A 113,473-nucleotide genomic window follows, 5' to 3' on the forward strand; every position below is an offset into this window, starting at 1 on the left:
ATGAACGAGTAGTTGAGGTTCCCGAGGTCATGGTAGACCGCACCGCCACCCGTCGTGCGGCGGGCGACCCTTATGCCGTGCTCGCGGACGAAGCGTTGGTCGATCTCCGCCTCCGCGTTCTGGTTCTGCCCGAGGACGATGGTGTTGTCGTTCTGCCAGAGCATCAGGTAGGTGGCATCGCGGCGGCTCAGGAGGACGTGCTCCTCAAACGCCAGGTTGAAGTCTGGGTCCACGGATCCCGTCTCGAGGTAGTGGATGATGCCGGTCATGGCAGCTCCCCTCTCCTGGTCGTTGCAGCTCCCTTCGGGCCCACAGGCGTGAGCCGCCGAGGTATGGCCGGGCGCTTCGCGAGACGCCCGCACGTGGGTGGGCACCCGTTCCCCGCAGGCCCGCGCCGTGGTGGGAAGGGGCCTTGGCATGGCTAGTCCACCTTCTGCAGGCGCGCCACGCTCAGGCGCTCCACAAGTCTGAGGTTCATCGAGATGCGCACCGTGTTGCCGTCGGTCTTGCCCTTGATGATGTTCGAGAGGCGCTGCACCGCCGTCGCCCCCATGCATTCCTTCGGAACCCCCATCGTCGTGAGGGGCGGATTGAAGAAGCTGCTGGTATAGATGTTATCAAACCCCATGACCGATACGTCTTCGGGCACGTGGATGCCATGGTCCTGGAGGGCGCGGATGCAGCCCGATGCGATGAGGTCGTTATCGGCGAACATGGCCCCCAAGCTCGCGCATAACCCCCTCACTCCCTCCGCTCCCGGAAGCCGTCGTCGAGCAGCCCCAGCAGGCCGTCGCCCGGCCCGGCCTCGCGCAGCAGCTCCTCGACGCGCTCGCGCTGCCTGACCCTCGCCCCCGTGCGCGCCCTCGGGCTCGCGACGCGGGGCTGCGGGCCGAACGAGGCCTCGAGCTCGGCGCGGGGGACGTGCGGGGCGGCCGCGACGTCGGCGGCGAGCGCGGACGCCGGCGCGGGGCCCCTGTGGCAGTACCTCCAGCTGAACTCGTCGCACACGCCCTGCAGCCTCGCCCGCGACAGCCCGTGGAAGGTGCCGAGGGCGTACGCCTTGAAGTCCGATATCACGTGGTGCACGAGCGCGAGCGAGGAGGCCGGGTCCGACGCGTCGAACGGGCGCTGGTCGAGCCCCGGCCAGCCGCGCAGGCCGGCGGTGACGCCCTGCCACATGTCGGCGCGGACGTGCGAGAGCACCCCCACGTGCTCCTCGGCGAAGCGCGAGTACGCCCCGCCCGCCGCGTCGGGGACGACCCTGAGGGCGCACGTCCCGGGGCCGCCCCGGCCGCCGCGCGACACCGCGCAGATCATCGGCTGCCTGGTGGTCCCCCTGCCCACGGTCCCTGCGGCCGCGGCCCCCACGAAGAAGTCGTCCACCTCGGCCTCACCCGAGACCCGGCCGAAGGCGCCCCAATCCGGCGGACATCGCGCCGCGCAGCCTCAGGACCACGTATCGCGCGGTGGTCTCGCTCGTGCCCAGGGCGCGGGCCAGCTCGGCGGCCGAGACGCCCCTCTTCGAGCCGGCGACGAGCCGGAACGCCAGGAACCACTTCGGCAGCGGCAGCCTCGAGCCCTGCATCGGGGTCCCGGAGGTCACCGAGAACTGGAAGCCTGCAGCGGGTGCACTGCCGCTTCCTCGGCCTGCCCGCTACGGGGCTGCACCTGCGGTTGCCGCACCTCGGGCAGACCCAGCCGCCCGGGAAGCGCAGCCGCATCAGCCCCTCCTCGCACGACGCCTCGTCCCCGTGCCTCGCGACCCAGGACAGGAGGTCCCCGCCGCCGTCCGCCGCCGCCACCATCCGCGCGCTCATGCTCGTCATGCCGCCCAGCCCCTCTCGACGCCCTCGCCCTGCGGCACCGATTGTGCGACGGGGGCGCGACACAAATTAGCTGCCCTTATGCGCGAGCTTGGGAGCCATGTCGGCGAAGAACGCCGTGGGCAGCTTGGGGCTGGCGTCAAGGTAGGCAAGCATATCCATGCAGGCGGCATCCATCGTCGAGCCCACGCGCACGATGGTGTTCTGGGTGGGATCCGAGGAGCGCCCTATGTCTCCCATGGCGGAGAGGAAGCCCTGCTGGCGCTCGAGGAAGTTACGGATGTCCACCTTCGAATGGAGGTAGCCGATGTCGGTGTGTCCCATGCCGTGAAGGTACCGCACGGCCTCCCAGGTACCACGGCTGTTGTCGATGACGACGGAGTCGAGGTTCTTGGTGGGAAACCAGCTGTCCAAAAGGACGATGGGCACGCCAAGGCGTTCGAACTGCGATACCTCGCGTGCGCGCATCTCGGTCGCGAGCAGCAGTATGCCTGCGCACTTGATGGATCGCAGCGCCTTGAGCTGCTCCGAGGCATGCTCATGCTCATAGAAGTATGAGATGGAGAGGCGGTGGTAGCCGTTGCGGTACGTGGCATCCGAGGCGCCCTTGATGAGGGCCTCGAAGAAGGGCGTCTCCCGCACCACCTTTCCGTGTCGCTTGTAGATGATGAACAGGAGGGTGCTCGTCTTGCGATGAGCTCCTCCCGACACGCGCTCGAGCCCCATCTCCTTCGCGACCCGGAGGACGCGCTCGCGTGTCTGTGCCCCGACGCCTGGCTTGTTTCTCAGCACGAGCGAGACGGTCGCAGGGGAGACGCCTGCCTCGCGTGCCACATCCCGCGATGTCACCCTTGCCGTGCTGGACATGCGCTCCCCCTCGTCGAGATACGGCGGCCGACCTCCCGGCGGCACCCATAGTTTAGTACTAAATATTTAGTAAATGTTTTTCATTCATTTATCAATCGTTCAAAGAGCATACCGTGAGTGTGGGCACACGACATCGTGCCGATTCAATCGAAGGGGTCAGGGAGAGGCATGGACACCATTCGCATCGGATATGCACCTACCCGCAGGAGCATCTTCTCCGCTCCGGACGCCAGACGGTATCGCACGATCATCGCGGACAGGCTGACCGAGCTGAACGTTGAGTTCGTGGACATCGACGACATCAACGACGAGGGGCTCCTCTTCGACGAGGACGACCGCATCAGGGTGCTGGAGAAGTTCCGCGCCGCCGGGGTTGACGGCCTGTTCCTCCCGCACTGCAACTTCGGTACCGAGTTCATCTGCGCGCGCCTTGCCAAGGACCTCGGAAGGCCCGTCCTCCTGTGGGGCCCGCTTGACGAGCGGCCCGAGCCCAACGGCGTGCGCCTGCGCGACACCCAGTGCGGCCTCTTCGCCACGGGCAAGGTGCTCCGCCGCTTCCAGGTGCCCTTCACCTACCTGACCAACTGCCGGGTGGACGACCCGGTGTTCGAACGTGGCCTGCGCGACTTCATGGCCGTCTGCAACGTGGTGAGGGCCTTCCGGGCCGCCCGCATCCTGCAGATGGGTCCCAGGCCCTACGAGTTCTACTCCACCATGTGCAACGAGGGCGAGCTGCTGGAACGGTTCAACATCGAGTGCGTGCCCGTGCCCCTCGGCGAGCTCGCGCGTGGCGTGCGGCAGGCCACAGGCGAGGTCACGGGTGACGGCAGCTCCGACGTCGAGGCCCAGCTCGCGTGGATGGAAGAGCACTTCGACTGCGACTGCAGCAGCGAGCAGGCCCAAACCGTGGCCGGCATGGCCGTCGCCATCCGTCGCCTCCTCAGGAGCTACCACTGCACGGCCGGTTGCATCCAGTGCTGGAACGAGCTCCAGCACGAGCTGGGCGTCATGCCCTGTGCGGCAAACTCCATCCTCAACGAGGAGGGCACGCCCATCACCTGCGAGACCGATGTGCACGGTGCCATCACCAGCCTGATGGTCGAGGCTGCCGACATGGGCCGCAAGCGCTCCTTCTTCGCCGACTGGACCATCCGTCACCCCGACGAGCCCAATGGCGAGCTCCTGCAGCACTGTGGGCCGTGGCCCTGCAGCGTCGCTAAGGAGAGGCCAAAGATCACCGTTCCCCTGGCGTTCGATCACAACGGCGCCCTCACGGCCGAGGCCAGGCACGGCAACCTCACGCTGGCGCGCTTCGATGGCGACAACGGCGCATACTCCCTGCTGCTGGGGCATGCCGAGGGCATCGACGGCCCCAAGGGCATGGGCACTTACCTGTGGGTGAGGGTGGACGACATCAAGCGCCTCGAGGCCAAGATCGTCGAGGGACCCTACATCCACCACTGCGTGGGTATCCATGACGATGTCGTGCCGGTGCTGTACGAGGCCTGCAAGTACCTGGGCATCACGCCCGACCTGTACGACCCGATCGAGGAAGACGTCAAGGCATACCTGAGGGGTGAGTAGGGTGGCGGACATTGCCGAGCTGGAGCGCCTGCGCTGGGAGCTGCGCCAGGACTGCGTGGACATCATCATGGCGGGTGGCGGCGGCCACATCGGCGGTGACATGTCCATCATGGACGCGCTGCTGGTGCTCTACGCCAATCACCTCAACGTCACGCCCGAGACTGCGGGCGACCCCAACCGCGATCGCTTCATCCTCTCCAAGGGCCATGCGATGGAGGCCTACTATGCGGTCCTCTGCAACCGTGGCTTCCTCGACCTCGAGGACGTCAAGGCCCGCTTCTCCACGTTCGGCTCGCCGTATATCGGTCACCCCAACAACAAGCTGCCGGGCATCGAGATGAACTCCGGATCGCTGGGCCATGGACTGCCGGTTGCCGTGGGCATGGCGCTTGCCGCCCGGATGGACGGCCGCCCCTATCGCACGTACGTGTTCCTTGGTGACGGCGAGCTGGCCGAGGGCTCCGTGTGGGAGGGGGCCATGAGCGGCGGCAGCTATGCCCTCGACAACCTGTGTGCCCTGGTCGATCGCAACCGTCTGCAGATCTCTGGCCCCACGGAGGACGTCATGCGGCAGGACCCCCAACAGGAGCGTTGGGCCGCCTTCGGGTGGAATGTGATCTCCATCCCCGGCAACGACCTCGCCGCCCTCGACGCCGCCTTCACCCTGGCCCAGAAGGCCAAGGGCAAGCCGACCGTCATCATCGCGAACACCACCAAGGGCTACGGGAGCCCCGTGATGGAGGACAAGGCCGACTGGCACCACAAGCTGCCCAGCGCCGAGGAGTATGCCCACATATCCGCCGACTTCAAGGCCCGAAGGGAGGCTGAGCGTCATGCCTAACACCGTGCCCAACCGCAAGGCAATCTGTGACGTGCTCATGAGGCACGCAGCCACCGATAGGGACGTTGTGGTGCTCTGCTCCGATTCCCGCGGGTCGGCCTCGCTCACGCCCTTCTTCGAGCGGTATCCGGAGCAGGCCATCGAGGTTGGCATTGCCGAGCAGGACCTCGTGGGCATCGCCGCGGGCCTCGCCGCGTGCGGCAAGAAGCCCTATGCCGCCAGCCCCGCCTCCTTCGTGAGCACGCGCTCCTACGAGCAGGTCAAGGTCGACTGCGCCTACTCCGACACCAACGTCAAGCTCATCGGCATCTCGGGGGGCGTGAGCTATGGCGCCCTGGGCATGAGCCACCACTCCGCCCAGGACATAGCTGCCATGAGCGCCATCCCCAACATGCGCGTGTACCTCCCGAGCGACCGCTTCCAGACGACCCGGCTCTTCGAGGCGCTGCTCGAGGACGAGAGGCCCGCCTACATCCGCGTGGGCCGCAATCCCGTCGAGGACGTCTACACCGAGTCCTGCCCCTTCCAGATGGATCGGGCCACGGTGGTTCGCGAGGGCACCGATGCGCTGCTGGTGGCCTGCGGCGAGATGGTCCGGCCTGCGATCGTGGCGGCCGACCTCTTGGCCGCCGATGGCGTGAGCGCCACCGTGCTCGACATGTACTGCGTCAAGCCGCTCGACCGCGAGGCCATTGTCACGTATACGCGGGATGCCAAGGTGGTCGTGGGCGTGGAGGAGCATGCGCCCTTCAGTGGCCTGGGCTCGATGGTGGCCCAGGTGGTGGGCGAGGAGTGCCCGAGGCCCTGCGTCACGATGGCGCTTCCCGACGCACCGGTCATCACGGGCAGCTCACGGGAGGTCTTCGCGCAGTACGACCTGGATGCGCATGGAATCGCCACGCGCGTGCGGGAGCTTCTCGCCAAGGGGGGCTAGTGCCTGGCACCCAGGCCCGTGGTGGGATGTGGGGCAGGGATGGCCTGCCTGTACAACGAGTTCAGGAGAGGGGCAATCATGAAAGACGTTTCGAGGCGCGACTTCTGTAGGGTATCCGGTGTCATGGGCGCAGGCCTCGGCCTTGCCGCGCTGCTTACCGCGTGTGGGGGTGGCTCGTCGGACGCCTCCAAGCCCGCAAGCTCCGGCTCCGGTGGCGAGCGGGAGGTGCTGAAGGGAGGCGGCTCCGACATCATCTATGTCATCACGCCCTCCGTCTCCAACCCCGCCTTCAAGGCCGAGGCCGACGGTGCCACCGACGAGGCGCAGAAGCTGGGCTATGAGGTCAAGGTAAACTCCCACGACGACGACCTCAACAAGCAGTCCGAGCTCTTCGACTCCGCCATCGCCGACAAGGCGGCCGCCATCATCTGTGACAACGCCGGTGCCGATGCGACGGTCGCAGCCGTCCAGAAGGCGGCGGAGGCGGGCATCCCCACCTTCCTGATCGACCGCGAGATCTCCTCGACGGGCGACGCCATCGCCCAGATCATCGCCGACAACAACCAGGGCGCCTCGGACGTGGCCCAGGCCTTCGTGGACGCCATGGGCGAGAAGGGCAACTACATCGAGCTCAAGGGCAAGGACTCCGACACCAACGCCCACGTGCGCTCCGACGCGTTCCACGCCGTCATCGACCAGTATCCGGACATGAAGATGCTCGATGCCCAGACGGCCAACTGGGAGAAGGACGAAGCCTACAACAAGATGGAGGCCCTCATCCAGACCTATGGCAGCGACATCAACGGCGTCATATCCGGCAACGACACCATGGTCCAGGGCGTCTGCGCGGCCCTCGACTCCGCGGGCATGAGCATCCCCGTCGTCGGCGTCGATGGGTCCGACGAGGTGCGTGACCTCATCAAGCAGGGCAAGGCCACGGCCACCGCGCTCCAGCAGTTCGATGTCATCGCCCGCACCGCCGTCCAGGAGGCTGACACCTACCTCAAGGAGGGCGCGACGGGCAAGGATGAGAAGCAGCTCATCCCCTGCATCGTCATCACCAAGGACAATGCCGGCAAGCTCGATGGCTTCGTCTACACGGAGTAGCACGGCGCTCGCAGCATCCCTCAGGCAGGTGAACGGTGGGGCATGGGTTCTGTCCGTGGTCCCACCGCTGCGGAACCGCGTACGGCGGCCTACCCTTGCGGCGCGGCTTGTCAGCGGCAGGAGGAGGAGAGAAGATGAGAAGGAGCATGCTCCCGGTCGTGGTGAGCGCATCGCTGGTGGGGTCGCTCGTCCTGTTTGGATGTACGGTGGTGCCCATTGGCCAGGAGGGCACGTACACGGGCGAGTCCACCTTTGATGCCGCGAGAGACATCGACACCCTGTGGAGCGAGAACGTGCAGTCCGAGATTGGCGGCAACGCACGGGACCTCAACGGGCTGCTGGGCGCGAGCAGCCTGGTCGCCGATGACACGGCAAGCCAGTTCGCAGGCAAGAGCCTCTCCACCTCCTCGAGCGCAGCCGGCAATGTCGTGGTCTATGCGGTCAAGGGGGCCGGCACCGTCACCAATGTCGTCGCGAAGGCAGCCGATTCGGGGGCATCCTCCAAGGGCTACATCACCATCGCGCTCGAAGGTTACGATGGGCCCACCGAGGTCGACATCAACGTCGGCCCCGTCATATCGGACACGTCGTTGCGTGACTACCTCAGCAGCATCAACCTCAACGATTACAGGGACACGACCGAGTGGTCACAGGTCTCCAAGGGCCTCAACGGCAAGGCTCAGTCCGAGGTCATCGACCCTGCCGACATAGCCACCATCAAGGGCAGGAGGGTCGCCTTCGTGGGCGCCTTCACGGCAAACTCGGCGACGATGAGCAAGGTCACCATCACCCCCATCGAGATGGTCGTCGAGTAGGGGCTTGCGGACGCTTGGGAAGGAAGTGCGTACGTATGTCAGGCTATGGCTGTCCGGACGATGTGCTCCTGCATGCCGATCGGATCTCAAAGGTGTACCCCGGTACCAAGGCGCTCGACGACGTCTCGTTCGACCTGCTCAAAGGTAAGGTCAATGTCCTGATTGGCGAGAACGGGGCGGGTAAGTCCACCCTCATGAAGATGATAGCCGGCATCGAGCAGCCGTCATCGGGCACCCTGTACATTGGCGATGCCGAGGTGAGCTTCAAGGACACGACCGAGGCCCGCAGGCACGGCATCGGCATCATCCACCAGGAGCTCAGCCTCTTCCCCAATCTCAACGTGTACCAGAACATCTTCATGAACAGGGAGCACAGGCGGGGTCTCAGCCTTGATGACGCCTACCACATGAACGCGTCCAAGAAGGTCCTTGACCTCCTGGAGCATCCCATGGACCCCACCACCAGGGTCGGCAGCCTCCGCGTCGGCCAGCAGCAGATGATAGAGATCGCCCGGGAGCTCGTTGATGACGACCTCCAGGTTCTCATCATGGACGAGCCCACCTCGTCACTGTCGCAACAGGAGGTACAGGTCCTCTTCAGGATCATGCGTGAGCTTACGGCCAGCGGCCTCTCCATCGTCTACATCTCCCATCGTCTCGAGGAGGTCATGGAGATCGGCGATCACGTCACCATCCTGCGCGACGGCAGGTACGTGGACGACGCTGACGTAAAGGACATCAGCATCAGCTGGATCGTCCAGAAGATGACCGGTGGCGAGAAGCAGTACCCCAAGCGTGATCGCGTCGTCGATTGGGGCGCGCAGTCCAAGATCCTCGAGGTCAGCGACCTCTGCCTGCCCAAGCCTGGCGGAGGGTACCTCGTCGACCACGTGAGCTTCGACCTCAGGAAGGGCGAGGTGCTGGGCATCTACGGCCTTCTGGGTGCCGGACGCACCGAGGTGTTCGAGTGCATCATGGGCCTGCGTCCCGAACACACGGGAACGGTCAGGCTCAACGGCAGGCCCATCACCATCGGCAGCGTCTCGCAGATGATTGATGCGGGCATCTCGCTCATCCCGGAGGATCGCCAGGGCGGTGGCCTGGTCCAGACCTTGGACATCGAGAAGAACGTGTCCCTTGCGGCACTCAAGCGCTACCGGAAGGGGCCGCTCATCGACTCCGTCACGGAGGACAGGAGGGTCGACGAGGAGATTCGGGACATCCACATCAAGGTCGCCGACAAGCACCTGCCGATCCTGTCGCTCTCTGGCGGCAACCAGCAGAAGGTCGTCATCGCCAAGGGGCTGCTCACCGAGCCACAGATACTGCTCATGGACGAGCCGTCCCGCGGCATCGACATCGGGGCCAAGACCGAGGTCTACGAGATCATTGACAAGTACGCCAGGCGGGGGCTCTCGATCATCGTCATCTCCTCCGAGCTCGAGGAGATCATAGCCATCTCCGACCGCATCCTCGTCCTCTCGAACGGCAGGCTCACGGGTGAGTTCGCGGGGGGCCATATCGACAAGGATGCGTTGGCGCTCGCTTCCTACAAGGGACATCACGCTGTGAAGGCAGAGAAGGAGAACTAGACATGGCAGCTGAAACCAAGAAGGCCTCGGGGGGCACCAACAACCTGGTGATGGTGCTGCTGAACGGCCGAACCCTCATCGTGCTGGTCATCCTCATGATCTTCTTCAGCCTTGCCACCCCAAACTTCTTCACGGCAGGGTCGCTTCTCTCCGTGGCCAAACACGTGGCGCTCTATGGCATCCTCGCCATTGGCATGACGTTCGTCATCATCACGGGGGGCATCGACCTCTCGGTGGGCGCGGTGGTCGGCCTCGCCGGCATGGTCTCGGCGGGCTTCGTACAGGAGGGCCTGACCCTCACCTTTGCGGGTGTGACGATCTACTTCAGCGTGCCCGTCGTAGTGCTCCTCACCCTGCTCATGGGTGTCGTGCTGGGGATGCTGAACGGCCTCGTCATCACGAAGCTGGGCGTCGCCCCCTTCATCGCCACGTTGGGCACCATGTACGTCTGGCGTGGCTTCGCCAACATCCGCTCCAATGGGGCGACGTTCTCCAGCATCTCGGGACATCCCGGGCTCGGCAACACGGGATACGGCTTCTTCGCATCGAGCGTCCTGGGCATCCCCATGGGCGTCATCATCTTTGCAATCTTTGCCGTCATTGCGGGCATCGTGCTCAGGAAGACGGCCTTTGGCTGGCACGTGCTGGCAATCGGTGGCAACCAGAACGCGACGCGCCTTTCGGGCATCAAGGTCGACCGCAACCTCATCATCGTCTATGCCATCTCGGGCTTCTGCGCCGCCATGGTCGGCATCATCACCACCTCGCAGCTCATGGGCGCCAACCCCTCTACCGGCACCTCTTGGGAGATGAATGCCATCGCGGCGTCCGTCCTGGGTGGCACCTCCATGGCGGGTGGCGTGGGTACCATCCTTGGCACCGTCGAGGGAGCCTTCGTCATCGGCGTCATCAACGATGGCATGGCCATGTGTGGCGTCACGGAGTTCTGGCAGCAGGTCATACGTGGTATCGTCATCATCATTGCCGTGGTGATTGACCAGGTGCAGCGCAACCTTCAGGCGCGCATGGCCCTGCAGGTGCGCGACGAGGGCAGGGGTGATGTGGGTGGTGACGGGGCCGCCGGGGCTGCGGCGGAATAGCAGCCCGGAACCATGCCGGCGTGCCCAGGGGCATGCGAATGCCGAGCGATGCATGGTTCGCATGTGACCTCGTGGCACGTCCCGAGTTGGAGGAGGAACAGCATGAAGAAGAGGGGCATACTCAACGTCCAGCTTGCCGGGCTGTTGGCCGGCCTGGGGCACAAGGACAGCTACATGATTGCCGATGCCGGCATGCCCATACCCAGGGGCGTGGAGGTCGTCGATCTGGCCGTGACAGGTGGCGTCCCCACCTTTCGCCAGGTCATGGATGCCGTCCTGGACGAGTGCGCCGTCGAGCGCTACACCTTGGCCGAGGAGATACGGCAGGCCAACCCGGAGCTCCACCGCTACATCGAGGGTGCGCTGGCGGGCGTCGAGCACGACTACCTTCCCCACGACGAGCTCAAGCGGGTGGAGGCGTCCTGCAAGTTCGTGATACGCACGGGGGAGTTCTCGCCGTACCCCAACATCCTGCTCACTGCGGCCTGCGCGTTCTAGCCTCCGGGCCATCGCGTGCCGGACAAGACGGGAGGCATCATGAGGATTCTCGACTTTGGATCCCTCAACATAGACTACGTCTATGGCGTCGACCACATCGTCGCACCGGGGGAGACGCTTGCCTCGACGCAGCGCAGCGTCTTCCCCGGCGGCAAGGGGCTCAACCAGGCCGTGGCGCTTGCCCGCGCGGGCGCGCGGGTATGGCAGGCGGGGATGATGGGGCCCGAGGGGGGCCTGCTGCTGGACGTCTGCAGGGACGCAGGCGTCGACACGCACCTCGTCGCCCGCAGCGATGTTGCCACGGGGCACACGGTCATACAGGTGGATGCGAAGGGGCAGAACTGCATCCTGCTCTATGGGGGCGCCAATCGGCAGGTGGACGAGGGCTACGTGGATCAGGTGCTCGCGCAGTTCTCGGCGGGGGACTACCTCGTCCTCCAGAACGAGATCTCGTGCCTCGCCTACCTTGTGGATCGCGCGGGCGCCTTGGGCATGAAGGTCATCCTGAACCCCTCGCCGTACGATGACGCGCTGCGCACTGTCGACCTGGGCAAGGTGTCACTGTTCATCCTCAACGAGATCGAGGGGGCACAGATCTCGGGTGGCTCGACGGATCCGGCCGATGTGCTTGGGCGACTGGGGGAGCAGTACCCCCAGGCCGAGGTGGTCCTCACCCTCGGCGCCAGGGGATCGGTGTATCAGTGTGGCGGGCATCGCTATGAACAGGGCATCTTCGAGGTTGAGGTCATCGACACCACCGCTGCGGGGGATACGTTCACGGGTTACTTCGTGTGGGCGCGAAGCGTTGGCAAGCCCGTGCAGGAGGCCCTGGCGCTGGCTGCCAAGGCGTCTGCGATGGCGGTGTCGCAGCAGGGGGCGGCGCCGTCCATTCCCACGATGGAGCAGGTCCGGGCAAGCCCGCTGGGCTAGCGCCTGTGCCTGTGGGGCAGCCTCGACGGCCTGGGGTTGTTGATGCGCTCCGCCTTGGCGTTGGCGATCCGTTGTCGGGAGGTGCGAAACCCCTCTGCGGCCTCGGGATGCTCGGCGGCAGCCCTGAAGCAGAGCACCAGGTAGACAAGGGCAAGCGCGAAGTTGAGGACGGAGAGGTACAGGGCGCCTCCCTCAAGGGAGAAGACGGCCGTGCTACCCGGGACCGTCATGAGCACGATGTCGAGGAAGGTGAAGAGAAGGGGAACGAACGCCCAGCCATGGGACACGCGGGGGAGCCGGTCCGCGTCGACGCCCGCACGGATGCCCTCGACGGCGGTTGCCAGAAACGCCACCAGGCGCACGAGGGACATGAGGGTGTCCGACTGACGGTAGCCAAAGAGGCTCCAGGCTCCAGTGCCTGCAGCAAGGTACGCGAACGACCATGCGACCAACAGGGTCGAGGCGACGATCAGCACGTTTTGGAAGCGGGAGCGCGCCGTGTGAAGGAGCACAACGAGCCTGTGGAACGACGAGTGGATGCTGGCTGACGAGCGCAGGCCGTGGTCAGTGGCCAGGGGCGAGGAGGGAGGCTCAACGCCATTGCCCGTTGCCATGATCCGCTCCCGCTCGAGCGCCCTCGTGGCGCGCAGTCTCCGTCGATGCGTGCGTCTGCTCTGTCGTGACATGGGGCTCCCTTGGGCGTGGGTCGTGACGTCCTGCGTGTCGGGCGCCGGAGCGGTTGGTTCGATTCTAGGCAATTGTGGCACCACCGGGATGACGAACACGCCCGGACAGGCATGCGCCATGCCCTGTGACAGGGAAGGGACAAGGGAGGAAAGCCCCATGGCCTCGTACGTTCTTGGCATCGACCAGAGCACGCAGGGAACCAAGTCGCTGCTCTTTGATGGGAAGGGGTCGCTCGTGGCCCGCGCCGACCGGCCTCACCGACAGATCGTGAGCGACCGAGCTTGGATCGAGCACGATGCGGAGGAGATCTACGCCAACGTGCTCGCCACTGTGGCCGACGTCGTAGCACGGGCCGCCATCGACAAGGGCGACATCCGTGGCGTGGGCATCTCCAACCAGCGCGAGACGTCGCTCGTGTGGGATGTCGGTGGCGCGCCGCTTGCACGCGCCATCGTCTGGCAGGACGCCCGTGCCGAGGACGTGTGCGAACGGCTGCGTCGCCAGGGCATGGCCGAGCTCGTGCGCGTGCAGACGGGCATAGAGCTCTCGCCCTACTTCCCGGCCGCCAAACTCGCGTGGCTCCTGGAGAACGTGCCCGCCGCCTCCCATGCGTTGGCCAGGGGGGAGCTGCGCCTGGGCACCGTGGACACCTACCTCCTGTATCGCCTGACGGGAGGGGCCGCCTACAGGACGGACTACTCCAACGCCTCGCGCACCGAGCTCTTCGACATCTCCCGGCTGGCGTGGAGCGAGGAGCTGTGCGATGCCTTCGGTGTGCCCGCCTCCGTGCTGGCGGAGGTCTGTGACTCCGATGCCGACTTCGGCATGACCGACTTCGAGGGCTACCTCGATGCGCCCATTCCCATCCATGGCATCCTGGGCGACTCGCACGGCGCCCTGTTCGCCCAGGGGTGCGTGAGGGCGGGCATGGTTAAGGCCACCTATGGCACGGGCTCGTCCGTCATGATGAACGTGGGCGAGAGCCCCGTGCGCTCGGGGAGTGGGCTCGTCTCGTCCCTGGCCTGGAAGCTGAACGGTACGGTCAGCTACGTGCTCGAGGGCAACGTCAACTACGCCGGTGCCGTCATCACCTGGCTCAAGGACGACCTGGGGCTCATTCGATCCGCCGATGAGACGGAGGCGCTGGCCCGGGCGGCCGCCGAGGGCGACCGTTCCTATCTGGTGCCGGCCTTTACGGGCCTGGGTGCCCCCTACTGGGACAGCGATGCCACGGGCGCGCTCGTGGGTATGACGCGCACCACGCACAGGGCGGAGGTGGTTCGTGCCGCCCTCGATTGCATCGCCTACCAGATCACGGACGTCCTCAAGGCCATGGAGGCGGACGCCGGCCTGCGGATAGGCGAGCTTCGCGTGGATGGAGGTCCCACCCACAACGGGTACCTCATGCAGTTCCAGAGCGACATGGCGCGCCGCCCCGTTGCCGTCTCTCCTACCGAGGAGCTCTCGGGCATGGGGGCGGCGTATGCGGCTGGCTGTGGTATGGGGGTCTACGATGCGGCCACGCTCTTTCGGGGCATCGAGTGCAGACGCTACGTGCCTCTGCGGGACGAGAGATGGGTGAAGGAGCGGTATGAGGGCTGGAAGCACGCCGTCTCCACGGTGCTCTCGGACTGACGGATTGTGCTCCCAGGGTCGGTGTTGTCGGTCAGCCCAACCTCGCAACCTTCCAACCAACCGAACATGCGAGCACTCAAATTGCTCGCTTTCCGCGCGAATCCTGGGCAGACGTGGGACAGGCGGACAAGGGGACCCACAGGTCGTGCGGTTCGGACGGAGTCCGGCCTCTGTCGTCAGAGCCTCACAGGGCCTGACGCACATGTCCTTCGGCCTTGTCGAAGGCGCGGGGGGCCTCTCCGGCGCCACAATCGAGGAGCAGCATCATGATGGCCGGCTTCATGCCACCCTTGGCTTCGCCGAGCTTCCTGCTCGCAACGTCCTCCGTGCAGGAACACGCCTCGCATACGATCCGCTTGACGCGCGTCGATCCGGTGAGGACCTCGGGCCCTGTGATTGCCTCGATGGCCAGATCCACCTTGCGGGAGATGCGGGGACCCGGGTTGCAGGAGACGGCGACCGTCCTGCTCCCGCAGCTGCGGACGTAACGCAGCGCGCCCACGACGTAGGGCCGCACCCGCTCGCCGCCAACCCGATGACGATGTCCCGCTCGCTCACGTCATGCGCCTTGGGGTCGCTCGCGCCATCGGCCTCGGAGTCCTCGGCTCCCTCCTGAGTCCTCACGAAGGCATGCTCCCCGCTGGCGATGAGATCCACCACCAGGCCAGGCGAGACGCCAAAGGTGGGTGGGCATTCCACCGCATCGAGCAGGCCGAGCCTCCCGCTCATGCCGTCTCCTTCCGGTCCTCTGCGCGGAGCCGATAGAGCTCCATCAGCTCCTGGATGAGCTCGAGGGCCAGGATCGAGGTCATGAGGTGGTCCTGCGAGTGCACGAGGAGGATGTCGAGGGTCATGCTTTCTCCGCGCGCGGCGCGTGTGATGAGGCTCGTCTGGATGTTGTGGGCCTTGTCCAGAGCGGACTGCGCCTCACCGAGCAGAGAGGAGGCTACCTCGAAGTCCCCCTCCTTGGCGCTACCGAGGGCCTCGTACGCCTTGCTCCGGGCCTCTCCCGACATCGCGATGATCTCGAACGATGTCTGGACGCTCTCCTCGTCCATGCAAACCCCCTTCGGTTGCGGCTCCCTGTGCTGAGACGAGGATACGCATCGCCCCCACGGCGGACAAACGCCACCTAACAGGTGGACAGGGGTGGCGCGCACTTCGCTCCCAGGTGCCTGTCCTCGCGAGTGAGAGAGAAAGGCCACAGATGGATGCAGGTGCTCAGTGGGCACATGGAGCCTTCTTTCCCGAGTGCCCGCCTAGTGGGTGCCGTGCGGTCTGACACGTTTTGCGGCCTCCCGGTCCCGCTCGCCGACAAGGGCGTGCCGTCCGAATGTCTTCCGTTCCAAAATTGAAATTAAATACCTGAAATTAAGAATTGTCGTGACGCAATAATTCCATATAGGTACAACAGTAGGGACAAGCCATGGATGGACGTGACGTCATGGTCCTTTTAAAAGAGAATAGAGATAGAGCAACGACCTCGGAGCGCAATGCCATCGACTACATCCTCGCACATGCGGAGGATGTGATGGGGATGAGCATCCATCAGCTTGCGGACGCCTCGTTCGTCTCCCCATCCACCATCTCGCGCCTCTGCCGGCACCTGGGTCTTGGCGGCTATCGGCAGTTCCAGAGCTCGCTCGTCTTCGAGCTGGCGAGGCGGCGAGACAGTGAGCGTACGTCCATTGGGGACATCAGTCCCAAGGATTCGGTACGGCAGAGCATCTTCAAGGTGACCAGAAAGAACATCGAGTCCCTGACCATCACGGAGAAGCTCAATGACCCCGACACCATCGAGTCGTGCGTGGCCCTCATGGGGCAGGCGTGCAGCATCAGCCTGTTTGGCCTGGGCTCCTCCCTGCTGAGCGCCCGGGACCTGTACTACAAGCTCATTCGTGCCAACGTGCGCTGCAACGTCTGTGACGACTGGCACGCCCAGCTCGTGTGCGCCACGAACATGGGGTCTGAGGACCTTGCGATTGCATTCAGCTACTCGGGGCTCACGCACGAGGTCATCGAGTGCTCGCGGAGGGCCAAGGGACGCGGCGCGTCCCTCATCGCCATCACGCGGGCCGCTCACGACTCGGAGCTTGTCCGCCTGGCCGACCAGACGCTCTACGTCGCCTCGACGGAGCCCATCTTTCGAAGCTCGGCGAGCGCGTCGCGCATCTCGCAGCTGGACATCGTGGACATCCTCTTCGCGGTGTACGTGAGCAGGAACTTCCAGCGTTGCTCTGAGTGGTTTGATCGCAACTACATCGAGAAGTGAGTTGATAGGGCATCCCATGAGGTGGGGGCCAGAGAGGGGCGTGTCATGGAGTACAGGATTCTGCTCGTGTGCTCCGGCGGTATGTCGACGTCGGTGCTCATGGACAAGATGCAGAGGTACGCGACGGAGCATGACGTCGTGATCAAGGTGGATGCCTGCGGAACGAGCAACTATGCCGACGAGGCAGCGGATTACGACATCATCCTCCTGGGCCCCCAGGTCGCCTATCGCAAGGCGCAGATCGCGGGGACCGTGGACGTCCCGGTCGTGCCGATCGCACCGCGGGACTATGCGTTCGGCAACGTCGAGAACATCCTCACGCAGGTGGACAAGGTCCTTGAGGGGTAGCCACTGCGGGGACGGCCATCGCATTCGCACGCTCACCCACAACAAGGAGGGGATATGGACGCGTTTCAAAAGTTCCTAGAGGACAAGCTGGGGCCAGCCATGAGCAAGTTCGGGTCGAACAGGTACCTGCTTGCCGTCCGCGATGGCGTCATCGCCGCCCTGCCGCTCATCATCGTCGGGTCGTTCTTTCTCATCATCGCCAACCCGCCGCTGCCCCAGAGCTGGGGGCTCTACCAGTTCCTCACGGCTAACGCCGCCACGATACTGCTTCCCTACCGCGTGACCATGTACATCATGTCGCTCTATGCGGTCTTTGGCATGGGCAACAGCCTTGCCAGGTCCTACGACCTTGATGGCCTCTCGGGTGGTGTGATGTCCGTCATGGCCTTCCTGCTCACCATCAAGCCCGTCAACGTGAGCGCGGACGCCAACGCGGGGATCGCCGGCTTCGTGCTCCCCATGTCGTCTCTGGGCAGTGCCGGCCTCTTCGTGGGCATCATCGTCACCTTCATCGCCATCAACATCTTCCGCCTTACCCAGAGCTCCCGGTTCCACATCACCATGCCCGAGCAGGTGCCTCCCTCGGTCTCCCGCTCCTTCGAGGCGCTCACGCCCACGCTGCTGGTGATGCTGCTCATCGGTTCCATCACGTACTTCCTGGGCTTCAACTGGAGCGGGGCCATCACGGCCATCGTCACGCCCCTCGTCACCGCCACCGACACGCTGCCCGGTGTGCTGCTCGTGTGCTTTCTGACCTGCTTCTTCTGGTTCTTCGGCATCCATGGCGCCTCGATCGTGGGTTCCATCGCGCGTCCCCTCTGGCTCACCCTGCTCGAGCAGAACGCCAATGCCGCAGCCTCCGGCGTGGCCGGGACCGCCCTTCCCGCGATTGGCCCCGAGCCGTTCTACCAATGGTTCATCTGGATCGGTGGCGCGGGCTGCACCATCGGTCTGGCCATCCTCCTGGTGAGCGTGTGCAAGTCGAAGTACCTCAAGGATCTTGGGCGCATCTGTGTCGCGCCGGCCCTCTTCAACATCAACGAGCCCCTCATGTTCGGCGCGCCCGTGGTGCTCAACCTCACGTTGGCCATCCCCTTCGTCCTCACGCCGATGATCTGTGCCATCATCGCATGGGTTGCCACGAGCCTCGGCCTGGTGAGCCGTGTGATCATCACCGCTCCGTGGACCCTGCCCGGACCCATCGGGGCCTATCTGGCGACGGGTGGAGACTGGCGTGCCGCCGTACTGTGCTGCATCCTCATCGCGGTTTCGGCGGTGTGCTACCTTCCGTTCGTGAAGATCTACGACAAGCAGTTCCTTGCCCAGGAGCAGGTGGAGGAGCCGCAGGAGTAGAGGGGGTGGACTCGCGCCGCCGGACCACCAAACGTCCCATCAGGGCCCCAGGTATGTCCTGGGCCCTTTGCATCTGCAGGTGACCAGGTCAGGAGGGACATGAAGCGCCTTGGCATCTCCATCTATCCTGAGAAGAGCGACCGCGACGAGCTGCTCGACTATATGGAGCGGTCCGCGAGGGCGGGATTCTCCCGCATCTTCAGCTGTCTGCTCTCGGTCGAGGACAGCCGCGAGAACGTGATGCGGGACTTCTCGGACATCAACCGTCGTGCCCATGAGCTGGGCTTCGAGGTCTTCCTCGACTGCGACCCCAAGACCTTCAGCAGGCTGGGCGTGTCCTACCAGGATCTCGCCTTCTTCAAGGATATCGGCGCGGACGGCATCCGCCTTGACATGGGCTTCACGGGTAGCGAGGAGTCGCTCATGACCTTCAACCCCGAGGGCCTCATGGTCGAGGTGAACATGAGCAACGACGTCCACTACATCGACACCATCATGGACTACCAGCCCGACCCCTCGCACCTGGTGGGCTGTCACAACTTCTACCCGCATGCCTACTCCGGCCTGGGGCTCGACCACTTCAATGCCTGCACGCGTCGCTTCAGATCGCATGGCCTGAGAACGGCGGCGTTCGTCACGTCGCAGGCATCGGGCACCTTTGGGCCTTGGCCGGTGACGGACGGTCTTCCCACGCTTGAGATGCACCGGCACCTGCCGCTCCATCTTCAGGTGGAGCACTACGTCTCCCTGGGCACCATCGACGACGTCATCATCTCCAACTGCTACCCCACGCAGGAGGAGCTGGACCGCATAGGCACCCTGCCCAGGAACCTGGTGTCCTTTGGGGTCGCCCTCGCCCCGGGCCTTCCCGAGGTCGAGCGGTCCATCGTCCTGGATGAGCTGCACTTCAACCGAGGGGACGTGTCTGCGAACTTCCTCCGGTCCACGCAGAGCAGGGTGAAGTATCGGGGCCACCACTTTGCCGTGCTGGACGCACCCGAGGTCATCCGCCGCGGCGACGTGGTCATCGAGAGCAGCGAGTACGGCCACTATGCCGGCGAGCTGCAGGTTGCCCGCAGCGACATGCGCAACAGTGGCAGGAGCAGCGTCGTGGGGCATATCCCCGAGGAGGAGCACTTCCTCATCGACACGATCCGCCCCTGGCAGAAGTTCCGTTTCCACGAAGCGCAGGACGCATGAGATGGCTCGGCATCGACGGCGGGGGAACCAAGACCTCCTTCGTCACCTTCGATGAGGACATGGGCGTCATTGCGAACCTGCGCCTTCCCAGCTGCCACATCGCCCAAGCGGGCGAGAGGGGCATGGCGAGCGTGCTGGGCGAGGGCATCTCCTGGGCCATGCGCGAGGGTGGCCTGGGCGAAGAATGGGGCATTGGATTTGGCCTCGCTGGTTATGGCGAAGAGCCGCTCTCCCGCGCGAAGGTCGAGGGGGTGTGCGAGAGGGTCGCCCTGGGCCATCCATATGCGCTGCTGAGCGACCTCGAGGCGGGCTGCTCGGCAGCGCTAGCTCTCGCCGACGGTGTCGTCATGGTGGCCGGCACAGGATCCGCCGCCCTGGGTATGCGGGGCGAGCTGAGCCTGCGTTGCGGTGGCTGGGGGTGCCAGATAGGGGACGAGGGGAGTGGCTGGTGGATGGGCCGCCGGCTCCTGCAGGCCTTCAGCAGACAGGCGGACGGGAGGTCCCCTCGTGGCACCCTGTACCAGCTGGTCCGGGAGCACTTAGGCCTTGTGTCCGACTACGACCTCATCGCGCTTAGGTGGGGGTCGCTTGTGGGCCGCAGCGAGGTGGCCTCACTGGCGCCGCTTGTGTTCGAGGCGGCAGACGGGGGAGACCCCGAAGCGAGCCACATTCTCGATGAGGCCGCTGCGGCTGATGCCGAGATGGCCTCGACCGTCGTGCGGGGCCTCTTCCCCGATGCGAGTGAGGTGAGGACCTCGTACGTTGGGGGAACGTTCCTGGGTGGAGGAGGCACCATCCTCAGGATGCTCCCGGAGCTCCTGCCTCCGGTCTGCCGGTTGGCAGAGCCCGTCTTCGAGCCGGCGGCCGGAGCCTGCCTGGTGCTTCGCAGGTCTCTGGAGGGAGGGGACGCATGTATGCGGGGTGCCGTATGACGAGGGCGGTGCCATTGCGGCGCGAGGGGCTGCCGACCATGCGTTGCTCCGGGAGCTGATGGCGCAGCCGTACTTCTCTCTCAAGCCGCCAAAGTCGCGGGGAGGGAGCTCTTTGGCACGCAGGCCGTGGCCCGCATCCTTGCCACCCATCCCGACGTGCCTGGCGAGGATCTGGTGCGCACACTCACGGAGTTCACGGCACAAAGCGTGGCTGAAGCCTGCCTGCGCCTTGTGGAGTCCCGCGTCGGCGGTCCCATCGACCGCCTTGTCGTGGGAGGTGGAGGGGCACACAACCCCGTGATGGTGGGGGAGATTGCGCGGCGGCTTCCTCACGTTGAGGTGCTCACTCAGGAGGACCTGGGCGTTTCCAGCGACGCGAAGGAGGCAATGGTCTTTGCCATACTGGGCAACGAGACCCTGCTTGGTCGGCCCTTGAACGTCCCCTCGGCAACGGGAGCAAGGTCGCCAGCGGTGCTGGGAACCATCACCCCGCCTCCCCAAGGCGGTCCGCTGCCATGGCACCTAGGGTAGAGAAGTGAGGGGTTCGCAGAAATGAGTCTACACGACAGGCCGGCCAACAGGAAGTTCCACGGCGTGATCTCCGAGGACAGGGTCCAGGAGCAGACCGAGCGCACGGGTGTGTATCCGTTCACGTTCACGAGTTCGGCCATCATCGCCACTGCGGCGCTGCTGGGGTATCTCGTCCTTCCGGTGCTCCTATCGATGGCGGGCGTGGACGTCAAGGTGACGATGCTGGCGCTGGGGCCACTCTGCGTCTCCTTGGCGTTGGCGGCCACACGCTACCTGATTGACTCCACGCGCGGAGTCACACGGGGCTTCTGGGTGACGTTTGCCGTGGCGCTCTCCGTTCTTTTGACCATTACGTATCTGCTCGTGTTCCGGGGCGTCGCGCTGTAGGCCGAGCGTGTCATCGGGCGGGCCTGCTGCCGGGACTTTCTCGTTGACTTCCGCCACCGGTGGCTTCCCGGTGACCCTCCCGGCCCAACCACCTCGGCCAACCGCACATGTGAGCGCTCGAACTGTGCGCTTGTCTCGCGAATCCTGGGCAAGCGTGGGGCAAGCGGACAAGTGGGCCCACGACCTGTGCGGTCGGGGAGGGACCCACCCCGCGCGGGACACGCGGCTTGTGCGCTTAGGGTGCCCCTGGTTGGCATCGTAACCCCGCGCCCCGGCCATCGCCCCTATCCCGCAAGCGCCTCGACTTTGGGCATCCGTGAGGCATCGATCATCTTGAGGTCATAGTCGGTCTGCAGGTTGAGCCAGAACCGGGGCGTCGTCCCAAGGGCCGACCCCAGTAGCCACGCCATCTCTGCCGTAATGGACCGCCGCCCGTTGACGATGTCGGACACAGCGGACTGCGACTTGCCGATGGCCTTGGCCAGGCGGTACTGGCTGATACCCAGGGGCTGCAGAAACTCCTCGCGCAAAATCTCTCCGGGGGTGGAGATGTAGTCGTTAATGGTAGTCACAGAACTCAACCTCCGTCGCCTCGCCGTTGTGCCATATGAAGCACAGTCGCCACTGGTTGTTTACACGAATGCTGTGCTGTCCCGCACGATTTCCCTTGAGTATCTCGAGCCTGTTACCGGGAGGAACCCTAAGGTCTCCTAGCTCACGGGCGGCCGAGAGAATCTGCAGCTTGCGGTATAAGGGCTTTCTCGCATTTGGAGGAACCCTGCGCGGTGGATTGGCGACTGGGTCCAGCCAGAAGAGCTCGATGTCCTTGTCTGCAAACTGCATGGCACCCCGCAGCTTCTCTCATACATGATGATAGTACTGTAATACAGAAGTATTATCAAGCGATATAGAGAGGGTCGAAATCGTGGCCGCCTCCAGCCAACCGCACATATGCGCACTCAAATTGCTCGCTCGAAGGGAGAATTCTGGGCGAACGCAGAGCAAGCGAGCAAGCACATGTGATTCTTGTCCGCTTGCCTCGGATGCTGCCTTGGAGCAGCCATCCCCTCTCGCTAGTGTGTGCCTGCGTCTGGCCCTAGCCTTCCACGGTGGCGTTTCCCATGACCTTGAGGATTAGGTAGGCCCCACCTCCAGATGGCGTCTCAGTTCGTAGGTCGCACCTAGCAGGTTGGCATCATTTCCATGGAGGGCGCGCACTACATGGGGCTTGGGTAGTTGCTTGAGCGGCCACGGTTCGTATTGCTCGTCCACCTGTTGGCGTATTGCCTCAATAAGGGCATCCTGTGCCGAGATGCCTCCGCCGATGGCAAAGACGTCCGGGTCGACGATGGCCTGCAACGAGAAGAGTAGCATGGCAAAGCGCCTGGCATAGGCGGTAAGCCCCCTGCGCGCGGCTGCGTCGCCGTCGTTGATCCACTGAAAGACCATGTGGCCATCTGTGGCTTGGCGCTCGCTGGGGGAGAGCCCCTTCTCCTTGCATACGATGTCGCGTAGGGAGGACCAGCCAAGCCCTCTGGCAGCCATGGATTCAACGTCGAGGCCGGGCGCATAGTCGGTGGGGACGAAGCTAAACTCGCCAGCAAAGCCGTGAGCTCCCGAGAGCACGTGGCCGTCCGCGACGATGCCGCCACCCAAGCCGGTTCCTATGGCGATAACCACACCCACGCTCGAACCCATGAGGGCGCCCATGGCATACTCGCCCAGGGCGCAGCTCTTGCCGTCGTTGGTGACTGCGACGGGCAGGCCACACGCCTGGGATACGCGTCTACCCAGGGCACAGCCGTCCATGTAGTCGAGTGCCCCACCTCCTATCACCGTGCCCGTGGGATCGTTGGTGCGTACGGTTCCCGGTACGCTGAGAGCCACACCACGCGACTGTTTGAGCCATGGCTGGGCAAGTGCGACCACGGCGTCTATCAGCTCGTCTTGGCTTGAGAAGTCCGTACCGATGCGCCCCCTCTCGTGAAGCGCATAGGTATCATCGACATTTGCCCACTTCACTTGGGTCCCGCCTATGTCGACCGCGAAGTAGCTTGCCATCGCTATGCCTCCTGCAGGTTGCCCGAGAGCTCATGATGTCCCGAGGCTATGGTCTCATGGATGCCGCAGCTCTCGATGCGCGCCGTCGTCCCCGCAGGCACGTCAACGGAGATTCTGACCCTCTTCCCATCCTCCATCCGCCAGCTGACGGCGGCGCGGCCGAAGGGGGTGAGGTGCCACACGGACGCATGGTCGATGCCCCCACCGATGATGGGTGCCACGCGCAGACTTCTCCAGCCCGGCTCCGCAGGCGCGAGCCCACCGACGCACTGGAATACCCACTGTGCGACCGACCCCAGCGCATAGTGGTTGAAGGAGGTCATGTCGCCGGGGTTCACCGTGCCGTCGGGCAGCATAGAGTCCCAGCGCTCCCAGGTTGTGGTTGCACCCATGGACACCTGGTAGAGCCAGCTGGGGCACTTCTCGCCGAGAAAGAGCCTGTAGGCCTCCTCGACATGGCCGGTCTCGGTGAGGGCCGGCAGGACGAAGGGGGTCCCGGCAAAGCCCGTCCCCACCTTGTAGCCCGCTTCATGTACCAGCTGTGCAAGGCGGTTGCCGGCCTTCTGGCGTCGCCCTCCCTTGACGAGTCCAAAGGCGATGGCTAGGGCATAGGCACACTGGGTGTCCGATGTCATGGTGCCATCCGCGTGCACGAAGCGCTCCGAGAAGCCCCTCTTGACGCGGTTGGCAAGGTCTGTGAGCCACTCTGCGTCCTGAGCCCTATCGAGTACCTGTGCCATGCGGGAGGTCATCCAGCAGCTCTCATAGAAAAACGCCGTGGCGACAAGCTCCTTCTCAGTCATGGCGCGGATGGGGTCGTCCGGCGGAGCCGTCGGGTCGAGCCAGTCACCCAACTGACCTATCATCAGCTCGGGTTTGCGGTCCCATATTGCATCGGGAGAGAGGTAGCCCTCGACCTGGCTGACCCAGGAACGGGCAAGGTCGTAGTGGCGTTCGAGTAGCCCAGTGTCCCCCGAGGCCATGTAGAGAGCCCAGGGAACCCGTGCGGCGGCGTCTCCCCATAGGGCGATTGCCGAAGGGTCCGACCACACTCCCAAGGGGACGTAGGGTACATAGTAGGGCACAGTCCCCACGCGCCGCTGCTCGCTGCGGACGTCGTCAAGCCAGCTGGAAAGAAACTGTGTCGTGTCATAGAGATAGCAGGAAGTGGGAGCAAAGAGCGCTATGTCACCCGTCCAGCCCAGGCGCTCGTCGCGTTGGGGGCAATCGGTGGGGATGGACACGAAGTTGGACCTCAGGGACCAGGAGACGTTCTCGCAGAGCCTATTTACCCGCTCGTCCGAGCATTCGAAGCCACCGGTCTCCTCCAGGGCTGTGTGATACGCTCTCACGACGAGATCGTCGTCGGCGAGATCGTCGTCGGCGAGATCGTCGTCGGCGAGATCGTCGATTCCCGAGATCTCTGCATAGCGGAAGCCATGCATGGCAAAGCGCGGCTCCCACCACGTATCCACTCCTGCGGAGATATAGACATCGTGCTGTCTGCCGCGGCGCAGCGGCCGGGTCGAGAGGGTCCCATCGTCCTCCAATACTTCGGCATGCCGTAGCTCCACACGCTCGCCTGCGGCAAGTCCCCGGACGTGCAGGCATATGCGCTGCGTGCAGTTCTGTCCCATGTCAACCAGGAAGCGCCTGTCACCTAGCTTGGCGATGGATCGTGGGTGCATCCGCTCACAGGGTCTCACGGGTGGCAGGGGCGTGTCCTGGATCTTGTGGGGATCATAGTAGATCTCCGCCACGGGCTGCCAGGCGGAGTCATCAAAGCCCGGGCGCGACCAGCCCTTCTGCTCGAGGCGGGCGTCGTAGCGTTCTCCCTCGCAGAGGTCGCTGCACACGATGGGTCCCGGGGCGCTCTTCCAGCTGCCGTCCCAGGAGTTGGAGCGCATAGACGCCGTGCTCCCATCGGCAGGGACCGCATCGATCTGGGCATATACCGCCAGGCGATTGCCGTAGACGTTGGCCCTGCCGCCGTCGAAGCCGATGCGCCCACGCCACCAGCCGTCGCCCAGCCACAGGCCGATTGCGTTGGGACCCCTGTGCAGGAGATCGGTGACGTCGAAGGTCCAGCAGGCCAAGCGACTGTCATAGCAGGTCCAGCCGGGAGTGAGCACGTCCTTGCCTACCCGCAGGCCATTGATTTCGGCTTCTACCAGGCCTAGGGACGTGAGATAGAGTCGCGCTGCCACTGGACGTTCGGCCAGCTCGAATTCGTTGCGCACCAGGGGGAGGCGACGGTGGTCACTGGCCCCGTCCAAGGAGGAGGGGCCCACGAAGTCGGCCATGCGCAGAAAGGGCACGAGCAAGCCCGTCTCCACCTCAAGCCTATCTGACCAAGGTCCCGTGGCCTGCACGTCGGTGAGTCGTGCCCTCAGCGTTGCGTGCTCGCGGGGGGCCAAGGGATCGAAGGGCCAGTGGAACAGTACGTTGTCATCTACGCCTGCATAGGCGTGCTGGACATGCGCCTCACCTCCCAGCACAAAGCGCGTGACCTCTATCTCCACCTTTGGTCCATGACCAGGATGGTGTCTGTATTGCCAGCTGATTCGTGGGGAGGCATCGCCTAGCCCCAGCACGTCGCCGATGAAGTGCTCAACCTGGAGGTGCGTGATGCCCATGGCGGCCGCCTATCTTGTACGCAGGCGAAGGAGCATGTACTGACGGGAGGGGAGGTCAACGCGGACATGCCCCTCGAAGCTGCCAGGCAGTGTTTCGCACGTCATGCTCCAGGTGTCGATGACGTCGATGCTGTAGCTCTTACCTTCGGGCAGGTCGAACTCACGATAGGAGGGACGGAAGAATCCGAAGTAGATGACCACGTCGTCATCACCACCTCCGCGCTCGTTTGCCATGCAGGTGATGTCCCAGGTGAAGGTTCCCAGCAGGATGCCCCGCTCGTCAGGCACCGTGTCCATGTCCTCACCGAGCGATTCCATGAATGAGCGGCAGAAGCCGATGCGGGCGGGGGAGTCCCCGTACAGTCTTCCGCCGTGCGCCCACCAGATCTTGGGGCCCCGGTCCACGAAGGTCTCGCCATGGCTGAGATAGCCGCCACGCAGGCAGCCCTCCCAGAAGCGCCTGGTCATCTCCTGGCCGGTGAGGTTACCCCAGCCCCAGTTGATGTTGCCCTCATAGGCGCACTCATCGACCACAACGGGCTTGCCGTATTGGGCGCGCAGCTCGCTCACGCATTCCGCCGTGCGCTGGAGGTCACAGCGTTGCCAGCTCACATGGGTGATCCAAGGGTGGGAGTGGTCAAAGATAGTGCGACAGTTGTGAATGGAGCGCAGGTGCCCATAGGGGTCATTGTCCATGATGATACGGGCGTACTGGTCCCAGTCCTCTACGGACTTCCATGGTAGGAGGTCGAACTCGTTGGCGAGGCTCCACCAGACGTTCTTGTAGGCCGCATAGCGCCGCGTCACGTAGGTGAGGTAGAAGGCATCCTCCTCCCTGCTCATGCGCGAGAAGCCCCATTCGGGTTTGTCATAGGGGTGCAGCAGGATGATGTCCGCCTGGATACCTAGTTCGTCGAGCTGCGCCAGCCGGTGGTCGAGGTTCTCCCAGAACGGCTCATAGAAGCGCGTGCGATCGAAGCCCCTGCCCGCGGCCCCAGGGAAGGCGTACATGGCGGGGTCGTCGTGGTTGTAGTCGTAGTACTTGGGGAAGATGCACATGCGCACCTTGTTGAAAGGGCTGGCAGCGAGGGTCTCGACGGTCTGCTCCTGTACCTCGGGCTCTTGGTTCGTCCAGGCGTAGCAGGTGGTTCCGAAGGGCAGGAAGCTGGTACCATCCTCGTAGCAGAACTTGAAGTCGTTGCTGGTGTCAAAGACGGTCTGTGTTGTGCGCACGTCCTTCGCCCTGAGCACGCGACCATGGTTGCCTGGCCTTGCGGCGCTCACCTCGAGGGTGCCCCTAAGGCCATCGAGGGTCCTATCGGAACTGCTGGTGATATAGGACCAGCTGCCTGCACTGCGCGGCATGAAGCGTATGCCGTAGCGCCCGTCTCCGCGGTAGAAGCCGCGCACGGACACGCTGTCGCCGTTGTCCTTGCGTCTAAACGTCGCATCAAGGCGCACGTCCTGGTATGGGTTGCCCATGCTCGTCCCGGCGAGCGCAAGATCGAATACTTTGTACTGCTCGATGGTTTTCGTTGTGTTCATGGGGTCTCCTCTGTGGTGTGGCGTGTGGTCGTGTTCTGTCTGGCCCCTCGGGTCATGCCCAGGTTAGAGGCATGACCCGAGGGGCGGCGTTTCCATTGTGGCGCACGGTCCCCTGGGCGCTGTGCGCCGTTACCTACTTGACCCTGCGGATGAAACCGATGAAGACGGCCCCCACAACTACCAAGAGGATGGCGCAGGGGAACACGAGGTTGTAGCCACCGGTTGCGAGGTAGATGTTGGACGCCACGATGGGGGCCAGCACCTGGCCCAGGGTGTTTGCCATGTTGAGAATGCCCAGGTCCTTGCCCGCATCATCGGGGTTGGGAAGGACGTCGACGTTGAGCGCCTGGTCAACGGAACTGTATACGCCATAACCCAGGCCTGATATGGCGGCAAAGGCGAGCATGCTTGCAGCGCTGGGGACAAGGAAGGGAACCAGGATTCCCAGGGCGATGAGGGCGGAGCTGAGTATGACCAGCGGCTTGCGACGTCCTATCCTATCCGAGATGGCACCAGACGAGAGGGAGGCCACTATGGAGACCACCATGATTATGACTGACATGGTGGACATGACGCCTGCGGCCTCTGCGGCAGAGAGGCCGATATAGCGCTCGATGATGTAGAGCTGGAACGTCACAATCATCTGGTAGCCAAAGATGAGCATGAGACGGCCCATGAGAGCTAGGTAGAAATCACGGCAGTTCTTGGTGGGGGGCACGAAGGAGACACGTGTCTTTGGGACGTCGCTCTGCCCCTGTGTCTCCAGTGTCGCAGACTTCTCGCGGGGCCAGATGATGACAGCGAGGATGCCCGTGAAGATCCAGCTGACGGTGCCGACGACGAAGCCGGGCAGGGGATTTTGGATGAATGTCGATCCGATGATGGTGCCTAGGGACTGGCCCACGATGGCGCCGCCGCCGTAGAAGGCGCTGAGCGTTCCACGCGCGTTGAAGGGGACGCGGTCGGCCAACACCGCCACCGCAGGAGCCAGCATGCAGTTGAGGCCAATTTGCAGAAGCGACCACCAGGCAACGATGGCGAACTGAGTTGTCGCCGTCGAGGTGAGCCAGAAGGCGAGTCCGCAGACGAAGCCACCGATGACGACGAAGGGAGTGCGCTTCCCGAAACGTGAGTGACATCTGTCTGAAAGCGCGCCAAAGACGATGTTCGCCACCAGAGCGAAGATGATGCCGACCGAGTTCATGGAAGTGAGGATGACCTCGGGCGTGCCTATCCCCAGGTGATTGAAGCGCTCGGGGAGGAGCACGGCCGAACCGATGGTGCCGCTTGCCATCCACATGATGCCAAAGATGATGAAGCCCACCATGAAACGGGCCTTATCCACTCCGGAGAGGGGTTTTCCGGTGTCTGGCGCCAACTGATTGGCGTCCACCCCGCTTGCTGCCTGCTTTGCATCGCTCATATGCGACTCCTTCCTCTCGTATCTCGTGCATGCGACCGCATGCAGCACCGACTGTCCATGGAGGTGGGGAGTATTGGGCATCTTTGCTTGGTACCTATTACTTACTATCTAGTAAGAAAAATAATCCTTTGGCGGGGGCGCACGACGTGCGCCCCCGCCAGCGGCCGGAATGGCCTGCCAAGCGGTGTGTCGGCGCAGGAAGGCAACCCCTACTGATAGAGGGGTGCGCCCGGCACGCTTGGGGTACCATGGCTGGTGCTTGTTTCGAGAGCGACACTTGGAGGTTCGTGCTATATGCAGCTGGACGAGGACAACGGCAAGGTGACGGACTCCTCTTTATCGCCGAGGGCGCACAGGCGCCTTTACCAGATACTTGATGCAGCCTATCTGCTGGTGGGCGAACGTGGCTTTGGTGGCATGTCCCTGCAGAGCGTGGCGAACAAGGTCGGCATCACACAGACGGGCGTTCTCCATTACGTGCACAGCAAGGACGGCCTGTTGAGGCTTCTGATAGAGCACTACTATGACAAGGGGACGGCAGGCGACGAATACCTTGCTGCCCACGAGCCAGGCGGCGCGCTCGAAGGGCAACCCCTCCTGATTCCGGAATTCTGCCGTGCCATGGTGAGGCAGAACGCCCGGCGTCCAGACATGGTGATGGCCTTCCATGTGCTCGATACCGAGGCCTGCTCGCCCAAAAACAGTGCGCATGACTTCGTGGTGCGCAGGTCCAAGGGAGCTATCTCCCAGGGGAGTAACTTTGCGTGGAGTGTGCCCGAGGGTGTGGATGCGGCACAGACCTTCTCCGTCGCGCTGGCGGCCGAATACGGCCTCGAGGGCAGGTGGCTGGCGCGCCAGGATGAGATTGATCTGGTGGACGAGTGGGGACGCTACGAGGACGTGCTCTTTCCCCTGCCGCTTTGGGAGGGCTACCGACAGCTGCCGTCGAGCGCCACGCAGGCTGCCTCTCGATAGAATAGCGGTGGGTGCATGGCCGTCCTTGGGTGCTCGCGGTAAGGGGGAACTTCATGCGCGTTATCAAGAGCATCAATCATAACGCCGCGCTGTGTCTCGACAGCGCGGGGCATGAGGTGGTTGCCCTGGGCACGGGTGTGGGCTTCGGTGAGCTGCCCCGCGAGGTGGGTGTCGAGGAGGTCTCGCGCACCTTCTATGACATTGATCCCCGGTACCTGGGGCTTGTCCAGGAGCTTCCCGCAGAGCACCTCGAGTTTGCGGCCCAGTGCGCGGACGTCATTCGTCAGCAGCTCTCCTACGAGCTGTCCCCCAACTTCCCCATCACCCTGGCCGATCACCTCTCGTTCATGCTCAAGCGCGCGCAGGAGCACATCGTCGTATCCATGCCACTGTCCTGGGACGTTGGGCAGAGGTATCCCTTGGAGCTTAGGCTGGGGGAGCTGTGCGTGCGGGGCGCACAGCGAACCTTTGGTGTCATGTTGCCTCCCAGCGAGGCAACGGGTGTCGCCTTGTCTATCATCAATGCCACCCTCTCACCAAGCAGGCCCCAGCGTCGCGATGGTGCCCGCGCCGAACGCATCATGGAGGGTGTGACGGGTCTCGTCGAGGTTGAGATGGGCGTCTCGATAGCGCGTGACTCCTTCGATTACGCCCGCTTCGCAACGCATCTTCGCTACCTCATAGACCGCATGCTGTCGGGCGAGCCTATAGCCACACTGAACACCTCCCTCTACGAGGAGGTGGTGCGCTCATACCCGGCGGTTGCCGCCTGTGCGGACAAGGTCGCGGACTATCTGGCACTCAGGCTCGGCACGTGCCTGAGTGACGAGGAGCGTCTCTACCTCATGCTGCACATCAATCGCGTGGTGTGTCGTGCCCATGACGCGCATGATGGTGCGTGACGGTTTCCGTAGGTTGTATCGCCCTCGTCCCCGCGCTCCCCTGGCCGTCTGCCACGACTGGGCTACCGTCCATACTCCTTTGGATGCTTGCTGCTTGACTCTGGCATGCTCATCTGCGAGATTCGTAGGCAAGTTTTGGACGTTACTTGCGCGTATGCGCGAGGTGTCACCAAGGCGACGAGGGGCAGTGTGCCTTCGCGCAGGGTGGCACCATTTTTTTGCATGGGGTCACCACCGCGTGTGACAGCCCTGTGACGCTCGTCTCCTTGGCCAAGTCGAGAGAGGAGAGCACGCATGCCAGACAACAAGAAGATAGCCTCCGAGGTCGTTGCTGCGGTGGGTGGTGCCGGTAACATCAATTCGGCACTCCATTGCATGACGCGCCTCAGACTTGCGATCAAGGATCGCGGCCTCGTGGACGAGAGGGCGGTCAATGCTATCAAGGGCGTCCTTGGCTCGCAGTGGTCGGGTGGACAATACCAGGTGATCATCGGACAGAGTGTGCCTAAGGTGCATGCCGAGATCGTTGCCCAGGGCGTCTCGTCCGGTGGCATGGTGGACGAGAACCTTGATCAGGGCCTGTCCCAGGAGAGGCTGACGCCCAAGGTCGTGGGCAACAGGATCCTCGATTACCTCTCTGGCTCCATGGTCCCGCTTATCCCCCTCATCATGGGTGGCGGCCTGTTCCGCACCATTGCGGCCATTATCGGCCCGACGATGCTTGGCCTCGTGGCGGCCGACAACCCCCTGTACATCTTCCTCTATACCACCCTCTATGAGGCATCCTTCTACTTTCTTCCCATATACCTGGGCTATACGGCAGCCAAGAAGCTAGGTGCGTCACCCGTTTTGGGCCTTCTGGCCGGAGGCGTGCTCATCGCACCGACGGTGGTGGCTGCAGCCGCTGGCCAGACACCCATCAGCGTCTATGGCCTAGAGATCGTTCCCGAAAACTATGCGCAGTCCGTGCTCCCCATCGTCCTCACCATCCCTGTGCTCCACGTGGTGGAGCAGTTCATGAGGAAGCATGTGCCCGATGTGTTCTCGACGATGTTTACGCCGTGGTTCACGATGATCGTCGTCGTCCCCATCGAGCTGATTGTCCTTGCGCCCCTCGGCAACCTTATCGGCAACGGGGTCGCCAATGCGCTCTTTGGCCTGGCGGATCTGGGTGGCGTGGGCATCCTCGTGGTCATGGCCATTCTCGGTGCGTTCTGGCAGCTCTTCGTCATCGCCGGCATGCACATGCCGGTCATCCTGCTGGCTCAGGTGCAGATCATCCAGGCCGGCTACGACCCGTTCGTCTTCGTCTCCACCAACTGTGCCATGGCGGCCGTATGGGGCTGCGCCATCGGTGCCTTCCTGCGTATTCGCAACAAGGAGGAGAGAGGTATGACTGCTGGTTACATCGTGTCCGCTCTTCTCGGTGGCGTGACCGAGCCCACGCTCTTTGGCGTGCTGCTGCGTTGGCGCAGAACCATGCTGGGCATGTTCATTGGTGGCGCCATCGGAGCTGTGGTCTCGGGCCTTCTGGGCGTCACCTACTATCTGGCGGGCGGCGCATCCAACCTGCTCGTCATCACCAACTACTTCCAGGGAGGGACGGGTAACATCGTGAGCGCCGCCATCGGCATGAGCATCTCACTGGTCGTTGCTGCCATCGTCGTCTACCTCATGGGCTTCACCAAGGAGGAGCTTGCCGAGCTTGACGCCGAACAGCCCGGCGAGCTTGTTGTCGAGTAGCGTGTGACCTCAATGATGAGCGATCGGGAGGGGCGCGACTATGCATAGAAGCCGTGCACGGGCCATCTTCACCAATGACGCAGAGTGCGATGACATGAACTCGTTCATCCATCTCCTGCTCTACGCCAACGATATCGACATCGATGGACTGGTGCTCTCGAGCTCGAGGTTCCACTATGCCGGTGACCCCAGCGCGGGCATCGAACCCTTCCGCTGGGCTGGAGGGGAGTGGATGTGGGACTACCTTGATGCCTATGAGCAGGTCTATCCCAACCTGGTGGTGCACGACCCCAGCTATCCAACCGCGGATCAGCTGCGGTCCGTCACGTGCGTCGGCAATGTGAAGACCACCGGCTGCATGGACGAGGACAGCGAGGGGTCCGAACTCATTCGCCGGGCCATACTCAGGGATGACCCATGTCCCATCTGGCTGTTGGCTGGCGGCGGAACCAACACCATCGCTCGTGCCCTCAAGGGCATAGAGGAGAGGTGGCGGGACAGTCCCGCGTGGGGGCACGTCTATCGGAAGGTGTGCGACCGCACGCGCATCTACATGATCGTGACGCAGGACGACACCTACCGCGACTACATCTGCCATGCCTGGCCCGACCTCCCCCTGTTGCACAGCACCAACATGGGTGGCATTGCCTTCCTCATCAACGAGGGGAACTGCCCGCCCGATGCGCTTGCGCTCATGAAGGGGGCCTGGCTCAAGCCACACCTCCTGGACAAGGGGCCGCTGTTGGCACATTATCACAGCTGGGGCGACGGCCATGTGTACCCGGGCGAGCAGGACCGCTCGCAGTTTGGGTCAAACCCGAGGCTCATGGGTGGTGCCTGGTGGGGTAGGGAGCCTCACGGGCGCCACGACATGATTTCGGAGGGGGACTCCCCGAGCTTCCTGCACCTGGTGGACACGGGCCTGCGCTCCCTTGAGGATCCGGGCTTCGGTGGCTGGGGAGGACGCTTCGAACGCAAGGTGGACAACGAGTTCAATCCTGCCGCCGCCTACTGGTGCAGTGCGCCGGACGAGGATCGAGGCCCCACGCGGGGCGACGCTTACCAGTTCTCTCGGTGGACGGCGGATTGGATGAGGGAGTTTGCCTGCCGGGCGCAGTGGTGTGTGACCGGACGTTACGAGGATGCCAACCATGCACCCCATCTCGATGTCGTGGAGGGCGACAACGTCACGGCTCGGCCCGGTGAGCGGGTGGCGCTCCATGCACGGGCAAGCGACCCCGATGGAGATGCCCTCGACTATGACTGGTTCCGCTATCAGGAGGCCGACACGGCCCCTGGCGGCGGCGAGGTGCTCACGAGCCGGGACGATGAGGCCACGGTGTCCGTGCCCCTTGATGCGAGGCCAGCGGAGACCATCCATGTCATCTGCCGCGTGAGGGATTGCCCTGCGGTGGGGGACGACTGCCTGTGCGCCTATCGTCGAGTGGTGGTGAGCGTGGTCTGACGGCGGCATGCGCCACGTGGCCGCACGGGTTCTCAGACAAGGAAGAAGGGGCGATGTCATGGCTCGATACAAGACCTTTACGACAGTGGGGGACTTTGGCCCTTGGGTCAAGCGGCTCATCCTCGAGCTTCCCAGCCCCCTGTGGGCCAACGAGGTGGACGCAGACGCCTTCAACGTCTATGTGGAGCGCAAGGATCCGGTCACAGGCCAGGTTGTAAGCGCCAAGGAGCATGGCGCGGACGTCCGTGCCCTACCATCGCGTGGCTTCGTGGACGTGCGCCGGGCCTACGTCTCCGATGCCCAGGGCGCTCCCCTGCATGAGGGCAGGTACGTGACCCTCGTTCTGCCCGAGGAGCGCCTCACCAAGCGCATCGACGGTGGCATCACCCAGGGACACCTGCGCCAGAGCCACTTCCGTGTGACCCAGCTCAGGACGTTTGTTCCCCCGGTGGCACAAGAGCCTCCGGTCGTCGGTTTGGTATGGGACGAGGACGCGGGTGATATCTGCCCACAGCTTGAGGGCTGGGACCTCGAGGGCGAGGGGACCTACGCCGGCGTCACGATGCGCTACGCCTCCTTTTCACCTGTCGAAGGCGACACGGGCAAGCTGCCGTTGCTGCTGTGGCTCCATGGTGCTGGAGAGGGCGATGAGCCCTACCGCACCGTCACCGGCAACAAGGTCGTGGCGCTCGCCGAGGCGGACATCCAGGGCAAGCTGGGAGGCGCTGCCTACGTGCTGGCGCCGAGCTGCCCCACGTTCTGGATGGACTCGGGTTCTGGTGACATCGAGGATGACAACCAGAGCATCTACTCGAATGCCCTCAGGGCCCTGGTGGACGAGTTCGTGGCCGCCCACGCGGATCGTATCGACGTACGCCGCATCTACGTGGGTGGCCTCTCCAACGGTGGTTTCATGACCTGTCGCCTCATCGCGGACAACCCCGGCTTCTTTGCTGCGGGCGTGCCCGTGTGCGCCCCCTGGAATGACCGACTCGCGACGGAGGGGGAGCGTGCTGTCCTGGCTGCGACGCCCCTATGGTTCGTGCATGCCGACGATGACCCGTTGGTGAGGCCCCAGGAGACAGCGCTCCCCACCTACTGGCATCTCGGGGACTTGGGTGCCCGCGACCTTCACCTGACCTATTATGACCACCTCGAGGACGAGACGGGCGTCTACCGCGACGAGGACGGCAGACCCATGCGCTACCTCGGCCACTTCGCGTGGGTTGGCGTCTACCACGACGGCCCCACGACCGACATCGATGGCACCCATGTGCTTGTGGATGGTCGGCCCGTCACGCTGTGGCAGTGGGTGGGAGCACACTCCCTGCGCGACGGAACGTGATGTGTGGAGAACTCAGTAGTGCCTGCCGTAGCGACCGCCACCGAAGCCGCGACCGCGGCTGCGCGACCCACTGAACAGCGAGCGCGTGGGCCTCTCGGTGGAGCGGGTGGGGTTGGGGACGATGCGCGCTCCGTCGTACTCGAACCCGTCCAGATCCCAGAGGGGCACGAGCTTCCTGGTGAAGTACTCGATCTCGCGCAGGGGCGTGATCTCGTCCGGCGCCACGAAGGTGTAGGCCTGACCCGTCGCCCCCGCGCGTCCCGTGCGGCCGATGCGGTGGACGTAGTCCTCGGGGTCCATGGGCACGTCGAAGTTCACGACGGCGTCGATGCCGCTCACGTCGATGCCGCGGCTCATGACGTCGGTGGCCACGAGGACCTGCACCGTGCCCTTACGGAACCTCTCGAGCGCCCGCTCGCGGGCCTTCTGGGGACGGTCGGCATGCATGACGTCCACGGACACGCCCACATGCTTGAGCAGCGCCTCGAGCTCGTCCGCACGGTGCTTGGTACGACAGAAGACCAGCACGCGCTCGGGCCGTGTGCTGGCGGCGCCACCCGTCTTGAGGAGCTCCTGCAGGAGCTGGGCCTTCTGGCCCTGCGTCACGGGGCACAGGTGCTCCGCGACGGTGTCGGCCGTCTGGCCCACGCGTGCGATCTCGATGGTGACGGGGTCGCTCAGCATGGCGTCCACGGTGCCCCTGATGGAGGGTGGGATGGTGGCGGAGAAGAGCAGGGTCTGGCGCTTTTTGGGGCAGGCGGCCACGATGCGGCGGACGCTGGGCCAGAACCCCATGTCGAGCATGCGGTCCGCCTCGTCGAGCACCAGGCACTGCACCTGGCCGAGGTCCACGTGACCATGATCCATGAGGTCGATGAGGCGCCCGGGTGTGGCCACGAGCAGGTCGCAGCCCGCCTCGAGCTCGCGGATCTGCCGCTCGAACTTGGTGCCGCCCCTGACCACCACGGCACGCTGCCCGGTGTGCTCGCACACCACCGAGACGACGTCCTCGATCTGGGACGCCAGCTCACGCGTGGGGGTCACCACCAGGGCAAAGGGGCCAAAGGGATGGGCATGGGGGTCCCGCGTGCGTATGGGGGCGCCCTTGTCGGCGTGCTTGCGCCCACGCCTGCGCTTGCGTGCCGGGTGGGGCTCCTCGGCATCGGATGCCGTGGGGGCGCTCGCCTGCTGCGTCTGCGGGGACGCGGCGTCCCCCGACGAACGCTTGTGATGGCGCCTGCGCCGACGCCTTGGCTTCGAGGGCGTTCCGTCTGCGTCCACGCCGTGGGAGATGGATGCGTCGTCCCCCACGGCGTCGGCTAGGACATCGGGGCCGGTGGCGTCATGACGCCCGTCCTTGCGCTCCCGTGCGTCTGCGGCCATCGCCCGCGCCTGCTCCTCGCGCGCCGTGCGCGAGGCCGCCTCGATGACCTGCAGTATGGGGAGGGCAAAGGCGGCCGTCTTGCCCGTGCCCGTCTGCGCGGAGGCAATGACGTCGCGTCCGGCAAGCACCTGGGGGATGGCCTGTGCCTGGACGGGGGTTGGCGTGGTGAAGCCGAGGGCACGGACGCCTTCAAGGATGTGCTCGTTGAGCCCGAGCTGGGCAAAGTCATGTTCCATGATATCCAGTATCGCCCAACTGGCCCCTTTCTGCACGGGACAGGCGCAGCGTCTGCCCCGCCGTTTGCCGACGGGGGCGATGTCCTCACATTCTCCCTGGTAGAGTGTGGCTAGACCTTTGATTGGGGGCATGGCATGTCCATGAAGCTGCAACTCACGCTCGACTCTCCCAGCGTGGAGGATTGTCTTGACCTCGTGCTGGCCACGCGCGACTACGTCGACATCGTCGAGGTTGGCTATCCGCTTCTGGTGGAGGAGGGGCTGTCGCTCGTGCATCACGTCAAGCATGCCTTTCCGAAGAAGACAGTCCTGGCAGATGTCAAGATCTTCCACAGCGGCGGATATGTCGCACGGAAGTGCTTCGAGCGCGGGGCCGATGTCGTGACGGTGCTGGGCCTTGCATCCGACGAGACGTTTCGTGCCGTGCTGGATGTGGCCCATGAGCACGGTGGATCCGTGGTCGGCGACCTGGCGGGTACGGAGAGCCCCGTTGCCCGGGCGCTCGAGCTCGAGGTCCTGGGCGTTGGGGAGGTCGTGGTTCCCTCGGGGCTTGGCGTCGACGGCAACGAGCTGAGCGAGGTGGCCGACCTGGGCGAGCAGCCCACGGATGACATGCCCCTCTGCAGGCTGCTTGACCTCAACGAGCAGCTGTCAACCACACGCACGGCCGTCGTGGGTCACATCGGCCTGGACAACATCGATGACGTGGTAGCCGCCCGACCCTCCACCATCCTCGTGGGTCGTGCCATCGTGGCGGCACAGGATCCGCGCGCCGCCGCTGCCGCACTCAAGGCGCACATGCGGTAGGGCGCCCGGCGCGCTATCCCTCGAACTTGTCGACCATGCCGTCGGAGTCCGCGCGCAGGGAGGCGATCTCCTTGGGGATGCGTTCGCGCTCATAGGGCGTCATCTGATACACCCAGTTGAGCCAGTTGCGATACAGCAGGTTGGCATGTGCCCGCCAGGTGAAGGGCGGCTGCCTCTCGGGATCATCGCCAGGGAAGTAGTTCTCAGGTACGCGAATGGGCAGACCCTTGCGAAAGTCGCGCCAGAACTCCTTGGCCAACGTGTCGCGCCCATACTCGAGGTGGCCGGTCACATAGACCTCGTGGAAGTCGCGCGTGGCCAGGATGGACGGACCGGTCTTGAAGCTCTCGGAGAGCACATGGAGCTCGGGGTGCTGGGCGAGCATGGACGTGTCGATGGCGGCATGGCGTGAGTGGGGCACGTTATGCACCTCGTCAAACCCGTTGGTGAGGAAGTTGTACTCATCGCAGAGGCGCTGCTGGAACACGCCAAAGAGCTTGGAGGGAAGCTGGCGCACGGGGATGCCATACAAGTGCCAGAGGCCGGCGAACGCCCCCCAGCACAGGTACATGGTGGAGAGTACGTGCCCCTGCGACCAGTCGATGATCTCGCAGAGCTCGTCCCAGTAGTCCACGTCATCGAAGGGCAGCTGTTCCAGGGGCGCGCCCGTGATGATCATGCCGTCGTAGTTCTTGTCCTGGTACCTCTCAAAGGTGTCGTAGAACTTTACCAGGTGGTCATGCGAGACGTGCGTTGCCTCGTGGGTGGAGACGCGCATGAAGTCGCAGTCCACCTGCAGGGGTGACTTGGAGATGAGGCGCAGGATCTGCGTCTCGGTCTCCACCTTGGTGGGCATGAGGTTGAGGATGACCACGTCGAGCGGCCTGATCTCCTGCCGGTCGGCAGCCTCCTCCTCAAGCGCGAAGATGCGCTCCTGATGCAGGGTCTGCTTGGCGGGCAGGCCATCCGGAATGTTGATGGGCATGAATGGCTCCGGTCTCTTGCGTGTGACACCCATCAAGGATACCCGACCGCAGGTGCCTCGCCGTCGATGCGTTTCCATCGACGGGCCCGCGGGTGGCACGGCACAAGGCCCCGTCCGCCTTCTGGAGTCGCTCTGGTGGGGCCGAGCGTCGCGCGCTGCGTCCTATTCCACGGTCACGCTCTTCGCAAGGTTGCGTGGCTTGTCAACGTCGAGCCCCTTGGCCTTGGCCACGAAGCGCGCAAGCATCTGCAGGTGGACGACCGCAACGATGGGCACGAGGTACTCGTTCATGGGCGGTACCCACAGCACGTGCTCGCACATCTTGGCAACCTGCTCGTCGCCATCGGTGGCGAGCGCCACGACGGTTGCCCCACGGGCGATGGACTCCTGGATGTTGGAGACGGTCTTGTCATGGACGTGGTCGGCCGGCACGATGGCAAGGACGGGGAAGCCGGTCTCGAGCAGGGCGATGGGACCATGCTTCATCTCCCCGGCGGGGTAGGCCTCGGCATGGACGTAGGCGATCTCCTTCATCTTGAGGGCACCCTCGTAGGCGGTCGTGGAGTTGGTGCCACGGCCCAGGTAGAGCGCCGACTGGGCGCCCCTGAAGATGCGCACGGCCTGCTTGTCCTGCCAGCTGCGGCCGAAGACCTCGCGGATGAGGTCGGGCACGCGCTCGAGCTCGTGGTACACGTCCTCGACCTCGGGCAGCTCCAGCGAACCGTTGGCAAGGCCGAGCCTGAGGGCAAAGAGGGCACAGGCGACCATCTGAGCCGTGTAGGCCTTGGTCGAGGCGACGGCGACCTCGGGGCCAGCCTGCACGTAGATGGTGCCGTCGGACTCGCGTGCGGCGCTGGAGCCCAGCACGTTCGTGACGGCGAAGGTGCGGCAGCCCATGGCCTTGAGGCGTCGGGCGGCCGCCAGGGTGTCCGCCGTCTCGCCGGACTGCGTGATGATGAGGCAGAGCGTGTGGTCGGTGATCAGGACGTCGGAGTAGTTGAACTCGGACGCGTACTCAACGGAGACGAAGACCCGGGCCCAGTGCTCGATCATGCTCTTTGCGATGAGTCCCACGTTGTAGGACGTGCCACAGGCAATGACGTAGATGCGGTCGATGGCCGACATCTCCCGGTTGCCCATGGCGAGCTCGTCCATCTCGATGCCATGCTCGCTGAGGCGTCCCTGCAGGAGACGGGCGATGGCCTCGGGCTGCTCGGAGATCTCCTTTTCCATGAAGTCGGAGTACCCGCCGAGCGTGGCTGCCGACGCGTCCCAGTCGATGCCGAGGGTGTCTACCTCGCGCACGGGCTCGCCTTGGGCGTTGGTGATCTGGACGGTGCCGTCCTCAGAGAGCAGGGCGATGTCATCGTCGTCGAGCTGGATGACCTCGTTCGTCACGCTGGCCAGGGGCATGACGTCGGAGGCGGCGTAGGCGCCGTCGTCGGTGGTGGCCACGACGAGTGGCGACCCCTTGCGGGTGACGACGATCGTGCCGGGCATGTCGGCGCAGGTGACGGCGAGCGCCCAGGCGCCCTCGAGACGAGCGGTCGTGTTGCGCAGCGCGAGCACCATGTCGCCCTTGGCCGGACCGTTCCAGGCGTCCTCGAAGAGGTGCGCCACGACCTCGGTGTCCGTGTCGCTCTTGAACTCATGGCCCTCGGCTATGAGCTGGGCGCGGAGCTCCTCGAAGTTCTCGATGATGCCGTTGTGCACCACGGCGATCTTGCCGTCGCAGCTGGTGTGCGGGTGGGCGTTGCGATCTGAGGGGGCGCCATGGGTGGCCCAGCGGGTGTGGCCGATGCCACAGGTCCCCACGAGGTTGGCGGACTCGCACCGGTCGCGCAGCGTGGCCACGCGTCCGGCGCACTTGACGACATGGAGGTTCCCGGCAGGGGAGAGGATGGCCACGCCCGCCGAGTCATAGCCCCGGTACTCGAGCGTCTGGAGGCCGTCAAGCAGCCATGTGACCGCCTGGTTCTTTCCCGTGTACCCAACGACACCACACATGTTCGTCCTCCTATAGGTTACGCATCCACGGCTCATGGCACCGAGGGGCCATGGCAGCGGCCTGCCATGCCAGCCCCACGCGCATCAGTGTGCCTTCATGATAAGGCCTCCTCCGCAGCCGACGACGACAATCAAGGGGAATCGACGAGACGACGGCCTTGACGGGAGGCCCGGCGCCCGAGCGGGCACCGGGCCAACCCTCCCTCTGCCTGTGGGACCTGCAGGGGCGTGCCTATCCGAGCACCCTGAGGAACTCGTCTGTGCTTGCGATCTGGCGGAGCTTGTCGGCCTGCGCCTCGTCGGAGAGGGCGTCGGCTATCTTTGCGAGCACCTGCAGGTGCTCGTCCCCCTTGCCGGCGATGCCAAAGAGGACGTAGGCCCTCTCGCCATCGAAGTCGATGCCGTCGGGATACTGCAGGGCGACCACGCCCGTCCTTTGCACGTGCCTCTTCGCCTCGTTGGTGCCGTGGGGGATGGCGATGCCGTTGCCAATGTAGACGCTGACCTCATGGTCGCGCTCGACCATGGCGTCGACGTAGTCCTCGCTGACGTAGCCACGGTCCACGAGGAGCTTCCCGCAGGCGCGGATGGCGCTCTCGCGATCGGTGGAGGCGTTGCCGAGGACGATGTCGTCTGCGGTGATCGTCCAGGCGTCGGTCTCCGAGGAGCGTTCGATGGCAGCGGAGGCGGCGTTCGTGGCGGCCACGGCGGCATGCTGCATCTGGTAGTTGGTGGTGAGCTGTGTCTGCAGGGCGTCGAGCGCGGGGTCGTTGAGGAAGTTGCCGATGACCACGAACTGGGCGGTCACAGGGGCGCTCGTGCGGGCGCGCTCGGCGAGCATCTTCTGGCACACGATGACGTCCGCGTCCGTGGGAATATCGTCCACGGAGGCATGCTCGACCTTGATGTCGGGACGGATGGCGTTGATGCGCCTGAGGAAGCGCGTCGCACCCATCGCGGAGGACCCCATGCCCGCATCGCAGGCGAAGACGATCTTGGAGATGGAGCTCATGGCGCGTGCGGTGGGATCGACGACGACCTCGGTGGCCCCAGCGTCCCGCGCGGTGTCGCTGCCGTCATCGCTGATGCTCGCAGTGGACGAGCGGACGAAGGGGGCGGACACGAAGAACGACACGACCGCGGCCAGGGCGACGTCGAGGATGATGAGCAGCACCTGGCTCTTGGGTGCCATGGAGGCGAAGGCGATGATGGAGCCAGGCGATGCCGGCCCCACGAGGCCCAGGCCAAAGATGGTGGAGAACAGGATGGCAACGAGGTTGCCGGCGATGGGGCCGATGATGACCTTGGGGTTCATGAGCACGTAGGGGAAGTAGATCTCATGGATGCCGCCCAGGAACTGGATGATGATGGCGCCGGGGGCGGACTGCTTGGTGGTCGTGTCACGGCAGAGGATGGCATAGGCGAGGAGCATGCCCACGCCGGGACCGGGGTTTGACTCGAGCATGAACATGATGGACTGGCCGGCCGTCTTGACCTGCTCGGTGCCGATGGGGACGAAGATGCCGTTGCCGATGGCGTTGTTGAGGAAGAGCACCTTGGCGGGCTCGATGAAGATCGCCAGGAGCGGCATGAGGCCATAGGTCACGAGCACCTGGACGCCCGCCTGCAGCATGACGAGGATGACGCCCATGAAGGGCCCGATGGCGTAGAAGCCGGCGACGGCGAGTGCCAGTCCGATGAGGCCAAGCGAGAAGTTGTCCACGAGCATCTCGAGGCCCGCGGGCTTCCAGGTGGCTGCCCAGGCGTCCCACCTCCTGATGATCCAGCCGGCAAGCGGCCCCATGAGCATGGCGCCCATGAGCATGGTGTAGTCGGTGCCCATGATGGCGCCAAAGACGGCGATGGCCCCGATGACCCTACCGCGCCTGCCGGCGATGGCGTAGCCACCCTGCCCGGCGATGAGCACCGGGATGAGGTACTTGAGCATGGGCGAGACGATGGTTGCCAGCTGGGCGTTGGGAATCCATCCCGTCTCGATGAAGAGGGCCGTCAGAAAGCCCCATGCAATGAAGGCGCCGATGTTTGGCATGACCATCCCCGATAGGAACTTGCCAAACTTCGACACCCCTTCCCGTGCGTTTGCCATTCCTCTCTCCTTTCCTCTCCTGCTGTCGTTGACCCCTGTCCCACCAGGGGCTTGGGGCACCCTCGTGCCTTGGGCGGCACCCGAATCCCTGTGTGTGCGGGTGGTCCCATCCCTCGCCATTGAATTGCTATACAAAAGCCAATACTGTTGAAAGAGAATCTATTGTTTTAGAAACAAAAGTACAAGTACAGGAGCACCGGAGCGCCACGAACGGTAGATTAGTGGGCGTAAACGGTAAAATTCCAGCAAAGTTATACTTTTTGAAATAGGTGTTGACAGAGGCTCGCATCCTGGTATCGTAAATCATGACTTTTGAAACAAAAGTACCCTGCGTCAGGGAGGGGCGCAGGGTGCGTCTCCGGTTTCAGGGTCTGTTCAAGCTGCGCGGAAGCATCAGGGCGCGGCATACGGTCTGTCTGGGCAAGAGCCAAGGAGGAAACGGAAATGAGGGCAAAGGCGGCACGGCTTCACGGGGCCAACGACATCCGGATAGATGAGTTCGAGCTCCCCGAGATCAGGGACGATGAGATGCTCGTCAAGGTGGTCTCCGACTCCATCTGCATGTCCACCTACAAGATGGCCATCCTCGGCACCGAGCACAAGCGTGTCCATGCGGATGTGGCGGATCACCCCGCCATCACCGGTCACGAGTTTGCCGGTGACATCGTCAAGGTGGGGGCCAAGTATGCGGACAGGTACCGGCCCGGCCAGAAGTTCACGATCCAGCCCGCCATCAACTACAAGGGTTCCATGGACTCGCCCGGCTACTCCTACGAGTTCTGCGGCGGCGATGCCACCTACTGCATCATCCCCCAGGAGGTCTTTGCCACGGACTGCTTCCTCGTCTACGAGGGGGAGGCCTACTACCAGGCGTCGCTGGCCGAGCCCATGAGCTGCTCGATCGGCGCCTTCCATGCGGCCTACCACACCAAGATGGGTGTCTACACCCATGGCATGGGCATCGTCGAGGGGGGCAGCCTTGCCATCATGGCCGGGGCCGGCCCCATGGGCCTCGGGGCGCTCACCTATGCCCTTCACTGCGACCGCAGGCCCGGCCTCGTCACCGTGACCGACATCGACCAGGAGCGTCTCGACCGTGCGGCGGCGCTCTTCCCGCCTGCCGACGTCAAGGAGCGGGAGGGCATCGACCTGCACTTTGTGAACACGGGTGTCGTCGGGGATCCCGTCAGGACCCTGCGTGACCTCACGGGTGGCAAGGGGTACGATGACGTGCTCTGCTACGCCCCCGTCAGGCAGGTCGTCAACCAGTCGAGCCTCATCCTGGGCCGCGACGGCTGCCTCAACTTCTTTGCCGGGCCCACCGACAGGCGGTTCTCTGCCGAGATAAACTTCTACGAGGTTCACTATGGCTCCCAGCATGTCATGGGAACCACGGGTGGCAACACCGCGGACGAGATCGAGTCCCTTGAGCTCACGGCGGCGGGGCGCCTCGATCCCGCCGTCATGGTCACCCACATCGGCGGCCTGGACGCGGCGCCTCAGACCACGCTCGACCTTCCCAAGATCCCCGGTGGCAAGAAGCTCATCTACACCCATATGGACATGCCCCTCGTTGCCCTGGACGACCTGCGCGGCAAGGCTGGCGAGGATGGGCGCTACGGAAGGCTCGCCGACCTCGTCGAGGCGCACAATGGTCTGTGGAATCCCGAGGCGGAGCGCTTCCTGCTGGAAAACTGGGCGCAGGACTAGTCGATGGACTGCCGGGGGGTCGCGACCTCGGCGGTCGGCCCTGATCCCATCGGTGTGACCATGCCGCTGCGCTACCATGGAAGCTCATGGGCGCAGCGGCTTTTGTCGCGCACGGGGCGTGTCTGGGGGTTCTTGGGACATGGATATGAACGAGCGTCGCGAACGTATCGTCGAGCTGGTCAACCAGGAGGGGAGCGTTGCCTTCTCGCAGTTGAAGAGGGCTTTCCCCGACGTGAGCGACATGACCCTGCGAACCGACCTCAAGGCGCTCGACCAGCAGCGCAGCATCATTCGCGTGCACGGCGGGGTCCGTTCGGTGGGCTATGCCATCGGAACGGACGACCTGTTGGCAAACCGCAGCTCTCGCAGCGTGGCGCAGAAGGGCGAGATCGCACGCCAGGCGATCGAGCTCATACGTCCCAACACGACGATATTCGTCGATTCGGGCAGCACCACCACGGCCATGGCGGCGGCCCTGTCCGACATGCGCCTGCTCGTCTTCACCAACTCGCTGACGGTCGCGATCGAACTCGCCCGTCTCAATCAGGTCGTGACCTACCTGATCGGCGGGCAGCTCAATCGTGCCTCGATGAGCATCTCGGGGGCGCGAGCAACCAATAGCCTGCGCATGCTTGCGTTTGACCAGCTCTTTCTGGGCGTCACGGCCTATGAGCGCAGGGGTGGCTTCTCCTGTGGGCTCGATGACGAGGCGGTCTTCAAGGCCACCTGCATGAAGTGTGCCAGCGAGACCATCGTCCTCATGGATTCGAGCAAGGAGGGCAAGCGCACCACCTTCCCCATCTGTGGGCTGGCGGAAGTTGACAGGATCGTCTCCGATGGCGGGCTCTCCCAAGAGCTGCTTGACGACTGCGCGAGCGCGGGCGTGGAGGTCGTCCAGGCCTCGGCGCGCCCCTGACGCCGGAGGCCCATGGCCAGCTAGGCACTGTCAAGGGCACGGAAGAGGAATGTGCCCTCCTCGTACACGCCATAGCTGTGCGTGCCATCCTTGGGGATGCCCACGGAGCCGGGGTTGAAGCACCAGATGCCTGGGTGCGCCTCGCTTTTCGCATGCACCTTCTTGTGCGTATGGCCGTATACGATGGTGCTGCCCGCAGGCAGGGGTGGCATGCGGTCGACGGAGTTGTGGATGCCCGGCCCCCATACGTGCCCATGGGTCAGGAAGAGCGTGCAGTCTGCGTCCGGATCATAGAGGGCCGTGCTCTCGGACATGAGGGAGAAGCCCAGCACCATCTGGTCCACCTCGGCATCACAGTTGCCCCGCACGGCGATCACCTGGTCGGCAATGGGGCTCAGCATCTCGATCACGCGCTTGGGCGCATAGTCCGCCGGCAGCTCGTTGCGCGGACCGTGGTAGAGGAGGTCGCCGAGCAGCACCACGCGATCCGGGCTCTCACGCTCGATGGCGCTCATGAGCCTGGCACACCAGTCTGCCGCGCCATGGATGTCCGATGCGATGAGCAGTCTCATGGATGCCTCCAGCTCCGCCCGCCCGTGCCTGTAGGGTTCTCGCCTACAGAGCACTCTAGGACTGTGCGCACGCCGCTGTCCCTGGTTCGCGCAAAGCTCACAAAACGCTTTCACGGTGCCATGCCCACCATCCGACCAGGTTGGTGGGTGCGAGACGGACGTCCGTCTTACGCATCGGCTTTATAGTGCGAATGACACTAAATCTCATGTAAAGAGACTTAGATAATGTATAGAATCTAAGCGCATGGGAACAAGTAACAACGTATGCCAGTGTGAACAAGGCTTTCGGGTGCGCCAGGCTCCCGTGAGCGCGGGGAAAGGAACATCACCATGAGCAAGATTCTGGGCATCGACCTTGGCACCACCAACTCTGCGATGGCCGTTCTCGAGGGAGGCGAGCCCACCATCATCGTGAACGCCGAGGGCGACCGCACCACCCCCTCCGTCGTGGGCTTCCGTCAGGATGGCGACCGCGTGGTGGGCAAGGCCGCCAAGAACCAGGCCGTCACCAACGCGAAGAACACCGTGTTCTCCATCAAGCGCTTCATGGGCCGCCGCTACGACGAGGTCGGCTCCGAGCTCAAGACCGTGCCCTACAAGGTCAAGCCCGGTACGGGCGGCCGCGCCGTGGTGGAGATCGAGGGTGAGGACTACACGCCCGAGCAGGTCAGTGCCATGATCCTCTCCAAGATGAAGGCGGACGCCGAGAAGTACCTGGGCGAGGCCGTCACGGATGCCGTCATCACCGTGCCCGCCTACTTCAACGACGCCCAGCGCCAGGCCACGAAGGATGCCGGCAAGATCGCCGGCCTCAATGTGCAGCGCATCGTCAACGAGCCCACGGCCGCGGCCTTGGCCTATGGCCTGGACAAGCAGAACCAGGAGCAGAAGGTCCTGGTCTTCGACCTGGGCGGCGGCACGTTCGACGTCTCCATCCTGGATCTCGCGGACGGCGTGATCGAGGTGCTCGCCACCAACGGCGACAACCACCTGGGTGGCGACGACTGGGACCAGAAGGTCATAGACTGGATGGCCGAGAAGTTCCAGCAGGAGAATGGCATCGACCTGCGTAAGGATCCCATGGCGCTCCAGCGCCTCAAGGAGGCCGCCGAGAACGCCAAGAAGGAGCTCTCGAGCGCCCAGCAGGCGGACGTCAACCTGCCGTTCATCGCCATGGACGCCAATGGCCCCAAGAACCTCATGTACACGCTGACGCGTGCCGAGTTCGAGCGCATCACGCGCGACTTGCTCGAGCGCTGCAAGGCGCCCGTCACCAGCGCGCTTCGCGACGCCAACCTGCAGCTCTCCGACATCAACGAGGTCATTCTCGTGGGCGGCTCCAGTCGTATGCCCGCCGTGCAGGACCTCGTGAAGCAGATGACCGGCAAGCAGCCCAACATGTCCGTGAACCCCGACGAGGTCGTGGCCGATGGCGCCGCCGTTCAGGCGGGCGTCCTCACGGGCGACGTGTCCGGCATCCTGCTGCTCGACGTCACGCCGCTCTCCTTGGGCGTGGAGACCATGGGCGGCGTCATGACCAAGATGATCGACCGCAACACCACCATCCCCACGAGCAAGACCGAGATCTACTCCACGGCCGCCGACAACCAGACGTCCGTCGAGATCAACGTCCTGCAGGGCGAGCGCGAGATGGCTGCCGACAACAAGAGCCTGGGCAAGTTCAACCTCACCGGCATTCCCGCCGCGCGGCGTGGCGTGCCCCAGATAGAGGTCACGTTCGACATCGACGCCAACGGCATCGTGAAGGTGACGGCCAAAGACAAGGGCACCGGCAAGCAGCAGCAGATCACCATCTCCGGCTCCACAGCCCTCTCGGACGACGAGGTCGACCGCATGGTGAAGGATGCCGAGTCCCATGCCGAGGAGGACAAGAAGCACAAGGACGAGATCGAGGTCCGCAACCAGACCGACAGCCTGTGCTACTCCACCGAGCAGACGCTCAAGGACTTGGGTGACAAGGCTCCCGCCGATGTGAGGAAGCAGGTCGAGGATGCCGTGGCCGAGGCAAAGAAGGCGCTTGACGGCACCGACGTCGATGCCATCAAGGCCGCGGGCGAGAAGCTCCAGGAGGTTGGCCACAAGCTGGCGGAGATCGTCTACTCCGACGCCAACGCCCAGGCATCAGGCGCCAGCGGCGACGCCTCGGGCGCACAGGCCACGGGCAATACCGACGATGTGGTTGACGCAGACTACGAGGTCGTCGATGACGACAAGGATAACAAGTAGTGCCCTTGGTCAGACGCGGCTCGTAGATGAGACCGGAGGGCGGCCCTCATGGGGCCGCCCCCTTGGGCGCAGAGGAGGGTGACGTGAACGTGCCAATCGAGGATGACGGGCGCAAGCCCGAGGAGGCAGGGGCTGACACCACTGGTGCAGAGACGACGGACGATGTCCGTGCGACGGATGCCACGACTGACGAGGATGCCGAGGAGCGAGCCCGCGTGGAGGCGGCCATCAAGGCCGGCGAGGAGGCTGCCGAGGAGGATTTCAAGGCGGAGGCAGAGCGTCTGGTCGTTGAGCGCGACGCACTCCAGAGGCAGCTTGATGGCGTGGCGGATGAGATCGCCGCTGCCAAGAGGCAGGCGGACGACTCCACGGAGCGCCTCGCGCGCCTGCAGGCCGACTGGGAGAACTATCGCCGCCGCACCGCGCAGGAGCGCCTCGCCGAGCGCGAGCGCGCTGCGGAGAGGCTGGTGGTGAGCCTGCTCCCCGTGTTGGATGACATGGAGCGCGCGTGTGGACATGCACAGGAGAACAATGCGGGCGACGCCGGCGTGATGCAGTTCGTCGAGGGCGTGGAGGCCATTCACGACAAGATGTATGGCGTGCTCAACAAGGAGGGCGTGGAGGTCATAGACCCCACGGGCGAGGCCTTCGACCCGAGGATCCACCAGGCCGTGGGCCGTGAGGAGGACACCGAGGCCTACGACGAGACGGTGAAGCAGGTGTATCAGAAGGGCTACCGGATGGGGGGCAAGGTCATCCGCAGCGCGATGGTCATCGTCACCTACGGCGGCCCCAAGCGACCCACCCCCGAGCCCGAGGTGGCAGCGCCGGAGGAAGGCGCGGAGGGCGCGTGCCCCCAGGGTTCTGCCGACGATGGAGGGGCAGAGTAAGGCAACGGCTTGCCAGGTGCCCGGATCGAGGTGGTTCGGGCGCACCCTTTGAGTTGTCCTGGGCCTAGGCGCCGGACGACGTACAAGCAAGAAGGGAGGCGTTCGCCTCATGGCAGGAAAGAGGAACTACTACGACGTCCTTGGCGTGAAGCGTGACGCCACAGACGACCAGATAAAAAAGGCGTTTCGCAAGCTCGCGGCCAGGTATCATCCGGATGCGGGCGGCGACGAGCAGAAGTTCAAGGAGGTCAGCGAGGCGTACACTACGCTCAGTGACCCCCAGAAGCGTAAGGAATACGATCAGCTGCTGATGTTCGGCGGCATTCCCGGATCCGACTTCGGCGGTTCGGGCGGCCGCAATCGCGGCGGCTATACCTACACCACCAACGTCGGCGGCGACTGGGGCGACATCTTCGACAGTATCCGCAACGGCGATGGTGCCTTCTCGGGCTTCGACTTCTCCACGATCTTTGGCGGCCAGGCTGCGGGAGCACGCACCAGCCGTCCCGTGAAGGGTTCCGACCTGACGATGACCATCGAGGTCAGCGCCGACGAGGCCTTCAAGGGCACCCAGCGCAGGGTGACCTTCACCATCCCCTCCACGGGGGAGCGACAGTCGCTCAACGTCAAGGTTCCGGCGGGAGCCGTCGATGGCGGCAAGCTGCGCTACCGTGGTCGTGGCGAGTATGGCGCCAACGGTGGGGCCCGTGGCGATCTCGTGGTCACCACGCACGTGCTTGAGCACCCCCTCTTCAAGCGTGATGGCGCGGATGTGCGCATGGAGCTGCCCATAAGCATGTACGAGGCGGCGCTGGGCGCGGGCATACAGATTCCCACGCCCGCAGGAAGGGAGCTGCTGCTCAAGGTTCCCGCCGGTACCCAGGACGGCAAGACGTTCCGCTTCCGTGGCATGGGCGCGCCCGACGTCAAGCACTCGGGAGGCACCGGAGCGCTCTACGTGACGGTGCGCGTCAAGGTTCCCACGCGGCTTTCCGCAAGGGAGCGTGACGAGCTGCAGGCACTCCGCGATGAGGACGAGCGTGACTATAGAAGGGGCGTGAATCGCTATGGCGCGTAGCGATGAGGACGGGGCCGGCATCCCCGACCGTGCCTCAAAGGACAAGCCGCTGTACATGATCAGCGTAGCGGCTGAGCTCACGGGCATGCATCCTCAGACGCTGCGTGTCTATGAGCAGAAGGGGCTCGTGAACCCCGGCCGTTCGCGGGGCAACACGCGCCTGTACTCGCGGGGCGACATCGAGCGGCTCAATCTCATCAGCAAGCTCACGGACGAGGGCATCAACCTGGCGGGGGTCGTGCGCATCCTCGACATGCGCGAGCGTGCGGAGGCGCGCGACCAGGAGATAGACCGGCTGCGCTCCCGCGTGCGCAAGCTTGAGGACGAGATGCACGAGCTGCGCATACGGGAGCGGATCACGGCGCTGGCCCGCTACGATGGCGCAAGCCCCGAGCAGGTCATGCGAGGGCTGCTCAACAGCGCCGACGAGTAGCCCTCCCTGGGGGAGTGGAGGGGGAGTCGTTCGCACTTTCGCGGCGGCCCCCTTCGAGTCGTATGCAGTCGCGCGGAGGCTCCCCGCGGGTCGTATGCGATTTCTGGGGCCAAAACGGTCCTCGGGGGCGTCCCTCCCGACGGGGGCAGGCCTTCTGCCTGCGGCTCGCGGAACGCCGGGTCGTCCGCGATTGCGAACGACCCGGGAGGCCGGTCCGAGGGATTGCATACGACTCGGGAGGGCACGCCACGGGATCGCGAACGACTCGGGGAGGCGGGGCCGGAGGGGCGGGGCTACGTGGGCGCGTAGGTTCCGTCCCGGTAGTCGATAGCGTAGCCCTTGGCGGCGTTGTAGACCTCGAGGCGCTCGTCGAGGCGGCCGTCCGACGAGAGCACGTCCACGAGCACCGAGCGCGGGATGGGCTCGGCGCCCTCGTAGGCCGGCGTGGCGACGTACTGCACGGTCACGTCGGGGTAGGCCGCGAGCCAGCCCCTGATGGCGGCCTCGAAGACGTCCATGCCGCCCTGGCCGTCGCTCGCCCCCACGTTGAGCATGCGCGTCCCCGTCACCAGGTTCTCCCTGCGCTCCTCGCCGCCAAGCGACTTGGCCAGCAGGTGGCAGCGGTTCCAGAACCAGTCGCGGGAGACCCTGCCGTCGGGCAGCACGATGGTCGCCCTCGAGTTCCTGGGCCAGCCCGCCGGACGCCACGTGCCCGACGGGCCTGCGCCGGACCCTCGGGGTCAGCCTCGCGTTAGGATACTGGTACATGGGGGCTCCTCTCGCCGCAAGTCCAGTCAACTCACAGTTTGGTGGAGCCCTCCTCCTTTGTCACACGCGGGGTGTCAACAACCTGTTGGCGCGCAATAGCTAGGTGCTGCGCGCATCCGCGTATGCTCACTGATCGCCGCCCTGCGCGACCGCGCTGTGGCGGGCCATGTGGCGCACCCTCGCTCCACGGTGTATGAGTTTGCCCCCTTCACGAGTGAGATGCGACGTGAGGGTTACACGATTCTCTGTGGGCAGATGGCCCCTATTCACTTCGAGCTATTCGAGCGGGCCATACAAGATGGCGGCTACAACTTCGAGGTGTTGCCTGCGGTGAGCGAACGCACCGTTGAACTGGGGCTCAGATACGCCAACAACGACATGTGCTATCCCGCAATTCACATTGTGGGGCAGGTCATGGAGGCGGTGCTCTCGGGCAGGTATGACCCGCACCACCTGGCCATCATGATGACCAATCCCGGAGACGGTTGTCGTGCGAGCAACTACCTCTCAGCCATCAGTCGGGCCCTGCGTGACGCGGGTTTTGCGAAGGCGCCCATCATCTCGTCATCGCTGCTTTCGTTTGATGGTCGTCACCCTGGCTTCCGATCGTCTATGAAGACGTTCGTCGACATGGCTCGCGCCTGCATCATTGGTGACGCCCTCATGCTATGTCTGCACCGCACGCGTCCCTACGAGCAGGTTCCGGGATCCGCCGATGCGCTCTTCCGGCTGTGGATGGATCGGTGCAAGGAGGCGTTGGCAGGCTACACTTTCGCAAGCTTCGCCCATGATGTCGCGGCCATTGTGGCAGACTTCGACACACTTACCCTAGTAGACGACGGGAGTCGCCCGCGTGTGGGCGTGGTGGGCGAGATACATACGAAGTACGATCCCGACGGCAACAATGACATCGTAGCCATCATTGAGACACAGGGCTGTGAGGCGGTGGTGGGAAGCCTGATGAACTATCTGCTCTTTGAGATGAGTGGCGACCGTGCAGGTACGCAAGGGTCAGACGCAACCGAAGCCGACGGCACCTCAGCACGCGTGGCAGCTGCGATCAAGACCCTCGAGAGCATGCGTGCCGTACTCACCCGTGCGCTTGAGCGTTCGTCTCGTTTTGATGCGCCGTTCGACCTCTGCGCCTTGCGCGAGCGGGGGACACGAGTGATTTCGGGACACAATACCTGCGGCATGGGCTGGTTGCTTGCAGGCGAGGTTACCGAACTGGTCGAACATGGCTGCATCAACGTCCTGTGCTTGCAACCGTTCTCGTGTCTGCCCAACCACATCGCGGGCAAGGCGATCATCAAGGAGATGCGTCGTAGATACCCCGGGCTCAACATGATGACGATTGACTATGACCCAGGTGCCAGCGAGATCAACCAGCTCAACCGAATTATGCTGCTTACCTCGGTGGCGCACGCCGAGTACAACGCTGGCAGTGACATGCCCCGCCAGACACGACAGACCACTCGCGAAAAAGGATGCATACAAACAGGTAGCAACAGCTAGTATTATCTTTGATAGGAGTTAGATCATCCAAACTTCAGGCAGTGACCCGGCACCCATTGGCGTCCGTACGGGAAGAAGGGAAGGCAGCATGGCAGAAGATGAGGCATACCTCGTCGTCAAGGGTGTCGAGAAGCACTATGGCGAGGGAGAGGCGCGCGTCGAGGTGCTGAGAGGCATCGACTGCACCATCACCAAGGGCGAGATTTGTGTCCTCCTCGGCCCTTCAGGCTCGGGCAAGTCGACGTTCTTGGACGTCGTGGGCGGCCTTGAGCCCGCAGATGCCGGTAGCATCATCGTGGGCGATACCGACATCACCAAGATTGCCGGCAAGGAGCTTGTGGAGTACCGCAGACGCGAGCTTGGCTTCATATTCCAGTTCTACAACCTCGTGCCCGACCTCACGGTACGCGAGAACATCGAGGTTTGCGAGTATCTCTCCAAAGAATCACTGTCTGTGGACGACCTGCTGCACTCACTTGGCCTCTGGGAGCATCGTAACAAGTTTCCCAACCAGGTTTCGGGTGGCCAGCAGCAGCGCTGTGCCATCGGTCGCGCCCTCGTGAAGGCGCCCGGCCTGTTGCTGTGCGACGAGCCTACGGGTGCGCTCGACTACAAGACGTCCAAGGAGATCCTGGAGCTCATGGAGCGCGTTAACCAGGAGTTTGGCACCACGATGGTCATCGTTACGCACAACGATGCCATCTGCAGGATGAGCCATCACATCCTGCGCCTGCGCGATGGCCTCCTCGTCGAGGACGAGGCCAACCCCACCCCCATGCCCGCGTCCGAGCTGACTTGGTAAGGGGGCATGCAGATGTCTCCTCTTGGGAAGCGTTACCCGCGCTCGATCAGACATAACCTCGGGCGCTATATTGGGCTGTTGATTCTGCTGATGATGGCCGTAGGGCTCGGCAACGGCTACATGCAGGCGGCGCAAAACAACATCGACATGATGAGCGGCATGCGTGAGAAGTACAGCGTCGAGGACGGTCGCTTCATGACCGACTTCGAGGCTAAGGCAGATGCCATCAAGGACGTCGAGGCGCTGGGCTGCACGGTGCACGAGAACTTCAGCTATGATGCCAGCCTTACCATCCCCGGGCGCACCATCGACGACACGACGGTTCGCCTCTATGGTGACCGCGAGGGCTTCGATGAGGTGAGCTATACCGATGGCCGTGCGCCCGAGGCAGACGGCGAAGTGGCGCTCGACCGTGTGTTCATGCAGAACAACAAGCTGTCCTTGGGCGACACCGTGGAGTTCGACGGTAAGACGTTCACAATCTGCGGCATCGTGTCTCTCCCCGACTACGTCACGCTTTTCGAGAACAATAGCGATACTGTGTATGACGCCCTCACGTTTGGTGTGGGCCAAGTCACGTCGGGGGCGCGTGACGCGCTGGCCAAGGGTGACCAGACCTTCACGTACTCGTTCTCCTTTGGTGACCGCGACCTGTCCCTAGCCGATCGCGTCAGCCTTGAGAAGCGCATGGTCGACGTGCTCATCGACCATGGCGTCTCGGTGAGCGACATGATCGACCATGAGTACAACCAGGGCATCAGCTATGCCACGGGCGACAACGAGGGTGACCTCAACACGGCCCTGACCCTCACGATCATCCTCACGATCGTCCTCTCCTTCATCTTTGTGCTGCTCACCAATGCCACCATCGAGCAGGAGAGCAGTGCTATCGGCACGCTGCTCTCGATGGGCTACACAAAGGGCGAGCTGGTCAGGCACTACCTCACGCTGCCGATGATCGTGGGCGCGGTGGGCTGCCTGCTGGGCCTCGGGTACGCCATCCTGGTGGAGGACACTATCCGACAGTCGTATTACAACACGTACAGCCTGCCTCCCTACGTGCGCGGCTTCCATCCTGACATCTACCTCAAGACGGTTCTTGTGCCGCTTGTGCTACTGTTCGTAATCCTTCTCGCTGGCCTTTTACTCAAGCTGCGCCTTACGCCGCTGCAATTTTTGCGCGGCGAGGTACGGGGCAGCAGGGGGGCGAAGAAGGAGTCGTCGCTGCCCGAGGGTATGAGCTACGTGCAGCGCTTTCGCCTGCGCGTCTTCCTGCGTAACACCTCGAGCTTCGTCATACTGTTCATTGGCATCCTCGTTGCCAACACGCTGCTGCTCTTCTCGCTCTCCGTCATGCCGTCGGTTCGCAGCTATGCGGTCGAGCTGAAGCGCGGCATCCCGGCGGAGCACGTCTATACGCTCAAGGACGAGCTGCGGATTGATGGCACTGCCGACGAGCGAGCCGCATGGGCCGCCATTGAGGAGATCACCACCAATGAGAAGTACGCCGGCATCGACCTTGACCTCATCGAGGATGTGGCCAATGACCTGCGGGCTGCAGGCTCGAGCTTCCGCGACTTTGATAAGGACGCCATTGGCGCACTTGCCCTCATGAGCAACCTCACGAAGGCCGACGTGGACGATTCCGACGAGCTTAGGATGCTCATGCGAGCCTATGGCGTGGATGACTTCACCGACCTTGCCGACACCAACTTCCACAAGCTGTTTGTCGCGGTCATGGCCAGACAAGGCGTGCACCTCTCCGATGCCACTGACGGTCAGCTCACAACCTTGCTCGAGCACGCGCGTGAGTTGAGCAAACAGATCGCCCCCCTCACCGACGACGAACGCAAGGACTTTGGCAACCTCATCGTTGACGTCTCGAAGGTGGACAACTTCGACATCGCCGTGAACCCCGCCCAGATGAGCCAGGCCACGATCGACCAGGCAGAGCCCTTCGCCGTTACTCGGCTCGAGTGCGGCCGTGCGCTCGATGACAGCAACGAGACGGTCACCATATACGGCATCCAGGAGGGCTCCGCATATTACCCAGACATCGACGTGAGCGGTGGACGCATCGTGGCAGATCCCGGGCTGCTTGAGAAGTGCGGCATCACGCTCGGCGAGCCCGCCACGTTTACCGACCGCACGACGGGTGACGCCTACGACATCACGATTGACGGGGCGACTGCGCTTGCGGCCTCGACCAATGTGTACATGAGCATCGATACGTTCAACCAGATGTTCGGCAATGACGAGGGCTACTTCAACGGATACTTCTCCAACGAGGCGCTCGACCTCAACCGGCGCTACCTTGTGTCCGACTACACCCCGGCAGACGCCGACAAGATTGCCGACCAGCTTGAAGACAGCTATGGCGACATCATGAACGTCATCACATGGCTCTCGATTCCCATCTTCATCATCGTCATCTACCTGCTCACCAAGACGCTCATCGACAGAAGCGCACGCTCCATCGCCTACATGAAGGTCTTTGGCTACAAGAATAGTGAGATAGACATGCTCTACCTGCGCTCCATCACGGTGGGCGTAGTCATTTCGCTGTTCGTGAGCGTGCCCATCCTCAGGGAGCTCATCGGCGTGGTGTATAGGTTCATGCTGGCTGCGCAAAACGGCAACTACGTCTATACGTTGACCCTGCAAATTGTTGTCATCGACCTTGTCATAGCGCTCATCACCTACCTCGTGGTGGCGCTACTGCACATGCGTCACATCAAGAAGGTGCCGCTGTCGCTGGCGCTCAAGGTCGTCGAGTAGCGAGACGGTTGGGGCGGCATGGCTCGCACCCACGTATCAAGATAGCGTCTCAACTATGACACACGCTATGCCAAGGCCAAGGACGCAAACGACCCAGTGGCCTGGCACGGTGCGAGGCGGCGCCATCCGCGGCTCCTACGTCGGTGCGTAGGTGCCGCTCGCATAGTCGATCGCGTAGCCCTTGGCGGCGTTGTAGACCTCGAGGCGCTCGTCGAGGCGGCCGTCCGACGAGAGCACGTCCACGAGCACCGAGCGCGGGATGGGCTCGGCGCCCTCGTAGGCCGGCGTGGCGACGTACTGCACGGTCACGTCGGGGTAGGCCGCGAGCCAGCCCCTGATGGCGGCCTCGAAGACGTCCATGCCGCCCTGGCCGTCGCTCGCCCCCACGTTGAGCATGCGCGTCCCCGTCACCAGGTTCTCCCTGCGCTCCTCGCCGCCAAGCGACTTGGCCAGCAGGTGGCAGCGGTTCCAGAACCAGTCGCGGGAGACCCTGCCGTCGGGCAGCACGATGGTCGCCCTCGAGTTCCTGGGCCAGCCCGCGGGGTCGGGTGCCGCCTCCCGCTCGCGGCCCTCGCCCGCGCGCATGAGGCCGCTGGTGATGCATGCCCTCACGGTGCCCGCACGACCCTGCGCATCGAGCGGCGCGTACGTCACCTGGCCCGGGGAGAGCGGGGCATCTATGTGCGCCTTCCCCACGAGCCGCACGTAGTTGGGGGCGTCCTGCTCCGACCATGCGGTCCAGGCGGGGGAGCCATCCCGGTAGGAGGCCGAGGGCTGTCCCGGTATGGGCGGCACGCATCCCGGCAGCATCCCCGCCATCAGGGCCAGCGACAGCGTGATGACGAGGGTCCCGCGCAGGCCGTGCCGAAGACGGCCTGCGACCAGGACCGCCGCCAGCACTATAAGCGAGACCACCACGCCCATGCCCACGCCCCCTCGTGAGACACGATTATAGCGACATGAAATGACCGTTGCCGTAGCACGGGACTTGGGGTACGATACTGGCCTACGCGGGCGTGGCGGAATTGGCAGACGCGTGCGGTTCAGGTCCGTATGAGAGCAATCTCATGAAGGTTCAAGTCCTTTCGCCCGCACCAGTTCACAGAGAGGGAGCTCCCGCGGGAGCTCCCTTTTTCGGCTCTTCAAAACTTCTGGTGGGTAGCACACGGGCTCCCACCGCGCCTCCCTCCCGGCAGGCGGTATGATTCCTGCGACTGGTGGACGCGGCGATCGGAGCCGTGCATGGACGCGCAGGCCGGCATGCTGGCGCAGCTCTTCGAGAGATCGATGGGGCTGGGGCCGGAGTGGAGGGCCTCGGAGGTCTGGTTCGAGGAGCGCGGCGGGGCCCCGGACGAGCTGCACGTCCGCGTCGAGCACGTCCGCGGCCAGGCCGTGGGGCGCCCCGAGTGCGGGCGGAGGTGCGGCACCTACGACACCCGGGAGCGCACCTGGCGCCACCTCGACATCTGGCAGTACGAGACGGTCGTGCACTGCGCCGTGCCCAGGGCGGACTGCCCGGAGCACGGCGTCCGCACCGTGCGCATGCCCTGGGAGGTCCGGCCGAACTCGCACTTCACGGCCCTCTTCGAGGTGCAGGTGCTGGTCATGGCCCTGTCCGGGATGACCGTGGCGGCCATCGCGTCGCGGGTGCGGGAGGGCGACGCCCGCGTCTGGGCGCTCCTGCGCCGTGCCGTCGCCGAGGCGAGGGGGTCGGCCGACTACTCCGCCGTCGAGCGCGTCGGCATCGACGACACCGCGAGGGGGCGCGGCCAGAGCTACATAAGCACCATGGTGGACCTCGACGCCCGGCGGGTCGTCGCCGTCACCGAGGGCAGGGACAGGGGGTCGGTCGGCAGGCTCTGCGACCAGCTGGAGGAGCGCGGCGGCGACCGCTCCCGCGTGCTCGAGGTCACCAGGGACATGGCCGAGGCGTACTCGCTCGGCGTCGCGTCCGAGATGCCCCAGGCGGCCCAGACCGTCGACCGCTCCCGCGTGATGCAGCTCTTCTCGAGGGCCACGGACCGGGTGAGGTGCCGCGAGAGGCGCGAGTCCGAGGAGAAGAGGGCCATGCTCGCCGGCACGAAGTACGTCTGGCTCAAGCGCGAGTCCAACCTCACGGGGAGGCAGCTCGCGAAGAGGGCCGGGCTCGACCCGGCGCGCCCGCGCCCGAGGACCGCGAGGGCATGCCAGATGGCCGAGGCGATGCGCGACGTCTACGGGCTCCCCGGCCGCGAGTCCGCGGCGCGGGCGCTCGACCGGCTCTGCTCCTGGATGATGCACTCGAACGTCCCGGAGATGAAGGTGGTCGCGGGGACGCTCCGCAAGGAGCGGGAGGGCATCCCCGACTGGTGGCGGAGGGGCTCGACGAACGCGATCCTGGAGGGGCTCAACTCAATCGTCCAGTCCATCAAGAGGGCCGCGAGGGGCTTCAGGAACACCGGGTACTTCGAGACGATGATATTCCTCAGGCTCGGTCGCCTGGACTTCTCGGCCCAGCTGGCCGTCTCGACCGCTACCCACTAGAAACCGTAAAGAACCCCTTTTTCGTGGACGCCTCTGGGGACGGACGACGTTGCTACACGTTGTCGTCATCGAAGGCCGACCAACCGCTTTCGGAGTCATCCTCGTCATCAAAGAGATCCCAATCGTCCTCGGACCTCTCGTGGTTCTTGTACAGGCGATGCGTGCGACGTTCCAGCACCAGCGAGATGATGAAGAACAGCACGATGCCGCCGCCCACGAGGGTCAGCACGCCGGGTCGCGTGCCAAAGAGCCAATCAAAGAACCGTGACACCTGCTCCATCGCGCGCTCCTTCCATGAGGGAAGCCATGCATCGGCCGTATGGCCTCATCACAAGTATATACTTGGGCATCAGGTGTGCGCCGGGCGCAGCCATGCCGCGCCGCCCATCGAGACGTAGCGACAACCGAGAGGACCGTCATGCTCGACATCAAGTTCGTTCGAGAGAATCCCGACATCGTGGACACGTCCTGCGCGTCTCGCCAGAATGCCCACTGGGATCGCGAACGCTTCTTCGAGCTCGACGAGGAGCGTCGTTCCACCATCACGGAGGTCGAGCGGCTGCAGGCCGATCGCAATGCCGCGTCCAAGCTCATCGGCCAGCTCATGCGCGAGGGCAGACGGGACGAGGCCGAGGCCGCAAAGGCCGAGGTCGCGGCTAACAAGAGACGCATCGCAAAGCTCAACGACAGGCGCGACCAGACCGAGGGGGAGCTCTTTGACCTGCTTGCCGCCATCCCCAACATCCCCCACGAGTCCGTGCCCTACGGCAGGGACGACTCCGATAACCCCGAGGTGCGCCGCTGGGGCGAGCCGACACGGTTCGCCTTCGAGCCCAAGGCCCACTGGGACCTCGGTCCCTCCTGTGGCATGATCGACTTCGATCGCGGCGTCAAGCTCGCCGGCACCCGCTTCTACCTGCTGGGAGGCACGGGCGCCCTCATGGAGCGCGCCCTCATCAACTTCTTCGTCGACCAGCACGTGCAGGCCGGCTTCAAGGAGTGGTGGCCACCCGTCATCACCAACCACGACTCACTCTTTGGCACGGGTCAGCTGCCCAAGTTCGACGAGGATCTCTTCCACGTGAACGGTGGCATGTACCTCATCCCCACGGCCGAGGTCATGCTCACCAACATCCATCGGGACGAGGTGCTCGACGGCGCCTCGCTGCCCCTGTGGTACACGGCCTTCACGCCGTGCTTCCGCGAGGAGGCGGGCTCCGCCGGCCGCGACACCCGTGGCATCATTCGCGTGCATGAGTTCGACAAGGTCGAGATGGTCAAGTTCGCCAGGCCCGAGGACTCCATGGACCAGCTCGAGTCCATGGTGGTCGAGGCCGAGAGCTGCCTGCAGCTTCTGGGCCTGCCCTACCGCGTGGTCACGCTCTGCACGGGCGACCTTGGCTTCTCCGCCACCAAGTGCTACGACCTCGAGGTCTGGCTGCCCAGCTATGATGCCTACAAGGAGATCTCCTCCTGCTCCAACTGCTGGGACTTCCAGGCCCGTCGCGCCAACATCCGCTACCGGGATCCCAAGGAGTTCAAGGGCACACGCCTGGTGCACACGCTCAATGGCTCCGGCCTGGCCGTGGGCCGCACGATGGCCGCCATCATGGAGAACTATCAGAACGCCGACGGCTCCATCACGGTGCCCAAGGCCCTGCGTCCCTACATGCGCGGCCTTGAGGTCATACGGCCGGAGCACTGACCGCGGGTCCCCGCCCTGCGGGGCGCCAGGGGGAAGGGGTTCCCTCCCCTCCCGAAAGGTAGTTGACAAATAGGAACAGTTGTTCTACTTTCAAGAAAAGCCGATGAGAGGAGCCCATGGCCATGGAAGAGTCAGAGGTCATATGGGAAGAGTCTGATGCCGACGAGCATCGTGTGGTACGCGTGGGAACCCATGGGGACGGCGTACGCATCGAGCAGGTGAGCTCTGGTCCCACCACGCGTCTGGTCTATGGGGAGACGCTCTATACCCAGCGCCTGGATATACGTGGCTGGGATGTGGCGGGTGCGCGAGATGCCCTGTCAGGCTTTCTCGAGCATGGAGGTGCGCTCATAGATGTGGAGGACGCCCTCGATGCGCTGGGCATCCCCTATACCTACAGCGGGCTGGGAAGCAAGGACGTCGTCTTCAGGCCACCAGTGGCCGACGGTACGCCCCCTCTCAAGCGGACGGCAGATCTTTCGTCATCGCCTAGCGGGTATGGGCGACCTTGTGGCACGGTACCGTCGCGTGCCCTGCACCGTCCTATAGCCTGATCCGCAGCTCGATGGGGCAGTGGTCGCTGCCATACACGTCCGAGAGGATGGACGCGCCCTCGATGCGGTTGGCCGCGTCGTCGCTCACCAGAAAGTAGTCGATGCGCCACCCCACGTTTCGCTCACGGGCGCGCATGCGATAGCTCCACCAGCTGTAGGCATCCGTACGGTCGGGGTAGAGCCTGCGGAAGCTGTCGGTGAAGCCCGCATCCAGCAGCCTGCCGAAGCTCGAGCGCTCCTCGTCCGAGAAGCCTGCGTTCTGATGGTTGGTGGCGGGGTTCTTGAGGTCGATCTCCTCATGGGCCACATTGAAGTCCCCACAGGTGATGACGGGCTTGTCCTCGGCAAGGCCAGACAGGAAGGCGCGGTAGCGCTCGTCCCACGTCATGCGCTCGTCCAGGCGGGCGAGCCCGTCCTTGGAGTTGGGCGTATAGACGTCCACGAACCAGTAGGTGGGAAACTCCAGCGCGCACACGCGCCCCTCGTCATCCGCAACGGGCGAGCCGATTCGTCGTATGACGGAGAGAGGCTCCTCCCGGCTGAAGACCGCGGTGCCCGAATAGCCCTTGCGCTTGGCATAGTTCCACGTCTGTGTGTAATCCGGGATGTCCAGCTCGATCTGGCCCTCCTGGAGCTTCGTCTCCTGGATGGCAAAGACATCGGCGTCGCACGAGGAGAACACCTCGGCAAAGCCGGGATCCTTCCTTATGACGGCGCGCAGGCCGTTCACGTTCCACGAGACGAGCGTGAGCTCGCGTCCTGTGGCGTCGCTGGTGGTGGTGGGCAAGGCGTCTCCTTGTTGGTTGGCGGGTGGCAGGGGCGGTGGGCCTATGGCTCCAGAACAATATAGTCGTCATTGCCGTCCGCCCGGCGGATGCGCTCGCGTATGTCCGCAGGATCGGGGTGCGGGCCGGCGTCGGGTGCGCCAAACAGGAACTCACGCCACTGGGGCAGGTCGCGCATCCCCTGGGCGTGGCCCATGTCATAGGCCGCCTCAAGGCGTGTGGTGTCGAGCGTGCTGTTCTGGACGGGCATCTCGTCGGGGTACACGACGAGACAGCGTCCCTCACGAGCCAGACGCTCCATGCGCCCCAGTTCGTCGTTGTAGCGCTCCCAGCGGGTGAGCAGGGCATGGCGCAGATAGGGATGATCCCGCGCGATCACGCCATACAGCATGCGGTCGCGTTTGGAGGGCGGCATCTTGCGATAGCCCTTGGGGCGCGTCGCCACGAAGAAGAACTTGTGGTAGCCCGCCTCCTCGGCCATGTGCAGGGGGATGCCGGCGCCGTGGCCCAGTCCGCCATCCAGCAGCACGCGGCCATCCATGGGCAGGGGCTTCATCATGCCGGGGAGCGTCGAGCTGGCACGCACCAGGTTGATGGTGGTGATGACGTCGGGCATGTCCTCCTTGCCAAACGTCAGTGTGCGGCCGCTGTCGCGCTCGAAGGCCTGGATGCGAATGCGCGTCGGGTTGGCCTGGAACGTGTCCCAGTCGAAGGGCAGGTACCCATCCTCCACGCAGCCCGCATAGAGATAGTCGGCATTGAAGTAGCCCATGCCCCGTACCAGGGAGGGTATGCCACCAATCTGCACGCCTGTGGGCTTGTGCCCCATGAAGGCCCACCGCGTGCGATGCAGGTCGCGCGAGACATAGTCGACCGTATGGCTTGCGCCGGCGGAGAGGCCACACACAAAGTCAAAGTACATCTGCTGTTCCAAAAGCACGCGCGCAATGCCTGCCGTGTAGGCCGCGCGGTAGCCGCCGCCCTCAAAGACCAGCGCACAATCGAGGATGTTGTTGGTGAGAGTGTCCATAGCCTATCCTTGGTCGTTTTTCCCAGTCTTCCCCTTTTGGGCGCCATCGTGCACCACCTGACAAAGGACAACGAAACCTAAAAGGGCGAGGCGCTACCATGGGCCCATGGCGTCAGGGGGAGGGCGATATGGCTCAGACGATCACAGACCCACATGAGGCGGCCCGCGCGCTCAGGGAGCATGTGGACAAGGCGCACGACATGGTGTTCTTTGGCGGGGCAGGCGTCTCCACGGCAAGCGGCATTCCCGACTTTCGCAGTCCGGGAGGCCTCTACCACCAGCACTTCTCCAGCGCGTACTCGCCCGAGGAGCTGCTGAGCCACCACCTGTACGTCGAGCACCCGGAGGAGTTCTTCGACTTCTACCGCACCATGATGTGCGCCCCCGACGCCAGGCCCAACCAGGTGCACAGGAAGCTTGCCGACCTCGAGCGGGAGGGCAGGCTCAGGGCCATCATCACGCAGAACATCGACGGCCTGCACCAGGCGGCGGGCTCCAGGAACGTCATCGAGCTTCATGGCTCCACGCACCGTAACGTCTGCCAGCGCTGTGGGCGCATGTATTCGCAGGAGTGGGTGCTTGCCACCACGGGGGTGCCGCGCTGCGAGGCGTGCGGGGGCCCAATCAAGCCCGACGTGGTGCTCTACGAGGAGGCGCTGGACGAGCGCAACCTCGTGGCTGCCGTGACGGCCTTGAGCGAGGCGGACCTGCTCGTCATAGGCGGCACCTCGCTGGTGGTCTATCCGGCCGCCGGGCTTGTGAGCTACTTCTCGGGGAACGACCTCGTCATCTGCAACCAGGAGCCCACGCCCGAGGACGCCCGGGCCGACCTCGTGTGCGCCTGCGACATCGCCAGGGCGTTTGATTGGTAGCGGGGCCTCGCGTGGCGGTACAATCTCGCAGCGGGATGCGAACGGTCGTCCATGCCATCGCGGCGGGAGAGGGTCAGCATGACGGAACGGGCTCACATGGATCGTGCGAGGATCGAGCGGGGCGTGCGCCTCATGCTGGAGGGCATGGGCGAGGATCCCGAGCGCGAGGGCCTGCTCGAGACGCCCGCCCGGGTGGCGCGCGCCCTCGAGGAGAGCTGTGCGGGCCTCCATCAGGATCCCGCCCCCCTCTTCGAGAAGTCCTTTGACGCCCATTGCCACGAGATGGTCATCGTGCGCGACATCCCGTTCTATTCCCTGTGCGAGCATCACCTGCTGCCCTTCTTTGGCATGGCGCACGTGGCCTATCTGCCGGGCAGGGACGGCCGCGTCTGTGGCATCTCCAAGCTTGCCCGCGTGGTCGATGTGTACGCCAAGCGCCCCCAGATCCAAGAGCAGCTCACGCGCCAGGTGGCGGACGCCATCATGGAGGGGGTCGATGCGCTGGGCGTGCTCGTGGTGATGGAGGCCGAGCACCTCTGCATGACCATGCGCGGTGTGCGCAAGCCTGGCTCCAAGACCACCACCTCTGCCGTGCGCGGCGCCTTCGAGCACCATGGTGCCACGCGTGACGAGGCCATGAGCCTCATCATGCGGGGGAGCCGCTGACGCGGTAGGGGGGTGGTGGCTCGGCACGGGCGCTTCGTATCCTCGCAGCATAGCGGCTGCGCTACTTTGGCAGCTCCCTTGCCCCCGTGGCGAGCGGGGGACTACAATCAGAGGGCATATGGCCAAGGACGGCCCGCTTCTGGGAGGTACGAGCGCATGCTACGAGAGGACTACTCAACTTGGCGCTGTGGCAGGCACGAGCTGTCGCTCACGCGTCCGCGCGTCATGGGCATCCTTAACGTCACGCCCGACTCCTTCTCCGATGGGGGAGACAACTTCGACACGACGCAGGCCATCGCCCGGGCACTCCAGATGCTGGACGAGGGAGCCGACATCATCGATGTGGGTGGCGAGTCCACGAGGCCGGGGCACACGCCCCTCGCCGCGGAGGAGGAGGGCGAGCGCGTCGTTCCCGTCATCCGCGGCATCCTCGCGGCGGCGCCGTCGGCGATCGTCTCGATTGATACGCGCCACCCCGCCGTTGCCAAGATGGCCGTTCGCCTGGGTGTCTCCATCATCAATGACGTCTCCGGCTTTACGGACCCTGCCATGATCCAGGTGGCCGCCGAATCCTCATGCGGCTGCATCATCATGCACTGGAACAAGCTGAGCGGCGTCAGCAGCCGCCGTTCCGTCACGCTCGACTCCGCGCGCCCCGGCAGGCCCCCGCAGCAGCGCCAGATCCCCACCAGCACCAGGCGCTTCACGCTGCCCGAGGAGGCGCCGCTCATGCGCGAGATCATGGGCTTCTTGGGTGACCAGGCGCGCCTGGTCATGCGTGCGGGCGTCAGCCACGGCCGCATCTGCATCGACCCGGGCCCGGGCTTCGACAAGAACGCCGACGAGGACATCGTCATCCAGCGCGCCACGCACAAGCTTGCCTCCATGGGCTATCCCGTGGTGACGGCGGTGTCGCGCAAGCGCTTCGTGGGCTCGGTCTCCGGCGTGATCGATCCCGATGGGCGTGACGCCGCCAGTGTCGGCATGGCGCTCTCCGCCATCGAGCACGGCGCGCGCATCGTGCGCGTGCACGACGTGGCTGGTACCGCCCAGGCGCTCAACGGCTACTGGGCCGTCTCGAAGTCCGACTCGCGTCAGGGGTTCGTCTCGCTCGGCTCGAACCTCGGCGACCGCATGGCCAACCTCACGCGGGCGGTCAAGCTCATCAACCAGATTCCGCTCACGTGCGTCGTGCAGGTGAGTCGTGCCTATGAGACCGAGCCCGCCTACGGCATCGCGACGCCCGTGGCCAATGCCGTGGCCGAGATACGCAGCGAGCTGCACCCCGTCGTGCTCATTGACGCGCTGCTCAACGTCGAGGATCAGCTCAAGCGCATACGCGATCCCAAGCAGCCGGGGCATGGCCCGCGCACCATCGATTGCGACCTCGTCTTCGTGGAGGGCGAGGAGCATGCCGGCGGCAAGCTCACGCTGCCCCACCCGCACCTGGGCGAGCGCGACTATGTGCTCGTCCCCATGGAGGACCTCCTGCACGACCCCGTCCGCTTCCTCATGCATGCGGGCGTGCCCGTGTATGCGCCCGAGGAGCGCGTGGGCCATGTGACCGCCGAGCTTGGCGTGCTCGACTGGCAGTAGGCGTAGGCGACGTGCCCATGCCCGAGCAGCCGCACACCCTCGTCGTACGCCCCCAGATCCCCATGGCCCTGCTGGTGGGCGTCCCGTGGTGCGCCGCCCTGGGCGTGGTGGATGCCCTGAGGGCGACGGGTGCCACGGACGTGGGCATCGCCTGGCCGCATGACGTCGTGGTGGGTGGTGCGCCCGCGCTCTCGCTCGCGGCGCGGGGCGGCTATGACGATAGGGGCATGTTCGTGCGCCTCGCGCTTGCGGCCGCAGGCGATGTTCCGCGGCCCAGCCGATCCCTGCTCGGACGGGTCGACCGGGCGATTGCCGCGCGGCTGGGCGTGTGGGAGCGGGGCGTGGCCGCCCATGGCCCGCAGGCGGGACCCCTTGCCCCGTTCCTGTCCGAGTACTTCGACCTCGTGCACCTCATGGGACGCCCCGTGGAGGTCGTCCATCCCAACGGCCGCGTCTTCGACCGTGGCACGCTGGCGGGCATCGACGCATGGGGGCGTGCCGCCATCAGGCGCCCCGATGGCTCCGAGCTGGAGGTGGCGCCCGAGCAGGCGCGTCTGCGGGCTGTCCGCTAGCGGCCTCGCTCGCTGCTTCCCGCCCCTCCTCCGTTCGTGCGAGGTCCTATGTCGGTCATGGTAGGTCCCACGCTGACCGTGCTAGGTTTCATGTTGATCGTGCGAGGTTTTTCGGCCGATTCTGTCTCGCGTGCTGACTCTAGTCCGCACGCGAGACGTTTTGGGCAAGAAAACCTCGCACGAACGGAGGAGGGGCGTGAGCGGAGGGAGAGAGGGGAGGGCAGCTAGCCCCGCCTCCCCTGGCGCTTCGTGGCACGGTGCTGCCATATGTGTCGGATGCCGCGGATCGTGAGGTCGGGGTCGATGGCGTCAAAGAGGTCCGTCGCCTTGGCGATCTCCTCGGCAAGCCCGCCCGTGCCCACCACACGGCACGCCCCCAGGGTGGGATCCTCGTCGCGCAGCTCGTGCCGGATGCGCGCCACCAGGCCTTCCGCCTGGGCGGCGGCGCCGATGACGATTCCCGACTGCACCGCCTCCTCGGTCGTGGTGCCAAGCGCGTGCTCGGGAGCCACGAGGCTCACGCTCGACAGCCTTGCCGCGCGCGAGAAGAGCGCCCCCGCCGAGAGCATGAGTCCCGGCATGATGGCGCCACCACGAAAGCGGCCCCTCCCATCGACCACGTCGATGTTGGTAGCCGTGCCAAAGTCCACCACGATGACGGGGGAGCCATACGTCGCGCGTGCCGCCACGGCATTGGCGATGCGATCCGCCCCCACCTGGCGCGGGTCGGGCATGGCGATCGCGATGCCGCAATCGCGCGTCGCATCCACCACCAGCACGTCCCCCTTGTTGAGGATGCGCGTCATCATGTCCGTCCACTCGCGCGTGAGCAGGGGCACCACGCTGGCGATGGCCACGTCGGTGACGTCGCCCAGGTCGAGCCCCAGCATCAGAAAGTAGCCAAAGAGGCGCTCGTGCAGCTCGTCGGCCGTGTCCGTCTTCCTCGAGGCCATGCGCCACTGGCGACGGCACGCGCCATCCGCAGCGAACAGTCCCAGCGTCGTCTGCGTGTTGCCAACGTCCACGGAAAGAAGCACGGCGTCCTCCCCTCTCTGGTAGGCACTGCCTGCCATCAGATGCATCCATTCTCCATATTATGGGTCCAGAGGACCAGGCGCGTGGCTGGCATTCTGCTACACTACTGCAGTTCGTCGTCTCGGGAGGCCGAGACATTCCTCGCCTGGTCGGAAACCAGGCCCAACGAAGGAGCCCTGAACCATGAAGCAAGGAATACATCCCGAGTACGTTGAGTGCACCGTACGGTGCACCTGCGGAAACACCTGGAAGACCCGCTCCACCAAGAGCGAGATGACCGTCGACCTGTGCGACAAGTGCCACCCCTTCTATACCGGCCAGCAGAAGCTCGTTGACACCGGCGGCCGCGTCCAGCGCTTCTCCGACAAGTTTGGTGGTGCCGCTGCTGCCCAGCTCAAGAGGGCCGAGGAGGCCAAGGCCGCCAAGGCCGCCAGGGCGGCCGAGGAGGCCGCCGCCAAGAAGGCCGCCAAGGAGGCAAAGGCCGCCGAGAAGGCCCGGCGTGCCGCCGAGTACGCCAAGAGGTCCGAGGCCAAGGCGGTCAAGCAGGCCGAGCAGGCTGCCGCCGAGGCCCAAGCTGCCGCCGAGACCGTCGAGACCGCTGCCGACACGGAGGCTCCCGCGGCCGAGTAGCGCGCACGAGAGATACGGCATGCCAGGCTGTATGTGGAGGCCGGCCCCTGGTGGGTCGGCCTCCTTCGTTCCTTATGTCGTCGGTGTGGCGATGGGGCGGCGTCCTCGTTGACGCCTTCTCATGTCGAGGGGACGGCCCAGGCTCCTCCCGATCCGTATCGGGTCCGTCCCCCCTTACCCCAGCTCCACCCTGTGCCGGGCATATGCCGGGAAGCCCGGCAGGCAGAAGCGCACGATACCGCGGGCGGGGCTCTCCACCACCCCCGCCTCCTGGAGCCTGCTGCGATAGGTGGAGGCATAGCGGCTCGTGACGCCCATGCGCTGGGCGATGTCGGAAAGGCGGCTCTCCACCTTGTCCTGCAGCATGGCATTGACGAAGCTCACGTCCATGGGCGAGAGCTCACGGTAGCTTGGCGCCAGGACGTGCTCCTCGAAGTCCCTCCGCGCGTTGTCGACCCCTGCCCGGGCGTCGTCGGGGCCGACGCGCTCCTTGTCCTGCGCCGCCTGCCAGCTCCTGAACCCCACGAGTTGCAGCATGTAGGGGAAGCCCTCCGTCGCCGTGGTGCAGGCGTCCAACGCCTCGGCGTCCAGCGACTTGCTGGTGAGCGCCATGGTCCGCCTGAAGGCGTCGGCCACGTCCGCATCCGATACCCTACCAAGCGTGTGACGCTGGGCCCTCCTCAGGAACGAGACGCTCCTGTTCGAGAGGAGGGCGCCCACGTGGGACGGGAGTCCCGCCATGACCAGCGCGACCTTCCTGTCCTCCCGGACGAGGTGCTGGTACATCGAGGCGAGGGTGATCAGCTCGTCGAGGCTCGCATCGACCTCGTCGACGGTGAGGAGCAGCCCGGTGCCATGCTCTGCCAGCTGGTCGAGCAGGGCGCCCATGCGCGTGCGCCAGTTGCCCCGCCGCTCGGCACCATACTCCCAGCCTGCGCTCAGGGGCCCCACGCCGACGTTGGTGATCCGGACGCCACCGTGGGGGTCTACGAGGTGGGAGGCCTTGCGGAGCGTCTGCTCGAAGAGGTCCTCGAGCAGCCCGGGGATGGCGGAGCTGCTTACGGCGATCCAGCCGCACGCCTCCGCATCCTCCGCTATGCGCGAGAGGCAGACGGTCTTGCCGGTGCCACGCGGGCCGACGAGGATGCTGGAGAGGTTGGGGTCGCCCGTGCCCTGCACGAGGGCCTCGCGCATCTCGTGGAGCAGCTCGTCTCGGCCGGCCAGGATGGCGGGGGTCGTTCCAAAGGCGGGTGTGAAGGGGTTTCTCTCGGTCATCGTTTGCCTTCTTTGCCTATTTTTGCCTTCTTTGCCTATTTTTGCCCCTTTTGCCCTGTGGGGCAAGAGGTCTGGTGATACGGGAATGTCCATGGGCGGAGCTGGGGCCTGTGGGTGCCCCTTGATGGATGCGGCCTCTGTGACCTGGGCATTCTTAAGGCCGATTCTACCAAATGTCAACCATGGGCCATGAGGCGCCGGTCACGGCATCGGGCTGTGCGGAGATGCTTGGGTGCAGCCCGGGGTGCGGCTCCTGCCACGCCCCATACGAAACCATCCATCCACCGAAGGAATGCAAGTGGATGTTCGTGGTAGGAACCAGGCCCCCACCCCCATGGTGCGGCGCGAGGCATGATGGCGCCTCGCGCCCAGGGGTTCGCCCGTCTTCCACACGTCAGCCGGTATCTCCGTGCGTTTCATCCCCGCGCGCTTGGGGTAGTCTTCCAACGTGAGCATGCCGCCCGCCCTCCGCCTCGAAAGGACTTCTGATGCCTGACACACCCCTGAGGGCTGCCCCCGAGGCAGCCCCCGAGCTCCCCGGGACCCTCAGGACGGACATCCTCATCATAGGAGCCGGACCAGCAGGCATCTTCTGCGCACTTGGCCTCATCGAGCGCGGCGACGCGCGGCACATCACCATGGTCGAGAAGGGGCTTCCCATAGAGCGGCGCAGCTGTCCCAAGGAGCGGACGAGCCAGTGCGTGCACTGCGAGCCCTGCCGCATCACGACGGGCTTCTCGGGTGCGGGTGCCTTCTCCGATGGCAAGCTCTCGCTCTCGCACGAGGTGGGTGGCGACCTGCCCGAGCTCATCGGCGCCGACCGTGTGCAGGGGACCATCAGTCGCGTCGACCAGATGTACCTCTCGTATGGTGCGGACCCACGCGTGGAGGGCGTGGGCAACACGCAGGAGGTGGCCGAGATCCGCCGCCGTGCCATCAAGGCGGGCCTCAAGCTCGTCGACTGCCCCATCCGCCATCTGGGGACGGAGAGGGCCCAGGAGATCTACGCACGCATCGAGCATCGTCTCGAGGAGGCGGGCGTCACCCTGCTCTTTGGGAACGAGTGCTCCGAGGTGCTCGTCGGGGACGGCTGCTGCACGGGCGCCATCATCCATCCCATCAATGCCGCGCCGGGCGAGCGCACCTGTCGCGTCACCGCCGCCGAGACCATCGTGGCCACGGGCCGCCGTGGTGCGGACTGGTTCGATCGGATGTGCCTGGAGCATGGCATCGGGCACCATGCGGGGCCATGCGACATCGGTGTGCGCGTCGAGGTGCGCAACGAGGTCATGGAGGACGTCAACAACGTGCTCTACGAGTCGAAGCTCGTGGGCTATCCCGATCCCTTCCGCAACAAGGTGCGCACGTTCTGCCAGAACCCCGGTGGCTTCGTGAGCCAGGAGAACTACGACGGCGGCCTCGCCGTGGTCAACGGGCACAGCTACAAGGAGCGTAAGAGCGACAACACCAACCTTGCGGTGCTGGTCTCGTTCAACTTCCGCGAACCGTTCCACGAACCGATAGCCTATGCCCAGCATGTGGGCCGCCTGTGCAACATGCTTGGCGCCGGGCACATCCTCGTGCAGCGCTTCGGCGACATCCTGGATGGGAAGCGCACCTGGCCCGCGGAGCTGTGTCGCTCCAACGTGGTGCCCACGCTGCCCGATTCCGAGGCGGGCGACATCACCTCCGCCATGCCGCACCGTGCGATGATCGAGATCGTCGAGTTCATACGGGCCGTGGACCAGGTGGTGCCGGGCTTTGCCGCCGACGAGACCCTGCTCTATGCGCCGGAGCTCAAGTTCTACAGCAACCGGGTGGGCATGGACGGGCACTTTGACACCAACGTGGCCCACCTGCACTGCCTGGGCGACTCGAGCGGCTGGACGCGCGGGCTCATGATGAGTTCCGTGATGGGGCTGCTCATGGGCGAGGAGCTGGCCGCACGCTGACGTCCCCACGCGCCCTGCAGAATGAATGGAAGCGGCTGTGGGGTGGTATCCTCACTACGCCGAACAAACCGCCACGTCACCATGAGACGCCCCTCCGACAGCCCTGCCGGAGGGGCCGTGCCGGGGCATGAGGGAAAGATGCGCCATGGGCGACAAGCTAGAGAAGATCATCGCTGCCTACGAGGAGCTCGAACGGAAGATGATGGACCCGGCCGTGATGTCGGATCCCAAGGAATACACACGCATCGCCAAGGAGCACTCCAGCCAGGCGGAGCTGGTGGCAAAGGCGCGCGCGTACCTGCAAGCCAAGGAGGACATCGAGGCGGCAAAGGAGATGCTGCACGAGACCTCCGACGCCGGGGACAAGGAGATGCTGCAGGCCGACATCGCCGAGAACGAGGAGCGGCTGCCCGGCCTCGAGGACGAGATCAAGGTCATGCTCATTCCCGGCGACCCCAACGACGAGAAGAACACCATCGTGGAGATCCGTGCGGGCGTGGGTGGTGACGAGGCGGGCATCTTTGCGGGCGACCTCTTCAAGATGTACGAGGGCCTTGCCCAGTCACGTGGCTGGAAGATCGAGGTGCTCTCGTCCAGCCCCAGCGAGGCGGGCGGCTTCAAGACCATCGAGTTCAAGGTCACGGGCGACAAGGTCTATTCCGTCATGAAGTACGAGAGCGGCGTCCACCGCGTGCAGCGCGTGCCCAAGACCGAGAGCCAGGGGCGCATACAGACCTCGACGGCCACCGTGGCCGTGCTGCCCGAGGCCGAGGACATCGACATCGAGATCAAGGAGGAGGACCTGCGCGTGGACACGTACTGCGCCTCCGGACCGGGCGGGCAGGGCGTCAACACCACGTACTCCGCCGTGCGCATCACACACCTGCCCACGGGCACCGTCGTGCAGTCGCAGGACCAGCGCTCGCAGATCCAGAACCGGGCCGTGTGCATGGAGATGCTGCGCGCCCGCCTGTACGAGATGGAGCTCGAGCGGCAGCAGGAGGAGCAGGGCGCCGCGCGCCTCTCGCAGATAGGCCATGGCAACCGCTCCGAGAAGATCCGCACGTACAACCAGCCGCAGGATCGCGTGACCGATCACCGCATCGGCTTCAACAGCACCTATGACGGCGTGCTGCTGGGCGACAGGCTGCCCGAGGTCATCGAGGCCCTCGCCGCCGCCGAGCGTGCCGAGAAGCTCGCACGGATGGCATAGGCGGGGCGGCCTATCGGCTCGTTCCGAGCATCCAGTCGATGATGCTCTCCTGCCGTATGCCGTCGTAGTCTCCCGTGCCCACGCGGTCAAGGGCGAGGACGGTCTTGGGATAGTTGTCCGCAAGCGACCGGAGTGGTCTGAACTCGCGCTCTCGCGTCGCATCGGGAAGCACGGTCTGTGCGACCTGGAAGTACTCGGGCCCGGAGTCGCCCATGGCCACGAAGTCGACCTCGGTGGTTCCCAGCTTGCCGATCGAGACCGTACGGTAGCGTCGCAGGAGCTCGAGGTAGACGGCGTTCTCGATGCGATGCCCCACGTCCCCTTGCGCCTTCCCGAGCAGCCAGAACCTGAAACCAAGGTCACCGAGGTAGTATTTCTCGAGGGTGGCCAGATGCTCATGTCCCCGCAGGTCATAGCGCGCTGCCTTGAAGAGGAGGTAGTTCTCGACAAGGATGTCCAGGTAGCTACCGACGGTGGTGGCTGTCGCCTTTGCGCCGGCCGATGCGAGTCCCGCGGCAATGCGCTTGCGCGAGGTGATGCTGCCGATGTTGTCGGCCAGAAATGCCGCGGTGTCCCTGAAGGAGCGCATATCCATGCGGGGGTACCTTCGTGCCACGTCTTCGAGGACAATGGTGCTGAATACGCCTCCCAGGTAGTCGAGGATGCTGCGCTCGTCATCCAGCCGTGCGGAGAAGGGCATGCCGCCGTAGGTGAGAAACCGATTGAACTCCACTTCGGGGTTGGAGTCACGGGGCCGTGCGCTCAGGAACTCCGCAAAGGAGAAGGGAAGCAGGTGCAACTCCACATAGCGACCCGTAAGAAGCGTCGCAAGCTCGCCGGAGAGCAGGTATGCGTTCGAGCCTGTGATGTAAAGGTCGATGTCATCGCGAAGCGCGAGTCCGTCGACGGCGCGTTCGAAGTCCCTGACGTGCTGGACCTCGTCCAGGAAGACATAGTTTGTGCCGGGACCAAGGCGCTGCATGAGGTAGCGGTACAGCCCTCGCGCCTCGGCGGGATACTCTTCGTCAAGGCTCTCGAAGTTGATGTCATGGATGTTCGAGTCTGGGACCCCCTGTGAGCGCAGCACGTCCCGGAACAGCTCGAAGACACAGGACTTCCCGCTGCGTCGCAGTCCGGTGACGACCTTGATGACCCTCTTGCCCTGCCAGCGCTGCAGCCATTCCATATAATGTGGCCGAGCGATGAGCTTCGTTCCCATAGGGACTCCAAACCTACCTTCTAAAATGGTCGATCCATAGTGTATGCTAAAAACAGAGCATTTTAGGATGACAAAATCTTTGGCAGGTGGCGTCCCACATCACAAAGTAAGGTGAGAGGTACTGGACTCGTGCGCGAATGGAGGAGGGCAGGGTGTCCCAGGTTCGACAGGAGACATGGACCGTGAGGCGCATGCTCGAGTGGTGCGTGGGATACCTGGAGGGGCATGGTGACGAGCACCCGCGGCTCTCCGCCGAGTGGCTCGTCTCCGATGCCACGGGCCTCTCCCGCGTGGAGATCTACACCAACTTCGACCGGCCCCTTTCCCAGCAGGAGCTGTCTGCCATGCACGACGCCGTGCTGCGGCGCGGCGCGGGCGAGCCGCTGCAATACGTGACGGGCGAGATGCCCTTCCGCCACATCGTGCTGCGCTGCGAGCGCGGCGTGCTCATCCCGCGTCCCGAGACGGAGGTGCTCGTGGACGCGGCGCTCGAGGGCGTGGATGGCGCGGTGGCTGCCGGCCATGCGGCCCAGGTGCTCGAGGTGGGCGTGGGAACCGGCTGCATCAGCTGCTCTGTGGCATCGGAGCGTCCGGGCACGCACGTGACGGCCACGGACCTCTCGCCTGCAGCCGTGGGCCTGGCGGAGCGCAACCGCGACGCCCTGGGCCTTACGCGCGTCATCGACCTCGTCGAATGCGACCTGGCGTCGGGCGTCAGCCCAGAGCTCATGGGCACCTTTGACGTGCTCGTCTCCAACCCGCCCTACATCCCCAGCGCCGTGGTGGCCACGCTGCCCCATGAGGTCGTGGGCCATGAGCCCGGACTGGCGCTTGATGGCGGAGACGACGGGCTCGATGTGCTCCGTCGCCTGCTCGAGCTCGCCCCACGGACGCTGCGGCCGGGTGGCATGCTCTGCTGCGAGCTCTTCGAGACCACCGTGGAGACGGCGGCCGAGCTCTGTCGGGCCCAGGGTGGCTGGGCGACGGTCGAGGTGCGCGAGGACCTCACGCGACGGCCGCGCGTGCTCGTGGCCGTGCGCGAGGGAAGCCTCGCCGAGGGGGGAGCGCTCGTGAGGCCCGACAGGATCATGGCCGTCGACCAGGGCGCGCCCAACCCCGGCCTCGTGCGTGACGTCGCGCGGCTGCTGGTGGGTGGCGGCGTGGTGGTCATGCCCACGGACTCCGTGTACGGCATAGGCTGCGCGGCCATGCCCCACAACCCCGGCCTGGGACGCGTCTTCGCCATCAAGCGGCGCGACCTCGGCCAGACGCTGCCCTGGCTGGTGGCCGACCCCAGCGACCTCATGCTCTACGGCGCGGACGTGCCCGCAGGGGCCCAGCTGCTGGCACGGGAGCTCTGGCCGGGGGCGCTTACGCTCGTGGTCAGGGCGGGTCCGCTCGTGCCGGCGGAGTACGCGCGTGGGGGGACCATCGCCCTGCGCTGCCCCGACTCGAGCCTCGTGCGCGCCCTTGCGCGCGAGGTGGGGGTTCCCCTGGCCGTCACCAGCGCGAACACACATGGCGAGGCCTCGGCGACGAGTGGCGCCACCGTGGAGGGACGCCTGGTGGAGGAGGCCGACCTCACGCTCGACGGGGGCCCTGCCCCCCTTGCCGTGGCATCGACCATCGTGGACTGCACGGGCGCGGAGCCGCGCATCCTGCGCGAGGGGGCCATCTCCCCGGCACGGATCCGCTCCGCCCTCGCCCAGGCGTAGCGCGCGTCGCCTTCAGATTGAGTCGTATGCAAAATCCTAGGCCTTCCAGGTAGGCAATGGAGATGCCCTATCTCATCTACCTGCGATGATGCCGGCGGCCCTCCTCTGTCTCCCGCCAAGAGTTGCGTACGACTCGAACTGGTGCGGGCCGAATCGGGCCCTGACCGTTCGGGGCCGCCGTGGGGCCCCGCCCTGGCGCTGGCCGTGCCCTGCCCTATACTTGTCACAGGCACCAGAGGTTGACCAGCACCAGGGCAGGGGGAGCGGCATGAGAATCGCCATTGCGTCCGATCACGGTGGCTTCGAGCAGAAGGGGCCCCTCGCCGAGCATATCGAGTCCCTCGGCCACGAGGTCATGGACATGGGGCCCACCACGGACGCCCGCTGCGACTATCCCGACTACGCCGACAAGGTCGCGCGCCATGTGGCCGCTGGCAAGGCCGACCGCGGCGTCCTCATCTGCGGCACGGGCATCGGCATGGCGCTTGCCGCCGACAAGGTGCCCGGCATACGTGCCGCCAACATCCAGACGCCCCAGTTCGCCGAGCTCTTCCGCGAGCACAACGACGGCAACGTGCTGTGCCTGTCGGGCCGCTTCACGTCGCTTGCGACGAACGAGGAGATCGTGGACGTCTTCCTCACCCAGGAATGGGCGGGAGGGCGTCACACCCAGCGCGTCGAGAAGATCGCGCGCGAGGATGATCCCGGCTTCACGGGGGTGGGCGAGGACTTCGGGCTAAGCTGATACCCGAGCACTGTGGCAAGGGTTTCTGGACGGCCGGTCGGTCTTCCCGTATGCGAGGGGCAGAAGGGGCATCAACATGGACTTCGACACAACGCGCTTCACCATCATCGATCACCCGCTCGTGCAGCACAAGCTGCACATCCTGCGCGACAGGGACACGGGTACCAAGCAGTTCCGCGAGCTGGTCACCGAGCTCGCCATCTTCGAGGGCTACGAGGCCATGCGCGACTTCCCGCTCGAGGACGTCCAGGTGGAGACCCCGCTCGAGGTCACCACCTGCAAGCGCATCTCGGGCAAGAAGGTTGCCATCATCCCCATCCTGCGTGCCGGCCTGGGCATGGTTGATGGCCTGCTCTCCCTCGTCCCCTCCGCGCGCGTGGGACACGTGGGCATGTACCGCGATCCCGACACGCACGAGCCACACCAGTACTACTGCAAGTTCCCGCCCGACGTGGAGAGCCGCATCTGCCTCATCGTCGACCCCATGCTGGCGACGGGAGGCTCACTCACCGCGGCCATCAGGTTCCTGCGCGATGCCGGCGTCAAGGACATCCGCGCCCTCACGCTGGTGAGCGCCCCCGAGGGCGTGAAGGCGGTCCTGGACTTCGATTCGGACGTGCACCTGTACACCTGCGCGCTCGACCGTCAGCTCAACGAGAGCGCCTATATCCTGCCCGGCCTCGGTGACGCGGGCGATCGCATCTACGGCACCAAGTAGGGGTGCGCGGCGTGCCGCAACGTGTTGGTTCTGTGTCAATGCGGGATGTCCCTGATGTTCGTCCCGGATGGCCTCTGGCATGAAAAGGAGGGTGTAACTTGGCAGACGTGGTGGCCTTGCTTGCGGGTGCCCTAGTGGGGGGGTTGGGGCTTGCTCCTGTGTGCGTTCTGCTTGCGCAGGCGTGGGAGAAGAGTAAGATGCAGGGCGCGACCGTTGTTGCGGTGGGCGTCATGGCGATAGTGGTATCGTTCGCGGTCATGGTGCTGGCGGTCGTGGTCGTGCATGTGGTTGCAGGCGCCCTTGTGCCTGCGTTCGCATGTGCTATGGTCAGCGTGTTCCTGGCTGGCTTGGGAATACGTTCGGTCAAGGCCTCGCGCGCCATGCACGCTGGTGGCGCGAGCGAAGGGGATGACGGATAGTGGGAAGTGCGCTCATGGCAGCAGGTGCTGCCGACAGCCCCCTGGATCAGCTCGGCGGTGCGATGGACGAGCTGCTCGACAGCTTCAGCACCCATGTGCTCCAGGGCAACACCAACTTCGGCTTCACCAACTACATCTTCTGGATGCTGGTTGCCCTCACGCTCATGCTCGTCACCATCTTCGTGTTTCGTGCCAAGCAGAGGAGGAGCCTGGTTCCGCAGGGATTCTTCGTCAACGGCATGGAATGCCTCTTCGAGTTCATCCGTGATGACATGTGCAGGTCCATCCTGGGAGACACCTGGAAGAGGCACTACTCCTTCCTGGCGGCGCTCTTCCTCTTCATCGTCGCCAACAGCATCGTGGGCGTCATTCCCGGCTGCCATCCCGGGACCGGTTCCATCGGCGTGACGTCCGCGCTGGCCATCTGCTCGTTCGTCTACTTCATCGCCGTGGGCATCAAACGCATGGGTGTCCTGGGGTATCTCAAGAGCCTGGCTCCCGAGGGCATCCATGGCATCGCCGCCGCCCCCCTCTGGATCATCGAGGCCTTCTCGACGTTCCTGCGCCTCATCACCCTCGCCGTCCGACTCTTCTGCAACATGTTCGCCGGACACGTGGTCATGGGCGCCTTCGCCATCCTGGCGTCGCTCTTCTTCCAGCCCCTGCTGCAGCAGGTCTCCGTCATCGCCCTTGGCAATGCCGCGGCCTCCGTCTTCTGGATCCTGCTGCTCATCATCATCTACATGGTGGAGATCCTCGTGGGCGTCATTCAGGCATACGTCTTCACGCTGCTCTCGTCCGTCTACATCCAATTGGTCGAGAATGAGAGCGAGCCCGAGGAAGAGAAGGCTGTAGGCAAGTAGCATCTCATGTTTGGTGAACCGCGGGCATCCACGTCCGCAGTCGATGTGGTCACAAGGTCGCCTCAGCGAGGCGCGTGATGAAGGAGGAATCGTGGGAGTCATCGGATATGGTCTTGGTGTTATTGGTGCCGGCATCGGCATCGGTCTTTCTGCCTATGGCGCAACGACCGCAATGGCCCGTCAGCCCGAGATGCAAGGCCGTCTGTTCACTACCTTCATTCTTGGCTCCGCGTTCGTCGAGGCCCTGGCCCTTATCGGATTCGTCGTTTCGCTGATCGTCCATTAGGGCAGGCACTCGACGGAAACTGTGGGTTGGAGGATTTGATGGACAGGAACATGAAGGGGTTGGGGCGCGTGGGGGCGGCGGCGCTCGCATCCGCCGCGATGACGATGCAGTTCCCCACAGTGGCGCTCGCGGATTCTCCGAGTGGCACCGATCTGCTGCTACCCAAGCCCGCCGAGTTCGTTCCCGCGCTCATCGCCTTTCTCGTCATCTGGGCGGTTCTGGCCAAGTTCGCACTGCCCTCCATCGTCGAGATGATGGAGAAGCGCCAGCAGAAGATCCAGAACGACCTTGATGAGGCCCAGCAGGCCAAGGTCAAGGCGGTCGAGGAGCAGAAGGAGTACGAGGCGCGGATCGCCGAGGCCCATAGGCAGGCGGAGCGGATCATTGCCGACGCCAAGCGCGAGGCCGAGGAGGAGCGCTCCCGTGTGCTGGCAAAGGCGCAACGGGACGCAGCCGGGGTCATCGCCAAGGCACATGGCGCCGTAAGCTCCGAGCGCAAGAAGGCCATGATCGAGCTCTCGGGCCAGGTGGTCAACCTGTCCGTGGAGATTGCCAGCAAGATCATCGGCAACGACCTCAGTGAGGACGAGCAGCGCAGGCTCGCAGAGCGCTATCTCGCGGAAGTGAGCACACGAGATGACAGGTAACCGTAGCGACAATGGCAAGGTGGAGGCATATGCCCGCGCCCTCATCGAAGCGGGGCGCGGGGAGGACAGGGCCAACGCCGACCTCAGGCAGTGGGAGCATGCAAGCAAGTTCTCGCCGGAGGTCCTCGAGACCCTTGCCACCATGCGCGCAAGCGGAGACGACGCCCTCATCAGGGCCGTCTCCCGCCGCTACAAGGAGATACTCGACAGCGAGGACGAGACCGTCTCGGTGAGCGTCACCACGTCGGTCCCCATGGACGATGCCCTGCGCCAGAAGGCTATCGAAAAGACCAGCAGGGAGCTCGGGGCACCCGTCTACCTCATCGAGCATGTCGACCCCTCCATCCTCGGGGGCATTGTCATCGAGGCCCGCGGCAAGCGCCACGACGCATCCATCCGTGCGCAGCTTGCGCATATCCGCAAGCAGCTCGCCTCGACCTTCATCGGAAGTGATGAGCAGTGACAGAAGAGACTATCAGCTCGGCAAGGATCATGAGCACGCTCCAGCGGGAGCTTGCGAGCATTCGCTCCACCGTCGACCGTCAGGAGGCCTCGGTGGTCACCGAGGTGGGCGACGGCATCGCGCACATCAGTGGCCTCAAGAGCGCCATGGCGGGCGAGCTTTTGGAGTTCACCAGCTCCAGCACGGGCAACAGCGTGTATGGCCTCGCCCAGAACCTCGACGTGGACGAGGTCGGTGCCGTACTCTTTGGCGAGGTCGACTCGATCCGCGAGGGTGACGAGTGCCGCACCACCGGTCGCGTCATGGACATTCCGGTCGGCCGTGCCATGCTCGGACGCGTGGTGAACCCCCTCGGCCAGCCCATCGACGGCCTTGGTGCCATCGATGTGGACGGGCGCCGCCCCATCGAGTTCAAGGCGCCGGGCATCATGGAGCGCCAGCCCGTGTGCGAGCCCGTCCAGACGGGGCTTATGTCCATCGATGCCATGGTGCCCATCGGCCGTGGCCAGCGCGAGCTCATCATCGGCGATCGCAAGACGGGCAAGACGGCCATCGCCATCGACGCCATCGTCAACCAGCGCGATACCGACATGCTCTGCATCTACGTCGCCATCGGCCAGAAGGCCTCGACGGTCGCGGCCATCAGGGAGACCCTGGCCCGTCAGGACGTCCTGGACAAGACCATCATCGTTGCCGCGACGGCGGCCGACTCTGCACCGTTGCAGTACATCGCTCCCATGGCCGGCGCGGCCATCGGCGAGTACTTCATGTACAACGACGAGAACGGCCATCCTGCGGACGAGGCGCATCGTGGCGGTCACGTGCTGGTGGTCTACGACGACCTCTCCAAGCAGGCCGTCGCCTATCGTCAGATGTCACTGACGCTGCACCGCCCACCCGGGCGCGAGGCCTATCCCGGCGACATCTTCTACCTGCACTCTCGTCTGCTCGAGCGCGCCTGCAAGATGTCCGACGAGAACGGCGGCGGCTCGCTGACGGCCCTCCCGATCATCGAGACCCAGGAGGGCGATGTCTCGGCGTACATCCCCACCAACGTGATCTCCATCACCGACGGCCAGATCTACCTGCAGTCCAACCTCTTCTTCCAGGGGCAGAGGCCAGCCGTCGACGTGGGCATCTCGGTGTCGCGCGTCGGTGGTGCCGCGCAGCTTCCCGCCATGAAGCAGGTTGCCGGCACGCTGCGCCTCGACCTCGCCTCCTATCGCGAGAAGCAGGCGTTCGCACAGTTCGGCTCCGACCTCGATGCCACCACGCAGTACCAGCTCAACCATGGTGCGCACATGATGGAGATGCTCAAGCAGGGCAGGTACGCCGCGCTTGACGCCGCCGACCAGGCCATCGCCATCTACGCTGCCAAGGGCGACTTCCTCGATGACATCGACCTCGACCACGTCACGCTCTTCCGCGATAACCTGGCCAAGTACATGGCCGATAACCATCCGGGCGTGCGCAACCTGGTCATGGGGGGCAAGATCACGGACGAGCTGGGCGAGCGCATCAATCATCACGTCGCCTCCTTCAAGAAGGCCTTCCTGCAGGAGCATCCCAACCGGTCGACGGTTGCCGAAGTCGCCGCGACACCCGACAGCCTGGCGGCGGGCACAGACGCAAAGGGCCAGGAGTAGCGCCCGATGGCTAACCTTCGCGAAATACAGAGGCGCATGGGCTCCATCACGAGCACGATGCAGATCACCCGCACCATGCAGATGATCTCCACGGCGCGCATCCAGAAGGCGCTGGTCCGTGCGGAGGATGCCGCCCCCTACAAGGATGCCATCACCAACATGCTGGCGAACGTGGCGGCTGCGGGGTTCGACAGCTCGCAGCCTCTCCTGCGCACGTACGCCCAGGAGAGGCACGTGCTCTTCATCCTCGTGGCGTCAGACCGTGGGTTGGCCGGTGGGTTCAACATCCTCCAGCAGCGTGCGGTCGAGCGCGAGATGCGTGCCCTTGCCGCCAGGGGCGTCGCCTCCTCCATCATCACCTGCGGGCGCAAGCCTACGGAGTACTTCACCTACCGCAAGATCAAGCCCGTCCTCTCCTTCGAGGGCAGCTCCTCGGAGCCCACGCGAGACCAGGCGGCACGCATCGCCTCCTACGCGATGGACGGCTATGCCGCGGGCACCATCGACCGCGTGATGCTGCTGTACTGGCATGCCAAGAACCGCGTCGACCAGACGCAGGTCACCGAGCAGATCCTCCCCATCACCAAGGAACGCCTGCTCATGCCCAACCGTCCGCGCACGCCCGAGGCGATGGGCGAGGTGGGCAGGCATGCCTACACCGACTACGCCTTCGAGCCGTCGGCACACGAGGTGCTGGGATACCTCATGCCCGCCTACTTCAGGACGGTCATCTACCATGCGCTGCTCGACTCCGCCGCCGCAGAGCACGGGGCCCGACGCAGGGCCATGCAATCGGCGACGGACAACGCCAAGGAGGTGCTCTCGACCTTGGGTCGCACGTACAACCGCGAGCGCCAGGGCGCCATCACCACGGAGCTCAACGAGATCATCGGCGGCGCTTCCGCATTGGAGGACAACTAATGCCACAGACCATGGAAGAACAGCGCACCGCACTCGAGGAGGCGGCCTACAACCACCTCAACCACAGCGTGGGCAAGGGCAGGATCATCCGCATCGTGGGGCCCGTCGTCGACGTCAAGTTCGACTACGATGTGCCCGCCATCTATACGGCGCTCGTTGTCGACGACGACACGCCCGGCGGAAGGGCTCATGCCGTGCTCGAGGTCGAGTCGCAGCTTCCTGATGGCGTCGTGCGCACGGTCGCCATGTCATCCACGGACGGCCTGCAGCGGGGCCTCAGGGTGCGCGATACCGGCCGCCCCATGATGATGCCCGTCGGCCCCTCCACGCTCGGCCGCGTGTGGAACGTCATGGGCGAGCCCGTGGACGGGGGGAAGGTGCCGGACGACGTGCAGCACTATCCCATCCATCATCCCGCACCGGCATTCGAGGACCTCACCACCACGACCGAGATCTTCGAGACCGGCATCAAGGCCATCGACCTGCTTGAGCCCTACGTTCGCGGGGGCAAGACGGGCCTCTTCGGGGGTGCCGGCGTCGGTAAGACGGTGCTCATCCAGGAGCTCATCAACAACCTCGCCCAAGAGCATGGCGGCACCTCGGTGTTCACCGGCGTCGGCGAGCGTACGCGTGAGGGCACTGACCTCTACCTCGAGATGACCGAGTCCGGGGTCATCAACAAGACCTGTCTGGTCTACGGCCAGATGAACGAGCCGCCCGGGGCACGTCTGCGCGTGGGCCTCGCGGGCCTCACCACGGCCGAGTTCTTCCGCGACCAGGGGCAGGACGTGCTGCTCTTCATCGACAACATCTTCCGCTTCTCCCAGGCGGGCTCCGAGGTCTCCGCCCTCTTGGGCCGCATGCCCTCTGCCGTGGGCTACCAGCCGACGCTGGCCACCGAGATGGGAGACCTCCAGGAGCGCATCACCTCCACCAAGGAGGGGTCGATCACCTCGGTGCAGGCCGTCTACGTCCCCGCCGACGACCTCACCGACCCCGCTCCCGCCACCACCTTCACACACCTCGACGCGCAGACGGTGCTGTCCCGCTCGATTACCGAGCTGGGCATCTATCCCGCGGTCGATCCACTGGCAAGCTCTAGCTCCGCCCTCGACCCCTTGGTCGTCGGCGAGGAGCACTACCGCGTGGCCATGGCCGTGCAGCAGACGCTCCAGGAGTACTCCGACCTTCAGGACATCATCTCCATCCTGGGCATGGACGAGCTCTCCGAGGATCAGCAGCTCGTTGTCGCTCGCGCCCGCAAGATCCAGCAGTTCCTCTCGCAGTCGTTCCACGTGGCCGAGAAGTTCACGGGCAACCCCGGCGTGTACTGCTCCGTCGAGGAGACCGTCCGCTCCTTTGCCGCCATCATCGACGGCAAGTGCGATGACATCCCCGAACAGGCCTTCCGCTATGCCGGCACCATCGAGGACGTGCGCGAGCGCGCCCGCAGGATGGCCTCGGACGACAGCGGCGAGAAGTAGGGCGACGGCATGGCGGAGCTTACCTGTCAGTTCGTGCGCCCGGATCGGCTCCTCTTCGAGGGGCCCGTCCAGAGCCTGGTGCTGGTCACGGCCTCCGGCGAGCTGGGTGTGTGGCCCGGCCATGCGGCCGAGATCTGCGCGCTGGGCGATGGCGTCGTGCGTCTCAACCTGCGCGAGGAGGACGGTGGCGGCACCACCCACATCATCATCTCGGGCGGCTATGCCGAGATAGGCGGCGAGGAGGTCATCATCCTGGCCGACCATGCCCGGCGCTCCGATGACATCGAGCCCGACGTGGTGCGCGACACGCGCGAGGCCGCATTTGACGCGCGCGACGCCCTTCCCGAGCGTGACAGCCGCCGCGCGTATTACGATGAGAAGATCAAGTGGTGTAACCTGCTGCTGAAGCATGCGCAGGACACGGCGGTGACGCCTGACGCCTAGGGCGCCATGGGCTGGAGGACGGATGGAAGTCATTAGGGTCGAAGGTGGCCACCCCCTTGGGGGAGAGGTGATGGTGGAGGGCGCCAAGAACTCGGCGCTCAAGCTCATGGCGGCCACGCTCATGGCCCCGGGCGTCTCCACCCTCACCAACGTGCCTGACATCGCCGATGTCCATGTCATGGGCAAGGTGCTCACCTACATGGGCGCCTCCATCGAGGTGCTGGGCAAGCACGAGCTGCGGATCGACACCTCGGACGTCACGAGATGGGAGGCCCCCTATCACCTCGTGGCGCAGATGCGCGCCTCGACGGCGGTGCTCGGGCCGCTGCTCTCTCGCTTCGGCAAGGCCATCGTCGCCATGCCGGGCGGCTGCAACATCGGTGCCCGCAAGATAGACATGCACATCCTGGGCCTTGAGGCCTTAGGCGTCTCCTTCGGCATCGATCATGGCAACATCTATGCGACCACGCCCCAGGGGCTCACGGGTGCGACCGTCACGCTGGACTTCGCGAGCGTGGGAGCCACGGAGAACCTCATGATGGCCTCCGTGCACGCCAGGGGCGTCACCACCATCGACAACGCCGCCCGCGAGCCCGAGATCGTGGATCTCGCCAACCTCCTCAACGAGATGGGCGCCAAGGTGCGCGGGGCGGGCTCCCCCGTCATCGAGATCGAGGGCGTGGGAGCGCTCCATCCCGTGGAGCATCGAGTGGTGGGCGACCGCATCGAGGCCGGCACCTTCCTCGCCATGGGTGCCCTCGTCGGAGGGCCGATCACGATCCGCGGCTTCAAGCCCATCCACCTGGGGCTCGTCCTCAAGAAGTACGAGCTCATGGGCCTTTCCATCGACCGCCAGGACGATGGCTGCGTCGTGAGCCGCACGAGGCCCATTCACTCCGTCGACATCCAGACGCTGCCCTTCCCGGGCTTTCCCACCGACATGCAGGCGCAGACCATGTGCCTGCTCGCCCAGGGTGACGACTCCTGCGTCATCACCGAGAACGTCTTTGAGAATCGCTTCATGTTTGCCAGCGAGCTCTCGCGCATGGGCGCCAACGTCCGCATCGAGGGCCACCATGCCATCGTGCATGGCGTGCCACGCTTCTCTGGCGCGGAGGTCAAGTCGCCCGACCTGCGTGGTGGAGCGGCCCTGGTGATGGCGGGGCTGGTGGCGGATGGCTACACGACCGTCTCCGACATCTACCACATCGACCGTGGCTACGAGGGCTTTGTGGGCAAGCTCCAGTCGCTGGGCGCGCACGTCGAGCGGCTCACCGTCCCCGACGTCGAGGACGAGGCATAGCCGCTCTCGCAGGGATGAGTCGGCCCCGTCGGTTCGCGCATCCGTCGAATCGGGTATATCTAGGCCAACGAGCGTTCTGCAGTCGACCCCAGCGGAGGAACCATGCCACAGGCAACCGAAGGCGTTCACCATGATCTCACCATGGCCAACGAGGACTATCTCGAGTCAATCTACCGCATCACGCTTGAGACGGAAGACCCCGCCGGCATCCGCTCCGTGGACGTCGCCGACCAGCTCCAGGTCTCCAAGGCCAGCGTCAACAAGGCCATCTCGACGCTCAAGGACGGCGGCTACGTGGAGCAGAACCGCTATGGCCGCGTGATGCTCACGCCCGCGGGCCGCGAGTACGCCGCGCATGTCTGGCGCTGCCACCGCATGCTGCGCACCTTCCTCAACAGGGACCTTGGCGTGGACTATGACACCGCCGACGCCGAGGCGTGCCTCATGGAGCATGCCCTCTCGTATGACACGCAGCGCAGGTGGCTGACGTACCTGGAGGGGCAGGGCATCACCATAGACGACTAGGCCGCGCCGCTCTCCGTACCGTCCCGTTCGGGAGAGTCGGTTGGCGTGACGCATGCCAGACGGGTATGCTGAAGGCCCTGGCGCATGCCCGTGCGTTGGCAACGCGTGACACGAAAGGACAACCCATGAAGGCAGTCATTCCCGCAGCTGGCCTTGGGACGCGATTCCTCCCTGCCACCAAGGTGACCCCCAAGGAGCTTCTTCCCATCCTCAGCAAGCCCGTCATCCAGTATGTGGTGGAAGAGGCCCTCGAGCCCGATGGGGTCGACGGGGTCGTCATCGTCAACTCGCGCGAGAAGCCGCAGATAGAATCATACTTTCGTGTGGATGGTGGCTACGAGGACATGCTGCGCAACCGGGGCAAGGACGCCGAGGCGGACGCCATACACGATGCCGGCTCGCTCCCGGTGAGCTTCGTCTACCAGGATCAGCCCAAGGGCCTGGGGCATGCCGTGCTCTGCGCCGCGGGCGAGACGGGGGCCGACCCCTTCTTCGTGCTTCTGGGGGACTACTTCGTGCCCGATCGCCAGATGTGCGTCAACATGAAGCGCGTCTCCGACGCGCATGGGGGCGCCTCCGTCATCGCGGTCGCCCCCGTTCCCGCCGACCAGGTGAGCCGCTATGGCATCATCGCCGGCACCCGTGTGGAGTCCCTGCCCGATGCGCACCCCGAGGACGACGAGCGGGAGGGTGCCGTCTGGAAGGTCTCGGGCCTGGTCGAGAAGCCCGCACCACGGGACGCGCCCAGCCACCTCTTCATCGTCGGCCGCTACCTGCTCTCGCCCCGCGTCATGGAGCTTCTCGAAACCCAGGGCGTTGGTGCCGGTGGGGAGATTCAGCTCACCGATGCCATGGAGCGCCTGCTTGAGGAGGAGGACATGTATGCCCTGGTCGTCGATCCCGACGAGGGCTGCGATACGGGTACGCCCGCTGCCTGGGCTGCCGTGAATGCCCGACTCGCCCTTGCCGATGACGCGTCGCGCGCACCCTTCTGGGAGGCGCTGGGTTCCTGCGCCTCCCAGCTGTGTGGGTAGGCGTCTCGCCCCATGAGCTTCATCACCTTTGACACCAGCGGGTGGCATGCCCGGTTTGATGACGGCTTCGACGAGGCTAACGTCTCCTCCATCGCGGCGGCCCTCGCGCGCACCTGGCGTGAGGGGGCTCCGGGCGCGAGCGTCGTCGTGGGATATGACGGCAGGCACCAGGGGCGTCCGTTCGCGGAGCTGGTCGCCTCCATCCTTGCGGGGGAGGGTGTTGGCGCCCAGCTGTCCCAGGCCCCCTGCCCCCTGCCCGCCCTCTCATGGGCGATAGCACACGATGAGGCGCTTGCGGGTGGCGTGCTGGTGGGCACCGCCGACGCCCCCTGCGAGCACAGCGCGATCCATGTGCTCGGGCCCGATGGATCCACCGTCTCCACCGGCTTCGCCGAGCAGGTCGACCGCCTGGCCGGCATAGCCGAGCCGATGACGTTGGGCGCGTATGGCCTGCGCGACGTCACCACGCCCTATCAGGATGCCTTGACGGCGGAGTTCGTGCCCGACGCGGGATACGCTGGGCTCACCGTCGTCGTTGACCCCCTGCACGGCGTGGGCGGGCCCGCACTTGTGGGTGCCCTCGGTCATCTGGGCGTGCGCGTGCGCTCCCTGCACATGGAGGTGCGCGAGGACTTTGGTGGCCTGCACCCCGTGGCGGCCGATCCCTGGGCCGATGGGTGCGAGGAGCTGGTGCGGCAGAGCCATGCCGACATGGGCATCGTGCTCGACAGCGTTGCCATGAGGTCTGCCGTCGTCGACGAGCTGGGCCATCTCATCTCGCCCCAGCGCATGGTCCCCCTGGTCATCTCGCATCTGGTGCGCAACCGTTGCCAGCGCGGGCGCGTCGTCACCACCATGTCCAGCTCGTGCTCCGTGCGCCTCATGGCGCAGCGCCTCGGCCTGCCGTTCACGCCCGTCCCCGTCGGCTTCTCGCGCATGCATGCGGAGATGGCCGATGGCGACGTGATGCTTGCCGGCGAGGAGTATGGTGGCGTCAGCATCCCACGCCACCTCACCGAACGCGATGGCATATACGGCGCCCTGCTGCTCGTGGAGCTGGTACGCCAGTCGGGAAGGCCCCTCAGTCGGCTTGCCAGGGAGCTGGACGACCTCATCGGCCACAGGGACTATGGGCGTCGTGACATCAGGCTCGAGGTTGCCAAGGTGCAGGCCTTCGCGAACGTGCTGCAGGGTGTCAACCCTCGTGAGCTGTGCGGCAGGCAGGTCGTCAGGACCTCCCATGCCGAGGGCCTGAAGGTGGACTTCGAGGACGACTCCTGGCTCATGCTGCGCCCCTCACGGGAGCAGCCACTCATGCGCATCTACGCCGAGGCCCCCACCACGCGCGAGCGCGATGAGCTCATGGACGAGGCCTCCGCCATCGTCCGTGGTGGCTACAAGGCATACCTACAACAGTAGGCTGCGACCTGCCTGTCGAACGGCCTAGGGAATAGGCCAACGGAAGGAGTTGTGTCCGTCTTATGGAGGGGTTGGGTGACCCTTGAGCGGGGTGGGCGGAAGCGTATTATTTCTTTTCGCGCCGCACGGGAGCAGTGGGCGAACGGTGGCGCGGCGAACCTTGAAAACCGGATACCGCGATCGAAAGATCGACAAGAGACAGCAGAGCGAAGTTCGAATTTTACGAGTACGTCAATTCGATGCCAAGCGAATCCAGATCAGCGAGATCCTAAGACGGACGACAGACCGCAAAGGGAAATGGAGTCGGGGCAACCCGATTCGACCTTTTGAACGGAGAGTTCGATCCTGGCTCAGGATGAACGCTGGCGGCGCGCCTAACACATGCAAGTCGAACGGTTAAAGCATCTTCGGATGTGCATAAAGTGGCGAACGGCTGAGTAACACGTGGGCAACCTGCCCCTCGCATCGGGACAGCCTCGGGAAACCGTGGTTAATACCGGATACTCCGCCACCCCCGCATGGGGGAGGCGGGAAAGCCCAGACGGCGAGGGATGGGCCCGCGGCCTGTTAGCTTGTTGGTGGGGCAGTGGCCCACCAAGGCGATGATGGGTAGCCGGGTTGAGAGACCGACCGGCCAGATTGGGACTGAGACACGGCCCAGACTCCTACGGGAGGCAGCAGTGGGGAATCTTGCACAATGGGCGAAAGCCTGATGCAGCGACGCCGCGTGCGGGACGAAGGCCTTCGGGTCGTAAACCGCTTTCAGCAGGGACGAGGCCGCAAGGTGACGGTACCTGCAGAAGAAGCCCCGGCTAACTACGTGCCAGCAGCCGCGGTAATACGTAGGGGGCGAGCGTTATCCGGATTCATTGGGCGTAAAGCGCGCGTAGGCGGCCTGCTAGGTCGGGAGTCAAATCCGGGGGCTCAACCCCCGTCCGCTCCCGATACCGGCTGGCTTGAGTCTGGTAGGGGAAGGTGGAATTCCCAGTGTAGCGGTGGAATGCGCAGATATTGGGAAGAACACCGGTGGCGAAGGCGGCCTTCTGGGCCACGACTGACGCTGAGGCGCGAAAGCTAGGGGAGCGAACAGGATTAGATACCCTGGTAGTCCTAGCCGTAAACGATGGACACTAGGTGTGGGCGGATTGTCCGTCCGTGCCGCAGCCAACGCATTAAGTGTCCCGCCTGGGGAGTACGGCCGCAAGGCTAAAACTCAAAGGAATTGACGGGGGCCCGCACAAGCAGCGGAGCATGTGGCTTAATTCGAAGCAACGCGAAGAACCTTACCAGGGCTTGACATCTAGGTGAAGCGGCGGAGACGCCGTGGCCGAGAGGAGCCTAGACAGGTGGTGCATGGCTGTCGTCAGCTCGTGTCGTGAGATGTTGGGTTAAGTCCCGCAACGAGCGCAACCCTCGTCGCATGTTGCCAGCGGTTCGGCCGGGCACCCATGCGAGACCGCCGGCGTCAAGCCGGAGGAAGGTGGGGACGACGTCAAGTCATCATGCCCCTTATGTCCTGGGCTGCACACGTGCTACAATGGCCGGCACAATGGGCTGCCACCGCGCGAGCGGGAGCGAATCCCCAAAGCCGGCCCCAGTTCGGACTGGAGGCTGCAACCCGCCTCCACGAAGTCGGAGTTGCTAGTAATCGCGGATCAGCACGCCGCGGTGAATGCGTTCCCGGGCCTTGTACACACCGCCCGTCACACCACCCGAGTCGTCTGCACCCGAAGTCGTCGGCCCAACCCGCAAGGGAGGGAGGCGCCGAAGGTGTGGAAGGTAAGGGGGGTGAAGTCGTAACAAGGTAGCCGTACCGGAAGGTGCGGCTGGATCACCTCCTTTCTAGGGAGATTGGCTTTCTAGAAGCGATTGTCACAACAGGCGGTCGTCCCGTCAGATTCCGCTGGTCAGTCCCTTGTCGCGCCTGGTGGCGCGCGGTGTCCGGTCTTCGGGGGTCGCCCCGCGTACCTTGAGAGCTGCATAGCGTGACTAAGACGATTTTTCTTGTCAAGAAGAAGATCGCATCTGATCGCACCAGGGGCGAGTCCCCTGGAGTGTATGTATGTACCGACCATCAGGAAGAGAAGATGGTACGTGCACACGGTGGATGCCTTGGCACAGGAAGCCGACGAAGGACGTGACAAGCTGCGATAAGCCGCGGTTAGGGGCACATGCCCGCTCGACCCGCGGATCTCCGAATGGGCGAACCCGGCGGGGGTCATACCCCGCTACCGCCGCCTGAACACATAGGGTGGCAGGAGGCAACCAGGGGAACTGAAACATCTAAGTACCCTGAGGAAGAGAAATCAAACGAGATTCCCCCAGTAGTGGCGAGCGAACGGGGAAGAGGCCAAACCGGCGCCGCTTCGGCGCGCCGGGGTTGTGGGGCCGGTCATCGTGCAGTCATAAAGCCGCGTGGGAGCGGAACGGCCTGGGAAGGCCGGCGAGACAGGGTTAGAGCCCCGTACGCGAACCCGCGTGGCCTGCCGATCGGATCCCGAGTACTGCCGGACACGTGAAACCCGGTGGGAAGCAGGGGGGACCACCCTCCAAGCCTAAATACTCTCCTGTGACCGATAGTGAACCAGTACCGTGAGGGAAAGGTGAAAAGCACCCCGGGAGGGGAGTGAAACAGTACCTGAAACCGTGTGCACACAAGCAGTCGGAGCGCCCGTTCGGGCGTGACGGCGTGCCTTTTGTAGAATGAGCCAGCGAGTTACGATCTGCGGCGAGGTCAAGCTAGGAAGCGAGCCGCAGCGAGAGCGAGTCTGAACAGGGCGTTCAGTCGCGGGTCGTAGACGCGAAGCCAGGTGAGCTATCCATGGGCAGGCTGAAACGGGGGTAAGACCCCGCGGAGGGCCGAACCCACCTAGGTTGAAAACTGGGGGGATGACCTGTGGATAGGAGTGAAAGGCCTATCAAACCTGGAGATATCTCGTTCTCCCCGAAATAGCTTTAGGGCTAGCCCCGGGCGTTTACCTTGGGAGGTAGAGCACTGAATGGATGCGGGGGCCTCACCGCCTACCAAGTCCAATCAAACTCCGAATGCCCAAGGTCCAGAGCCCGGGAGTCAGAACATGTGGGCTAAGCCGTGTGTTCGAGAGGGAAACAGCCCAGACCGCCCGCTAAGGTCCCGAAGTCCATGCCGAGTGGCAAAGGATGTGCGTTTGCCTAGACAACCAGGATGTTGGCTTAGAAGCAGCCATTCATTCAAAGAGTGCGTAACAGCTCACTGGTCGAGTGGACATGCGCCGACAATATACGGGGCTAAGCATGGCACCGAAGCGGCGGACCGGACGCAGTCCGGTGGTAGGGGAGCGTTCCGTTTGCGGCGAAGCCGGCAGGTGACTGCCGGTGGAGCGGACGGAAGTGAGAATGCTGGCATGAGTAACGAGAGCGGCGTGGAAAACGCCGCCGCCGTAAACCCAAGGTTTCCTGGGCAAGGCTAATCCTCCCAGGGTCAGTCGGGGGCTAAGGCGAGGCCGGAAGGCGTAGCCGATGCACAGCAGGTGGACATTCCTGCACCTCCGAAGCGGCGCTTGACCGATGGGGTGACGGAGAAGGGTAGCTCGGCGGGGTTCTGGACGTCCCCGTGAGGCCACGTAGGCTGGGAGGTTGTGAAATGCGCCTCCCACGACGGCTGAGGTGGCTGACGAAGCGACTGAGTGAAGCGAGTGAGCCCATGCTCCCGAGAAAAACCCCTAGGGAGTCGCAAGGAGCCCGTACCGCAAACCGACACAGGTGGGTGGGTAGAACATACCAAGGCGATCGGGAGAACTATGGTTAAGGAACTCGGCAAAACCACCCCGTAACTTCGGGAGAAGGGGTGCCGTCGCCGGTGGGGGGACTTGCTCCCTGAGCTGGAGGCGGCCACAGTGAAGAGGTCCAAACGACTGTTTATCAAAAACACAGGACTCTGCTGAAGTCGTAAGACGACGTATAGGGTCTGACGCCTGCCCGGTGCCGGAAGGTCACGAGGAGCCGTCAGCCGCAAGGCGAAGCGGCGAATCCAAGCCCCGGTAAACGGCGGCCGTAACTATAACGGTCCTAAGGTAGCGAAATTCCTTGTCGGGTAAGTTCCGACCTGCACGAAAGGCGTAACGATTTGGACGCTGTCTCAACCATAGACCCGGTGAAATTGCACTAGTCGTGAAGATGCGACTTACCCGCGGAAGGACGGAAAGACCCCGTGAACCTTTACTGCAGCTAGACATTGGCTGCCGGTTCGTCGTGTAGAGGATAGGTGGGAGACGCAGAACCAGGGACGCCAGTCCTTGGGGAGTCGCCCTTGGAATACCACCCTCGACGCTCTGGCATCCTAACCCCGCGCCGTGATCCGGGCGGGGGACCGTGTCTGGTGGGTAGTTTGACTGGGGCGGTCGCCTCCTAAAGAGTAACGGAGGCGCACGTAAGGTCTGCTCAGGACGGTCGGCAACCGTCCCCTTGAGTGCAAGAGCACAAGCAGGCTTGACTGCGAGGCCCACAAGCCGAGCAGGTGGGAAACCAGGTTCTAGTGATCCGGCGGCCCAGAGTGGAATGGCCGTCGCTCAACGGATAAAAGGTACTCCGGGGATAACAGGCTGATCTTCCCCAAGAGTCCACATCGACGGGAAGGTTTGGCACCTCGATGTCGGCTCATCGCATCCTGGGGCTGGAGCAGGTCCCAAGGGTATGGCCGTTCGCCATTTAAAGCGGTACGCGAGCTGGGTTCAGAACGTCGTGAGACAGTTCGGTCCCTATCCTCCGTGGGCGTAGGAAAACTGAGGGAGGCTGCCCCTAGTACGAGAGGACCGGGGTGGACGGACCTCCGGTGCACGGGTTGTTCACCAAGAGCACCGCCCGGTAGCTGAGTCCGGTTGGGATAAGCGCTGAAGGCATCTAAGCGCGAAGCCCGTCCCGAGATGAGTTTTCCCTTCGGTAAGGCCCCTCGTAGACCACGAGGTGATAGGCCGCAGGTGTAAGCCCCGCGAGGGGTTCAGCCGAGCGGTACTAATCGGCCGAGCTCTTCCCTTCACTCAGGTGATCGGATCGATGCGATCCCCCCGTCTGGGGGTCGTCCGAAGTCGCGCTGTGCGGCCCTGAGGGCACGCCCCAGGCGTCCTCGGTTGACAGTGGAATGTCCCTCGTTGGTCGGCGACCATGGCAGGGGAGGCACACCCGGCCCCATACCGAACCCGGAAGTTAAGCCCCCGAGCGCCGATGGTACTGCGGAGTCAGTCCGTGGGAGAGCAGGACGCCGCCGACCAACGAGCGGCATTTCGTGGGGGAGCCCCCGGCGTACGCGTCGGGGGCTCCCTGCATTTGGGGGGGATTCATATGGCCAGGCTATCCGATAGGGTGGACGCCGAGACGAGCGGGCGCTCCGGCGCCCCTGGCGCGCATCCCGAGTTCGACCGTCTCGTACGCACGATCTGGCGCCTGCGCCAGCCGGACGGCTGCCCGTGGGACAAGGTGCAGACGCACCACTCCATCACCAGGAACATGATCGAGGAGGCCTATGAGGCCGTTGACGCCATCGAGGCCGACGACGTCGATCATGTGCGCGAGGAGCTGGGCGATGTCCTGGAGCAGGTGCTCCTCCATGCGCAGATCGCATCCGACGCAGGCGAGTTCACGCTCGATGACCTGTGCCACGACCTCAACGAGAAGCTCGTGCGCCGCCACCCCCATGTGTTTGGCGACGCCGCCGCATACGGGGCCACCGACACCGCCGGCCAGGTGCTCGACATCTGGGACGGCGTCAAGCGCAAGGAGCGCCTTGGGAAGGCCGATGAGGGTGGCGATGGGCCTGGCCTGATGGACAGCGTGCCGCGCTCGTTGCCGGCACTCATGCAGGCCCAGAAGCTGTCGAGGCGCGCGGCCAAGGCTGGCTTCGAGTGGGAGACGGTCGCGGACGTGTGGGACAAGGTCGCCGAGGAGCGTTCCGAGTTCGAGGCCGAGGAGCCTGGCTCTGCGGTGGCCACCCTGGAGTTTGGGGACCTGCTCTTTGCGCTGGTCAATGTGGCGCGCCACGAGGGGATCGATGCCGAGGGGGCCCTGGCCGCCTCCAACCGCAAGTTCCGCCGGCGCTGGGCGTCGATGGAGGCGGCGGCACGCCGACGCGGCGTGAGGCTGGAGGACCTCTCCACCGCGCAGCTCGACGACCTCTGGGACGAGGCCAAGCACGGGGAATAGAGGCCGGGCCCATGCCCGGGGCGTGCGGAGTTGTTGTCCTCATCAGCCGTGGGCGCGACATCGATGCCGCGCCTTTGGTATAACTAGCCTAACGCACTCGTGCCAACCAAAGATGAGATGACGCCCGGCATGACTTTCCCAGACCAGCGACAGGATGCCCCCGCCTCGGCGGCAAAGGTGCGCGCGCATGGCACCAGGCGTCACGATGCCGGCGCGGCGCGATCCAGGGAGGCTGGGAGGCCCCTCGCCATCCACGGGGAGCCGCCCGAGCGCGAGGGCCGTCGTGCCCAGAGGCCGGTTCCCCGTCGTCACCATGCCAAGGATGGCGCGTCGGCTGCAAGGCGGACCGCGCCCAAGGAGCCGGAGGGCCAAGGGCGCGGCAGGGGCCGGCGGGGACGAGGCCGCTCGACCGATCGGCGGGATGTGGGTCGCGACGCTCGCGTCGCACCCGGCCGCATGCGTCGCACCATCGCGAGCCCCCAGGATGCCATCGAGGCGGCGCGCGACTGGGTGGTGGTGCACCGGGTTGCCCTGGGTGCGCTCACGGCGCTCGTCGTGGTCGTGGTGGCACTCTTTGGGCCCGTCAAGAACTACTACGTCGCCGTGCGCACCGGCCAGGTGCTGCAGCAGCGTTATGACGAGGTGAGCGCCCAGAACGTGGCGCTGCGCCAGGATGACGACCGCCTGCAGTCCCAGGAGGGCATCGAGGACGAGGCGCGCAAGCGCGGGTACGTGGGCAAGGGCGAGACGCCCGTGAAGGTCGAGGGGGAACAGGACGGCTCGCGGCAGGACGATCCCACCACACCCGAGACATATCCCGACCAGCGCGCATGGTACATCCGCGTGCTTGACGCCCTCTTTGGGTACGATCCCAAGACCACGTGGGACGGATAGCCATGGGCCCCGTGGCCTGCATAGACGTCGGTACGGTGACGGTGCGTCTTGCCGTGGCGGACGTCGACGTCCCCTCGTCGAAGGTGACGCGCATGCTCAAGCGGTCGACGATCTGCAACATGGGCGAGGGGCTCTCGGCCACCGGACGCATCGACGACGCGGCGCGGGGTCGCGTCGTCGGCTGCGTCGATGCCTACCTGCAGATAGCCCGCTCCGTTGGTGCGGCCGCCTGCTGCTGCACGCTGACGTCCGCCGCGCGCGACGCCACCAACTCGGACGTGCTCGTCGGTGACCTCGAGCGGCGGGGTCTGCACCCGCAGGTGATAGCCGGGGAGGTCGAGGGGTCGCTCACCTTCCTGGGCGTGGCACAGGACTTCGTGGGCGAGCGCCTGCTCGTTGCCGACAACGGAGGGGGATCCACCGAGCTGGCCGTGGGCGCGCTGCGGGGGCAGGGAGGGGGCGCCGGCGCGCAGCCCGCCCCGGCCCCCCTGCTCGACCTCGAGTGCGTGCGCTCGACGGACGTGGGCTGTCGGCGCATGACGGAGCGCTTCCTCTCTGCGGGAGACCCTCCCACCGAGGCCGACATCGCCGTCGCACGCGCCTTTGCCGACGGGCTCCTCGCACCCGTGCTCGCCGAGGAGCGCATCGCGGAACAGCCGCCCGAGCGCCTGGTGGTGACGGGCGGCACGGCCACAAGCCTCGTTGCCATACACAAGCGGCTCGATCCCTATGACCCGGCGCAGGTGCATCGTGCGACGCTGTCGCGTGCGGACGTGGACGCGCTCACGGGCCTCCTGTCCTCCCGTACGGTCGAGGAGCGTGCCCAGCTCAAGGGGCTGCAGCCCCAGCGCGCACCGCTGATCCTTGCCGGGGCCATCGCCATCTCGGAGCTCATGCTCCTCTCTGGCGCCTCCGCCTACACCGCAAGCGAGAGCGACCTCCTGTTCGGCCTTGCCGTCTGCGCCGCACGGACGACGGTGGGCCTGCCCTGCCCCATCGCGTGGACGCCTCTGCCTGCCGACCTGAGATAGGGATGGGCGCGTGCGCGCCGCACGTGGTAAGCTCGTGCTGGTGTGCGAGGGGGCGTGGCGGAACTGGCATACGCAGGAGACTTAAAATCTCTCGCCGAAAGGATTGTGGGTTCGAGTCCCACCGCCCCTACCAGCACAAAAAGGCCCAAGCCCTACGGCCTGGGCCGCGCCACGCACCGGTGCCCCCAACGAGACTCGAACTCGTGTCGTCGCCTTGAAAGGGCGATGTCCTAACCGCTAGACGATGGGGACGCGGGAGCAAGTATACCAGACGCCTCCCCAGGGGGCGCCAGGGTGCGGGGTGTGCCCCCAGGCTATGTGATTTCCCTCCACATGCGCGCCGCGCGTGCGCACACGCGCCATCACGGCTAACATGTATTCGTTCTGTATAGGGGATCTATCCATGATATGGATAGGGCAGAGGGATGGGTGGGCCATGACGGGTGACAGAGCGCGCTTTCCTACGCCAGAGACCCTGGATGCCACGCGCGGCCAGGGGGACGAGCTTGGCCAGAGCGGCCCGCTCCACGCCCGCCTCGCATCGCTGTTGCGCCAGAAGATCGTGGACCGCGAATGGCCCAGCGGCATGGCGCTGCCCTCCGAGGCCGAGCTCATGGAGCAGTTCTGCATGAGCCGGGGCACGGTGCGCCGCGCGCTCTCCAGCCTCGTGCAGGATGGCTACATCGTCACCCGCAAGGGGAGCGGCAGCTTCGTGGCCGAGGGTGGGCTGCCGCGGCCCGCCACGCGCCGTCCCCTCTCGTTTGCGGCGCTCTTTCGCGAGCGCGGGCTGCGCTTCACCACGCGCGTGCTCTCCCAGAGCGTGATGGGCGCCCCCCGCAACGTGGCCATCCACCTGGGCGTGGGTGAGGGCAGCCCCGTGCTGTTCCTGCGACGCATCCGCAGCGTGGGCGCCCGCCCGCTCGTCTGCCAGGAGAGCTGGGAGAGCCTGAGGCCCTGTCCCGGCCTCGAGCGGGCGGACTTCACGGAGGAGTCGCTCTTCGATGCCGTCGAGCGCACCTCGGGCCGCCACATCGGCAGCTCGGTCGTGCACTACTCCTCCCAGCGGGTGGGCCGGGCGCATGCCCCCCTCCTGGCCAGCGAGCCGGAGAGCTCCACGCTCGTGCTGGAGCAGGACATCTGCCTGACGGACGGCACGCCCATCGAGTGGAGCGTGACGTGGATGAGGCCGGGCACCCCCGTCGTGGGCGTCTCGGTGGAGGGTCCCGTGCGGGAGGCCGCGCTGTCGGTGGGAGCCGACGGCGCGGAGGGGGGCGCGGGCGCCGCGGCGCTGCGGCGCGAGCTCGACCTTCGGGCGCTGGAGGTTCGCCGTGGCGTGCTCGAGATCGCGCACCGGTATCCCCACATGCCCTTCCACCTGGGCGGCGCGCTCTCCATGGCCGAGGTGGTCGCGGTGCTGCTGGGGCACGTGATGCATACGGGCGCCGACGGCACCCCCTGGGAGCGGCGCGACCGGCTGGTGGTCTCCAAGGCGCATGCATCCGTGGCGCTCTACCCGGCGCTCCTGCGGGCCGGCATCATCTCCCAGGATGACCTCGATCGCGGCCTCTTCGGCCCGGATGCGGTGCTCTTCAAGCACCCGCACCGTGACCCCGGCCGCGGCATAGAGCTCTCGGGCGGCAGCCTGGGCATGGGGCTGGGCTACGCCTGCGGGCTGGCGCTCGCGCTGCGCCGCCGCCAGCTGCCCGCGCGCGTGTTCTGCATCGTGGGCGACGGGGAGTGCGACGAGGGCTCCGTGTGGGAGTCGGCCGCGTTCGCGGGCCACCAGCGGCTCTCCAACCTCACGGTGGTCGTGGACGCCAACGGCATGCAGCTGGATGGCCCCACGGCGCAGGTGCTGGACAATGGCCCCCTGCGCCGCAAGTTCGAGGCATTTGGCTTTGCCGTTGCCGAGACGGACGGCCACGACGTGCTGGCGCTCGCGCGCGCACTTGCCGCCCCGCACGAGGGACCGCTCGCCGTGGTGGCGCGCACGGTCAAGGGCAGGGGGCTCTCGCGGGCCGAGAACAACGTGGCCTGGCATGACATAGCCCTCGCGCAGGGCGACTACGAGCGTGCCCGGGTGGAGCTTGGCCAGCGCGAGGAGGCGATCAGGCATGGGTGAGCATGCGTCCTTGGCGGACGCCCACAGCCACAAGCTGGCCTTTGGGCGGGTGATGGGCGAGCTCGCCCAGGCGCGCCGCGACCTCGCCGTGGTGGTCTCCGACTATGGGCGGCGCCTGGGGCTGGAGCGCTTCCGCGAGCTCTGCCCCGAGGGCTACGTGCAGTGCGGCATTGCCGAGCAGAACCAGGTGGAGGTCGCGTCGGCCTTGGCCAACGAGGGCTTCGCGACCTTTGCCCCCACCTATGCCACGTTCATCACCGCCCGCGTGCTCGACCAGGTGCGCGTCAACCTGGGCATCATGGGCTCCCCCGTGGTGCTGGTGGGCGTGGGCTGCGGTTGTGAGGCCGGCCCGCTGGGCCCCAGCCACATGGCCATCGAGGACCTGGGCTGCATGCGCCAGATTCCGGGCATGACGGTAGCGAGCCCCGTGGACGTGGAGGGGTTCATGGACGTCCTGCGTGAGCTGGCTGCGCATCCCCGTCCCGCCTACGTGCGCATGAACGACGATGCGGGCCTGCGCCTGTCGGCGGGCAAAGACCCGCTCTCCCCCCGGTGGCTGCGGCGGGGGGACGGGCGCGTCGCCCTGGTCACCTGCGGGACGATCGCCGCCAACGCGCTGGGTGCGGCCGACGTGCTGGCGGCGCACGGCGTAGGGGCCGACGTTCTGGCCACGCCCTGCCTCAAGCCATGGGACCAGGACGTCGTGCGGGGGCTTTCCGGCTACGAGCTGGTGGTCACGGTCGAGGAGCACGCCGCCATCGGAGGGCTGGGATCGGCCGTTGCGGAGACGCTGGCGGAGCTGGGCGCAGGTCCACGCCTGCTGCGTCTGGGCACGCCCGACCGCTACCTCGAGGCGGACGTGCGTGCGCGTCTCCTTGCGCGCATGGGCCTCGATGCCGCGGGCATTGCGCGTGCCGTGGAGGGGGCCCTCGGACGCTAGCCCCCTGCGTCAGAAGTCGAGGCCGGACCGCTCGGCAAAGCGCAGGGCGGAGGCCCTCATGTCCTTCTGGCCCTCGACCCACAGGGGGAGGTCCGGCACGTCCACGATGATGGGGTCGGCCTCGTGGACGGCGAGCGTCGCCTCCTCGAAGCTGTAGGGCGCGACGGTCGGTCGGTCGGGCAGGTACGAGTCCACGAAGACCGGCCGCAACAGCGCATAGACGCCGCCCTCGCACAGGCCGTCAAAGCCGCGGAGCGCGCGCAGGGCGGCACCGCGGCGGTTGGTCTTGAAGAGCACGATGATGCGGGCCAGGCTCTGCCAGGCATCCCCACGCCTGCCCATGCGGGCGTCCAGCTCGTCGAGGCCCTGCTCGTCCTCCAGGCGGGCATAGCTGAGCACCCCGGTGTGGCGGGCCCCCAACACGTCGGATGGTGCGAGGTCCAAGAGCTCCAGCGACTTTGCCTGCGCCAGCTTGAAGCGGGCGGAGTCCAGGTAGGTGCGGGCGATGGCGTCCTTCACGCGCAGCAGGGGATGGGCGAACACGTCGGCCCAGAGGTCGCGCCGCAGACCGGTCGTGGCATCGTCGGCCAGGGCCTCCGTCTCCCCGCGTGCGTCAAGGGCCGCCTGCGCGTCCCCTTCCAGGGGCAGCAGCAGCTCGAGCAGGTCGTCAGGGTCGGGGTCGGCGGCGATGGCCGAGCAGAGCGCGGCGTCGGTGCAGGTGGGGTCCACGTCCAGCGCGTGCGCGCAGGCCACGCGCATCAGCTCGAGGCGCCGGGAGCGCTCGAGGGCAAACTCGTCGTCGTCGCGCAGGTCGTCCTTGTCTCGCGACGCACCAAAGCGCTCGAGCGCATCCACGAGCATGCCCATGGCCTCGTCCTCGGGGCCCTGGGCAAACTGGGCGGGATTGGCGCGCACGGCTATCAGCAGCTCCGCGAAGCCCGCGTCGGAGAGACCGCGCTGGGCACGCTCGCGCAGGGCGATGCGTCGTATGTGCTCCTCGCGGGCGTCCATCGGGGCATCAGGCGTTGGGCGTGCCATAGCGGTCGCCGTTGGGGTGCTGCGACCGGGCAAGCTCGAGGGCCGTGCGCTCGGCGGGCGTCATGCGCGGCTCCATCCGTCCCATGACCCATGAGCCAAAGGCACCGCGCGCCCGCGCGTCGCGACCCTCCTGCAGGAGCACCGTTGCCTCCGACACGGCAAGGATGAGCTCGTCCTCGGAGAAGGGCGCCACGGCCAGTCGCGCGAACACGCCGTCGGGCAGCTCGCGTTGTGCGCAGAGCGTGACGGCCGCATGGGGGTAGGCCTTCGCCAGCAGGTCGAGCTGGTGATCCGCCTCATCGAGCTGGAGCCGCTTGTAGGCGAGGGCGCAGCGCGTGATGGCGAGCCATGCGTCTGCGGGGGTGGCGCCGCGGACGGCCGTGCGGCCCGTTGTGCGTGCGAGGGCCTCCAGGCCCGCGGCATCCTCGAGCTTGGCAAACGCCAGGTATGCCGTGAAGCGGGCGTCCGCCTGATCGGTTGGATCCAGCTCGAGCGCACGCCGGGCGTGGGAGATGGCATCGTGGTTGTGCCCGCACACCACCGCACGCGAGGCCAGGGACGCCAGCCAGCGCAGATAGGGGTAGAGCGCGATCTGCGCCGCGAGCGCCGAGCGCTCCTCGCCGGGGATGGAGCGTGCCTTGTGCCGCCTGCGCTCGCACCGCTCGCGCACGCCCTCGGCCTCGGATGCGAGGTAGTCGTAGTAGCCCTCGAAGTTGGGGATGCCGGCCGCCATCTTCATGCGCAGGGCATCGGGATTCTGTGGGTCGAGCTTGAGCGCCTCGTCCAGCATGGCATGCCCCTGTGCGATGAGCCGCTCGGCGTGCTCGTCGTCGGTAAAGGGCAGCTCGTAGTCTATGAGCGTCGTCGCCTTTGCCACCAGGTGGAAGGCACGGTCCTCATCCGTCTGGGGCAGGCCGTCGCGGTTTTGTGCGAAGCGCCTGCCGAAGGCGGCAAACGAGCGCGCCGCCTGGGCGGGGCTCTCGCCGTCGAGCGCGCGGGCAAAGCGCAGGCCCATGCGCTGGTAGTCCTCTCGGTGCGGATCGAACGCCATGGTCGCCCCCTGCTCGCTCGTGCGTTGCCCTGAAGCCAAAGTCTACCCATTCGGCGCGGTGTGACTGACCATAGTCTAGACTCCCCAGGCGACAATGGTGGGGCGTCTTCGCACCTCCCCCACATTCGGTCGAAAAACCGGATGACCCTTGGGTTGGATGACCAAAAGATCCTAGAATGAGAAGCGACATCTCGCCGTCGCATGAGGCGGCGGCATGACGGCAGAACGGAAGGAGAATCAGCATGGGACGTTTTACCAACCCGCGTGACCTGTACTTTGGTGAGGGAGCCCGCCACGAGGTCAAGAATCTCAAGGGCAAGAGGGCGGTCATCGTCTCCGGCGGCCACAGCATGCGCCGCGGCGGCTTCCTGCAGGACGTGCAGGCCGACCTCGAGTCTGCCGGCTTCGAGGTCAAGCTCATCGAGGGCGTCGAGTCCGACCCCTCCGTCGAGACGGTCATGAAGGGCGCCGCGGTCATGGAGGGGTTTGGCCCCGACTGGATCGTCGCGATCGGCGGTGGCTCGCCCATCGACGCGGCCAAGGCCATGTGGATCAAGTACGAGTATCCCGACACCACCTTCGAGGACATGTGCAAGATCTTCGGCCTGCCCGAGCTGCGCCAGAAGGCCCACTTCTGCGCCATCTCGTCCACGTCGGGCACGGCCACGGAGGTCACGGCCTTCTCCATCATCACGGACTACGACAAGGGCATCAAGTACCCCATTGCCGACTTCCAGATCACGCCCGACATCGCCATCGTCGATCCCGAGCTCACCTACTCCATGCCCGCCAAGCTCTGCGCACACACCGGCATGGATGCGCTGACCCACTGCCTCGAGGCCTATGTCTCCACCGCCGCCTCCATGTTCACCGATGCCAACGCCCTGCACGGCATCCGTGAGATCACCGAGTGGCTGCCCGTCTCCTACACGGGTGACCACGGCGCCCGCCAGCACATGCACGAGGCGCAGTGCATCGCCGGCATCGCCTTCTCCTCGGGCCTGCTGGGCATCGTGCACTCCATGGCCCACAAGACCGGGGCGGCCTTCAGTGGCGGCCATATCATCCACGGTTGCGCCAATGCCATGTACCTGGGCAAGGTCATCCAGTTCAATGCCAAGGACGAGCGTGCCCGCCAGCGCTACGCCTACGTCGCCAAGGAGATCCTGCACCTTCCCGGCCAGACGGACGAGGAGCTCGTCGCCGCGCTCGTGCAGTTCATCCGCGGCCTCAACGACAAGCTCGACATCCCGCAGGGCATCAAGAACTACGGCCAGGGCGGCGTGAAGAGCGAGACCTCCTGCATCAGCTACGAGGAGTTCGAGGCCAAGCGGCACGACGTCGCCGCCAACGCGCTGCTCGACGCCTGCACGGGTGCCAACCCGCGCAAGCCCACGCAGGAGGAGATGGAGCGGCTCCTGGAGTGCGTCTACAACGACGTGCCCGTGGACTTCTAGACTCGCAGCTCAGCGTGGTGTCGTGGGCCCGTCGGCAGGTGCCGGCGGGCCTTCTCCATGCCGTGGGGCTGTCGGTTGGCCTCACCTGGCCTTGAGGGATCTGGCTTTGGCCGTGCGACGGTCGTGTACTCGGGGGGTGCCGCCCAAAGTGCACACGCAACGCGTTTTCCGTGACGTTTGCCCAGTTGGCGTTTTCCAAAATGCGTTCTGTGTTCACTTTGGGAGGCACCCCCCGAGTATCGATCCCATCGGAGGGGCTGAAAGCATCTCAGCCTGCGTCTTTTCTTGAGTTCGAGTTTTATAGATGGCCACCCGTACCATTATTGACCATGCAAGGTACACTGCGTATAATCTTTTCCGATGTGAACGCTACGACCGTTGATGTCTTATGTCCTGATAGACAAAAGAATCGATGAATGAGGTGACACACAGTGTCTGATATCTCTCAAATGCAGGCCAGAGAGGCATCCTGTCTTTCGCGTATCGATGAGCTCAATCATGTGCTTGATAGTCTGGCAGAGTATCGCGGCGAGGTCTCTCGCTCCCTCGCCAGATTCCAGGACCAACTTGCCTACAAGGTTAATGTAGCTCGTCAAGCTGGTGATATGCAGGGTACGCGCATAGCGACGCGGTACGCTGATCGTACCGTCAAATATTTGACGGGAGAATTTAACCAGGCAATGTCAACTGGATTTGATGAGGTGGATGCTCAAGTGGCTGCTGCGACGCGTCAGGCCGAGCGCGAGCTTGCCGAAGAGCAGGCGCGTCTTGTCTCTATACGAGCGTGCATCGAGAGCGAGCGAGCCCTTGAGCGTTCTGAGGTGGCTCGGCACGAGGCTGAAGAGCAACGCCAACATCAGGGATTTCGTATCTAACTAAAATCAAGGGAGAGGTATCATGGGCTTCAAGGTATCTGATCCTGAGCTGGCATATGATGCCCTGCTCATCAAGCAGAATGTGGACACTCTTATTGAGTTAGGTAAGGAAACTTCTAACCTGATCGACCTTCTTCTTGCCACGGGTATCCAGTCTGACCTCATTGGCGCATCGCTTCAGACTGATGAGGCCGAACTTATCGCCGTACTCCAAAAGCTCGAAGAGGCGTCTGCCCCCATCGCCGAGAGAACCAACACGTTTATTGCGGAGCTTGATGCCGACGACGCCAAATTTGATTGAGGTAGATTCATGAAAAACAAAGGGCAAATCGTTGTTGTTCCTGCCAATATTGATGACGTGATTGCCAGACTCCGTCAGATAGGCAGCTGTGTCGAAGAAGTAGCTAATGCCGATTACTCTTTGGGGGTCACTGTAGGATCGGGTGGCGAGGCGCTAGTGCGTGCTGGAAACGCAACAAATGCCTACGCGGAGATGCTCGCACGTACGATCCTGGGGCTTGCCGACGCCATCGGCACGGCAAAGGAAGAGTTTCAAGATGCGGATTTCAAGCTCGCCGCACAGATGATGCATGCCGACGCATCAGAAAGTGCGTCCAGTTCCGTAGGGGAGAGCACAGCCAGCCCTGCTGCAAGTGGAGCAGATCATGGGGGCGGGGGCTCATCTTGGTAAGGATAGCTCGCATTGTGGCGGCAGGTGTCGCGCTTATACTGGCGGTTGGCATAGGTTGCGTGGGTTGTGCGTCAAACGCACCTGGGGATTCCCAGACGAATCAGGGAGTAGTGAACATGAGCGAAGAGGTCAGTGAGCGCGACTGTGCGATGGCGGCGCAGCTCGGGGCTCCCGATGACGTCATCTCGTCCCTCAAGGAGGGGACGTGGCCCTCAATTACCTCGCGGGAGAACGTCCGCTATGCCGAGGCGGTGGAGGATCATCTCTCGGAACGTTATGGGGAACAGTTCCACGCGTCGCAGGTGACCCTCTCTCGTGGTGCGTTGAGCGAGGCCGATAGCGTGACCTGCACAGTGGCGTCCGGTCCCTTTACGGGGGAGACGTGCACATGCACCTTCTTCCCCGATGGCGCGCCGCAAAGTGGTGACGCGGAGTGGGCTGATACCTATCTTTACGTACGTCTCCATGGAGGGTATGAGTCGGCTGTGGAGACGGCCGCAGCCTCTGCCTTTTCCGATGTGCCACAAGGCACATGGACGTGTGTCGTCGGTATGGATGACAGGCCCTACCCAGAGGTGATGAATGACGCTCGAAACCAAGGGCAGAGGGTGACCCTCGCTGCGGACGCCTCCCTTACTGAGGCGGGCCCCTATCTGGGAGGACATGTATGGGCGTATCTCTCGCCCGACTCCACGCTCAGCGAGGAGGAGTATGAGAGACACGTGAACGCAATGGTCGCCTCCTTGGAGGAGCTTGGCCTGAACATCCACTGGGAGGCCTACAAGGTTACCCAACCCCTTGGGGATGCAGGATTCACCGGGGAATGGGCACGTAATGCCGTGCAGGCTGGCCAGTACACATGGCAGCTGACAGGTGACCTTTCGGGGGTGAGATGACATGTCTCTGAGCCCAGACGAGCTCGCTCAGCTCAATACTCTCATTTATCAGCAGGGTCTCTCAAACGCCTATGACGCAAGCAATGCCAAGGACATGAAGTCCCTGCTCACGTACATGAAGGATCATGCGGGAGAATCTGGCCAGCATGATCAGTACATCAGTGACGTGCAGTACAAGGCACTCATCAACCATGCCCTGCAGGAACCCGAGGTTGCGAACCTTCGCGTAAAGGACCTTACGCAACCGGGTACGAATGGCCAAACAAGCCGCAACATGACCCTTGTGAACGACAAGACGAGCGACATGTATATCGTCTTCAAGGGTACGGAGGGATCCACCGGGGAGTGGGGTGACAATTTCAAAGGACTCTATGAGTCTGACACTCCCGACCAGAAGGCGGCTAACGATTACGTCAACAAGATGGCAGAGGGTGGAGACTACCACATTACGGTGTCGGGTCACTCCAAAGGTGGCAATAAGGCGATGTACACAGCCGTGACCAACCCCAACGTCGACGAGTGCTACTCTTTCGATGGCCAGGGCTTTGGTAGCGACTTCATGAACAAGTATGCCTCGCAGATTGCTGCCAACCGCGCGCACATTCATGCCTATAACTACGAGGGCGACTTTGTGAGCGCTTTGCTTTACTCCATTGCGGGGGACGTTAACTTCACGAGGTCCGGGAGGGATCCAGAATTTCGGCCAGAGAACCATGCGCCCATGTCACTCTTCTCCAACTCGAAGGACTTCAAGCTGGATACGTCTGGCGAGGCGAGTGACTACTGGAAGACAATCAACAACTTCTCCATATGGATTATGAACAATGTCCCTGCGAACCAGCAGAAGGCCGTTGCCGATCTGCTTGGGCTATGCATAAACGATTCGGGCAAGGCCAAGGAATACATCCAGCAAGATCCCGATGCCTTTGGGGCGCTCATAGCAATGCTCTGCGAGTATCCCCATACTGAAGACCTCATAAAGCAGCTGGTTTATTCCGGCAAGCTGAGCGATGTCATGGCATCTCTGATCATGCACTGTTTGAAGAGCAAGAATGCGCGTTCTTTGCTCTTGGATCTCTTGGCTAAGAAGTTTGGCATACAGATAGACGAAGAGTGGAAGACGCGCTTCGAGTCTTCGTTTAGCGCTACGGAAAGTGGTATTGAGAATGGTGCGCGTGGCCGTGAGGTTGTGGACGTGCGCCAAGAGGAGGTTCGTGACTGGTCGGACGAGCGGATGCAGGAGCTTCTCAACATTGTGGCTCAGGTTGATGCCGAGCCATGGTGGGACGTCACGCATTGGGATGTGAACTATCGCTTTGAGGACCTTATCGGTCGACTCGACGTGGAAAACTACCGTAACGATATGGATACGTACCTACGCAAACAGGTTGATATGAACGATGTGTCGAGAGAGGATATCATTGCCGCCTTTAACGCGGCCGAGGAGCATCACAGCCAGTATACGCAAGATATGGATGAGATTGCTTCCAATATTGAGGGCGCCGCAGCTCAGCTTGCCAAGATATATGGAAGACTGGGTATGTTGGGGAAACGCTAGGCATCTCTCGTGCGTTACTGTGATGCCGTGCCGCCGCCCTTGGAGGGCCGACGAGCTGGAGGAGTACCTGAACAGCGGCTACACCCACCCGAGGGTGAGGGTCCTGCTCATGCTCCTGCGCAACGGGGACTTCGGCTCGTGGGCCGCCACGATACACGACGCCCTCGCGGCCGTCTGGGGCCTCGGCCGCAGGATGGACGTCTACGCCGGCGTCGAGGGCACCGACCCGTTCTCCTCCAGTTCGCCGCTCTACACGCTCGACATCTCCCAGACGTCCCCCAAGACGCGCGACGCGGAGCCGCCCGACGCGGCGACGGTGCGCAGGCTGATGTGGGTGCTGGGCGACGACGACACCTCCCCGTGGGACGGCTACGAACCCTGGGACGGCACGGGCGACCCCGGCGACCCGGGCTACGCCAGGCGCAGGCCAATCACCTGGAACCCGGGCCACCCGGTGATGGGGTAGCCGTGGCGTCCCGCCCCGCTGGTGGCATCGATTCGAGTGCCCTCGATGTCCCTGGGTCACACCTGGGGCAAGATGCGTGCGGTCGGGCATGGCGACGCGCATCAGGCGCGCGGCATGGCAACGGTCGAACACGTGCCGTACACGCATTTCGTGTAAGCTTGTGTCAGAACGCTCGGCGCGTCGCGCGCCATCGTCCCAGGAGGCCCCATGAAGGACAAATTGCAGGTGAGGGTCCTGCTCACCCCAACGCACAGTGAACATAGCTTCTTTCTCCCCTTGGACCTCTCGGTGGCGGAGTGTGCGAACCTCGTCTCGCGCCTGTTCGAGCGCATGGAGCACGGCTACTGGCAGAGCACGGGCGAGGAGGACCTCATGCTGTGCGATCCGGACCTCCCCTCCACGGGCGAGCTCCTCAACCCCAACGAGAGCATCCGTGCGCTCAAGGCGCGGGAGATAGTGGCGGACGGCTCCCTCCTGGCCCTCATGTGAGCTGTCATGAAGGAGAAGCTCAAGCGCACGATGACCCGCAAGCTCCGCCTCCTGCGGCTCACCCTGAAGAAGGGGGAGCGCGCGGACTACGTATGGTCGCAGTGGCTGCGCGAGCAGCCCGACCGGATCCTGCTGCCCTTCGAGTTCGACGGCACGGAGCGGGGCGACCACCTGAGCTACGACGTCAAGGGCACCTGCACGCTCGAGAGGTTCACCAAGGCCGCCCTGAGCACGGCGCAGTACGAGGGGCTGCTGAGGTCGGTCGCGCACGTCTGCGAGACCTGCGTCGAGCAGGGCATCCCCACGGCCAACCTCTGGTTTGACCCTGCCCACGTCTTCGTGACGCCCGAGGGGGAGGCGTGCTACGTGCTGGTGCCCCGCCCCGCCCAGGCCACCACCTCCAAGCGCGCGTCCAAGCACGGGACGCCGCTCTCGCTGCTCACCTGGCTGGGTGACAAGGCCCATGCGCACATGGTCGTGAGGGAGGACGAGGCGCATCGGCATGCGGTGGCGGACTGGGCCCGCAGGCAGCGCGTGTTCTCGCCGGATGCCTTCTCGCGCTTCCTGGATCAGGAGTTCGAGGGCGTGCCCCTGACGCGCTTCGAGGGCCGAGGGGAAGGGTCGCACCGGCCGCCGATACCGGCCGACATAGCGGGGGACAACGTGGCGTCCTTCGACCCGCTCACTCTGTTGGGCGGGGGCGAGGCTGGCTATGTGGCCCAGACGACGGCCCAACGCATAGGGGAGGTCGACCGGGCGCTGCCCCAGGAACCTCCCGCCTGGCAGCATGCGGGACAGGGCCGGGACGGCAGCGATGACACCTCGAGCCTGGGGTCGGGCTCGCTGGGCGCCTCGACGGGCGAGCAGGCGACGGCCGCGCCCCTGTACGTCATGCGCATGCGCGATGGGCTGGCCCTCGAGGTTGGTCCCGGCGAGCACAACCTGGGGAGGTCCGCAACGTGCGACCTGCACTTTGGCGGCAACCAGAACGTGAGCAGAGTCCATGCGCGCGTCATGCGCGTGGGCGAGGGCCTGCGCGTCGTGGACTGCGGTGCCGCAAACGGCACCTACGTGCATGGCCAGCGCCTGGTCCCGCACGCGTCCGCGCTGCTCTCCCGTGGAGACGTGTTCACGCTGGCGGACGAGTCGTTCTCCGTGCGCTAGCCGCCGCGGATCCGGATGGCACCGGGCGCTGCGCCTCCCGGGTCTCGTGGGACATGAGACTGAGGGTAAGTTTGTAGGAGGACAGGTAGCTGTATTATTTCTACAAAACTTGTCAAAAATTTATGACGTTCATAAAACACGTTGTTTAATCATGGAAGAAACCTAAGAATAGATGGGATGGTACTCTGCTTGTTTGCTGCCTCGGTTGCGAGGGCGGGTGGCGTACCTGTCGGGAACATGCCTACGCCAGAGGACGGTCCGATGGACGAACAGCCCATACCCCCGCGCCAGGAGGAGGCCACAGGCGGTGCCCCCAGGACGGTCGGGTCGCGCTACCAGCTGCAGCGCGAGATTGGCCGGGGTGGCATGTCGGTCGTGTGGCTGGCGCTGGACACCACCCTGGGCAAGCAGTGGGCGGTCAAGGAGATCCGGCTCTCCTCGGATCCGGCCGAGCGTAGGGTCGTGGAGGCGAGCCTGGTCGCAGAGGCCAACCTCATCAAGCGCCTGGACCACGCGGCCATCCCGCGCATCGTCGACCTGGTGGACGAGGGCGGCGAGCTCTACGTGGTCATGGACTACGTGGACGGCCGCACGCTCGAGTCCGTGATGGGCATGGGCCCGCAGGACGAGGACGACGTGGTCGCGTGGGCCGTGCAGCTATGCGACGTCCTGGACTACCTGCACCAGCAGAGCCCGCCCGTCATCTACTGCGACATGAAGCCCTCCAACGTCATGCTGCGCCCGGACGGCACCGTGCGCCTCATCGACTTTGGCATCGCGCGCGAGCAGGGCACCGTGCACGGCGGCGAGGAGGACGGCCATCGCCACCTGGGCACCCACGGCTATGCCGCCCCGGAGCAGCGCGCGGGCGCGCCGCTCGACGGCCGTGCGGACGTCTATGGGTTGGGGGCCACCATGTACGCCCTGCTCACGGGCAGACGACCGCCCGACGACCCCGCCGACGCGGCACCCCTCAGACAGGTCGTGCCCGAGCTCTCGCACGGCATCGAGTCCATCGTGGCACGTGCGATGGCGGCCAACCCAAACGACCGCTACTCCGGCGCCGCGGAGTTCGCCTATGTGCTGGAGAACTACACGACGCACGACGAGGCACAGCAGCGGGGGCTGCGTCGCAAGTGGCGCGCGTTCACCGGTGCCCTCATAGGGGCGGCCGCGTGCCTGGTCGTGGGCCTCGTGCTCATCGCCGTGCGCTGGAACCTGCTCAACTCCGACTTCGACTATTGGATGGGGCTGGGAGACCAGTCGGTCGACCAGGAGACGGCGTCGGCGGCCTACGTGCACGCGGCGGGCATCCTGCCCGCGGACCTCCGTCCCTATAGGGGGCTCTTCAGGCTCTATCGCTCCGACGGCGTGTTCTCCACGACCGAGGAGCAGCAGTTCGAGCAGACGATAGCCCCCAACATGGACGCGCTGAGGTCGGATGGCCAGGCCTGGGCGGAGCTCTCGTTCGAGACGGGCAAGCTCTACTGGTACTACTACGGGGACGCGGGCTACGGCACCTCCGCCGGCTCGAGCTATCCGCGCATGCGCGCCGCCTCCCGGTGGATGCACAGCGCCGCGGAGGTGGAGGGCTTCTATGGCGCCCCGATGGCCGAGGCCTATGCCGACATGGCCGACTTCGCCTGCGACGTGGTGCCGCGTATGGGCGAGGGGGATGACGCCGGCGCCTACGCGCCGTACTTCGCGCGCCTGCAGACCCTGCTGGACGAGATGGCGGACAGCGACAACAACGTGATGCGCCTGGATGCCGCCGCGCTCGCCCAGGACGCGCTCAGGACGTACGCGCGCAAGTTCCGTGCGGACGGCATCTCGCAGGAGGACATGCTGGCGCTCGAGGCGTCGGCGCAGGGCATCGCGGACGGCGTCTCCACCACCACGGACCAGCAGGACGAGGAGCTGCGGCGGCTGAGGGCCAACGCCGACGCGACGAGGCAGGCGATCGAGGACGCCTTCGTGGACGTGGGGGAGGAGGACAGCCAGTGATGACGGCAAACCTTCTGGGGACGATCTCGACGGTGCTGCTGGTGCTTGCGGTGCTGCTGGTGATCGCCGCCGCGCTCATGTTCTTCGCGTTCGACATCCGGGCGGTGCGCGACGAGCTCACCGGCAGGACGGCCGAGCGCGCGATCGCCACCATGCGCGCGGAGTCGTGGGCGCTCAGGCGCAGCCGCGAGCGGTCGGCCCGGGCGCTCACGGCGGATGGGCCCGACGCGCCCGAGGGCGAGGGCAGCGGGAGCCTGCACCTGCGGAAGGTGAGGTCCCAGAGGTCGCAGGACACGTCTGCGGGGGACGAGGCGGGCACCACGCTGCTCTCGGATGCCGGGACCGGCTCGGACTCCGACGAGACCGACACCACGCTGCTTTCCGCTGACGCGTCGGATGCGGACGAGACGGGAACCACGCTGCTTGCCAACGGCGACGAGACGAACGCCGACGAGACGGGGGCGACCCTGCTTGCCGATGAGGGAGCGAACGCCGACGAGGCCGGCACCACGCTCCTTTCCGCCGACGCCCCCGCCTCCGCCGACGAGGCGGGCACCACGCTGCTGCCCGACCAACCTTCGCATGAGGAGGGCGCGCAATGACGCCGAGCCTACCATCCCTGCGCAGAGGGGCACTTGTCGCCCTGCTCGCCCTGGCAGTGTCCGTTGCGGTGCCGGCGCTCCCGGCGCATGCGGATGAGGTCGACACGCCGGGTGGCAATGCGGATCCCGTCGTCGTGGCGGCGCCGGCGCTGACGGCCCAGGCCACCATCACGAAGGTGGGCTCGCAGGACCCGGCCGAGCTCTCCACGCTGAGCTATGACGGCGAGACCGTCGCGGTGGCCCAGGGCAACTACGTGGACGTGCGCCTGACCCTATCGGGCGGCGGGGCAGCCGAAGGTGCCTCCGCCGCGTCGTTCTCCTGGACCTACAAGGATCACGACGCGCAGTTCAAGGGCACCGACACGCTGACGGCCGATGTGGAGGACCGGGGCAACGGCATCTACCGCATCACGTTTGCGGAGGGCGTGGTCGTCGACCTTGCGAGCATCTCCCTCAAGGCGGGTGACACGCCCATCCCAGTCACCATCGCCTTTGCCGACGGCCTTCCCGCGCCGGTGCCGAATGCCATAGCCACCACGCCCGCCAACCCCGCCTCGAAGCCGAGCGTGCAGTTGTCAGGGAATGAGTGGCAGAACGGTTCCAAGCTCGGCGACATCTCGTTCACCATGACGTCGACGGATCCGCTCTTCAGGCTCTTCCTCTTGGCGGGGGACACGAGCCGTGCGGAGTATCCCACGCCGAGCGTGAAGGCGCCGGACGCGCCGGACGGCACGGAGCTGACGAATCACGGTGAGCCGACGTATGATAAGAATACCGGCACCTGGTCCGTCTCGTGGACGCTCGCTCCTCCAAACGGTGCGTCCGATGCGGCTCCCGAGGGCAAATACCAGGTGAGCGTCGACCCAGGCTCCTACTACGGGGCGCAGGGGGCCCACAACCTGGGCCTTGTGGTGGACCACACGCCACCCGACATTGCGCCGGCGGACGGCTGGAGCCTCCCCGCCGCACAGGGAAACCTGGTTCGCGTCGACAATG

Annotated in this window: 103 protein-coding genes, 3 tRNA genes, 3 rRNA genes and 3 pseudogenes (2 of these 112 running past the window's edge); 80 read left to right on the top strand and 32 right to left on the bottom strand. The window is 64.9% G+C overall.

The genetic code is table 11. The annotated features are described in order from the left end of the window. The 6 genes and pseudogenes from lplA to J2S71_RS03660 all read right to left on the bottom strand — a co-directional run. Positions 1-419, bottom strand: partial view of a lipoate--protein ligase gene (lplA, locus tag J2S71_RS03640; protein WP_307388823.1) — the start only. 736 nt of this gene lie to the left of the window's left edge; only the first 419 of its 1,155 coding nucleotides appear in the window; its start codon is at positions 417-419; the stop codon falls past the left edge of the window. Between the two features lie 2 nt (positions 420-421). Further along, on the bottom strand, positions 422-715 hold the full coding sequence (locus tag J2S71_RS12235; protein WP_503122922.1) for a substrate-binding domain-containing protein: 294 nt from the start codon (positions 713-715) through the stop codon (positions 422-424). A 26-nt stretch (positions 716-741) separates the two neighbouring features. After that, a complete protein-coding gene (locus J2S71_RS12240; RefSeq protein ID WP_307389112.1) occupies positions 742-1,383 on the bottom strand; it encodes a transposase in 642 nt (213 codons plus the stop codon). 7 nt (positions 1,384-1,390) lie between these two features. Further along, positions 1,391-1,585 carry a hypothetical protein gene (locus J2S71_RS03655; protein WP_307388359.1) on the bottom strand — a complete coding sequence of 65 codons (195 nt, stop codon included), beginning with the start codon at positions 1,583-1,585 and terminating at the stop codon, positions 1,391-1,393. A 43-nt stretch (positions 1,586-1,628) separates the two neighbouring features. Then, positions 1,629-1,826: pseudogene (locus J2S71_RS12245) on the bottom strand (transposase family protein); the annotation flags it as partial. Positions 1,827-1,892: 66 nt separating this feature from the next. After that, positions 1,893-2,690 carry a LacI family DNA-binding transcriptional regulator gene (locus tag J2S71_RS03660; RefSeq protein WP_307388827.1) on the bottom strand — a complete coding sequence of 266 codons (798 nt, stop codon included), beginning with the start codon at positions 2,688-2,690 and terminating at the stop codon, positions 1,893-1,895. Positions 2,691-2,858: 168 nt separating this feature from the next. Here J2S71_RS03660 and J2S71_RS03665 point away from each other — a divergent pair, with 168 nt between their 5' ends. From J2S71_RS03665 to J2S71_RS03705, 9 genes are all read left to right on the top strand, one after another. Beyond that, positions 2,859-4,274 (top strand): L-fucose/L-arabinose isomerase family protein, encoded by a 1,416-nt coding sequence (locus J2S71_RS03665; protein ID WP_307388829.1) that lies wholly within the window; start codon positions 2,859-2,861, stop codon positions 4,272-4,274. Position 4,275: 1 nt separating this feature from the next. Next, positions 4,276-5,115 carry a transketolase gene (locus tag J2S71_RS03670; protein WP_307388831.1) on the top strand — a complete coding sequence of 280 codons (840 nt, stop codon included), beginning with the start codon at positions 4,276-4,278 and terminating at the stop codon, positions 5,113-5,115. Next, the gene (locus J2S71_RS03675; RefSeq protein ID WP_307388833.1) at positions 5,108-6,049 is read left to right on the top strand and encodes a transketolase family protein; all 942 of its coding nucleotides are present in this window, start codon (positions 5,108-5,110) and stop codon (positions 6,047-6,049) included. The genes J2S71_RS03670 and J2S71_RS03675 overlap by 8 nt, the downstream gene beginning before the upstream one ends. Before the next feature lie 78 nt (positions 6,050-6,127). Further along, positions 6,128-7,156, top strand: a complete 1,029-nt coding sequence (locus tag J2S71_RS03680) for a D-ribose ABC transporter substrate-binding protein (protein ID WP_307388835.1) — start codon at positions 6,128-6,130, stop codon at positions 7,154-7,156. Between the two features lie 134 nt (positions 7,157-7,290). After that, the gene (locus J2S71_RS03685) at positions 7,291-7,971 is read left to right on the top strand and encodes a DUF2291 domain-containing protein (protein ID WP_307388837.1); all 681 of its coding nucleotides are present in this window, start codon (positions 7,291-7,293) and stop codon (positions 7,969-7,971) included. Positions 7,972-8,006: 35 nt separating this feature from the next. Then, positions 8,007-9,563, top strand: a complete 1,557-nt coding sequence (locus tag J2S71_RS03690; protein WP_307388839.1) for a sugar ABC transporter ATP-binding protein — start codon at positions 8,007-8,009, stop codon at positions 9,561-9,563. A gap of 2 nt (positions 9,564-9,565) precedes the next feature. Then, positions 9,566-10,663, top strand: a complete 1,098-nt coding sequence (locus J2S71_RS03695; protein WP_307388840.1) for an ABC transporter permease — start codon at positions 9,566-9,568, stop codon at positions 10,661-10,663. Positions 10,664-10,765: 102 nt separating this feature from the next. After that, positions 10,766-11,161, top strand: a complete 396-nt coding sequence (rbsD, locus tag J2S71_RS03700) for a D-ribose pyranase (RefSeq protein WP_021727433.1) — start codon at positions 10,766-10,768, stop codon at positions 11,159-11,161. Between the two features lie 39 nt (positions 11,162-11,200). Then, positions 11,201-12,091 carry a ribokinase gene (locus J2S71_RS03705; protein WP_307388842.1) on the top strand — a complete coding sequence of 297 codons (891 nt, stop codon included), beginning with the start codon at positions 11,201-11,203 and terminating at the stop codon, positions 12,089-12,091. Here the strand turns inward: J2S71_RS03705 and J2S71_RS03710 are convergent. Continuing rightward, the gene (locus J2S71_RS03710; RefSeq protein ID WP_307388844.1) at positions 12,088-12,777 is read right to left on the bottom strand and encodes a hypothetical protein; all 690 of its coding nucleotides are present in this window, start codon (positions 12,775-12,777) and stop codon (positions 12,088-12,090) included. The genes J2S71_RS03705 and J2S71_RS03710 overlap by 4 nt on opposite strands. Before the next feature lie 157 nt (positions 12,778-12,934). Here J2S71_RS03710 and J2S71_RS03715 point away from each other — a divergent pair, with 157 nt between their 5' ends. Then, positions 12,935-14,413 (top strand): FGGY-family carbohydrate kinase, encoded by a 1,479-nt coding sequence (locus J2S71_RS03715; RefSeq protein ID WP_307388846.1) that lies wholly within the window; start codon positions 12,935-12,937, stop codon positions 14,411-14,413. Positions 14,414-14,597: 184 nt separating this feature from the next. Here the strand turns inward: J2S71_RS03715 and J2S71_RS03720 are convergent, their stop codons facing one another. The 3 genes and pseudogenes from J2S71_RS03720 to J2S71_RS03725 form a co-directional block, all read right to left on the bottom strand. Beyond that, positions 14,598-14,930 carry an N-acetylmuramic acid 6-phosphate etherase family protein gene (locus J2S71_RS03720; protein WP_307388848.1) on the bottom strand — a complete coding sequence of 111 codons (333 nt, stop codon included), beginning with the start codon at positions 14,928-14,930 and terminating at the stop codon, positions 14,598-14,600. Positions 14,931-14,977: 47 nt separating this feature from the next. Beyond that, a pseudogene (gene murQ / locus J2S71_RS12410) lies at positions 14,978-15,142 on the bottom strand (N-acetylmuramic acid 6-phosphate etherase); the annotation flags it as partial. Next, positions 15,139-15,471, bottom strand: coding sequence for a PTS sugar transporter subunit IIA (locus J2S71_RS03725; RefSeq protein ID WP_021727428.1), 333 nt, complete (start codon positions 15,469-15,471; stop codon positions 15,139-15,141). The pseudogene murQ and the gene J2S71_RS03725, both read right to left, overlap by 4 nt. A 368-nt stretch (positions 15,472-15,839) precedes the next feature. Here J2S71_RS03725 and J2S71_RS03730 point away from each other — a divergent pair, with 368 nt between their 5' ends. The 7 genes and pseudogenes from J2S71_RS03730 (at position 15,840) to J2S71_RS03760 (ending at position 21,436) form a co-directional block, all read left to right on the top strand. Then, positions 15,840-16,685 (top strand): MurR/RpiR family transcriptional regulator, encoded by an 846-nt coding sequence (locus J2S71_RS03730; RefSeq protein ID WP_307388850.1) that lies wholly within the window; start codon positions 15,840-15,842, stop codon positions 16,683-16,685. A gap of 45 nt (positions 16,686-16,730) precedes the next feature. Beyond that, positions 16,731-17,033 (top strand): PTS sugar transporter subunit IIB, encoded by a 303-nt coding sequence (locus tag J2S71_RS03735; RefSeq protein ID WP_307388852.1) that lies wholly within the window; start codon positions 16,731-16,733, stop codon positions 17,031-17,033. 54 nt (positions 17,034-17,087) lie between these two features. Then, positions 17,088-18,386 carry a PTS sugar transporter subunit IIC gene (locus tag J2S71_RS03740; RefSeq protein ID WP_021727407.1) on the top strand — a complete coding sequence of 433 codons (1,299 nt, stop codon included), beginning with the start codon at positions 17,088-17,090 and terminating at the stop codon, positions 18,384-18,386. A 99-nt stretch (positions 18,387-18,485) separates the two neighbouring features. Further along, positions 18,486-19,586: a DUF871 domain-containing protein gene (locus J2S71_RS03745; protein WP_307388854.1), complete on the top strand. Its 1,101-nt coding sequence runs from the start codon at positions 18,486-18,488 to the stop codon at positions 19,584-19,586. Beyond that, positions 19,583-20,518 carry an N-acetylglucosamine kinase gene (locus tag J2S71_RS03750; RefSeq protein ID WP_307388856.1) on the top strand — a complete coding sequence of 312 codons (936 nt, stop codon included), beginning with the start codon at positions 19,583-19,585 and terminating at the stop codon, positions 20,516-20,518. The genes J2S71_RS03745 and J2S71_RS03750 overlap by 4 nt, the downstream gene beginning before the upstream one ends. Then, a pseudogene (locus J2S71_RS03755) lies at positions 20,508-21,049 on the top strand (anhydro-N-acetylmuramic acid kinase). Before J2S71_RS03750 ends, J2S71_RS03755 begins: the two are co-directional and overlap by 11 nt. Positions 21,050-21,070: 21 nt before the next feature. Beyond that, positions 21,071-21,436 carry a hypothetical protein gene (locus J2S71_RS03760; RefSeq protein WP_307388858.1) on the top strand — a complete coding sequence of 122 codons (366 nt, stop codon included), beginning with the start codon at positions 21,071-21,073 and terminating at the stop codon, positions 21,434-21,436. A gap of 284 nt (positions 21,437-21,720) precedes the next feature. Here J2S71_RS03760 and J2S71_RS03765 read toward each other — a convergent pair whose 3' ends face one another. The 6 genes from J2S71_RS03765 to J2S71_RS03790 all read right to left on the bottom strand — a co-directional run bounded on the left by J2S71_RS03765 (position 21,721) and on the right by J2S71_RS03790 (position 29,101). Next, positions 21,721-22,008 (bottom strand): HigA family addiction module antitoxin, encoded by a 288-nt coding sequence (locus J2S71_RS03765; protein WP_307388860.1) that lies wholly within the window; start codon positions 22,006-22,008, stop codon positions 21,721-21,723. Further along, positions 21,995-22,279, bottom strand: coding sequence for a type II toxin-antitoxin system RelE/ParE family toxin (locus J2S71_RS03770; protein WP_307388862.1), 285 nt, complete (start codon positions 22,277-22,279; stop codon positions 21,995-21,997). Before J2S71_RS03770 ends, J2S71_RS03765 begins: the two co-directional genes overlap by 14 nt. A gap of 291 nt (positions 22,280-22,570) precedes the next feature. Continuing rightward, positions 22,571-23,497: an ROK family protein gene (locus J2S71_RS03775; protein ID WP_021727419.1), complete on the bottom strand. Its 927-nt coding sequence runs from the start codon at positions 23,495-23,497 to the stop codon at positions 22,571-22,573. 2 nt (positions 23,498-23,499) lie between these two features. Next, on the bottom strand, positions 23,500-26,133 hold the full coding sequence (locus J2S71_RS03780; RefSeq protein ID WP_307388863.1) for an alpha-L-rhamnosidase: 2,634 nt from the start codon (positions 26,131-26,133) through the stop codon (positions 23,500-23,502). Positions 26,134-26,142: 9 nt separating this feature from the next. Continuing rightward, positions 26,143-27,678, bottom strand: coding sequence for a DUF5605 domain-containing protein (locus J2S71_RS03785; protein WP_307388865.1), 1,536 nt, complete (start codon positions 27,676-27,678; stop codon positions 26,143-26,145). A 133-nt stretch (positions 27,679-27,811) separates the two neighbouring features. Further along, positions 27,812-29,101, bottom strand: a complete 1,290-nt coding sequence (locus tag J2S71_RS03790; RefSeq protein ID WP_307388867.1) for an MFS transporter — start codon at positions 29,099-29,101, stop codon at positions 27,812-27,814. Positions 29,102-29,395: 294 nt separating this feature from the next. On the opposite strand from J2S71_RS03790, the gene J2S71_RS03795 reads away from it, so the two are divergent. From J2S71_RS03795 to J2S71_RS03815, 5 genes are all read left to right on the top strand, one after another. Beyond that, positions 29,396-30,076 (top strand): TetR/AcrR family transcriptional regulator, encoded by a 681-nt coding sequence (locus J2S71_RS03795; protein ID WP_307388869.1) that lies wholly within the window; start codon positions 29,396-29,398, stop codon positions 30,074-30,076. Between the two features lie 53 nt (positions 30,077-30,129). Further along, positions 30,130-30,978 carry a PRD domain-containing protein gene (locus J2S71_RS03800; RefSeq protein ID WP_307388871.1) on the top strand — a complete coding sequence of 283 codons (849 nt, stop codon included), beginning with the start codon at positions 30,130-30,132 and terminating at the stop codon, positions 30,976-30,978. 294 nt (positions 30,979-31,272) lie between these two features. Next, positions 31,273-32,721: a PTS transporter subunit EIIC gene (locus J2S71_RS03805; RefSeq protein WP_307388873.1), complete on the top strand. Its 1,449-nt coding sequence runs from the start codon at positions 31,273-31,275 to the stop codon at positions 32,719-32,721. Positions 32,722-32,761: 40 nt separating this feature from the next. Then, positions 32,762-34,186, top strand: coding sequence for a DUF1593 domain-containing protein (locus J2S71_RS03810; RefSeq protein ID WP_307388874.1), 1,425 nt, complete (start codon positions 32,762-32,764; stop codon positions 34,184-34,186). Between the two features lie 58 nt (positions 34,187-34,244). Next, the gene (locus tag J2S71_RS03815) at positions 34,245-35,531 is read left to right on the top strand and encodes a hypothetical protein (RefSeq protein WP_307388876.1); all 1,287 of its coding nucleotides are present in this window, start codon (positions 34,245-34,247) and stop codon (positions 35,529-35,531) included. A gap of 12 nt (positions 35,532-35,543) precedes the next feature. Here the strand turns inward: J2S71_RS03815 and J2S71_RS03820 are convergent, their stop codons facing one another. Continuing rightward, a complete protein-coding gene (locus J2S71_RS03820) occupies positions 35,544-37,151 on the bottom strand; it encodes a DEAD/DEAH box helicase (RefSeq protein WP_307388878.1) in 1,608 nt (535 codons plus the stop codon). Between the two features lie 135 nt (positions 37,152-37,286). On the opposite strand from J2S71_RS03820, the gene J2S71_RS03825 reads away from it, so the two are divergent. Further along, positions 37,287-37,958 carry an orotidine 5'-phosphate decarboxylase / HUMPS family protein gene (locus tag J2S71_RS03825; protein WP_307388879.1) on the top strand — a complete coding sequence of 224 codons (672 nt, stop codon included), beginning with the start codon at positions 37,287-37,289 and terminating at the stop codon, positions 37,956-37,958. Positions 37,959-37,971: 13 nt separating this feature from the next. On the opposite strand, the gene J2S71_RS03830 is transcribed toward J2S71_RS03825, so the two are convergent. From J2S71_RS03830 to J2S71_RS03840, 3 genes are all read right to left on the bottom strand, one after another. Further along, positions 37,972-38,943, bottom strand: a complete 972-nt coding sequence (locus J2S71_RS03830; protein ID WP_021727467.1) for a homoserine O-succinyltransferase — start codon at positions 38,941-38,943, stop codon at positions 37,972-37,974. A 162-nt stretch (positions 38,944-39,105) separates the two neighbouring features. Beyond that, entirely contained in the window at positions 39,106-40,950 is a 1,845-nt protein-coding gene (gene glmS / locus J2S71_RS03835) for a glutamine--fructose-6-phosphate transaminase (isomerizing) (RefSeq protein WP_021727359.1), read from the bottom strand. Between the two features lie 232 nt (positions 40,951-41,182). Continuing rightward, positions 41,183-43,057: a PTS mannitol transporter subunit IICBA gene (locus J2S71_RS03840; RefSeq protein WP_307388881.1), complete on the bottom strand. Its 1,875-nt coding sequence runs from the start codon at positions 43,055-43,057 to the stop codon at positions 41,183-41,185. A gap of 444 nt (positions 43,058-43,501) precedes the next feature. Here J2S71_RS03840 and J2S71_RS03845 point away from each other — a divergent pair, with 444 nt between their 5' ends. Further along, positions 43,502-44,767, top strand: a complete 1,266-nt coding sequence (locus J2S71_RS03845; protein WP_307388883.1) for a zinc-binding dehydrogenase — start codon at positions 43,502-43,504, stop codon at positions 44,765-44,767. 139 nt (positions 44,768-44,906) lie between these two features. Then, a complete protein-coding gene (locus tag J2S71_RS03850) occupies positions 44,907-45,683 on the top strand; it encodes a DeoR/GlpR family DNA-binding transcription regulator (RefSeq protein ID WP_307388885.1) in 777 nt (258 codons plus the stop codon). Between the two features lie 20 nt (positions 45,684-45,703). Here the strand turns inward: J2S71_RS03850 and yfcE are convergent, their stop codons facing one another. Beyond that, positions 45,704-46,255, bottom strand: coding sequence for a phosphodiesterase (gene yfcE / locus J2S71_RS03855; RefSeq protein ID WP_021727462.1), 552 nt, complete (start codon positions 46,253-46,255; stop codon positions 45,704-45,706). Between the two features lie 330 nt (positions 46,256-46,585). Here yfcE and dnaK point away from each other — a divergent pair, with 330 nt between their 5' ends. The 4 genes from dnaK to J2S71_RS03875 all read left to right on the top strand — a co-directional run bounded on the left by dnaK (position 46,586) and on the right by J2S71_RS03875 (position 50,903). Beyond that, on the top strand, positions 46,586-48,502 hold the full coding sequence (dnaK, locus tag J2S71_RS03860) for a molecular chaperone DnaK (RefSeq protein WP_307388889.1): 1,917 nt from the start codon (positions 46,586-46,588) through the stop codon (positions 48,500-48,502). Between the two features lie 83 nt (positions 48,503-48,585). Further along, positions 48,586-49,392, top strand: a complete 807-nt coding sequence (locus J2S71_RS03865) for a nucleotide exchange factor GrpE (protein ID WP_307388891.1) — start codon at positions 48,586-48,588, stop codon at positions 49,390-49,392. Between the two features lie 109 nt (positions 49,393-49,501). Further along, positions 49,502-50,470, top strand: coding sequence for a DnaJ C-terminal domain-containing protein (locus tag J2S71_RS03870; RefSeq protein ID WP_021727465.1), 969 nt, complete (start codon positions 49,502-49,504; stop codon positions 50,468-50,470). Next, a complete protein-coding gene (locus J2S71_RS03875; protein ID WP_307388893.1) occupies positions 50,460-50,903 on the top strand; it encodes a heat shock protein transcriptional repressor HspR in 444 nt (147 codons plus the stop codon). Before J2S71_RS03870 ends, J2S71_RS03875 begins: the two co-directional genes overlap by 11 nt. Before the next feature lie 293 nt (positions 50,904-51,196). On the opposite strand, the gene J2S71_RS03880 is transcribed toward J2S71_RS03875, so the two are convergent. Next, positions 51,197-51,568, bottom strand: coding sequence for a DNA/RNA non-specific endonuclease (locus J2S71_RS03880; protein WP_307388895.1), 372 nt, complete (start codon positions 51,566-51,568; stop codon positions 51,197-51,199). 433 nt (positions 51,569-52,001) lie between these two features. Here J2S71_RS03880 and J2S71_RS03885 point away from each other — a divergent pair, with 433 nt between their 5' ends. The 3 genes from J2S71_RS03885 (at position 52,002) to J2S71_RS03895 (ending at position 56,766) form a co-directional block, all read left to right on the top strand. Next, positions 52,002-53,186 (top strand): hypothetical protein, encoded by a 1,185-nt coding sequence (locus tag J2S71_RS03885; RefSeq protein WP_370873202.1) that lies wholly within the window; start codon positions 52,002-52,004, stop codon positions 53,184-53,186. A gap of 88 nt (positions 53,187-53,274) precedes the next feature. After that, the gene (locus J2S71_RS03890; RefSeq protein WP_021726519.1) at positions 53,275-53,988 is read left to right on the top strand and encodes an ABC transporter ATP-binding protein; all 714 of its coding nucleotides are present in this window, start codon (positions 53,275-53,277) and stop codon (positions 53,986-53,988) included. A 12-nt stretch (positions 53,989-54,000) separates the two neighbouring features. Next, positions 54,001-56,766 carry an FtsX-like permease family protein gene (locus J2S71_RS03895; RefSeq protein WP_307388896.1) on the top strand — a complete coding sequence of 922 codons (2,766 nt, stop codon included), beginning with the start codon at positions 54,001-54,003 and terminating at the stop codon, positions 56,764-56,766. 135 nt (positions 56,767-56,901) lie between these two features. On the opposite strand, the gene J2S71_RS03900 is transcribed toward J2S71_RS03895, so the two are convergent. Further along, a complete protein-coding gene (locus tag J2S71_RS03900; RefSeq protein WP_307388898.1) occupies positions 56,902-57,690 on the bottom strand; it encodes a DNA/RNA non-specific endonuclease in 789 nt (262 codons plus the stop codon). Positions 57,691-57,776: 86 nt separating this feature from the next. Here J2S71_RS03900 and J2S71_RS03905 point away from each other — a divergent pair. Both J2S71_RS03905 and J2S71_RS03910 read left to right on the top strand, forming a co-directional pair. Next, positions 57,777-57,863: transfer RNA gene (locus tag J2S71_RS03905), tRNA-Leu, on the top strand. A gap of 145 nt (positions 57,864-58,008) precedes the next feature. Continuing rightward, entirely contained in the window at positions 58,009-59,289 is a 1,281-nt protein-coding gene (locus J2S71_RS03910; protein WP_307388900.1) for an ISL3 family transposase, read from the top strand. A gap of 52 nt (positions 59,290-59,341) precedes the next feature. Here the strand turns inward: J2S71_RS03910 and J2S71_RS03915 are convergent, their stop codons facing one another. Continuing rightward, complete coding sequence (locus tag J2S71_RS03915) at positions 59,342-59,569, bottom strand: DUF6724 family protein (RefSeq protein ID WP_021725653.1); 228 nt, start codon at positions 59,567-59,569, stop codon at positions 59,342-59,344. A 138-nt stretch (positions 59,570-59,707) separates the two neighbouring features. Here J2S71_RS03915 and serS point away from each other — a divergent pair, with 138 nt between their 5' ends. Beyond that, on the top strand, positions 59,708-60,994 hold the full coding sequence (serS, locus tag J2S71_RS03920) for a serine--tRNA ligase (protein WP_307388903.1): 1,287 nt from the start codon (positions 59,708-59,710) through the stop codon (positions 60,992-60,994). A 122-nt stretch (positions 60,995-61,116) separates the two neighbouring features. Further along, positions 61,117-61,548: a hypothetical protein gene (locus tag J2S71_RS03925; RefSeq protein ID WP_307388905.1), complete on the top strand. Its 432-nt coding sequence runs from the start codon at positions 61,117-61,119 to the stop codon at positions 61,546-61,548. Here J2S71_RS03925 and J2S71_RS03930 read toward each other — a convergent pair. Continuing rightward, positions 61,538-62,335: an exodeoxyribonuclease III gene (locus J2S71_RS03930; RefSeq protein WP_307388907.1), complete on the bottom strand. Its 798-nt coding sequence runs from the start codon at positions 62,333-62,335 to the stop codon at positions 61,538-61,540. The two genes, J2S71_RS03925 and J2S71_RS03930, sit on opposite strands and share 11 nt — an antisense overlap. Before the next feature lie 41 nt (positions 62,336-62,376). Continuing rightward, on the bottom strand, positions 62,377-63,363 hold the full coding sequence (locus J2S71_RS03935; protein WP_307388909.1) for a patatin-like phospholipase family protein: 987 nt from the start codon (positions 63,361-63,363) through the stop codon (positions 62,377-62,379). A 128-nt stretch (positions 63,364-63,491) separates the two neighbouring features. Between J2S71_RS03935 and J2S71_RS03940 the strand changes: the two genes are divergently transcribed. The 4 genes from J2S71_RS03940 to J2S71_RS03955 all read left to right on the top strand — a co-directional run bounded on the left by J2S71_RS03940 (position 63,492) and on the right by J2S71_RS03955 (position 67,069). Beyond that, complete coding sequence (locus J2S71_RS03940) at positions 63,492-64,235, top strand: NAD-dependent protein deacylase (protein ID WP_307388910.1); 744 nt, start codon at positions 63,492-63,494, stop codon at positions 64,233-64,235. Positions 64,236-64,331: 96 nt separating this feature from the next. Further along, complete coding sequence (gene folE / locus J2S71_RS03945; RefSeq protein WP_040651341.1) at positions 64,332-64,901, top strand: GTP cyclohydrolase I FolE; 570 nt, start codon at positions 64,332-64,334, stop codon at positions 64,899-64,901. A gap of 156 nt (positions 64,902-65,057) precedes the next feature. Continuing rightward, complete coding sequence (folP, locus tag J2S71_RS03950) at positions 65,058-66,497, top strand: dihydropteroate synthase (RefSeq protein ID WP_021725685.1); 1,440 nt, start codon at positions 65,058-65,060, stop codon at positions 66,495-66,497. A gap of 17 nt (positions 66,498-66,514) precedes the next feature. Next, positions 66,515-67,069, top strand: a complete 555-nt coding sequence (locus J2S71_RS03955; protein ID WP_307388913.1) for a hypothetical protein — start codon at positions 66,515-66,517, stop codon at positions 67,067-67,069. A 224-nt stretch (positions 67,070-67,293) separates the two neighbouring features. Here the strand turns inward: J2S71_RS03955 and J2S71_RS03960 are convergent, their stop codons facing one another. Beyond that, positions 67,294-68,106: a type III pantothenate kinase gene (locus J2S71_RS03960; RefSeq protein WP_307392420.1), complete on the bottom strand. Its 813-nt coding sequence runs from the start codon at positions 68,104-68,106 to the stop codon at positions 67,294-67,296. A gap of 181 nt (positions 68,107-68,287) precedes the next feature. Between J2S71_RS03960 and rpmE the strand changes: the two genes are divergently transcribed. Then, positions 68,288-68,734 (top strand): 50S ribosomal protein L31, encoded by a 447-nt coding sequence (rpmE, locus tag J2S71_RS03965; RefSeq protein ID WP_021725671.1) that lies wholly within the window; start codon positions 68,288-68,290, stop codon positions 68,732-68,734. A gap of 174 nt (positions 68,735-68,908) precedes the next feature. Here rpmE and J2S71_RS03970 read toward each other — a convergent pair whose 3' ends face one another. Next, complete coding sequence (locus tag J2S71_RS03970; RefSeq protein WP_307388915.1) at positions 68,909-70,009, bottom strand: ATP-binding protein; 1,101 nt, start codon at positions 70,007-70,009, stop codon at positions 68,909-68,911. A gap of 488 nt (positions 70,010-70,497) precedes the next feature. On the opposite strand from J2S71_RS03970, the gene J2S71_RS03975 reads away from it, so the two are divergent. Together J2S71_RS03975 and prfA are read left to right on the top strand one after the other, a co-directional pair. After that, the gene (locus J2S71_RS03975) at positions 70,498-71,961 is read left to right on the top strand and encodes an NAD(P)/FAD-dependent oxidoreductase (protein WP_307388917.1); all 1,464 of its coding nucleotides are present in this window, start codon (positions 70,498-70,500) and stop codon (positions 71,959-71,961) included. Between the two features lie 145 nt (positions 71,962-72,106). After that, complete coding sequence (gene prfA / locus J2S71_RS03980) at positions 72,107-73,174, top strand: peptide chain release factor 1 (RefSeq protein WP_307388919.1); 1,068 nt, start codon at positions 72,107-72,109, stop codon at positions 73,172-73,174. A gap of 10 nt (positions 73,175-73,184) precedes the next feature. Here the strand turns inward: prfA and J2S71_RS03985 are convergent, their stop codons facing one another. After that, positions 73,185-74,360, bottom strand: coding sequence for an ATP-binding protein (locus J2S71_RS03985; RefSeq protein ID WP_307388921.1), 1,176 nt, complete (start codon positions 74,358-74,360; stop codon positions 73,185-73,187). A 185-nt stretch (positions 74,361-74,545) separates the two neighbouring features. Between J2S71_RS03985 and prmC the strand changes: the two genes are divergently transcribed. From prmC to J2S71_RS04100, 23 genes are all read left to right on the top strand, one after another. Then, a complete protein-coding gene (gene prmC, locus J2S71_RS03990) occupies positions 74,546-76,108 on the top strand; it encodes a peptide chain release factor N(5)-glutamine methyltransferase (protein WP_307388923.1) in 1,563 nt (520 codons plus the stop codon). Positions 76,109-76,376: 268 nt separating this feature from the next. Beyond that, positions 76,377-76,853: a ribose 5-phosphate isomerase B gene (gene rpiB / locus J2S71_RS03995; protein WP_307388925.1), complete on the top strand. Its 477-nt coding sequence runs from the start codon at positions 76,377-76,379 to the stop codon at positions 76,851-76,853. A 76-nt stretch (positions 76,854-76,929) separates the two neighbouring features. After that, positions 76,930-77,571 (top strand): uracil phosphoribosyltransferase, encoded by a 642-nt coding sequence (gene upp / locus J2S71_RS04000; RefSeq protein WP_021725665.1) that lies wholly within the window; start codon positions 76,930-76,932, stop codon positions 77,569-77,571. Positions 77,572-77,669: 98 nt separating this feature from the next. After that, positions 77,670-77,990: a hypothetical protein gene (locus tag J2S71_RS04005; RefSeq protein WP_021725667.1), complete on the top strand. Its 321-nt coding sequence runs from the start codon at positions 77,670-77,672 to the stop codon at positions 77,988-77,990. A gap of 14 nt (positions 77,991-78,004) precedes the next feature. After that, on the top strand, positions 78,005-78,853 hold the full coding sequence (atpB, locus tag J2S71_RS04010) for a F0F1 ATP synthase subunit A (RefSeq protein ID WP_040651331.1): 849 nt from the start codon (positions 78,005-78,007) through the stop codon (positions 78,851-78,853). 91 nt (positions 78,854-78,944) lie between these two features. Further along, the gene (gene atpE, locus J2S71_RS04015; RefSeq protein WP_021725660.1) at positions 78,945-79,139 is read left to right on the top strand and encodes an ATP synthase F0 subunit C; all 195 of its coding nucleotides are present in this window, start codon (positions 78,945-78,947) and stop codon (positions 79,137-79,139) included. 38 nt (positions 79,140-79,177) lie between these two features. After that, positions 79,178-79,786, top strand: a complete 609-nt coding sequence (atpF, locus tag J2S71_RS04020; RefSeq protein WP_307388928.1) for a F0F1 ATP synthase subunit B — start codon at positions 79,178-79,180, stop codon at positions 79,784-79,786. After that, positions 79,776-80,249, top strand: a complete 474-nt coding sequence (locus J2S71_RS04025) for a F0F1 ATP synthase subunit delta (RefSeq protein ID WP_021725659.1) — start codon at positions 79,776-79,778, stop codon at positions 80,247-80,249. The genes atpF and J2S71_RS04025 overlap by 11 nt, the downstream gene beginning before the upstream one ends. A 29-nt stretch (positions 80,250-80,278) precedes the next feature. Then, on the top strand, positions 80,279-81,895 hold the full coding sequence (gene atpA / locus J2S71_RS04030) for a F0F1 ATP synthase subunit alpha (RefSeq protein WP_370873203.1): 1,617 nt from the start codon (positions 80,279-80,281) through the stop codon (positions 81,893-81,895). A 6-nt stretch (positions 81,896-81,901) separates the two neighbouring features. Next, a complete protein-coding gene (gene atpG / locus J2S71_RS04035; RefSeq protein WP_307388932.1) occupies positions 81,902-82,816 on the top strand; it encodes an ATP synthase F1 subunit gamma in 915 nt (304 codons plus the stop codon). An 11-nt stretch (positions 82,817-82,827) separates the two neighbouring features. After that, positions 82,828-84,300, top strand: a complete 1,473-nt coding sequence (gene atpD / locus J2S71_RS04040; RefSeq protein ID WP_307388934.1) for a F0F1 ATP synthase subunit beta — start codon at positions 82,828-82,830, stop codon at positions 84,298-84,300. A 9-nt stretch (positions 84,301-84,309) separates the two neighbouring features. Further along, positions 84,310-84,744 (top strand): ATP synthase F1 subunit epsilon, encoded by a 435-nt coding sequence (gene atpC / locus J2S71_RS04045; RefSeq protein WP_021725650.1) that lies wholly within the window; start codon positions 84,310-84,312, stop codon positions 84,742-84,744. Positions 84,745-84,766: 22 nt separating this feature from the next. Next, a complete protein-coding gene (gene murA / locus J2S71_RS04050) occupies positions 84,767-86,047 on the top strand; it encodes a UDP-N-acetylglucosamine 1-carboxyvinyltransferase (RefSeq protein ID WP_021725666.1) in 1,281 nt (426 codons plus the stop codon). Positions 86,048-86,149: 102 nt separating this feature from the next. Further along, positions 86,150-86,572, top strand: coding sequence for a metal-dependent transcriptional regulator (locus J2S71_RS04055; RefSeq protein ID WP_307388936.1), 423 nt, complete (start codon positions 86,150-86,152; stop codon positions 86,570-86,572). Positions 86,573-86,697: 125 nt separating this feature from the next. Continuing rightward, positions 86,698-87,606, top strand: a complete 909-nt coding sequence (locus J2S71_RS04060; RefSeq protein WP_307388938.1) for a UTP--glucose-1-phosphate uridylyltransferase — start codon at positions 86,698-86,700, stop codon at positions 87,604-87,606. Positions 87,607-87,618: 12 nt separating this feature from the next. Beyond that, entirely contained in the window at positions 87,619-89,025 is a 1,407-nt protein-coding gene (locus J2S71_RS04065) for a phosphohexomutase domain-containing protein (protein ID WP_307388940.1), read from the top strand. Between the two features lie 327 nt (positions 89,026-89,352). Continuing rightward, positions 89,353-90,867: ribosomal RNA gene (locus J2S71_RS04070) — 16S ribosomal RNA — on the top strand. A 238-nt stretch (positions 90,868-91,105) separates the two neighbouring features. Then, a 23S ribosomal RNA gene (locus J2S71_RS04075) occupies positions 91,106-94,038 on the top strand. Positions 94,039-94,154: 116 nt separating this feature from the next. Beyond that, positions 94,155-94,270: ribosomal RNA gene (gene rrf, locus J2S71_RS04080) — 5S ribosomal RNA — on the top strand. The 16S, 23S and 5S rRNA genes sit together here, the layout of an rRNA operon. Before the next feature lie 71 nt (positions 94,271-94,341). Continuing rightward, positions 94,342-95,199 (top strand): nucleoside triphosphate pyrophosphohydrolase, encoded by an 858-nt coding sequence (gene mazG / locus J2S71_RS04085; RefSeq protein ID WP_307388942.1) that lies wholly within the window; start codon positions 94,342-94,344, stop codon positions 95,197-95,199. Between the two features lie 129 nt (positions 95,200-95,328). Then, entirely contained in the window at positions 95,329-96,093 is a 765-nt protein-coding gene (locus J2S71_RS04090; RefSeq protein ID WP_307388943.1) for a septum formation initiator family protein, read from the top strand. A gap of 2 nt (positions 96,094-96,095) precedes the next feature. Continuing rightward, positions 96,096-97,124 carry a Ppx/GppA phosphatase family protein gene (locus tag J2S71_RS04095; protein ID WP_307388945.1) on the top strand — a complete coding sequence of 343 codons (1,029 nt, stop codon included), beginning with the start codon at positions 96,096-96,098 and terminating at the stop codon, positions 97,122-97,124. Positions 97,125-97,172: 48 nt separating this feature from the next. Then, positions 97,173-97,257, top strand: a tRNA-Leu gene (locus J2S71_RS04100). Between the two features lie 47 nt (positions 97,258-97,304). Here J2S71_RS04100 and J2S71_RS04105 read toward each other — a convergent pair. Beyond that, positions 97,305-97,376, bottom strand: a tRNA-Glu gene (locus J2S71_RS04105). 184 nt (positions 97,377-97,560) lie between these two features. On the opposite strand from J2S71_RS04105, the gene J2S71_RS04110 reads away from it, so the two are divergent. Together J2S71_RS04110 and J2S71_RS04115 are read left to right on the top strand one after the other, a co-directional pair. Further along, complete coding sequence (locus J2S71_RS04110) at positions 97,561-99,246, top strand: thiamine pyrophosphate-binding protein (protein ID WP_307388947.1); 1,686 nt, start codon at positions 97,561-97,563, stop codon at positions 99,244-99,246. Beyond that, the gene (locus J2S71_RS04115; RefSeq protein WP_307388949.1) at positions 99,239-100,186 is read left to right on the top strand and encodes a transketolase family protein; all 948 of its coding nucleotides are present in this window, start codon (positions 99,239-99,241) and stop codon (positions 100,184-100,186) included. Before J2S71_RS04110 ends, J2S71_RS04115 begins: the two co-directional genes overlap by 8 nt. Positions 100,187-100,195: 9 nt before the next feature. Here J2S71_RS04115 and J2S71_RS04120 read toward each other — a convergent pair whose 3' ends face one another. Both J2S71_RS04120 and J2S71_RS04125 read right to left on the bottom strand, forming a co-directional pair. After that, complete coding sequence (locus tag J2S71_RS04120) at positions 100,196-101,224, bottom strand: hypothetical protein (RefSeq protein ID WP_307388951.1); 1,029 nt, start codon at positions 101,222-101,224, stop codon at positions 100,196-100,198. After that, on the bottom strand, positions 101,205-102,275 hold the full coding sequence (locus tag J2S71_RS04125; RefSeq protein WP_021725690.1) for a hypothetical protein: 1,071 nt from the start codon (positions 102,273-102,275) through the stop codon (positions 101,205-101,207). Before J2S71_RS04125 ends, J2S71_RS04120 begins: the two co-directional genes overlap by 20 nt. Before the next feature lie 242 nt (positions 102,276-102,517). Between J2S71_RS04125 and J2S71_RS04130 the strand changes: the two genes are divergently transcribed. From J2S71_RS04130 to J2S71_RS04185, 12 genes are all read left to right on the top strand, one after another. Then, positions 102,518-103,732, top strand: a complete 1,215-nt coding sequence (locus J2S71_RS04130) for an iron-containing alcohol dehydrogenase (protein ID WP_307388953.1) — start codon at positions 102,518-102,520, stop codon at positions 103,730-103,732. Positions 103,733-104,163: 431 nt separating this feature from the next. Continuing rightward, complete coding sequence (locus J2S71_RS04135; protein WP_156900993.1) at positions 104,164-104,607, top strand: hypothetical protein; 444 nt, start codon at positions 104,164-104,166, stop codon at positions 104,605-104,607. Between the two features lie 22 nt (positions 104,608-104,629). Then, positions 104,630-104,908, top strand: coding sequence for a hypothetical protein (locus J2S71_RS04140; protein ID WP_021725683.1), 279 nt, complete (start codon positions 104,630-104,632; stop codon positions 104,906-104,908). A 9-nt stretch (positions 104,909-104,917) separates the two neighbouring features. After that, a complete protein-coding gene (locus J2S71_RS04145; RefSeq protein WP_156900992.1) occupies positions 104,918-105,298 on the top strand; it encodes a hypothetical protein in 381 nt (126 codons plus the stop codon). Positions 105,299-105,414: 116 nt separating this feature from the next. Further along, on the top strand, positions 105,415-106,194 hold the full coding sequence (locus tag J2S71_RS04150) for a hypothetical protein (protein ID WP_040651298.1): 780 nt from the start codon (positions 105,415-105,417) through the stop codon (positions 106,192-106,194). Position 106,195: 1 nt separating this feature from the next. Continuing rightward, complete coding sequence (locus J2S71_RS04155) at positions 106,196-107,752, top strand: Mbeg1-like protein (RefSeq protein WP_307388956.1); 1,557 nt, start codon at positions 106,196-106,198, stop codon at positions 107,750-107,752. 22 nt (positions 107,753-107,774) lie between these two features. Next, the gene (locus J2S71_RS04160) at positions 107,775-108,218 is read left to right on the top strand and encodes a hypothetical protein (RefSeq protein ID WP_307388957.1); all 444 of its coding nucleotides are present in this window, start codon (positions 107,775-107,777) and stop codon (positions 108,216-108,218) included. 207 nt (positions 108,219-108,425) lie between these two features. After that, a complete protein-coding gene (locus tag J2S71_RS04165; RefSeq protein WP_021725643.1) occupies positions 108,426-108,707 on the top strand; it encodes a hypothetical protein in 282 nt (93 codons plus the stop codon). A 6-nt stretch (positions 108,708-108,713) separates the two neighbouring features. Continuing rightward, complete coding sequence (locus tag J2S71_RS04170) at positions 108,714-109,871, top strand: FHA domain-containing protein (RefSeq protein ID WP_021725681.1); 1,158 nt, start codon at positions 108,714-108,716, stop codon at positions 109,869-109,871. Between the two features lie 261 nt (positions 109,872-110,132). Then, complete coding sequence (locus J2S71_RS04175; RefSeq protein ID WP_307388959.1) at positions 110,133-111,875, top strand: serine/threonine-protein kinase; 1,743 nt, start codon at positions 110,133-110,135, stop codon at positions 111,873-111,875. Then, positions 111,875-112,477 (top strand): hypothetical protein, encoded by a 603-nt coding sequence (locus tag J2S71_RS04180; RefSeq protein ID WP_307388961.1) that lies wholly within the window; start codon positions 111,875-111,877, stop codon positions 112,475-112,477. Before J2S71_RS04175 ends, J2S71_RS04180 begins: the two co-directional genes overlap by 1 nt. Further along, positions 112,474-113,473, top strand: the 5' portion of a protein-coding gene (locus J2S71_RS04185; RefSeq protein ID WP_307388963.1) for a hypothetical protein. It continues 2,843 nt past the right edge of the window; only the first 1,000 of its 3,843 coding nucleotides appear in the window; its start codon is at positions 112,474-112,476; its stop codon lies beyond the right edge, outside the window. Before J2S71_RS04180 ends, J2S71_RS04185 begins: the two co-directional genes overlap by 4 nt.

This window comes from Olsenella profusa DSM 13989, from assembly GCF_030811115.1.
Classification (GTDB): domain Bacteria; phylum Actinomycetota; class Coriobacteriia; order Coriobacteriales; family Atopobiaceae; genus Olsenella_F; species Olsenella_F profusa.

Excerpts from the sequence above, each read along its gene's own strand:
- J2S71_RS12235 (WP_503122922.1), bottom strand. The coding sequence starts at position 715 with ATGTTCGCCGATAACGACCTCATCGCATCGGGCTGCATCCGCGCCCTC.
- J2S71_RS03655 (WP_307388359.1), bottom strand. The coding sequence starts at position 1,585 with ATGCAGGGCTCGAGGCTGCCGCTGCCGAAGTGGTTCCTGGCGTTCCGG.
- J2S71_RS03660 (WP_307388827.1), bottom strand. The coding sequence starts at position 2,690 with ATGTCCAGCACGGCAAGGGTGACATCGCGGGATGTGGCACGCGAGGCA.
- J2S71_RS03665 (WP_307388829.1), top strand. The coding sequence starts at position 2,859 with ATGGACACCATTCGCATCGGATATGCACCTACCCGCAGGAGCATCTTC.
- J2S71_RS03675 (WP_307388833.1), top strand. The coding sequence starts at position 5,108 with ATGCCTAACACCGTGCCCAACCGCAAGGCAATCTGTGACGTGCTCATG.
- J2S71_RS03680 (WP_307388835.1), top strand. The coding sequence starts at position 6,128 with ATGAAAGACGTTTCGAGGCGCGACTTCTGTAGGGTATCCGGTGTCATG.
- J2S71_RS03685 (WP_307388837.1), top strand. The coding sequence starts at position 7,291 with ATGAGAAGGAGCATGCTCCCGGTCGTGGTGAGCGCATCGCTGGTGGGG.
- J2S71_RS03690 (WP_307388839.1), top strand. The coding sequence starts at position 8,007 with ATGTCAGGCTATGGCTGTCCGGACGATGTGCTCCTGCATGCCGATCGG.
- J2S71_RS03695 (WP_307388840.1), top strand. The coding sequence starts at position 9,566 with ATGGCAGCTGAAACCAAGAAGGCCTCGGGGGGCACCAACAACCTGGTG.
- rbsD (WP_021727433.1), top strand. The coding sequence starts at position 10,766 with ATGAAGAAGAGGGGCATACTCAACGTCCAGCTTGCCGGGCTGTTGGCC.
- J2S71_RS03705 (WP_307388842.1), top strand. The coding sequence starts at position 11,201 with ATGAGGATTCTCGACTTTGGATCCCTCAACATAGACTACGTCTATGGC.
- J2S71_RS03710 (WP_307388844.1), bottom strand. The coding sequence starts at position 12,777 with ATGTCACGACAGAGCAGACGCACGCATCGACGGAGACTGCGCGCCACG.
- J2S71_RS03715 (WP_307388846.1), top strand. The coding sequence starts at position 12,935 with ATGGCCTCGTACGTTCTTGGCATCGACCAGAGCACGCAGGGAACCAAG.
- J2S71_RS03725 (WP_021727428.1), bottom strand. The coding sequence starts at position 15,471 with ATGGACGAGGAGAGCGTCCAGACATCGTTCGAGATCATCGCGATGTCG.
- J2S71_RS03730 (WP_307388850.1), top strand. The coding sequence starts at position 15,840 with ATGGATGGACGTGACGTCATGGTCCTTTTAAAAGAGAATAGAGATAGA.
- J2S71_RS03735 (WP_307388852.1), top strand. The coding sequence starts at position 16,731 with ATGGAGTACAGGATTCTGCTCGTGTGCTCCGGCGGTATGTCGACGTCG.
- J2S71_RS03740 (WP_021727407.1), top strand. The coding sequence starts at position 17,088 with ATGGACGCGTTTCAAAAGTTCCTAGAGGACAAGCTGGGGCCAGCCATG.
- J2S71_RS03745 (WP_307388854.1), top strand. The coding sequence starts at position 18,486 with ATGAAGCGCCTTGGCATCTCCATCTATCCTGAGAAGAGCGACCGCGAC.
- J2S71_RS03750 (WP_307388856.1), top strand. The coding sequence starts at position 19,583 with ATGAGATGGCTCGGCATCGACGGCGGGGGAACCAAGACCTCCTTCGTC.
- J2S71_RS03760 (WP_307388858.1), top strand. The coding sequence starts at position 21,071 with ATGAGTCTACACGACAGGCCGGCCAACAGGAAGTTCCACGGCGTGATC.
- J2S71_RS03770 (WP_307388862.1), bottom strand. The coding sequence starts at position 22,279 with ATGCAGTTTGCAGACAAGGACATCGAGCTCTTCTGGCTGGACCCAGTC.
- J2S71_RS03775 (WP_021727419.1), bottom strand. The coding sequence starts at position 23,497 with ATGGCAAGCTACTTCGCGGTCGACATAGGCGGGACCCAAGTGAAGTGG.
- J2S71_RS03780 (WP_307388863.1), bottom strand. The coding sequence starts at position 26,133 with ATGGGCATCACGCACCTCCAGGTTGAGCACTTCATCGGCGACGTGCTG.
- J2S71_RS03785 (WP_307388865.1), bottom strand. The coding sequence starts at position 27,678 with ATGAACACAACGAAAACCATCGAGCAGTACAAAGTATTCGATCTTGCG.
- J2S71_RS03790 (WP_307388867.1), bottom strand. The coding sequence starts at position 29,101 with ATGAGCGATGCAAAGCAGGCAGCAAGCGGGGTGGACGCCAATCAGTTG.
- J2S71_RS03795 (WP_307388869.1), top strand. The coding sequence starts at position 29,396 with ATGCAGCTGGACGAGGACAACGGCAAGGTGACGGACTCCTCTTTATCG.
- J2S71_RS03800 (WP_307388871.1), top strand. The coding sequence starts at position 30,130 with ATGCGCGTTATCAAGAGCATCAATCATAACGCCGCGCTGTGTCTCGAC.
- J2S71_RS03805 (WP_307388873.1), top strand. The coding sequence starts at position 31,273 with ATGCCAGACAACAAGAAGATAGCCTCCGAGGTCGTTGCTGCGGTGGGT.
- J2S71_RS03810 (WP_307388874.1), top strand. The coding sequence starts at position 32,762 with ATGCATAGAAGCCGTGCACGGGCCATCTTCACCAATGACGCAGAGTGC.
- J2S71_RS03815 (WP_307388876.1), top strand. The coding sequence starts at position 34,245 with ATGGCTCGATACAAGACCTTTACGACAGTGGGGGACTTTGGCCCTTGG.
- J2S71_RS03820 (WP_307388878.1), bottom strand. The coding sequence starts at position 37,151 with ATGGAACATGACTTTGCCCAGCTCGGGCTCAACGAGCACATCCTTGAA.
- J2S71_RS03825 (WP_307388879.1), top strand. The coding sequence starts at position 37,287 with ATGTCCATGAAGCTGCAACTCACGCTCGACTCTCCCAGCGTGGAGGAT.
- J2S71_RS03830 (WP_021727467.1), bottom strand. The coding sequence starts at position 38,943 with ATGCCCATCAACATTCCGGATGGCCTGCCCGCCAAGCAGACCCTGCAT.
- glmS (WP_021727359.1), bottom strand. The coding sequence starts at position 40,950 with ATGTGTGGTGTCGTTGGGTACACGGGAAAGAACCAGGCGGTCACATGG.
- J2S71_RS03840 (WP_307388881.1), bottom strand. The coding sequence starts at position 43,057 with ATGGCAAACGCACGGGAAGGGGTGTCGAAGTTTGGCAAGTTCCTATCG.
- J2S71_RS03845 (WP_307388883.1), top strand. The coding sequence starts at position 43,502 with ATGAGGGCAAAGGCGGCACGGCTTCACGGGGCCAACGACATCCGGATA.
- J2S71_RS03850 (WP_307388885.1), top strand. The coding sequence starts at position 44,907 with ATGGATATGAACGAGCGTCGCGAACGTATCGTCGAGCTGGTCAACCAG.
- yfcE (WP_021727462.1), bottom strand. The coding sequence starts at position 46,255 with ATGAGACTGCTCATCGCATCGGACATCCATGGCGCGGCAGACTGGTGT.
- dnaK (WP_307388889.1), top strand. The coding sequence starts at position 46,586 with ATGAGCAAGATTCTGGGCATCGACCTTGGCACCACCAACTCTGCGATG.
- J2S71_RS03870 (WP_021727465.1), top strand. The coding sequence starts at position 49,502 with ATGGCAGGAAAGAGGAACTACTACGACGTCCTTGGCGTGAAGCGTGAC.
- J2S71_RS03875 (WP_307388893.1), top strand. The coding sequence starts at position 50,460 with ATGGCGCGTAGCGATGAGGACGGGGCCGGCATCCCCGACCGTGCCTCA.
- J2S71_RS03890 (WP_021726519.1), top strand. The coding sequence starts at position 53,275 with ATGGCAGAAGATGAGGCATACCTCGTCGTCAAGGGTGTCGAGAAGCAC.
- J2S71_RS03895 (WP_307388896.1), top strand. The coding sequence starts at position 54,001 with ATGTCTCCTCTTGGGAAGCGTTACCCGCGCTCGATCAGACATAACCTC.
- J2S71_RS03900 (WP_307388898.1), bottom strand. The coding sequence starts at position 57,690 with ATGGGCGTGGTGGTCTCGCTTATAGTGCTGGCGGCGGTCCTGGTCGCA.
- J2S71_RS03910 (WP_307388900.1), top strand. The coding sequence starts at position 58,009 with ATGGACGCGCAGGCCGGCATGCTGGCGCAGCTCTTCGAGAGATCGATG.
- J2S71_RS03915 (WP_021725653.1), bottom strand. The coding sequence starts at position 59,569 with ATGGAGCAGGTGTCACGGTTCTTTGATTGGCTCTTTGGCACGCGACCC.
- serS (WP_307388903.1), top strand. The coding sequence starts at position 59,708 with ATGCTCGACATCAAGTTCGTTCGAGAGAATCCCGACATCGTGGACACG.
- J2S71_RS03925 (WP_307388905.1), top strand. The coding sequence starts at position 61,117 with ATGGAAGAGTCAGAGGTCATATGGGAAGAGTCTGATGCCGACGAGCAT.
- J2S71_RS03935 (WP_307388909.1), bottom strand. The coding sequence starts at position 63,363 with ATGGACACTCTCACCAACAACATCCTCGATTGTGCGCTGGTCTTTGAG.
- J2S71_RS03940 (WP_307388910.1), top strand. The coding sequence starts at position 63,492 with ATGGCTCAGACGATCACAGACCCACATGAGGCGGCCCGCGCGCTCAGG.
- folE (WP_040651341.1), top strand. The coding sequence starts at position 64,332 with ATGGATCGTGCGAGGATCGAGCGGGGCGTGCGCCTCATGCTGGAGGGC.
- folP (WP_021725685.1), top strand. The coding sequence starts at position 65,058 with ATGCTACGAGAGGACTACTCAACTTGGCGCTGTGGCAGGCACGAGCTG.
- J2S71_RS03955 (WP_307388913.1), top strand. The coding sequence starts at position 66,515 with ATGCCCGAGCAGCCGCACACCCTCGTCGTACGCCCCCAGATCCCCATG.
- rpmE (WP_021725671.1), top strand. The coding sequence starts at position 68,288 with ATGAAGCAAGGAATACATCCCGAGTACGTTGAGTGCACCGTACGGTGC.
- J2S71_RS03970 (WP_307388915.1), bottom strand. The coding sequence starts at position 70,009 with ATGACCGAGAGAAACCCCTTCACACCCGCCTTTGGAACGACCCCCGCC.
- J2S71_RS03975 (WP_307388917.1), top strand. The coding sequence starts at position 70,498 with ATGCCTGACACACCCCTGAGGGCTGCCCCCGAGGCAGCCCCCGAGCTC.
- prfA (WP_307388919.1), top strand. The coding sequence starts at position 72,107 with ATGGGCGACAAGCTAGAGAAGATCATCGCTGCCTACGAGGAGCTCGAA.
- J2S71_RS03985 (WP_307388921.1), bottom strand. The coding sequence starts at position 74,360 with ATGGAATGGCTGCAGCGCTGGCAGGGCAAGAGGGTCATCAAGGTCGTC.
- rpiB (WP_307388925.1), top strand. The coding sequence starts at position 76,377 with ATGAGAATCGCCATTGCGTCCGATCACGGTGGCTTCGAGCAGAAGGGG.
- upp (WP_021725665.1), top strand. The coding sequence starts at position 76,930 with ATGGACTTCGACACAACGCGCTTCACCATCATCGATCACCCGCTCGTG.
- atpB (WP_040651331.1), top strand. The coding sequence starts at position 78,005 with ATGGCAGCAGGTGCTGCCGACAGCCCCCTGGATCAGCTCGGCGGTGCG.
- atpF (WP_307388928.1), top strand. The coding sequence starts at position 79,178 with ATGGACAGGAACATGAAGGGGTTGGGGCGCGTGGGGGCGGCGGCGCTC.
- J2S71_RS04025 (WP_021725659.1), top strand. The coding sequence starts at position 79,776 with ATGACAGGTAACCGTAGCGACAATGGCAAGGTGGAGGCATATGCCCGC.
- atpA (WP_370873203.1), top strand. The coding sequence starts at position 80,279 with ATGAGCACGCTCCAGCGGGAGCTTGCGAGCATTCGCTCCACCGTCGAC.
- atpG (WP_307388932.1), top strand. The coding sequence starts at position 81,902 with ATGGCTAACCTTCGCGAAATACAGAGGCGCATGGGCTCCATCACGAGC.
- atpD (WP_307388934.1), top strand. The coding sequence starts at position 82,828 with ATGGAAGAACAGCGCACCGCACTCGAGGAGGCGGCCTACAACCACCTC.
- atpC (WP_021725650.1), top strand. The coding sequence starts at position 84,310 with ATGGCGGAGCTTACCTGTCAGTTCGTGCGCCCGGATCGGCTCCTCTTC.
- murA (WP_021725666.1), top strand. The coding sequence starts at position 84,767 with ATGGAAGTCATTAGGGTCGAAGGTGGCCACCCCCTTGGGGGAGAGGTG.
- J2S71_RS04055 (WP_307388936.1), top strand. The coding sequence starts at position 86,150 with ATGCCACAGGCAACCGAAGGCGTTCACCATGATCTCACCATGGCCAAC.
- J2S71_RS04060 (WP_307388938.1), top strand. The coding sequence starts at position 86,698 with ATGAAGGCAGTCATTCCCGCAGCTGGCCTTGGGACGCGATTCCTCCCT.
- J2S71_RS04065 (WP_307388940.1), top strand. The coding sequence starts at position 87,619 with ATGAGCTTCATCACCTTTGACACCAGCGGGTGGCATGCCCGGTTTGAT.
- mazG (WP_307388942.1), top strand. The coding sequence starts at position 94,342 with ATGGCCAGGCTATCCGATAGGGTGGACGCCGAGACGAGCGGGCGCTCC.
- J2S71_RS04090 (WP_307388943.1), top strand. The coding sequence starts at position 95,329 with ATGACTTTCCCAGACCAGCGACAGGATGCCCCCGCCTCGGCGGCAAAG.
- J2S71_RS04095 (WP_307388945.1), top strand. The coding sequence starts at position 96,096 with ATGGGCCCCGTGGCCTGCATAGACGTCGGTACGGTGACGGTGCGTCTT.
- J2S71_RS04110 (WP_307388947.1), top strand. The coding sequence starts at position 97,561 with ATGACGGGTGACAGAGCGCGCTTTCCTACGCCAGAGACCCTGGATGCC.
- J2S71_RS04115 (WP_307388949.1), top strand. The coding sequence starts at position 99,239 with ATGGGTGAGCATGCGTCCTTGGCGGACGCCCACAGCCACAAGCTGGCC.
- J2S71_RS04120 (WP_307388951.1), bottom strand. The coding sequence starts at position 101,224 with ATGGCACGCCCAACGCCTGATGCCCCGATGGACGCCCGCGAGGAGCAC.
- J2S71_RS04125 (WP_021725690.1), bottom strand. The coding sequence starts at position 102,275 with ATGGCGTTCGATCCGCACCGAGAGGACTACCAGCGCATGGGCCTGCGC.
- J2S71_RS04130 (WP_307388953.1), top strand. The coding sequence starts at position 102,518 with ATGGGACGTTTTACCAACCCGCGTGACCTGTACTTTGGTGAGGGAGCC.
- J2S71_RS04140 (WP_021725683.1), top strand. The coding sequence starts at position 104,630 with ATGGGCTTCAAGGTATCTGATCCTGAGCTGGCATATGATGCCCTGCTC.
- J2S71_RS04145 (WP_156900992.1), top strand. The coding sequence starts at position 104,918 with ATGAAAAACAAAGGGCAAATCGTTGTTGTTCCTGCCAATATTGATGAC.
- J2S71_RS04150 (WP_040651298.1), top strand. The coding sequence starts at position 105,415 with ATGAGCGAAGAGGTCAGTGAGCGCGACTGTGCGATGGCGGCGCAGCTC.
- J2S71_RS04155 (WP_307388956.1), top strand. The coding sequence starts at position 106,196 with ATGTCTCTGAGCCCAGACGAGCTCGCTCAGCTCAATACTCTCATTTAT.
- J2S71_RS04160 (WP_307388957.1), top strand. The coding sequence starts at position 107,775 with ATGCCGTGCCGCCGCCCTTGGAGGGCCGACGAGCTGGAGGAGTACCTG.
- J2S71_RS04165 (WP_021725643.1), top strand. The coding sequence starts at position 108,426 with ATGAAGGACAAATTGCAGGTGAGGGTCCTGCTCACCCCAACGCACAGT.
- J2S71_RS04170 (WP_021725681.1), top strand. The coding sequence starts at position 108,714 with ATGAAGGAGAAGCTCAAGCGCACGATGACCCGCAAGCTCCGCCTCCTG.
- J2S71_RS04175 (WP_307388959.1), top strand. The coding sequence starts at position 110,133 with ATGGACGAACAGCCCATACCCCCGCGCCAGGAGGAGGCCACAGGCGGT.
- J2S71_RS04180 (WP_307388961.1), top strand. The coding sequence starts at position 111,875 with ATGACGGCAAACCTTCTGGGGACGATCTCGACGGTGCTGCTGGTGCTT.